The 96,639-nt window shown below is 73.2% G+C and carries 95 protein-coding genes and 1 pseudogene; 49 read left to right on the top strand and 47 right to left on the bottom strand.

Going from position 1 to position 96,639, the window contains the following annotated elements; genetic code table 11:
* Positions 1–101: 101 nt before the first annotated feature.
* Both AB0C73_RS31100 and AB0C73_RS31095 read right to left on the bottom strand, forming a co-directional pair.
* Complete coding sequence (locus AB0C73_RS31100; RefSeq protein ID WP_362536659.1) at positions 102–1,310, bottom strand: acyl-CoA dehydrogenase family protein; 1,209 nt, start codon at positions 1,308–1,310, stop codon at positions 102–104.
* Entirely contained in the window at positions 1,307–2,446 is a 1,140-nt protein-coding gene (locus AB0C73_RS31095; RefSeq protein ID WP_362536657.1) for a CaiB/BaiF CoA-transferase family protein, read from the bottom strand. The genes AB0C73_RS31100 and AB0C73_RS31095 overlap by 4 nt, the downstream gene beginning before the upstream one ends.
* Positions 2,447–2,680: 234 nt before the next feature.
* Between AB0C73_RS31095 and AB0C73_RS31090 the strand changes: the two genes are divergently transcribed.
* Both AB0C73_RS31090 and AB0C73_RS31085 read left to right on the top strand, forming a co-directional pair.
* Complete coding sequence (locus AB0C73_RS31090) at positions 2,681–4,372, top strand: AMP-binding protein (RefSeq protein WP_362536655.1); 1,692 nt, start codon at positions 2,681–2,683, stop codon at positions 4,370–4,372.
* A gap of 93 nt (positions 4,373–4,465) precedes the next feature.
* The gene (locus AB0C73_RS31085) at positions 4,466–5,509 is read left to right on the top strand and encodes an LLM class F420-dependent oxidoreductase (RefSeq protein WP_362536653.1); all 1,044 of its coding nucleotides are present in this window, start codon (positions 4,466–4,468) and stop codon (positions 5,507–5,509) included.
* Positions 5,510–5,561: 52 nt separating this feature from the next.
* Here the strand turns inward: AB0C73_RS31085 and AB0C73_RS31080 are convergent, their stop codons facing one another.
* Together AB0C73_RS31080 and AB0C73_RS31075 are read right to left on the bottom strand one after the other, a co-directional pair.
* Positions 5,562–6,215, bottom strand: a complete 654-nt coding sequence (locus AB0C73_RS31080; protein WP_362536669.1) for a response regulator transcription factor — start codon at positions 6,213–6,215, stop codon at positions 5,562–5,564.
* Positions 6,216–6,217: 2 nt separating this feature from the next.
* Positions 6,218–7,435 (bottom strand): histidine kinase, encoded by a 1,218-nt coding sequence (locus AB0C73_RS31075; protein ID WP_362536651.1) that lies wholly within the window; start codon positions 7,433–7,435, stop codon positions 6,218–6,220.
* A 91-nt stretch (positions 7,436–7,526) separates the two neighbouring features.
* On the opposite strand from AB0C73_RS31075, the gene AB0C73_RS31070 reads away from it, so the two are divergent.
* A complete protein-coding gene (locus AB0C73_RS31070) occupies positions 7,527–8,492 on the top strand; it encodes an ATP-binding cassette domain-containing protein (protein WP_362536650.1) in 966 nt (321 codons plus the stop codon).
* Positions 8,493–8,494: 2 nt separating this feature from the next.
* Positions 8,495–9,244 carry an ABC transporter permease gene (locus tag AB0C73_RS31065; protein WP_362536648.1) on the top strand — a complete coding sequence of 250 codons (750 nt, stop codon included), beginning with the start codon at positions 8,495–8,497 and terminating at the stop codon, positions 9,242–9,244.
* Between the two features lie 162 nt (positions 9,245–9,406).
* On the opposite strand, the gene AB0C73_RS31060 is transcribed toward AB0C73_RS31065, so the two are convergent.
* The 4 genes from AB0C73_RS31060 to AB0C73_RS31045 all read right to left on the bottom strand — a co-directional run bounded on the left by AB0C73_RS31060 (position 9,407) and on the right by AB0C73_RS31045 (position 15,097).
* Positions 9,407–10,471 (bottom strand): BTAD domain-containing putative transcriptional regulator, encoded by a 1,065-nt coding sequence (locus AB0C73_RS31060; RefSeq protein ID WP_362536646.1) that lies wholly within the window; start codon positions 10,469–10,471, stop codon positions 9,407–9,409.
* Between the two features lie 74 nt (positions 10,472–10,545).
* Positions 10,546–10,749, bottom strand: coding sequence for a hypothetical protein (locus AB0C73_RS31055; RefSeq protein WP_362536644.1), 204 nt, complete (start codon positions 10,747–10,749; stop codon positions 10,546–10,548).
* Positions 10,750–10,865: 116 nt separating this feature from the next.
* Positions 10,866–13,994 (bottom strand): BTAD domain-containing putative transcriptional regulator, encoded by a 3,129-nt coding sequence (locus tag AB0C73_RS31050; protein ID WP_362536643.1) that lies wholly within the window; start codon positions 13,992–13,994, stop codon positions 10,866–10,868.
* Positions 13,995–14,095: 101 nt separating this feature from the next.
* Positions 14,096–15,097, bottom strand: a complete 1,002-nt coding sequence (locus AB0C73_RS31045; RefSeq protein WP_362536641.1) for a hypothetical protein — start codon at positions 15,095–15,097, stop codon at positions 14,096–14,098.
* Positions 15,098–15,359: 262 nt separating this feature from the next.
* On the opposite strand from AB0C73_RS31045, the gene AB0C73_RS31040 reads away from it, so the two are divergent.
* Positions 15,360–15,791, top strand: a complete 432-nt coding sequence (locus AB0C73_RS31040; RefSeq protein WP_362536639.1) for a VOC family protein — start codon at positions 15,360–15,362, stop codon at positions 15,789–15,791.
* On the opposite strand, the gene AB0C73_RS31035 is transcribed toward AB0C73_RS31040, so the two are convergent.
* Entirely contained in the window at positions 15,770–16,510 is a 741-nt protein-coding gene (locus AB0C73_RS31035; protein WP_362536637.1) for an AraC family transcriptional regulator, read from the bottom strand. The genes AB0C73_RS31040 and AB0C73_RS31035 overlap by 22 nt on opposite strands.
* Positions 16,511–16,598: 88 nt before the next feature.
* Positions 16,599–17,669: a YihY/virulence factor BrkB family protein gene (locus tag AB0C73_RS31030; RefSeq protein WP_362536668.1), complete on the bottom strand. Its 1,071-nt coding sequence runs from the start codon at positions 17,667–17,669 to the stop codon at positions 16,599–16,601.
* Between the two features lie 200 nt (positions 17,670–17,869).
* Between AB0C73_RS31030 and AB0C73_RS31025 the strand changes: the two genes are divergently transcribed.
* The 14 genes from AB0C73_RS31025 (at position 17,870) to AB0C73_RS30960 (ending at position 31,652) form a co-directional block, all read left to right on the top strand.
* Positions 17,870–19,507, top strand: coding sequence for an acyl-CoA dehydrogenase family protein (locus tag AB0C73_RS31025; RefSeq protein ID WP_362536636.1), 1,638 nt, complete (start codon positions 17,870–17,872; stop codon positions 19,505–19,507).
* Positions 19,508–19,866: 359 nt separating this feature from the next.
* A complete protein-coding gene (locus tag AB0C73_RS31020; protein ID WP_362536634.1) occupies positions 19,867–21,168 on the top strand; it encodes a GAF domain-containing protein in 1,302 nt (433 codons plus the stop codon).
* 192 nt (positions 21,169–21,360) lie between these two features.
* On the top strand, positions 21,361–21,942 hold the full coding sequence (locus AB0C73_RS31015; protein WP_362536632.1) for a GNAT family N-acetyltransferase: 582 nt from the start codon (positions 21,361–21,363) through the stop codon (positions 21,940–21,942).
* Between the two features lie 170 nt (positions 21,943–22,112).
* Positions 22,113–22,196 (top strand): putative leader peptide, encoded by an 84-nt coding sequence (locus AB0C73_RS31010; RefSeq protein WP_356067285.1) that lies wholly within the window; start codon positions 22,113–22,115, stop codon positions 22,194–22,196.
* Positions 22,197–22,332: 136 nt separating this feature from the next.
* The gene (locus AB0C73_RS31005; RefSeq protein WP_362536630.1) at positions 22,333–24,030 is read left to right on the top strand and encodes a nitrite/sulfite reductase; all 1,698 of its coding nucleotides are present in this window, start codon (positions 22,333–22,335) and stop codon (positions 24,028–24,030) included.
* The gene (locus AB0C73_RS31000) at positions 24,027–24,206 is read left to right on the top strand and encodes a hypothetical protein (protein WP_362536628.1); all 180 of its coding nucleotides are present in this window, start codon (positions 24,027–24,029) and stop codon (positions 24,204–24,206) included. Before AB0C73_RS31005 ends, AB0C73_RS31000 begins: the two co-directional genes overlap by 4 nt.
* The gene (locus AB0C73_RS30995) at positions 24,203–24,919 is read left to right on the top strand and encodes a phosphoadenylyl-sulfate reductase (RefSeq protein ID WP_362536626.1); all 717 of its coding nucleotides are present in this window, start codon (positions 24,203–24,205) and stop codon (positions 24,917–24,919) included. The genes AB0C73_RS31000 and AB0C73_RS30995 overlap by 4 nt, the downstream gene beginning before the upstream one ends.
* Positions 24,901–25,482 (top strand): adenylyl-sulfate kinase, encoded by a 582-nt coding sequence (cysC, locus tag AB0C73_RS30990; protein ID WP_362536624.1) that lies wholly within the window; start codon positions 24,901–24,903, stop codon positions 25,480–25,482. The genes AB0C73_RS30995 and cysC overlap by 19 nt, the downstream gene beginning before the upstream one ends.
* The gene (cysD, locus tag AB0C73_RS30985) at positions 25,479–26,414 is read left to right on the top strand and encodes a sulfate adenylyltransferase subunit CysD (protein WP_362536622.1); all 936 of its coding nucleotides are present in this window, start codon (positions 25,479–25,481) and stop codon (positions 26,412–26,414) included. The genes cysC and cysD overlap by 4 nt, the downstream gene beginning before the upstream one ends.
* A gap of 2 nt (positions 26,415–26,416) precedes the next feature.
* Positions 26,417–27,772, top strand: a complete 1,356-nt coding sequence (locus AB0C73_RS30980) for a GTP-binding protein (protein ID WP_362536620.1) — start codon at positions 26,417–26,419, stop codon at positions 27,770–27,772.
* A gap of 220 nt (positions 27,773–27,992) precedes the next feature.
* Positions 27,993–29,102 (top strand): aliphatic sulfonate ABC transporter substrate-binding protein, encoded by a 1,110-nt coding sequence (locus AB0C73_RS30975; protein WP_362536618.1) that lies wholly within the window; start codon positions 27,993–27,995, stop codon positions 29,100–29,102.
* Positions 29,103–29,126: 24 nt separating this feature from the next.
* Positions 29,127–29,924 carry an ABC transporter ATP-binding protein gene (locus tag AB0C73_RS30970; protein ID WP_362536616.1) on the top strand — a complete coding sequence of 266 codons (798 nt, stop codon included), beginning with the start codon at positions 29,127–29,129 and terminating at the stop codon, positions 29,922–29,924.
* Positions 29,911–30,819, top strand: coding sequence for an ABC transporter permease subunit (locus tag AB0C73_RS30965; protein ID WP_362536614.1), 909 nt, complete (start codon positions 29,911–29,913; stop codon positions 30,817–30,819). The genes AB0C73_RS30970 and AB0C73_RS30965 overlap by 14 nt, the downstream gene beginning before the upstream one ends.
* Before the next feature lie 5 nt (positions 30,820–30,824).
* Positions 30,825–31,652 carry a sirohydrochlorin chelatase gene (locus AB0C73_RS30960; RefSeq protein ID WP_362536612.1) on the top strand — a complete coding sequence of 276 codons (828 nt, stop codon included), beginning with the start codon at positions 30,825–30,827 and terminating at the stop codon, positions 31,650–31,652.
* Here AB0C73_RS30960 and AB0C73_RS30955 read toward each other — a convergent pair.
* From AB0C73_RS30955 to AB0C73_RS30940, 4 genes are all read right to left on the bottom strand, one after another.
* On the bottom strand, positions 31,544–32,110 hold the full coding sequence (locus AB0C73_RS30955; protein ID WP_362536610.1) for a TIGR03086 family metal-binding protein: 567 nt from the start codon (positions 32,108–32,110) through the stop codon (positions 31,544–31,546). The genes AB0C73_RS30960 and AB0C73_RS30955 overlap by 109 nt on opposite strands.
* Positions 32,111–32,178: 68 nt before the next feature.
* The gene (locus AB0C73_RS30950; RefSeq protein ID WP_362536608.1) at positions 32,179–32,793 is read right to left on the bottom strand and encodes a DsbA family protein; all 615 of its coding nucleotides are present in this window, start codon (positions 32,791–32,793) and stop codon (positions 32,179–32,181) included.
* A 67-nt stretch (positions 32,794–32,860) separates the two neighbouring features.
* Positions 32,861–33,433 carry a DUF1697 domain-containing protein gene (locus AB0C73_RS30945; RefSeq protein ID WP_362536607.1) on the bottom strand — a complete coding sequence of 191 codons (573 nt, stop codon included), beginning with the start codon at positions 33,431–33,433 and terminating at the stop codon, positions 32,861–32,863.
* A gap of 81 nt (positions 33,434–33,514) precedes the next feature.
* The gene (locus AB0C73_RS30940) at positions 33,515–34,726 is read right to left on the bottom strand and encodes a S8 family peptidase (RefSeq protein ID WP_362536605.1); all 1,212 of its coding nucleotides are present in this window, start codon (positions 34,724–34,726) and stop codon (positions 33,515–33,517) included.
* A 312-nt stretch (positions 34,727–35,038) separates the two neighbouring features.
* On the opposite strand from AB0C73_RS30940, the gene AB0C73_RS30935 reads away from it, so the two are divergent.
* The gene (locus AB0C73_RS30935) at positions 35,039–35,896 is read left to right on the top strand and encodes an aminoglycoside phosphotransferase family protein (protein WP_362536604.1); all 858 of its coding nucleotides are present in this window, start codon (positions 35,039–35,041) and stop codon (positions 35,894–35,896) included.
* Positions 35,897–35,957: 61 nt separating this feature from the next.
* Positions 35,958–36,785, top strand: coding sequence for an alpha/beta fold hydrolase (locus tag AB0C73_RS30930; RefSeq protein WP_362536602.1), 828 nt, complete (start codon positions 35,958–35,960; stop codon positions 36,783–36,785).
* Between the two features lie 9 nt (positions 36,786–36,794).
* Here the strand turns inward: AB0C73_RS30930 and AB0C73_RS30925 are convergent, their stop codons facing one another.
* The 4 genes from AB0C73_RS30925 to AB0C73_RS30910 form a co-directional block, all read right to left on the bottom strand.
* Positions 36,795–37,517 (bottom strand): 3'-5' exonuclease, encoded by a 723-nt coding sequence (locus tag AB0C73_RS30925; RefSeq protein ID WP_362536600.1) that lies wholly within the window; start codon positions 37,515–37,517, stop codon positions 36,795–36,797.
* Between the two features lie 87 nt (positions 37,518–37,604).
* Positions 37,605–38,858 (bottom strand): SAV2148 family HEPN domain-containing protein, encoded by a 1,254-nt coding sequence (locus AB0C73_RS30920; RefSeq protein WP_362536598.1) that lies wholly within the window; start codon positions 38,856–38,858, stop codon positions 37,605–37,607.
* Between the two features lie 88 nt (positions 38,859–38,946).
* The gene (locus tag AB0C73_RS30915; protein ID WP_362536596.1) at positions 38,947–40,281 is read right to left on the bottom strand and encodes a copper amine oxidase; all 1,335 of its coding nucleotides are present in this window, start codon (positions 40,279–40,281) and stop codon (positions 38,947–38,949) included.
* A 51-nt stretch (positions 40,282–40,332) separates the two neighbouring features.
* Positions 40,333–41,139 carry a Tat pathway signal sequence domain protein gene (locus tag AB0C73_RS30910; protein WP_362536595.1) on the bottom strand — a complete coding sequence of 269 codons (807 nt, stop codon included), beginning with the start codon at positions 41,137–41,139 and terminating at the stop codon, positions 40,333–40,335.
* A gap of 158 nt (positions 41,140–41,297) precedes the next feature.
* Between AB0C73_RS30910 and glgX the strand changes: the two genes are divergently transcribed.
* Both glgX and treY read left to right on the top strand, forming a co-directional pair.
* Positions 41,298–43,418, top strand: coding sequence for a glycogen debranching protein GlgX (glgX, locus tag AB0C73_RS30905; protein WP_362536593.1), 2,121 nt, complete (start codon positions 41,298–41,300; stop codon positions 43,416–43,418).
* A gap of 75 nt (positions 43,419–43,493) precedes the next feature.
* Entirely contained in the window at positions 43,494–45,842 is a 2,349-nt protein-coding gene (treY, locus tag AB0C73_RS30900; protein ID WP_362536591.1) for a malto-oligosyltrehalose synthase, read from the top strand.
* Between the two features lie 111 nt (positions 45,843–45,953).
* Here treY and AB0C73_RS30895 read toward each other — a convergent pair whose 3' ends face one another.
* The 4 genes from AB0C73_RS30895 to AB0C73_RS30880 all read right to left on the bottom strand — a co-directional run bounded on the left by AB0C73_RS30895 (position 45,954) and on the right by AB0C73_RS30880 (position 50,346).
* Positions 45,954–48,233, bottom strand: a complete 2,280-nt coding sequence (locus AB0C73_RS30895) for a hypothetical protein (protein ID WP_362536590.1) — start codon at positions 48,231–48,233, stop codon at positions 45,954–45,956.
* Between the two features lie 43 nt (positions 48,234–48,276).
* Positions 48,277–48,582 (bottom strand): antibiotic biosynthesis monooxygenase, encoded by a 306-nt coding sequence (locus tag AB0C73_RS30890; RefSeq protein ID WP_362536588.1) that lies wholly within the window; start codon positions 48,580–48,582, stop codon positions 48,277–48,279.
* 75 nt (positions 48,583–48,657) lie between these two features.
* Positions 48,658–49,665 (bottom strand): cytochrome P450, encoded by a 1,008-nt coding sequence (locus AB0C73_RS30885; RefSeq protein WP_362536586.1) that lies wholly within the window; start codon positions 49,663–49,665, stop codon positions 48,658–48,660.
* 123 nt (positions 49,666–49,788) lie between these two features.
* Entirely contained in the window at positions 49,789–50,346 is a 558-nt protein-coding gene (locus AB0C73_RS30880) for a DUF1707 and FHA domain-containing protein (RefSeq protein ID WP_362536584.1), read from the bottom strand.
* A gap of 180 nt (positions 50,347–50,526) precedes the next feature.
* Between AB0C73_RS30880 and AB0C73_RS30875 the strand changes: the two genes are divergently transcribed.
* Positions 50,527–51,504 carry a GNAT family N-acetyltransferase gene (locus tag AB0C73_RS30875; protein WP_362536583.1) on the top strand — a complete coding sequence of 326 codons (978 nt, stop codon included), beginning with the start codon at positions 50,527–50,529 and terminating at the stop codon, positions 51,502–51,504.
* A gap of 94 nt (positions 51,505–51,598) precedes the next feature.
* Positions 51,599–53,350, top strand: a complete 1,752-nt coding sequence (treZ, locus tag AB0C73_RS30870) for a malto-oligosyltrehalose trehalohydrolase (protein WP_362536581.1) — start codon at positions 51,599–51,601, stop codon at positions 53,348–53,350.
* Between the two features lie 23 nt (positions 53,351–53,373).
* Here the strand turns inward: treZ and AB0C73_RS30865 are convergent, their stop codons facing one another.
* The 4 genes from AB0C73_RS30865 to AB0C73_RS30850 form a co-directional block, all read right to left on the bottom strand.
* Positions 53,374–54,510, bottom strand: coding sequence for an aminopeptidase P family protein (locus tag AB0C73_RS30865; protein ID WP_362536579.1), 1,137 nt, complete (start codon positions 54,508–54,510; stop codon positions 53,374–53,376).
* Between the two features lie 52 nt (positions 54,511–54,562).
* Positions 54,563–55,516 (bottom strand): hypothetical protein, encoded by a 954-nt coding sequence (locus AB0C73_RS30860; protein WP_362536577.1) that lies wholly within the window; start codon positions 55,514–55,516, stop codon positions 54,563–54,565.
* Between the two features lie 44 nt (positions 55,517–55,560).
* Positions 55,561–56,454, bottom strand: a complete 894-nt coding sequence (locus AB0C73_RS30855) for a LysR family transcriptional regulator (RefSeq protein ID WP_362536575.1) — start codon at positions 56,452–56,454, stop codon at positions 55,561–55,563.
* A gap of 147 nt (positions 56,455–56,601) precedes the next feature.
* Complete coding sequence (locus AB0C73_RS30850) at positions 56,602–57,132, bottom strand: tetratricopeptide repeat protein (protein WP_362536573.1); 531 nt, start codon at positions 57,130–57,132, stop codon at positions 56,602–56,604.
* A 184-nt stretch (positions 57,133–57,316) separates the two neighbouring features.
* Between AB0C73_RS30850 and AB0C73_RS30845 the strand changes: the two genes are divergently transcribed.
* On the top strand, positions 57,317–58,060 hold the full coding sequence (locus AB0C73_RS30845; protein ID WP_362536666.1) for a hypothetical protein: 744 nt from the start codon (positions 57,317–57,319) through the stop codon (positions 58,058–58,060).
* Positions 58,061–58,075: 15 nt separating this feature from the next.
* Here AB0C73_RS30845 and AB0C73_RS30840 read toward each other — a convergent pair whose 3' ends face one another.
* Positions 58,076–58,708, bottom strand: a complete 633-nt coding sequence (locus AB0C73_RS30840; RefSeq protein ID WP_362536572.1) for a nucleoside/nucleotide kinase family protein — start codon at positions 58,706–58,708, stop codon at positions 58,076–58,078.
* 106 nt (positions 58,709–58,814) lie between these two features.
* Between AB0C73_RS30840 and AB0C73_RS30835 the strand changes: the two genes are divergently transcribed.
* The gene (locus tag AB0C73_RS30835) at positions 58,815–59,216 is read left to right on the top strand and encodes a VOC family protein (protein ID WP_362536664.1); all 402 of its coding nucleotides are present in this window, start codon (positions 58,815–58,817) and stop codon (positions 59,214–59,216) included.
* Positions 59,217–59,378: 162 nt separating this feature from the next.
* Here AB0C73_RS30835 and AB0C73_RS30830 read toward each other — a convergent pair whose 3' ends face one another.
* From AB0C73_RS30830 to AB0C73_RS30820, 3 genes are all read right to left on the bottom strand, one after another.
* Positions 59,379–60,140 carry an NAD(P)H-binding protein gene (locus AB0C73_RS30830; RefSeq protein WP_362536571.1) on the bottom strand — a complete coding sequence of 254 codons (762 nt, stop codon included), beginning with the start codon at positions 60,138–60,140 and terminating at the stop codon, positions 59,379–59,381.
* A 109-nt stretch (positions 60,141–60,249) separates the two neighbouring features.
* Positions 60,250–60,558: a YrdB family protein gene (locus tag AB0C73_RS30825; RefSeq protein ID WP_362536569.1), complete on the bottom strand. Its 309-nt coding sequence runs from the start codon at positions 60,556–60,558 to the stop codon at positions 60,250–60,252.
* Between the two features lie 5 nt (positions 60,559–60,563).
* Positions 60,564–60,917: a hypothetical protein gene (locus AB0C73_RS30820; RefSeq protein ID WP_362536567.1), complete on the bottom strand. Its 354-nt coding sequence runs from the start codon at positions 60,915–60,917 to the stop codon at positions 60,564–60,566.
* A 59-nt stretch (positions 60,918–60,976) separates the two neighbouring features.
* On the opposite strand from AB0C73_RS30820, the gene AB0C73_RS30815 reads away from it, so the two are divergent.
* Together AB0C73_RS30815 and AB0C73_RS30810 are read left to right on the top strand one after the other, a co-directional pair.
* Entirely contained in the window at positions 60,977–61,423 is a 447-nt protein-coding gene (locus AB0C73_RS30815) for a MarR family transcriptional regulator (RefSeq protein ID WP_362536565.1), read from the top strand.
* A 35-nt stretch (positions 61,424–61,458) separates the two neighbouring features.
* On the top strand, positions 61,459–62,076 hold the full coding sequence (locus tag AB0C73_RS30810) for a hypothetical protein (RefSeq protein WP_362536563.1): 618 nt from the start codon (positions 61,459–61,461) through the stop codon (positions 62,074–62,076).
* Between the two features lie 76 nt (positions 62,077–62,152).
* On the opposite strand, the gene AB0C73_RS30805 is transcribed toward AB0C73_RS30810, so the two are convergent.
* Complete coding sequence (locus tag AB0C73_RS30805) at positions 62,153–63,196, bottom strand: hypothetical protein (RefSeq protein WP_362536561.1); 1,044 nt, start codon at positions 63,194–63,196, stop codon at positions 62,153–62,155.
* A 77-nt stretch (positions 63,197–63,273) separates the two neighbouring features.
* On the opposite strand from AB0C73_RS30805, the gene AB0C73_RS30800 reads away from it, so the two are divergent.
* Complete coding sequence (locus AB0C73_RS30800) at positions 63,274–63,660, top strand: VOC family protein (protein WP_362536559.1); 387 nt, start codon at positions 63,274–63,276, stop codon at positions 63,658–63,660.
* On the opposite strand, the gene AB0C73_RS30795 is transcribed toward AB0C73_RS30800, so the two are convergent.
* The gene (locus tag AB0C73_RS30795) at positions 63,655–64,086 is read right to left on the bottom strand and encodes an ATP-binding protein (protein ID WP_362536557.1); all 432 of its coding nucleotides are present in this window, start codon (positions 64,084–64,086) and stop codon (positions 63,655–63,657) included. The genes AB0C73_RS30800 and AB0C73_RS30795 overlap by 6 nt on opposite strands.
* Before the next feature lie 137 nt (positions 64,087–64,223).
* On the opposite strand from AB0C73_RS30795, the gene AB0C73_RS30790 reads away from it, so the two are divergent.
* The 3 genes from AB0C73_RS30790 to AB0C73_RS30780 are packed head-to-tail and all read left to right on the top strand — an operon-like array spanning position 64,224 to position 66,060.
* Positions 64,224–65,045 (top strand): helix-turn-helix transcriptional regulator, encoded by an 822-nt coding sequence (locus tag AB0C73_RS30790; RefSeq protein ID WP_362536555.1) that lies wholly within the window; start codon positions 64,224–64,226, stop codon positions 65,043–65,045.
* Entirely contained in the window at positions 65,042–65,287 is a 246-nt protein-coding gene (locus tag AB0C73_RS30785; RefSeq protein WP_362536554.1) for a DUF397 domain-containing protein, read from the top strand. Before AB0C73_RS30790 ends, AB0C73_RS30785 begins: the two co-directional genes overlap by 4 nt.
* Entirely contained in the window at positions 65,287–66,060 is a 774-nt protein-coding gene (locus tag AB0C73_RS30780) for an SDR family oxidoreductase (RefSeq protein ID WP_362536552.1), read from the top strand. The genes AB0C73_RS30785 and AB0C73_RS30780 overlap by 1 nt, the downstream gene beginning before the upstream one ends.
* Positions 66,061–66,093: 33 nt before the next feature.
* On the opposite strand, the gene AB0C73_RS30775 is transcribed toward AB0C73_RS30780, so the two are convergent.
* From AB0C73_RS30775 to katG, 3 genes are all read right to left on the bottom strand, one after another.
* Positions 66,094–66,369: a hypothetical protein gene (locus AB0C73_RS30775; protein ID WP_362536550.1), complete on the bottom strand. Its 276-nt coding sequence runs from the start codon at positions 66,367–66,369 to the stop codon at positions 66,094–66,096.
* Between the two features lie 24 nt (positions 66,370–66,393).
* The gene (locus AB0C73_RS30770; RefSeq protein ID WP_362536548.1) at positions 66,394–67,152 is read right to left on the bottom strand and encodes a hyaluronoglucosaminidase; all 759 of its coding nucleotides are present in this window, start codon (positions 67,150–67,152) and stop codon (positions 66,394–66,396) included.
* Positions 67,153–67,291: 139 nt separating this feature from the next.
* Complete coding sequence (gene katG / locus AB0C73_RS30765) at positions 67,292–69,484, bottom strand: catalase/peroxidase HPI (RefSeq protein WP_362536546.1); 2,193 nt, start codon at positions 69,482–69,484, stop codon at positions 67,292–67,294.
* A 148-nt stretch (positions 69,485–69,632) separates the two neighbouring features.
* On the opposite strand from katG, the gene AB0C73_RS30760 reads away from it, so the two are divergent.
* Positions 69,633–70,079, top strand: a complete 447-nt coding sequence (locus AB0C73_RS30760) for a Fur family transcriptional regulator (RefSeq protein WP_362536545.1) — start codon at positions 69,633–69,635, stop codon at positions 70,077–70,079.
* A gap of 70 nt (positions 70,080–70,149) precedes the next feature.
* Here the strand turns inward: AB0C73_RS30760 and msrB are convergent, their stop codons facing one another.
* From msrB to AB0C73_RS30740, 4 genes are all read right to left on the bottom strand, one after another.
* Positions 70,150–70,563: a peptide-methionine (R)-S-oxide reductase MsrB gene (gene msrB / locus AB0C73_RS30755; protein ID WP_362536543.1), complete on the bottom strand. Its 414-nt coding sequence runs from the start codon at positions 70,561–70,563 to the stop codon at positions 70,150–70,152.
* Positions 70,564–70,574: 11 nt separating this feature from the next.
* Entirely contained in the window at positions 70,575–71,966 is a 1,392-nt protein-coding gene (gene murC, locus AB0C73_RS30750; protein WP_362536541.1) for a UDP-N-acetylmuramate--L-alanine ligase, read from the bottom strand.
* Between the two features lie 142 nt (positions 71,967–72,108).
* A complete protein-coding gene (locus AB0C73_RS30745; RefSeq protein WP_362536539.1) occupies positions 72,109–72,579 on the bottom strand; it encodes an indole-3-glycerol phosphate synthase in 471 nt (156 codons plus the stop codon).
* Positions 72,580–72,685: 106 nt separating this feature from the next.
* Positions 72,686–73,471: a pyrimidine reductase family protein gene (locus tag AB0C73_RS30740; protein ID WP_362536537.1), complete on the bottom strand. Its 786-nt coding sequence runs from the start codon at positions 73,469–73,471 to the stop codon at positions 72,686–72,688.
* Between the two features lie 159 nt (positions 73,472–73,630).
* On the opposite strand from AB0C73_RS30740, the gene zapE reads away from it, so the two are divergent.
* The gene (gene zapE / locus AB0C73_RS30735) at positions 73,631–74,692 is read left to right on the top strand and encodes a cell division protein ZapE (RefSeq protein ID WP_362536662.1); all 1,062 of its coding nucleotides are present in this window, start codon (positions 73,631–73,633) and stop codon (positions 74,690–74,692) included.
* Between the two features lie 32 nt (positions 74,693–74,724).
* Complete coding sequence (locus AB0C73_RS30730) at positions 74,725–75,150, top strand: OsmC family protein (RefSeq protein ID WP_362536535.1); 426 nt, start codon at positions 74,725–74,727, stop codon at positions 75,148–75,150.
* Positions 75,151–75,235: 85 nt separating this feature from the next.
* Here the strand turns inward: AB0C73_RS30730 and AB0C73_RS30725 are convergent, their stop codons facing one another.
* Positions 75,236–76,174, bottom strand: coding sequence for an oxidoreductase (locus AB0C73_RS30725; RefSeq protein WP_362536533.1), 939 nt, complete (start codon positions 76,172–76,174; stop codon positions 75,236–75,238).
* Between the two features lie 75 nt (positions 76,175–76,249).
* Here AB0C73_RS30725 and AB0C73_RS30720 point away from each other — a divergent pair, with 75 nt between their 5' ends.
* Genes AB0C73_RS30720 through AB0C73_RS30710 form a run of 3 tightly spaced genes read left to right on the top strand, consistent with a single transcriptional unit; the run spans position 76,250 to position 78,717 of the window.
* Complete coding sequence (locus tag AB0C73_RS30720; protein ID WP_362536532.1) at positions 76,250–76,876, top strand: TetR family transcriptional regulator; 627 nt, start codon at positions 76,250–76,252, stop codon at positions 76,874–76,876.
* Between the two features lie 54 nt (positions 76,877–76,930).
* A complete protein-coding gene (locus AB0C73_RS30715; protein WP_362536530.1) occupies positions 76,931–77,797 on the top strand; it encodes a PPK2 family polyphosphate kinase in 867 nt (288 codons plus the stop codon).
* Positions 77,798–77,814: 17 nt separating this feature from the next.
* Positions 77,815–78,717 (top strand): polysaccharide deacetylase family protein, encoded by a 903-nt coding sequence (locus AB0C73_RS30710; protein WP_362536528.1) that lies wholly within the window; start codon positions 77,815–77,817, stop codon positions 78,715–78,717.
* A 46-nt stretch (positions 78,718–78,763) separates the two neighbouring features.
* Here the strand turns inward: AB0C73_RS30710 and AB0C73_RS30705 are convergent, their stop codons facing one another.
* From AB0C73_RS30705 to AB0C73_RS30695, 3 genes are read right to left on the bottom strand one after another with little or no spacing between them, the layout of a single operon-like run.
* The gene (locus tag AB0C73_RS30705; RefSeq protein WP_362536526.1) at positions 78,764–79,414 is read right to left on the bottom strand and encodes an ABC transporter; all 651 of its coding nucleotides are present in this window, start codon (positions 79,412–79,414) and stop codon (positions 78,764–78,766) included.
* Complete coding sequence (locus tag AB0C73_RS30700) at positions 79,411–80,253, bottom strand: ATP-binding cassette domain-containing protein (protein WP_362536660.1); 843 nt, start codon at positions 80,251–80,253, stop codon at positions 79,411–79,413. The genes AB0C73_RS30705 and AB0C73_RS30700 overlap by 4 nt, the downstream gene beginning before the upstream one ends.
* Positions 80,254–80,269: 16 nt before the next feature.
* Positions 80,270–80,944 (bottom strand): AIM24 family protein, encoded by a 675-nt coding sequence (locus AB0C73_RS30695; protein WP_362536524.1) that lies wholly within the window; start codon positions 80,942–80,944, stop codon positions 80,270–80,272.
* 71 nt (positions 80,945–81,015) lie between these two features.
* On the opposite strand from AB0C73_RS30695, the gene AB0C73_RS30690 reads away from it, so the two are divergent.
* From AB0C73_RS30690 to AB0C73_RS30670, 5 genes are all read left to right on the top strand, one after another.
* Complete coding sequence (locus AB0C73_RS30690; RefSeq protein WP_362536522.1) at positions 81,016–81,747, top strand: peptidyl-tRNA hydrolase; 732 nt, start codon at positions 81,016–81,018, stop codon at positions 81,745–81,747.
* A gap of 165 nt (positions 81,748–81,912) precedes the next feature.
* Positions 81,913–83,403, top strand: coding sequence for a DUF692 domain-containing protein (locus AB0C73_RS30685; RefSeq protein ID WP_362536520.1), 1,491 nt, complete (start codon positions 81,913–81,915; stop codon positions 83,401–83,403).
* Complete coding sequence (locus AB0C73_RS30680) at positions 83,400–84,461, top strand: TIGR04222 domain-containing membrane protein (protein ID WP_362536518.1); 1,062 nt, start codon at positions 83,400–83,402, stop codon at positions 84,459–84,461. Before AB0C73_RS30685 ends, AB0C73_RS30680 begins: the two co-directional genes overlap by 4 nt.
* 64 nt (positions 84,462–84,525) lie before the next feature.
* Positions 84,526–85,272, top strand: a complete 747-nt coding sequence (locus AB0C73_RS30675; RefSeq protein ID WP_362536517.1) for a TIGR04222 domain-containing membrane protein — start codon at positions 84,526–84,528, stop codon at positions 85,270–85,272.
* 39 nt (positions 85,273–85,311) lie between these two features.
* Positions 85,312–87,030 carry an alpha/beta hydrolase gene (locus tag AB0C73_RS30670; RefSeq protein WP_362536515.1) on the top strand — a complete coding sequence of 573 codons (1,719 nt, stop codon included), beginning with the start codon at positions 85,312–85,314 and terminating at the stop codon, positions 87,028–87,030.
* Positions 87,031–87,054: 24 nt separating this feature from the next.
* On the opposite strand, the gene hemQ is transcribed toward AB0C73_RS30670, so the two are convergent.
* Together hemQ and hemG are read right to left on the bottom strand one after the other, a co-directional pair.
* Positions 87,055–87,768: a hydrogen peroxide-dependent heme synthase gene (gene hemQ, locus AB0C73_RS30665; protein ID WP_362536513.1), complete on the bottom strand. Its 714-nt coding sequence runs from the start codon at positions 87,766–87,768 to the stop codon at positions 87,055–87,057.
* Between the two features lie 17 nt (positions 87,769–87,785).
* Positions 87,786–89,306: a protoporphyrinogen oxidase gene (gene hemG, locus AB0C73_RS30660; RefSeq protein ID WP_362536511.1), complete on the bottom strand. Its 1,521-nt coding sequence runs from the start codon at positions 89,304–89,306 to the stop codon at positions 87,786–87,788.
* A 135-nt stretch (positions 89,307–89,441) separates the two neighbouring features.
* Here hemG and AB0C73_RS30655 point away from each other — a divergent pair, with 135 nt between their 5' ends.
* Positions 89,442–90,815, top strand: a complete 1,374-nt coding sequence (locus AB0C73_RS30655) for an FAD-dependent oxidoreductase (RefSeq protein WP_362536510.1) — start codon at positions 89,442–89,444, stop codon at positions 90,813–90,815.
* 250 nt (positions 90,816–91,065) lie between these two features.
* On the opposite strand, the gene hemE is transcribed toward AB0C73_RS30655, so the two are convergent.
* Positions 91,066–92,142, bottom strand: a complete 1,077-nt coding sequence (gene hemE / locus AB0C73_RS30650) for a uroporphyrinogen decarboxylase (RefSeq protein WP_362536508.1) — start codon at positions 92,140–92,142, stop codon at positions 91,066–91,068.
* A gap of 91 nt (positions 92,143–92,233) precedes the next feature.
* Between hemE and AB0C73_RS30645 the strand changes: the two genes are divergently transcribed.
* The 4 genes from AB0C73_RS30645 to AB0C73_RS30630 all read left to right on the top strand — a co-directional run bounded on the left by AB0C73_RS30645 (position 92,234) and on the right by AB0C73_RS30630 (position 96,387).
* Positions 92,234–93,028 (top strand): DUF3000 domain-containing protein, encoded by a 795-nt coding sequence (locus tag AB0C73_RS30645; RefSeq protein WP_362536506.1) that lies wholly within the window; start codon positions 92,234–92,236, stop codon positions 93,026–93,028.
* Between the two features lie 412 nt (positions 93,029–93,440).
* Positions 93,441–94,106, top strand: coding sequence for a response regulator transcription factor (locus tag AB0C73_RS30640; RefSeq protein WP_015037008.1), 666 nt, complete (start codon positions 93,441–93,443; stop codon positions 94,104–94,106).
* Between the two features lie 110 nt (positions 94,107–94,216).
* Positions 94,217–95,500: a ribonuclease D gene (locus tag AB0C73_RS30635; RefSeq protein ID WP_362536505.1), complete on the top strand. Its 1,284-nt coding sequence runs from the start codon at positions 94,217–94,219 to the stop codon at positions 95,498–95,500.
* Positions 95,501–95,649: 149 nt separating this feature from the next.
* The gene (locus AB0C73_RS30630; RefSeq protein WP_362536503.1) at positions 95,650–96,387 is read left to right on the top strand and encodes a ferritin-like domain-containing protein; all 738 of its coding nucleotides are present in this window, start codon (positions 95,650–95,652) and stop codon (positions 96,385–96,387) included.
* A gap of 158 nt (positions 96,388–96,545) precedes the next feature.
* Here the strand turns inward: AB0C73_RS30630 and AB0C73_RS30625 are convergent.
* A pseudogene (locus AB0C73_RS30625) lies at positions 96,546–96,639 on the bottom strand (ectoine synthase); the annotation flags it as partial.

Genomic DNA, 96,639 nt, shown 5'->3' with positions numbered 1-96,639 from the left:
TGAAACCCTTCGACCCCAGCGCCCCCGACGACACCCCCGACCGGCTCGCCGACATCCCCGAGATCGAGCCGACGCATGCCGGGGGGGCAACACCCGTGGACTCAGTAGGACTTCGGCAGTCCCAGCGTGTGGTGCGACACGAAGTTGAGGATCATCTCCCGGCTGACCGGGGCGATCCGGGCCACTCGGGAGAGGCCGAGCAGCGAGGCGAGGCCGTACTCGGCGGTGAGCCCGTTGCCGCCGAGGGTGTGGATGGCCTGGTCGACGGCCCGGGCACCGGCCTCCGCCGCGGCGTACTTCGCCATGTTCGCGGCCTCCCCCGCGGCCATGTCGGCGCCGGCGTCGTACAGTTCGGCGGCCTTGCGGGTCATCAGACGCGCCAGCTCCAGCTCGATGTGGACCTGGGCGAGCGGATGCGCGACCGCCTGGTGGGCACCGATCGGCGCCGACCACACCTGGCGGGTCCGGGCGTAGTCGACCGCCTTGGCCAGGGCGTACCGCCCCATGCCCACCGCGAACGCGGCCATCATGATCCGCTCCGGGTTCAGACCGGCGAACAATTGCTGGAGGCCGGCGTCCTCGTGCCCGACCAGCGCGTCGGCCGGCAGCCGTACGTCGTCCAGGAACAGCTCGAACTGGCGCTCCGGCGCGGTGAGTTCCATCGCGATCTCACGGAACTCGAAGCCGGGGGCGTCACGCGGGACGACGAACAGACAGGGCTTCAGGCGGCCGGTGCGCTCGTCCTCCGTACGCCCCACGACCAGCGTCGCGTCGGCCTCGTCCACCCCGGAGACGAACACCTTGCGCCCGCTCAGCAGCCAGTCCGCGCCGTCGCGGCGCGCCGTGGTGGTCAGCCGGTGGGAGTTGGACCCCGCGTCCGGCTCCGTGATGCCGAAGGCCATCCGGGACGTGCCGGCGGCGAGCCCCGGCAGCAGCCGCCGCTTCTGCTCCGGGGTGCCGAAGCGGCTGATCACCGTGCCGCAGATCGCGGGCGACACCACGAGCATGAGCAGGGGGCTGCCGGCCGCGCCCAGCTCCTCCATGACGAGGGACAGCTCGGTGATGCCGCGGCCCCCGCCGCCGTACTCCTCGGGCAGGTTGACCCCCAGGTAGCCCAGCTCGCCGGCCTCGGTCCAGAGCTCCTCCGGGGACCACGGGCGGCCGGATCCGCCGTTCCGGCCCGCGCCCCGCCCCCGCGCGAAGGCGGCGACGGCCTCGCGCAGGGCACGGTGCTCCGGGCTCTCGACGAAACCGCCCGCGCGCCCGACGTCCACGCGCCCGCCGTCCGCGCGCCCGCCGTCCGCGCTCATCGGTCCAGCTCCGCGAGGATCTCCGCGGTGTGCTCCCCGTGGGCCGGAGCGGCACCGCGCAGCGAGTCGAGGCCGGCGCCGAAGCGGACCGGGAAGCGCACCTGCCGGCGGGGTTCCGAGGTCGGCGAGCCCGGCAGCACCCCCACCAGTTCGCGGGCCGCGACATGCTCGTCGGCGAGGAACTCGCCGGCCGTCTCGTACACCGGGGCCCAGGGCAGGTCGAGGCCGGAGAGCCGGGCGGACCACCACTCCAGGTCGCGGCGGGCGAACACGTCCGTGAGGAGCGCCCGGATCTCCGTGCGGGCCCGGGTGCGGTCGGCCCTGCGGTCGTAACGGGCGTCGTCGAACTCGGGGAACTCCGCGGCGAAGGCCGTGCGGAACACCAGCCAGAACTTGTCCTCGAAGCTCGCGAAGGCGATCCGCCGCCCGTCGGCCACGGTGAACACGTCGTTGTCGCCGGTGACGAGGGGGCTCTCGGCGGGGTCGGCCAGGCCGAGCAGGGGCAGGGCGAGCGGTCCGGCCCAGCCGGCCGCCGCCTCGTGCAGCGACACGTCCAGGTGCTGGCCCTCGCCGGACTCCCGGGCCGCGCCGACCGCCACGACCAGGGACAGCGCCGCGTACATCGCGCCCGCGAGGTCGGCCACCCGCACCCCGACCCGGTCCACGGTCTCCCCGGGCCGGTGGGGGACGGCGAAGAAGCCCGACAGGGCCAGGAAGTTCAGGTCGTGGCCGGGCCTGGCCGCGTACGGACCGGTCTGGCCGAAGCCGGTGACCGAGCAGAGCACCACCCGCGGGTTCGCCTCGCGCAGGCGCTCGTACCCGAGCCCCATGCCCGCCAGGACCCCGGGCCGGTGGCTCTCCACGACCGCGTCGCAGCGCTCCACGAGCCGCAGCAGCGTCTCGCGCCCCGCCGGGTCGCGCAGATCGAGGACGACCGAGCGCTTGTTGCGGTTCAGGGACGCGAAGGTCTCGGGGTCCACCAGCCGTCCGTAGTCGCCCCCTTCGGGGCTCTCCACCTTGATCACATCGGCGCCGAGGTCGGCGAGCAGCACCGTGGCGAAGCCGCCCGGCAGCAGCCGCGACAGATCGATGATCCGCATCCCGGCCGGTCCCGGCCGGCCCGCCGTCGCATCCACCCGCATCTCACTCCCTCTCCGGCGCGCCCTCCGAGCGGGCACAGGCGGGCGCACGTTACCGGCGCCCCGGCCGCGCGGCCTCGACGAAAGCTGTACGGAACCTGCCTCCCCCGGCACGTTCCCCCGCGAGAGGGAGCCGCATCCAGTCGCCGGCGGGATCCGGTAACGAGGCGCCCCGGCTTGGCTGGAAGCACCGCAGAACGCCGCCCCAGCACACCGCCGAGGAGCCTCACCATGCGCACCCTGACCGCACCGTCCGCCGCGGACACCGCGACCGGCACCGCGACCGACACCGCGCTCACCGAGTCGGTCCGGCTCGCCGACACCACCCTCCCGCTCTCCCCGCACACCGTCGGCTCCCTGCTGCGGGAGGTCGCCGCCGAGCGCCCCGGCACCGTCGCCCTGGAGTCGGTCCCGGACGACGGCTCGGCCCCCCGCAGCTGGACGTACGCCCAGCTGCTCGCCGAGGCCGAGGGCATCGCCGGCGGACTGCGGGAGCGCGTCGGCCTCGGCGCCCGGATCGCCCTGTGGGCACCGAACGTGCCGGAGTGGCCGATGATCGAGTACGCGGCGGCGCTGGCCGGGGTGACCCTGGTGACCCTCAACCCGGCGCTGCGCGCCGAGGAGCTGGCCCACGCCCTGCGCACCTCCGAGGCGGAGCTGCTCATCCACGCGGACCGCAGCCGCGCCTACGACATGGCCTCCGTGGCCCGCGCCGTCGCCGCGGAGCTGCCCGGGCTGCGGCACGTGCTGTCGCTGGGCGACCCGGAGGCGCTGCGCGGCTGCGCGCCGCTGCCCTCCCACGAGGAGATCGTCGCGGCCGACGTACCGGCCCAGATCCAGTTCACCTCGGGCACCACCGGCGCCCCCAAGGCCGTCCTGCTGTCCCACCGGTCCGTCGTCAACGTCGCCCGGCTGACCTTCGAGGGCCTCGGCGTCCAGGACGGCGCGACCGTGGTGTCGCCGCTGCCGATGTTCCACACCGCCGGCGCGGTCATCTCCTGCCTGGGCCCGCTGTGGAGCGGGGGCACCTTCACCCTGCTCGAACGCTTCGATCCCCAGGTCCTCTTCGAGGTGCTGCGCCGCTCCCCCGGCGCGGTGCTGACCAGCGTGCCGACCGTGCTGGCCGCGCTCAACGACGTCGCCCGGAACCGCGCCGGCGCGACGGCCCGGCTGTCCGCGGTCCTCACCGGCGCCGCCCCGGTCCGCGCCCAGCTCATCACGGAGACCGAGGAGCTCTTCTCGACCACGGTCTTCAACCTCTACGGGCAGACCGAACTGGCCTCCGTGGTCACCCTCACCCGGCCCGACGACAGCGCCGAGGACAAGACCAGCACCGTCGGACGGCCGCTGCCGCACGTCGCCTGCAAGATCGTCGACCCGGACACCGGCCGCGTGCAGCCGCTGGGCGTCCCCGGCGAGATCTGCGCCCGCGGCTACCAGCAGCTCCTCTCCTACTACGGCGACCCCGCGGCGACCGCGGCCAAGGTGGACGCGGCCGGCTGGGTCCGCACCGGCGACCTCGGGTCGATGGACGCCACCGGTGCCGTGCGCATCGAGGGCCGGCTGAGCGACCTGGTCATCCGGGGTGGGGAGAACATCGCCCCCGGTCCGATCGAGACCTTCCTCAGCACGCTGCCCGGTGTCCGCGACGCCGTCGTGGTGGGCGTTCCGGACGAGCACTGGGGCGAGATCGTCGCCGCCGTGCTGCTGCCCTCCGCCGAGCACCCGGCGGGTCCGGACCCGGATCTCCTCATCGAGCGCTGCCGCGAGCGGCTCTCGCCCCACACCATCCCCACCCGGTGGTTCACCGCCGACGCGCTGCCCCTGACCGCCTCCGGGAAGATCCAGAAGTTCCGGGTGCGCGAACTCGTCGCCGAGGGCGCCCTCACCCGCCTCGACACCCCGGCCCGCGCGCATCGCTGACGCCTCGTCACCACTTCCTCGCCGCCGCCGCACCCTCGCCGCCCGCTCACCAGCCCCGCCCTCGCCGCCCTCGCCGGAACGGATTCCACCCTCATGAAGATCTCCATGCAGCTCAGGTACGACCAGGACATCGTCGGAGCGGCCGCGCAGGTCGCCGAGCTCGAACGGGCGGGCCTCGACCTCATCTGGGTCCCCGAGGCGTACGGGTACGACGCCCCCAGCTTCATGGGCTTCCTCGCCGCCCGTACCGAGCGGATCGAGATCGGCTCCGGCATCCTGTCGGTCTACAGCCGCACCCCCGCCCTCCTCGCCATGACCGCCGCCGGCGTCGACGCGCTCTCGGGCGGCCGCTGCCACCTGGGCCTCGGCTCCTCCGGCCCGCAGGTCGTCGAGGGCCTCCACGGGGTGCCGTTCACCGCCCCGGTCACCCGCACCCGCGAGACGATCGAGGTCATGCGCGCCTTCTGGCAGCACGACAAGCCCGTGAGCTACCACGGCCGTTCGGTCCAGCTGCCGCTGCCCGAGGGAAGCGGCAGCGGCCTGGGCGTGCCGATGAAGCTGCTCACCCCGCCGGTCCGTCCCTCGGTCCCGGTGTGGGTCGCCGCGCTGGGCCCCAAGAACGTCCGGATGGTGGCCGAGACCGCCGACGGCTGGCTGCCGATGTTCTTCGTCCCCGAGTGGTGCGACCGCGTCTGGGGACCGGCGCTGCGCGCCGGCGCCGCCGCCCGCGACCCGCGGCTCGGCCCCCTGCAGATCTCGGCCGGCGGTCTCCTCGCCATCGGCCCGGACGCCGCCCGCGCCCGGGAGCTGGCCCGGGGGCAGCTCGCCCTGTTCATCGGCGGCATGGGCGCACCCGGCCACAACTACTACTACGACCTGGTCAGCCGGTACGGCTACGCCGAGGAGGCCGCCACGATCCAGCGCCTGTTCCTGGCCGGCGACAAGGCCGGAGCCGCCGCGGCCGTGCCGGCCGCGCTCCTGGAGGCCACCACGCTGTGCGGCCCGGAGAGCTATGTGAAGGACCGCCTGGCCGCCTACCGCGAGGCCGGGGTGACCCACCTCCAGGTCGTCCCCGTGCCGCAGGACGGCGAGAGCGAGGCGACGGTCGTCGCGCGCCTGAAGGACCTCGTCGGCTGACGCACGTCGCACGTCGCAGGCCGACGGGCCACGCCCGCGGCTCACGCCGGCCTCAGCGGACCTCGATGAACCCCGACTCGTACGCGATCACCACCGCCTGGGTACGGTCCCGCGCCCCCACCTTGGCCAGGGTGCTGCTCACATGGGTCTTGACGGTCTGCACGCCCAGGAACAGCTCCTCCGCGATCTCCGCGTTGGACATCCCCTGCGCCATCAGGCGCAGCACCTCCGCCTCCCGCTCGGTGAGCTGGGCCCGGGACAGCGCGCCGCGGGAGTCCCGCCGGGGGCGGCCCGCCACCAGGGTGCGCAGGGCGGCGGGGAAGAGCACCGAGTCCCCGGTGGCCACGGTGCGCACGGCCCGGACGATCTCGGCCGGCCGGGAGCGCTTCAGCAGGAAGCCCGACGCCCCCTCCTTCAGGGCCTCGTAGACGTAGTCGTCGTGCTCGAACGTGGTGATCACCAGGACCCGGGGCGGTTCCGGTACGGCGGCCAGCAGCTCGCGGGTGGCGGTGATGCCGTCGACCCGGGGCATCCGGACGTCCATGACCACGACGTCCGGGCGCAGTCGCCGCACCAGCGGAACGACCTCGCAGCCGTCGGACGCCTCGCCGACCACGGTGATGTCGGGGCTGTTGCCGAGGATGGCGGACATGCCGGCCCGGACGAGTTCCTCGTCGTCGACGAGCAGGACGGAGATGGTGGTCATGGTCAAGATCCCAACCGTAGGGGTAGCTGCGCGCTGACGATCCAGCGCCCGGACTCGGACCCGGCGGTGGCCCGGCCGCCCAGGAGAGCGACCCGCTCGCGCAGGCTCCGGACGCCCTTGCCCGTGCCGCGGGCCCGTGGGGCGCCCTCCACGAGCGCGTTGGCCACCGAGAGTTCCACGTACTCGTCCGTGAGGTCGAGGGCGACGGCCACGGGTGAACCGGGCGCGTGTTTCATCGCGTTGGTGAGCGCCTCCTGGAGGATCCGGTACGCCTCGCGGGAGACCACCCCCGGGACGGCGGTGAAGTCCTCGGCCGTACGGAGCGTCACGGTGCCCCCGGCCGCCCGGCTGGTTTCGAGAAGCTGCCCGATGTCCGCGAGGGTGGGCCGGGCCTTGCGGGCCGCCGGCTGTTCCACCTCCTTGAGGTAACCCAGCGTGCGCTCCAGGTCGTCCATGGCGCGCCGGCCGGTCTCCTCGATCGAGGCCAGGGCGCGTACCGCGAAGTCCCGGTCGACGTCGATCAGTTCGCGGGCCGCGCCGGCCTGCAGGACGGTCGCGGTGAGGGCGTGCCCGATGGAGTCGTGCAGCTCCCCGGCGAGCCGGTTGCGCGCGAGGAGTTCGTCGGCCCGGCGCTCGGCGTCGGCGAGCCGCTCGGCCGTGGACGGCCCGAGCAGCCGCTTCGCGACGGCGAGCTGCACGTTTCCGGCACCGATGACGACCCCCGCGACGAGCAGCAGCAGCGGCGGTACGAACGCCAGGATCCAGATCTTCTCGTGTCCGCCCTGGATCTCGAAGCCCAGCACCTCGTTGGCGCGTTCGACGGCGGGCACGGTCGCCAGCGTCCCGGTGACGGAGAGCAGTTGGGCGACGGTGGTCGCGACGAGCAGTCCCCACCACACCCGTACGACGAGCCAGAGGCTGGTGCGCCAGCGCGACGACAGGCTCTTCGACGGCGCGAGGCCGATCTCCGCCTCGTCCGCCGGGACGAGCAGCAGCCGGGCCTGCACGCCCTCCGCGTACCGCATCGCCGGAACCATCCCGAGGAGCAGCAGCAGCGGCACCGGCACCAGGGCCGACGCGGCCAGCGTCCGGGGCAGCGACTCCGAGAAGCCCGGATAGACGAGGACGCACACCGGTCCCACCGCCGCGCCGGTCAGCACATGCAGACCGCGCGAGTACGTGGCGCCCCTCGTCAGGGCCGCGAAGAACCTCACCCGCATGGGGCCATCCTTCCTCTCTCCCTCCCAGGGGGGATCACATTCCCGCCGCGGGGGGATCCGCCGCGAGCAGCGGAACGCTTGACTCGAGGGCATGAACAGCGACAGGAAAACCGCGAACGGTACGGGGGACGCACCCGCGATCGACGTCCAGGGCCTCGTCAAGACCTACGGCGACAAGACCGTGGTGAACGGCCTCACCTTCCAGGTGCGGGCCGGTGTGGTGACCGGCTTCCTCGGCCCGAACGGTGCCGGCAAGTCGACCACCATGCGGATGATCCTCGGCCTCGACCGTCCGACGGAGGGCCGGGTGCGCATCTTCGGGCGGGCCTACGCCGAGCTCGGCGAACCGCTGCGGCACGTCGGCGCCCTCCTGGACGCCGGCGCGGCGCACCCCGGACGCACCGCCCGGGACCACCTGTTGTGCATCGCCCGCGCCAACCGTGTCGCCGACGCGCGTGCCGACGAGGTGCTTGAGCAGGTCGGCCTGGCCTCCGCCGCCAAGCGGCGGATCGGCGGGTTCTCGCTCGGCATGCGCCAGCGCCTGGGCATCGCCGCGGCCCTCCTCGGCGACCCCCGGGTGCTGATCCTCGACGAGCCGGTCAACGGTCTGGACCCCGAGGGCATCCGGTGGCTGCGGCACTTCCTGAAGGACCTCGCCGCCCAGGGCCGGGCCGTGCTGATCTCCAGCCATCTGATGACGGAGATGGCGCTGCTCGCCGACCGGCTGGTCGTCATCGGCCGGGGCAGCCTGCTCGCCGACGTGTCGATGGCCGAGTTCGCCGAGGAGCACGGCCGCAGCCGGGTCCGCGTCCGGTCCGACGAACCGGAACGGCTCCGCGCGGCGATCGGTCACAAGGGTCTGCGGGTGGAGGCCGGCCCCGACGGGCGCCTGGAGGTGTACGGGACCGTCGCCGAGGAGATCGGCCGGCTCGCGGCTCACGAGGGCACCCCCGTCCTGGAACTGACCCAGGTCGAGGACTCGCTGGAGGACGCTTTCATGCGCATGACCGCCGACACGGTGGAGTACGTGGCACGACCCCTGGGAGAGGTGGCCTGAACATGTCCGTCAACGCGGTTCTCCACTCGGAGTGGACGAAGATCCGGTCCGTCCGCTCGGTCCTCTGGGCGCTGCCGCTGGCCGCTGTGCTGCTCATCGGCATCGGTGCCGGCGTGTCCGGCTCGGTCGGCCCCGGCGAGGCCGACGCCGAGAGCTTCGACCCGGTCCAGCTCGGCTACTACGGGGTGTTCTTCGCCCATGTCGTCGTGATCGCCTTCGCGGTCCTGGTCGTCGGGAACGAGTACAGCAACGGCTCGATCCACACCTCTCTGGCCACCGTGCCGCGGCGTGGACTCTTCTACGGCGCCAAACTGGCCACCGGAGCGCTCCTGTCCCTGCTCGCGGGTGTCGTGGCCTCCGCCGGCACCTTCTTCGCCTCGCAGACGCTGCTGGCCGAGCACGGTGCGGCGTTCGGTGACGAGGGCACGGTGCGGGCGGTCGTGGCGGGCGCGCTGTACTTCCCGCTCCTGGCCGTCATGTGCATGGGCATCACCACGATGCTGCGCAGCCTGATGCTGTCGATGGGCGTCCTGGTCCCGTTCCTCTTCCTCGTGTCCCCGGTCCTGGCCGAGGTGCCGGGACTGCGCGACCTGGCCTGGTTCCTCCCGGACCGCGCGGGGCAGTACGCGCTGAGGCTCCACCTCGACCCGGCGGCCCCGTACGGCCCCGTGACCGGACTGCTCGTCATGGCGGTGTGGGCGGCCGTGGCCGCGGCCGGCGGATGGATCGTCCTGCGCAACCGCGACGCGTGAGCACGGACGCGTGAGCGCGGACGCACACCGGAGCGGTACGCGGAGGGCGCCGTCCGAGCGGCGTGAGGGGACACCGGGAACACCGGCCGTCCCCTCACGCCGCTCGGCGCGTCGCCCGCGCGAAGGCCCGGAGCCGGTCCGGCCCGGGGGCGACGGCCACGGTCAGGCGGCCGAACGGACCGGTGCCGCGTCGGCGGCCACGTCCTCGCGCAGTACGGCCATCTGCGCGCTGCGCAGTTCGCCGCCCGGACCGATCCCGCTCTGCTCGCGCAGCCGCCGGTCGACGGAGACGAACAGGTCCAACGCCTCCGCCCGGCGGCCCGAGCCGGCGAGTGCGGTCACCAGACGGGCGTGCAGCCCTTCGTGCAGCGGTTCGTGGCGGGCGATCGGCGTCAGCCGGCGCAGCACGTCCTCGTACCGGCCCCGGGTGAGCGCGAGATCGGCGATCCGCAGCACCGACCCGATACAGCGCCGCGACCGCTCCACGGCGACCGGGTGCCGCCGGAGCGCCGGTGGCATGCCTTCGAGCAGCGGCCCCCGCCACAGCCGGAGCGAGGCGTCGAGGAGGTCCTGTTCGGCCGCGAGGTCGCCGTCGGCGCGGGCGCGCTCGGCGGCGCTCGTCAGCCGGTCGGACTCCAGGAGGTCGAGACGGCTGCTGTCCTCGATGTGGAGTTCGTATCCGCCGCCGCGCCGTACGACCGTCATGCGGCCGGTGCCCGGGACGTGGTGCGCCTCCAGCATCAGCCGGATGCGCGAGACATAGGTGTGGATCAACTGCCCGAAGGAGTCCGGGAGCTGGTCGCCCCACAGGACGTCGATGATCTCGTCGCGCTCGACCACCCGGTTGGGCTGGAGCGCCATCAGGCCGAGCAGGCACTGCTGCATCGGGGTTCCGGTGGCGAGTTCGGCCGCACCGCGGGAGGCGGTGAGCCGGCCCAGGATCCCCAGGACCAGCGGCTCTCCCTCGTAGGAGGGGGCCGACTCGTCGTCCTGCGTCACTCCCGCCCGCGCGAGCAGCTCCGGCTCCTCCAGGGCCCTCGCGAGTCTGCGCAGCGATCCGGACCGCGGCCCCTGGACCCGCCCGCGCTCGATCTCTCGGAGGGTGCGCAGGCCGATCCCGGATCTCTCCGCGAGATCCCTCTGGCTCACCCCGCGTCGCATCCGCGCGGCGCGCACGATGTCGGCCACCGCCGGCCGCTCCAACGTCGTGGAACTACTGCCCTTCATGTGCTCCCCCGTCATGCCCGTTCCTGTCGTACCGGGCCATCAGAAACCTCCTCTGACGATCCGTACCGGGAGTGTCAGCCCTTGCTGTTCCACTCTTCGTTGATGGTGGTGGAGGGCTCGCCGGGGACGGTGCCGTCGGCCAGCACGCGCACGGAGGAGCTCTGCTCCGGCGTGGCCTGTCCGGCCACGGACGCGGCCCCGAGGAGCAGGGACACCGCCATCGCGGCGCCGGCGGCGAGGGGGAGGGTGCGCGTGGCGAAGAAGGTGATGGATCGCATCGTCAGGTCCGCTTTCACTCGGCGTTCTTGCTGTCGAGTACGACTCTGCCAAGCGTCGATCTACGGGGGATAGACGTCGGATATAGCCGCGGATCTGCGGGAACGGACGGCGGTGATCAGCCGGGGCGGCCGTGCTCCATGGCGTCCAGGCACTCGATCAGGTCCGCGGCGCGGTCGGCGTCGGGCAGGCCGAGCCGGTTGAGCACGGAGTGCGCCTGCCGGGCCCGGAGCGCCGCCTCCTCCCGGTCGCCGAGATCGGCCAGCGTGCACCCGAGGACGAGCAGGGCGAGCCCCCGGTCGCGGTCGGTCCCCCGCTGTTCGCACAGCGTCACGGCCCGCCCGGCCTCCCACAGCGCCTCGTCGCCGCGGCCCATGACCCGCAGGGTCTCGGCCAGCCGGAAGCGGGCCTGCGACTCCTGGCCGCGGATCTGCCAGGTCTCGCAGATGTCCAGGCACGTGGTGTGGCTCGCGACGGCGTCGGCGTAGCGCCCCAGCTCATGCAGGGCCATCCCGCGGACGTACAGCGCGTAGGCGATGCCGTGCCGGTCCTCGACCTCGCGCAGCGCGGCCAGCGCCTCGTCACAGGCCCGCAGCGCCTCCGCGGCCCGGCCGTTGCGCAGCGCGGCCTGCGCGGCGTTGAGCCTGGTCACGAGTTCGCCGGAGCGGTGGCCCAGTTCGCGGGCCAGGTCGATCGCCTGTACGTAGCAGCGCTCCGCCTCCTCGAAGCGGTGCTGGAACTGCGCGATGAGACCACGGTCGTTGAGCGTCTGGCGGAGGATGACCAGGTCGCCGGTCCGCTCGCAGGACTCGGCGGCCAGACGGGTCATCAGTTCCGCCTGTTCCAGGCGCGCGTTCTGCAGCGCGGCGTTGCCGCAGACGAACCGGGCGCGGCCGGCGGCGTGTTCGTCACCACGCCGGGCCGCGGTGTCGGCCAGGCACCGGGCGGCCAGGGCGAGTTCGTCGTACGGGATGTCCTTGCCGTACGGACTGAGGGCGACCAGCAGGTCCGCGGCCACGCGCAGGATCCGGTCCCCGGCCTCGGCCGGGCTCTGGGCGGCCAGCGTCACCGCGTTGGCCAGGCACTCGAACTCGGTGGTCACCCAGGCCTGCGCCTCGGCCATGCCGGCGAAGGCGGGAGCCTGTTCGGACGTGCCCGCTCCGGACGTGCCCGGTCCCGGCTCGTCCGCTTCGGACGTGATCGTGAGGAAGACGTCGGCGGGATCGCCCGGGACCATGCACTGGAAGGCCGAACACGCCCGGGCGAGCAGGTGCTCCAGGAGCGGGGCCAGGACGGAGGTTCCCGACTCGGCGATCCCGTCGGCCGGGGAGGGTTCGAGCTGGAGCGCGTAGGCCCGCACGAGATCGTGGTAGCGGTAACGGCCGGGCTGCGGTGCCTCCAGCATGGCGGCGTCCACCAGCGCCTCCAGCACCTCCTCGGCGTCGTACTCGTCGAGTCCGAGCGCCGCGGCGGCCGCCTCGAGTCCGATGCTCGCGCGGGCCACCGGGGCGAGCAGCCGGAACGCGCAGGCCTGTTCCCGCGGCAGCTGGCGGTAGCCGAGTTCGAAGACCGCGGCCACGGCGAGGTCCCCGGCGCGCAACTCGCCGATACGGCGCTGCTCGTTGGCCAGCCGGCGGGTCATGGTGGCCAGCTCCCAGCGCGGCCGGGCGGCGAGCCGGGCGGCGACGATGCGCACCGCGAGCGGCAGGTGTCCGCAGGCCGTCACCAGCTCGGCGGCGGCCTCCGGCTCGGCGGCGACGCGGTCGGCCCCCACGATCGCGGCGAGCAGGCCGACGGCCTCGTCGGTGTCGAAGACGTCCAGGGCCACGGAGGCGACGCTGGGGATGCCGACGATCCGGGTACGACTGGTGATGATCACGCCGCAGTCGGCGGAGCCGGGCAGCAGCGGCACGACCTGCGCGGCGTCGCGGGCGTTGTCGAGCAGGAGCAGGACACGCCGGCCGTCGAGCAGGGTGCGGAAGAGCCGTGCGCGGTCCTCCGGCATGGCGGGCAGGGCATGGCCGGGGACGCCCAGCGCGCCGAGCAGGCCACCGAGGACGGCTCCCGGATGGGCCGGTTCGAGGCCGCTTCCGCCCAGCTCCGCGTAGAGCTGCCCGTCGGGGAAGTCCTGCTTCACCTGGTGGGCGACCCGCAGGGCCAGCGTGGTCTTGCCGAGTCCGCCCATGCCGCTGATCAGGGCGACCGCGAGCGAGGGCCGGCCGGGACCGGTGAGCACCCGGCACAGGTCCTCGACCTGCCCGGACCGGCCGGTGAAGTCGGACGCGTCCGCGGGAAGCTGGGCGGGACGCGCGGGCACTCGGGCGGGCGCGCCCGCCGGAACCGCGGCATCCGCCGGAACCGAGGCGTCCACCGGGGCGGCGGCATCCGCGGGAGCGGGGGCGTCCACTGGGGTGGCGGACGGCTTCTCCCGCGGTGCGGGCTCGGCCGGGACCACCCGGACGGCCTCGGGTTCCGTCGCCACGGTGCGCAGCAGGGGATCACCCCGCAGTACCTGCTCGTGCAGCGCCGCGAGTTCGGGGCCGGGGTCGACACCCAGCTCCTCGGCCAGGACGTGTCGTGCCCGGGCGTACACGGCGAGCGCGTCGGCCTGGCGTCCGGTGGCGTACAGCGCCCGCATCAGGAAGCCGTACGGCCGCTCCCGCAGCGGGTGTTCCTGGGTGAAGGACGTCAGGTCCGGGATGAGCCGGGCGTGCCCGCCCGCGCGCAGGGTGCACTCGAAGCGCTCCTCCACCAGCCCCAGGAGCAGCTCGGTCAGCCGTGCCCGCTGCTGCTCGGCGAACATCCCGGGCACACCGGTCAGGGGGACGCCCTGCCACAGGTCCAGGGCCCTGGTGAGCAGCCGGCCACAGGCCTCGTCGTCTCCCCCGGCACGCACCCGGGCCGCCTCCGCGGCCAGTTGTTCCACCCGGCCGACATCGACCGAGAGGGGCGGCACCACCAGGCGGTAGCCGTCGTGCTGCGAGACGAGGAGCCGGGGCGAGGACGCGTCCTCCTCCAGCGCCTGCCTGAGCCGCCAGGCATAGGTCCGCAGACTCGCGAGCGCCGAACCCGGAGGGTTGTCCCCCCAGATGGAGTCGATGAGTTCGCGTGAGGAGATCACTCTGCCGGGTCTCAGCAGCAGGGCCACCAGCAGTGCCCGCTGCTGTGGTGATCCGATGGCCAGTGTGTTCCCGTCACGGTGCACGCGCACCGTTCCGAGCACGCTGAAGTCGATGGTTCCCCCCACGAACCCAGCCTTCCCCTGCTCCCGGACACGCCCGCAACGCACCGCCTGCCGGACGTTGTTCGCCTGTCCGACGTACAGAATTGCGAAGATGCCATGAGTGTCTACGCCAGATTACACGGATCCCGGGCTTCCACCATGATCACCTGAACGAGGTACGGAAGGACGCCCACGGCCTGTGGATCGTGATCGAGCAGCACCGCCACGGGCGTTCTCCCCTGGGCGTACAGCGCCTCGGCGAACCGCACCCGCCCCGGCGAGGGACCCGGGAAGAAGGGTGCGGGGCGCTCCTGTCGCGCGGTGATCGCCGGCACGGTCCGGGTGGGTGACCAGGGCGCGAGCAGGGCACGTTCGGCCCCGGACCGCACGGCCTCGGCACGGGTGGCGCCGACCGCGAGGACCGTCCGGGAGCCGAGCCGGATCGCGCAGGCCGGCACGGACAGCAGCCCGGAGAGGTCGTGAGCGACCGGCTCGCCCAACGCGCGCAGCACGTACAGCGGTTCGGCGGCGCCGGGGGCCCCGTCCGCCGGAAGGTGGGTCCGGGGCACGCGGATACCAGGATCGGCGAGCCGTCGCACCAGCAACTCCTCGCAGTGCTGGGCGAGCCCGGCCTCCACGGCGTGCGCCCATGTGAGCCCGGCGGCGGCCCCGACCGGAGGCCGGTACGGCGCACCGCGGTCGGGGCCGGGGTGGGCCTCCCGGGCGGGAATCCGGCGCAGCGCGCCCGTCACCAGATCGAGGCCCCAGACGTCGGAGACGCCGGGGATGCCGGCACACGCGCGGGCGGCGAGGCTTCCGCGACACGCGAGTGCGGCGAGCAGGGCCGCCAGGCGCGCCGCGTCGTGATCGCCCCCGTGCCCCGTCACCACGACACCGGGCGTTCCGGCGGGCGGCGCGCCGAACCGGTCGGCCACGGTGGTCCGGCACTCCCACCGGGTGAGCGGCCCCACGTCGAACGTCCGCTCCCGCATCACTCCCAGGAACCCCGTGCGCGGGTCCGTCACCGCGGCGGCACGCTCGAACAGCGTGTCGGCGTCGACGGCCGCCCCGTTCAGCCTCCCCAGGAACGCCGCCCTGGCCCGGGCCTCAGTGACCTGCGGAATCATTGTCCACCCACGGATGCACGTACCAGCTCCCGTCCTCTGCGCACGCGAGCCGGAGGTGCGGCGCACCTCGTGCATCCATGTAACAAGGAGCCGATAGGCATCCGATCAATACCGGATATGGCGATCGCTCTACTACGGGCAAGATGCGCGGTGGGACCCCGAAGGTTCCCGCCACCGCCACGCATATGACGGGCAGGAGCAGGATGGCGCCGTGTCCGATCCGTACAAGACACCACTCCCCCGGCCTTCCTAGCCTGCACCCATGAACACGAACCGAACCAGCGGCTCCTCCTCCCCCGCGCCCCGCCTCGACGTCATCGGCCTGGTCACCGCCGACATGGCGGCCTCGCTCGCCTTCTACCGCCTCCTCGGCCTGGACGTCCCGGCCGGCGCCGAGAGCGCGCCGCACGTGGAGGTCGCGCTGCCCGGCGGCGTACGGCTGCTGTGGGACACCGAGGACGTCGTACGGTCCTTCGACCCGGCGTGGACGCGGCCTGCGGGCGGCGGCGAGCGGGTGGCGCTCGCGTTCCGGTGCGCGGATCCGGCGCAGGTCGACGCGGTGTACGAGACGCTGACGGCGGCCGGGCACCGTGGGCACCTCAAGCCGTGGGACGCGGTCTGGGGGCAGCGGTACGCGGTGGTGCTCGACCCGGACGGGACGGGGGTCTCGCTCTACGCGGACGCGTCCCGTTGACGTGCCGGCGCCGAGGCCGGCAGCCCCGCCACGTAACGGCCGATCGTCAGGCCCGTGAGCGCCCGCATCTCCCGCGCCAGGTGCGCCTGGTCGACGCAGCCCGTGCGGTACGCGGCCTCCGCCGCCGGGACGCCCGCCGTGACGAGCGCGAGGGCGCGCTGGAGGCGCAGGATCCGGGCGAGGGTCTTCGGGCCGTAGCCGAACGCGGCGAGCGAGCGGCGGTGCAACTGCCGCACGCCGAGCCCGACCTCGTCGGCCGCCGCCCCCACCGGCAGTCCGGCCCTCAGACGCGAGACGACCGCGCGGAGGAGCGGATCGGGCGCGGGCGCCGCGGCCGCCCGCCGCAGCACCAGGTCCTCCAGGGCCGCGGCCCGGTCGGCCGCCCCGGTCACCTCGTCGGCGAGCCGCCGCGCGGCCCGCGCGCCCCACAGCTCGCCGAGACCGACCCGCTCGTCCCGCAGCACGCTCGCCTCGACCCCGAGCACCCCGGGCGCCTCGCCCGGCGCGAACCGCACCCCCGCGTAGTGCGCGGCGGGGCTCTCGGGCACGTACGCCATGGTGTCGGGTCCCGCGACGAGCAGCCGGCCGTCCGCCCAGATCAGGTCCATGCATCCGTCCGGCAGCACCGGCCGGGTCCCCGGGTCCCCCGGATCGGCCGTCCCCGTGCGGCGGGTCCAGACGACCGCTCCGGGCAGCCGCGCGGGGCGTTCCTCATACACCCCACCAGGGTAGGCCGATGCCCTGACACCGGCGCGGCGGCGGCCGGAATGGTGCCCCAGGGCCCGGCCCTGATCCGCCGGACAGGCCTCAGTCCTTCTCCCGCCCCGCGTGCAGCCGCGACTTCACGTCGTCCGGGGGCAGGAACCTCGACCAGCGTTCCGGGAACTCCGACGGCATGTCCGGGTCGTCCTCGTCCACGTCGTCCTCCTCCGCGCGCAGGCGGGCGACCAGGTCGGCGGCCTGGGCGGCGCGGGCGCGGTCGGTGGCCTCGCGGGCGGCGGCGGTGGCGACCGAGGGCCAGACGCGGTCGATCGCGGCGTTGACGGCCGCGCCGACGAGGACCGCGAAGGCGGAGATGCCGATCCAGAGGAGGACGGCGATGGGGGCGGCGAGGGAGCCGTAGATGGTGGGGCCCTCGACCTGGCTGGTGAGGTAGATGCGCAGCAGGAAGCTGCCGAGCACCCACATCCCGAGGGCGACGAGCGCGCCGGGGATGTCCTCGATCCACGGGGAGCGGACCGGGACGGACACGTGGTACAGGGTCGTCAGGAACGCGATGGAGAGCAGGATGACCGTCGGCCAGTAGAGGACGGAGACGACCTCCGTGCCCCAGGGGACCAGTTCGACGAGGCGGTCGGGACCGACGACCGCGAGCGGCAGCACGACGGCTCCGATGAGCAGCGCGACGATGTAGAGGAGCAGCGCGAGGAGCCGGGTCTTGACGATGCCCCGGTGCCCGTCGAGTCCGTACATGACGGTGATGGTGTCGATGAAGACGTTCACCGCGCGCGAGCCGGACCAGAGGGCGATGGCGAAGCCGAGGGAGATCAGTTCGGGGCGTTTGGCCCGGGTGACGTCCTCGACGAGAGGGCGGGCGATCTCGTTGACGCCGCGGTCGGAGAGGACGGTGCGGGCGGCGTGGAGGATGTTCTCCTCGATGCTGGCGACCGTGTTGGCGTTGGTCCATTCGTCGGCGTAGCCGAGGACGGCGATCAGGCCGAGCAGCAGGGGTGGCAGCGACAGCAGGGTGAAGAAGGCGGCCTCGGCGGCGAGGCCGAGGATGCGGTACTCGATGCACGAGTTGACCGTGTCCTTGAGGAGCAGCCAGGCCAGCTTGCGCTTGGAGACGTTGCGGTAGAGGACGCGGGCCCGGTGCAGCTTGCTCCAGCCGCGCCGGCCGGCCCGCTCACCGTGCTCACCGGACTCGTCGCGCTCACCGTGCTCGTCGTGGGCGCCTCGGCCGCCGTGCTCCGGGTGTTCTCCCGGGCCGCCGGTGCCATCGGGGCGCCCCGGCCGGTCGGGCCGGCCGCGCCGGTCGGGTGTTTCGTTTGCTGCCTGCACCTCCTTACCGTATCGGCATGGCAGCCGGCACCCACACCGTGACCAACCAGGCCCCGCCCCTGGTGGGATACGACATGTTCGCGACCGACCAGGCCCTGGCGGAGGCCGTGGCGCGGCACCTGCCGCCCGAGGAGGCCGAGGAGGCGCGCGCGGAGCTGTCCGCGTTCGGCGTCGCGGCGGGCTCGGCGCAGGTGCAGGAGTGGGGGCGGCTCGCCAACGAGCATCCACCGCGGCTGCGCACCCACGACCGCTACGGGCACCGGATCGACGAGGTCGAGTTCCATCCGGCGTGGCACCGGCTGCTCGGCCGGGCGGTGGGCGCGGGGCTCACCGGCGCCTGGGGGCGGCCGGGCGGTCATGTGCGCCGGGCGGCGGGGTTCCTGCTCGCCTCGCAGGTGGAGGCGGGGCACGGCTGCCCGCTGTCGATGACGCACGCGGCGGTGCCGGCACTGCGCGCCGAGCCGGAGCTCGCGGCGGCGTGGGAGCCGCTGATCGCCTCGCGGGTGTACGAGCGGGAGCTGCGGCCGCCGCTGGAGAAGACCGGTGTGCTGCTCGGGATGGGCATGACGGAGAAGCAGGGCGGCAGCGACGTCCGCGCGAACACGACCCGGGCGGAGCCCCTGGCGGCCGCCGGGGAGTACGTCCTGACGGGGCACAAGTGGTTCTGTTCGGCGCCGATGTCGGACGCCTTCCTGGTGCTCGCGCAGGCCCCCGGCGGTCTGTCGTGTCTGCTCGTGCCGCGGGTGCTGCCGGACGGGACGCGCAACGCGTTCGCGCTCCAGCGGCTCAAGGACAAGCTGGGCAACCGGTCGAACGCCTCCGCCGAGGTGGAGTTCGACGGGTCGACGTGGGCGCGGCTCGTGGGCGAGGAGGGGCGCGGGGTACGGACGATCATCGGGATGGTGGCGGCGACCCGGCTCGACTGTGTGCTGGGGTCGGCGGCGCTGATGCGGCAGGCGGTGGCGCAGGCCGTGCACCACGCCTCGTACCGCAGCGCGTTCGGCGGTCCGCTCGTCGACAAGCCGCTGATGCGGAACGTGCTCGCCGATCTGGCCCTGGAGTCGGAGGCGGCGACGGTGCTCGGGATGCGGCTCGCGGCGGCGTACGACTCCGACACGGAGGAGGAGCGGGCGCTGCTGCGGATCGCGGTGCCGGTGGCGAAGTACTGGGTGACGAAGCGGTGCACGCCGGTGGTGGCCGAGGCCCTGGAGTGCCTGGGCGGGAACGGGTACGTGGAGGAGTCGGGGCTGCCGCGGCTGCTGCGCGAGTCGCCGCTGAACTCGCTGTGGGAGGGCGCCGGGAACGTGCAGGCGCTGGATGTCCTGCGGGCCCTGCGAAGGGAACCGGCGGCGCTGAACGCGTTCCTGACGGAGGTCGGGCGGGCGCGGGGCGCGGATCACCGGCTCGACCGGGCGATCCGGGACATGCTGGCCGAACTGGCCGATCTGGAGGGCATCGAGGCCCGGGCGCGGCGGCTCGCGGAGCGGATGGCGCGGGTGTTGCAGGGTGCGCTGCTCGTGCGGTGGGCGCCGCCGGAGGTGGCGGACGCGTTCTGCGCCTCGCGTCTCGGCGGGGACTGGGGGGCGGCGTTCGGGACGCTGCCGCACACGCTGGATCTGGCGTCGGTGGTGGCGCGGGCCCGGCCGGAGGCGTGAGGCCCGTACGGCAGGAACGTCCGTACGACAGGAACGCCTGTGCGGCGGGTCGCCTGCGCGGGTGAGTGGAGCTTGTGCCGCGCGTACCAGGGGTGGACCGGTGAGGGGGTCGGCACGCGCGGAAAAGCCGAGGGTGGTGCTGCGCCGACACGGCACCACCCTCCGCTTCGGTCCCACCCTCGTGCACGGGGGGCGGGGGTTGCCAGAGTTGCAAGGGGTTGCAGGATTACGGGAAGCAGTGCGCGCGTGACACTGCGGAGCGGCACGATGGGCGCCGGGACGCACGCGGACGAACGGGCCGCACCCGGCGCAGAACCGATACAGCAGCCGTGCGTGGCAGGCGTGACAGGGAGGGACCGATGAACAAGGCGCAGGTCGACCTGAACCGGCTGGCCGTGATGGACGCGGCCAAGGCGACCCGGCTGCTGCACCAGGTCCGCGAGGAGACCCTGGCCGGCCGGACCCCGCCGGTCGCCCCCCGCGCGGTGATCGACGCCTCCTGGCGGCGCATGTTCCGGCTCGGGCTCAGCCCGGACCGGAGCACGAGCAGTGTGCTCCTTGAACGCGACGAGCTGGAGGAGCGGCGTCGCGCCACGGTGCTCGGCGAGGTCATGCGGACGCTCAGCGCCGGTCTCGCCGGGATCGCCGACGCCTCCATGCAGATCATGGTGGTGACGGACGAGCAGGGCCGGGTGCTGTGGCGCGAGGGCAATCTGGCGGTGCTGCGGCAGGCCAACGGGATCTGCCTGGAGGAGGGGGCGGCCTGGAGCGAGCACACCACCGGGACGAACGCGGTGGGCACGGCGCTCGCCATGGGCAAGGCCGTGCAGGTGCACTCCGCCGAGCACTATGTGCACTCCCTGCACAACTGGACCTGCGCCGCCGCGCCCGTCCACGACCCGCGCGACCACCGGCTGCTCGGCATCGTGGACGTGAGCGGCCCGGCGTCCAGCTTCCATCCGGCCACGCTGGCGCTCGTCGGTTCGGTGGCGCAGCTCGCGGAGGCGGAGATGCGTGACCGGCACCACCGGTCGATCGAGCGGCTGCGCTCGGTGGCCGCGCCGATCCTGTGCCGGGTGGGCGGGCGGGCGATCGCCGTGGACGGGCACGGCTGGACGGCGGCGGTGACCGGGATGGCGCCGGTGGACCGGCTCACGCTGCCCAAGTCGTTCCGGGCCGGGCGGGTGTGGCTTCCGTCGCTCGGGATGTGCGCGGTGGAGCCGCTGCCGGGCGGCTGGCTGCTGCGGGTCGAGGAGGGCGCGCGGCCGGACGGCGCGGCGGCGGGCGCGGCGAGCCGGGTGGTGCTCGACCTGAGCCGGCCGCGCCGCTGGACGGTGTCCGTGACGGGCGCGGCCGGCAGCTGGTCCCAGGAGCTGAGCCCGCGCCACGCGGAGCTGCTCTATCTGCTCGCCCTGCACCCCGAGGGGCGGACGGCGGCGGAGCTGGCGCAGGACGTGTTCGGCGACCGGACGCGGACGGTGACGGTACGGGCGGAGCTGTCGCGGGTCCGGCGCAACCTGGCCGGCGTCCTGGCGCACCGCCCGTACCGCTTCGGCGAGGAGGTCGAGGTCGAGCTCCGCCACCCCGCCCACCCCGCGGACCTGCTCCCGCACTCCACGGCCCCGGCGGTGGTGGCGGCACGCAGCGCGACGCGCGTGTGAGGGATACGAGGGGAGGGGCCGCGGGGAGGGCCGCGCATCACCGGGACGAGCCCGGGGTACGTCCACGGAGCGGTCACCTGTCCATATTCCGGACAGGCCGGGGTCCGGGCCCCGGCGGGCCGGGGCGCGGGTCGGACCGGGGGATTCCGGCCCGCTCTGGGAATCCGCGGCTCCGCATGATGCGATAAGCCCATGAGCACGCCCACGAGCATCACTCTCACCACCTGGTCCCTGGAACAGACCTCGCCCTCCGACCTCCGGCCCGTGCCCGCCCCCGAGGGGCGCGGCCTGAGGATCGTGCGGGCCGGGGTGCCCTCGGCCGAGTTCAGCCGCTTCCTCTATACAGCGGTCGGCGGAGACATCCGCTGGACCGACCGGCTGTCGCTGACGTACCCGCAGTGGCAGGCGATCACGGAGAAGCCGGGCGCCGAGATCTGGGTGGCGTACGAGGAGGGCACACCGGCGGGCTACGTGGAGCTGGACCCGCAGGACGACGGCGCGGTGGAGATCGTCTACTTCGGGCTGATCCCCGCGTTCCGGGGCCGCGGGATCGGCGGGCACCTCCTGTCGTACGGGGTGGAGCGCGCCTGGGACCTCGCCGAGCGCTGGCCCGACCGTGCGCCGACCAAGCGGGTGTGGCTGCACACCTGCTCGCTGGACGGCGAGCACGCGATGGCGAACTACGAGCGGCGCGGCTTCCGGCTCTTCGACACCAAGGTCGAGCAGATCGAGGAGCCGGCCAACCCGGGCCCCTGGCCGGGCGCCCACGCCTGAGCCGTACGGCACCCCACACCCCCGCACCGCCCGCACCACCTCGCCAAAGGGGCCCTGAACTGGGCCCCTTTCGCGTGACCCATGCCACACCGTCCCACCCAGCGAGACACTCGCGTCCATATTCTGGACGAAGCTGGACTGGGTCCAAAGTCCCGTGACACGCTTCCGTCATGCCTGGAACTGGAATTGCCTTGGTGAGTCGGCGGCACGTCGACCTCGGCCGCATGTCCAGCGCCATCTGTTCGGCGCGCTGATCGAACCAGCACCGCCGCGCATTCTCTCCGTTCCCCCTGCACGTCCTGTCTCTGCGCACTGCCGCGCCACCCTCCTATCCGAGCGCGAGTGTGCAGGTCAGAGCCGCCCTCTCGCAGTCCCGAAGGACACATCGCCATGGCCGCCACCCCGGAAAACCCCACACCCGCCGCCACCCGCCGCAAGGCCGGGCGTCACCGTGGCGAGGGTCAGTGGGCCGCGGGGCACTTCACCCCGCTGAACGGCAATGAGCAGTTCAAGAAGGATGACGACGGTCTCAATGTGCGGACACGTATTGAGACGATCTACTCCAAGCGGGGATTCGACTCCATCGACCCCAATGACCTGCGCGGACGTATGCGCTGGTGGGGCCTCTACACCCAGCGCGCCGAGGGTCTGGACGGCACCAAGACCGGTGTCCTGGAGCCGGAGGAGCTGGACGCCGAGTACTTCATGCTGCGGGTCCGTATCGACGGCGGCCGGCTGACCACCGAGCAGCTGCGGGTGATCGGCGAGATCTCGCAGGAGTTCGCGCGCGGCACGGCCGACCTCACCGACCGGCAGAACGTGCAGTTCCACTGGATCCGCATCGAGGACGTGCCGGAGATCTGGAACCGCCTGGAGGCGGTCGGCCTGTCCACCACCGAGGCCTGCGGCGACACCCCGCGCGTCATCCTCGGCTCGCCGGTGGCCGGCATCGCCGAGGACGAGATCATCGACGGCACTCCGGCCATCGAGGAGATCTACCGCCGGATCGTCGGCAACAAGGACTTCTCCAACCTGCCCCGCAAGTTCAAGTCCGCGATCTCCGGCTCGCCGCTGCTCGACGTGGCGCACGAGATCAACGACATCGCCTTCGTCGGCGTGAACCACCCCGAGCACGGTCCCGGCTTCGACGTCTGGGTCGGCGGCGGTCTGTCCACCAACCCCAAGCTCGGCGTCCGGCTCGGTACCTGGGTCTCGCTCGACGAGGTGCCGGACGTCTACGAGGGCGTCATCTCGATCTTCCGCGACTACGGCTACCGCCGGCTGCGCAACCGCGCGCGTCTGAAGTTCCTCGTCGCCGACTGGGGCGCGGAGAAGTTCCGCCAGGTCCTGGAGGACGAGTACCTCAAGCGCAAGCTGACCGACGGGCCCGCCCCGGAGCAGCCGATCGGCCAGTGGCGCGACCACGTGGGCGTCCACAAGCAGCGGGACGGGCGCTTCTACGTGGGCTTCGCGCCGCGCGTCGGCCGGGTCGACGGCGCCACGCTCACCAAGATCGCCGGGATCGCGGAGGCGCACGGCTCCGGCCGGGTCCGCACCACCGCCGAGCAGAAGATGCTGGTCCTGGACGTCGAGGAGGCGCAGGTCGAGTCGATCGTCGCCGCCCTGGAGGCGCTCGACCTGCGGGTCACCCCGTCGCCGTTCCGGCGCGGCACGATGGCCTGCACCGGCATCGAGTTCTGCAAGCTGGCGATCGTCGAGACCAAGGGCCGCGGTGCCTCGCTCATCGACGAGCTGGAGCGCCGTCTCCCGGAGTTCGACGAGCCGCTCACCATCAACATCAACGGCTGCCCGAACGCCTGCGCCCGTATCCAGGTCGCGGACATCGGTCTCAAGGGCCAGCTGGTCCTGGACTCCGACGGCAACCGGGTCGAGGGCTACCAGGTGCACCTGGGCGGCGCGCTCGGCCTGGAGGCCGGCTTCGGCCGCAAGCTCCGCGGTCACAAGGTGACGTCGGCTGAGCTCCCCGACTACGTCGAGCGGATCCTCAAGCGCTTCCAGGCGGAGCGTACGGACGGCGAGCGCTTCGCCACCTGGGCGGCCAGGGCTTCCGAGGAGGCCCTGTCGTGAGCGAGCGGGCCGCCCCCTTCTACTGCCCCTACTGCGGGGACGAGGACCTGCGTCCGAACGAGCAGGGCCATGGCGCCTGGGAATGCGCCGCGTGCAGCCGAGCCTTCCAGCTGAAGTTCCTGGGGCTGCTCGCCCCCGGACTTCCGGCCAACCACTCTGGGAGGAACGAGACATGACGATTGATCAGCCCGCCGAGGCGCTGACCGCGGCCGACCTGAAGGCACTCGCCGAGCAGGCCGGCCGCGAGCTGGAGGACGCCTCCGCGCTGGAGATCCTCCAGTGGGCGGCCACCACCTTCGGCAAGCGCTTCTGCGTCACCTCCTCCATGGAGGACGCGGTCGTCGCGCACCTCGCCTCGCGCGCCATGCCGGGCGTGGACGTCGTCTTCCTCGATACGGGCTACCACTTCCCCGAGACCATCGGCACCCGGGACGCCGTCGACGCCGTCATGGACGTCAACGTCATCACGATCACGCCGCGCCAGACGGTCGAGGAGCAGGACGCCGAGTACGGGCCGAGGCTGCACGACCGCGACCCCGACCTGTGCTGCGCGCTGCGCAAGGTCAAGCCGCTGGAGGAGGGCCTGACCTCGTACGCCGCGTGGGCCACCGGACTGCGCCGCGACGAGTCCCCGACCCGGGCGAACACCCCGGTCGTCGGCTGGGACGAGAAGCGGCAGAAGGTGAAGATCTCCCCCATCGCCCGCTGGACGCAGGACGACGTCGACGCGTACGTCACGGAGCACGGCGTCCTCACCAACCCGCTCCTGATGGACGGTTACGCCTCCGTCGGCTGCGCCCCCTGCACCCGCCGGGTCGCGGAGGGCGAGGACGCGCGGGCCGGCCGCTGGGCCGGACGCGCCAAGACCGAATGCGGACTGCACGGATGACGGACACTCAGGAAGTTCAGGAGAAGCACGTGACGGGTGCCACCATCTGGCTCACCGGCCTGCCCAGCGCCGGCAAGACCACCATCGCGTACGAGCTGGCCGGCCGGCTCCGCGAGGAGGGCCGCCGGGTCGAGGTCCTCGACGGCGACGAGATCCGCGAGTTCCTGTCCGCGGGCCTCGGCTTCAGCCGCGAGGACCGGCACACCAACGTCCAGCGGATCGGTTTCGTGGCCGAGCTGCTCGCCTCGCAGGGCGTGCAGGTGCTCGTGCCCGTCATCGCCCCGTACGCCGACAGCCGCGAGGCGGTCCGCAAGCGCCACGCCGCCGAGGGCACCCCGTACGTCGAGGTGCACGTGGCCACGCCGCTCGACGTGTGCTCGGTCCGGGACGTGAAGGGCCTGTACGCCAAGCAGGCGGCGGGCGAGATCAGCGGACTGACCGGCGTCGACGACCCGTACGAGGCCCCCGAGACGCCCGATCTGCGGATCGAGTCCCAGAACCAGACCGTGCAGGAGTCGGCGGCGGCCGTCCACGCGCTGCTCATCGAGAGGGGTCTGCTGTGACCACCGTTGCCCACGCCCACGAGGCGACCGACAGCCCGTTCGCGCTGTCGCACCTCGACTCGCTGGAGTCCGAGGCCGTCCACATCTTCCGCGAGGTGGCGGGCGAGTTCGAGCGGCCGGTGATCCTCTTCTCCGGCGGCAAGGACTCCATCGTCATGCTGCACCTGGCGCTGAAGGCCTTCGCCCCCGCGCCGGTCCCCTTCACGCTCCTCCACGTCGACACCGGGCACAACTTCCCCGAGGTCATCGAGTACCGCGACCGCGTGGTCGCCGAGCACGGGCTGCGGCTGCACGTCGCCTCCGTGCAGGAGTACATCGACGCCGGCAAGCTGCGCGAGCGCCCCGACGGCACCCGCAACCCGCTGCAGACCGTGCCGCTGACCGAGGCCATCCAGCAGCACCGCTTCGACGCCGTGTTCGGCGGCGGGCGGCGCGACGAGGAGAAGGCCCGCGCCAAGGAGCGGGTGTTCTCCCTGCGCGACGAGTTCTCGCAGTGGGACCCGCGCCGCCAGCGGCCCGAGCTGTGGCAGCTGTACAACGGCCGGCACGCCCCCGGCGAGCACGTCCGGGTCTTCCCGCTGTCCAACTGGACCGAGCTGGACGTCTGGCAGTACATCCAGCGCGAGAAGATCGAGCTGCCGGAGATCTACTTCGCGCACGAGCGCGAGGTGTTCGCCCGCAACGGCATGTGGCTGACGGCCGGCGAGTGGGGCGGCCCGAAGGACACCGAGACCGTCGAGACGCGGCTGATCCGCTACCGCACGGTCGGCGACATGTCCTGCACCGGCGCGGTGGACTCCGACGCCACCACGCTGGAAGCCGTGATCAACGAGATCGCCGCGTCCCGGCTCACCGAGCGGGGCGCCACCCGGGCGGACGACAAGCTGTCCGAGGCCGCGATGGAAGACCGCAAGCGCGAAGGGTACTTCTAGCCATGACGACGTCCACCGACCAGCCCACCTCCGGGCACGCGGAGCTCGCGGCCACCACCCTGCTGCGCTTCGCCACCGCCGGATCCGTCGACGACGGCAAGTCCACCCTGGTGGGCCGGCTGCTGCACGACTCCAAGTCGGTCCTCGCCGACCAGCTGGAGGCCGTCGAGCACGCCTCCCGGTCCCGCGGCCAGGAGGCCCCGGACCTGGCGCTGCTCACCGACGGTCTGCGGGCCGAGCGCGAGCAGGGCATCACCATCGACGTGGCGTACCGCTACTTCGCGACCCCGCGCCGCCGGTTCATCCTGGCCGACACCCCCGGGCATGTGCAGTACACCCGGAACATGGTCACCGGCGCCTCCACCGCCGAGCTGGCCGTGGTCCTGGTCGACGCCCGCAACGGGGTCGTCGAGCAGACCCGCCGGCACGCCGCCGTCGCCGCGCTGCTCCGCGTGCCGCACGTGGTCCTCGCCGTGAACAAGATGGACCTGGTCGACTACCAGGAGTCCGTCTTCGCCGCGATCGCCGAGGAGTTCACCACGTACGCCTCCGAGCTGGGCGTCCCGGAGATCACCGCGATCCCGATCTCGGCGCTGGCCGGTGACAACGTCGTGGAGCCGTCCGCGAACATGGACTGGTACGGCGGCCCGACGGTCCTGGAGCACCTGGAGACCGTGCCGGTCAGCCACGACCTGACGGCCTGCCACGCCCGCTTCCCGGTGCAGTACGTGATCCGTCCGCAGACCGCCGAGCACCCCGACTACCGGGGTTATGCCGGTCAGATCGCGGCCGGCGCGTTCCGGGTCGGCGAGCAGATCACCGTACTGCCGTCCGGGAAGACGTCGACGATCACCGCGATCGACGCGCTGGGCGAGTCCGTGGACATCGCCTGGGCGCCGCAGTCGGTCACCGTCCGGCTCGCCGACGACATCGACATCTCCCGCGGCGACCTGCTCGCGCCCTCCGGCGACGCCCCGGCCACCAGCCAGGACGTCGAGGCGACCGTCTGCCATGTCGCGGACCAGCCGCTCACGGTGGGCCAGCGGGTGCTGCTCAAGCACACCACCCGCACGGTCAAGGCGATCGTCAAGGAGATCCCGTCCCGGCTCACCCTGGACGACCTCTCCCAGCACCCGAACCCGGGGCAGCTGGTCGCCAACGACATCGGCCGGGTCAAGGTCCGCACCGCCGAGCCGCTCGCGCTCGACGCGTACGCCGACTCCCGCCGTACCGGCTCCTTCCTGCTCATCGACCCGGCCGACGGCACCACCCTCGCCGCCGGCATGGCGGGCGAGTCCTTCGCCTCCGCCAAGGCCGTCCCCGCCGCCGCGGAGGACGAGGAGGGGTGGGACTTCTGATGGATCAGGGCTTCTACGGGACCTTCGCGAAGGAGGGCGGCCGGGTGGGCTCCGGGGCCCTCGGCGCGGGCCGGGGAGGTGTCGCGCGATGTGCGTGCTGACCTCCGGGCGCCGCTGTTGCGGCGCGACCGCGCTCCATCCGCACCACTCGCCGCTCGGACCCGGACGGCGACATAGACGCAGACCTCGCAGAAGCTGACACCCGAGGGGAACCACTCCCGTGCCTGCCACCACCCGTACCACCCTGCGCCGCGGCCTCGCGGCGGCCGCAGCACTGCCGCTCCTCGTCGGGGCGCTCGCCTCCTGCGGTTACGGCTCCCAGGCCAAGAACGACGAGAAGAAGGTGGCCGCGGAGGGCAGGAAGCTCTCCGCCGACACCGTACGGCTCGGGTACTTCCCCAATCTGACGCACGCCACCGCCCTGGTCGGCGACCAGGAGGGCCTGTTCCAGAAGGAACTGGGCGGCACGGTCCTGCAGACCTCCACCTTCAACGCGGGCCCGTCCGAGATCGAGGCGCTGAACGCCGGCTCGATCGACATCGGCTTCATCGGCCCCTCCCCCGCCATCAACGGCTACACCAAGTCCAAGGGCAGCAACCTGCGCATCGTCGGCGGCTCGGCCTCCGGCGGTGTGAAGCTCGTGGTCAACCCGGAGAAGATCAAGGCGCTGGACGACGTCAGGGGCAAGCGGATCGCGACCCCGCAGCTCGGCAACACCCAGGACGTGGCCTTCCTCAACTGGGTCGCGGAGAAGGGCTGGAAGGTCGACTCGCAGAGCGGCAAGGGCGACGTCTCGGTGCTCCGCACCGACAACAAGATCACCCCGGACGCCTACAAGTCCGGCTCCATCGACGGCGCCTGGGTGCCGGAGCCGACCGCGTCCAAGCTGGTCAGCGAGGGCGCGAAGGTCCTGCTCGACGAGTCCGACCTGTGGCCGGACAAGAAGTTCGTCATCACCAACGTCATCGTGTCGCAGACCTTCCTCAAGGAGCACCCCGACGTGGTGGAGGCGGTGCTGCGCGGCGCGGTGAAGACCAACAAGTGGATCAAGGCCAACCCGGACGAGGCCAAGGCCTCCGCCAACGCCAGGCTGAAGAAGCTCACCGGCAAGCCGCTCGGCGCGCAGGTGATCGACGCGGCCTGGCCGTCCCTGACGTTCACCGACGACCCGCTGGCGGCCACCCTCCAGGCGCAGGCCGACCACGCGGTGAAGGCCGGTCTTCTCAAGCAGCCCGACCTGAACGGCATCTACGACCTGAAGCCGCTCAACAAGGTCCTGAAGGCCGCGGGCGAGCCCGAGGTCTCCGACGCCGGTCTCGGCGTGAAGTAACAGAACCCCCAGGAGGTGACGACCATGGCCACGACCACGACGCTCGCCAAGGCCGAGGACCGCGTCGGCGCGGTCGGCCACGCCGCGCGCATCACGCACGTCTCGAAGTCCTTCGGCGGTCCCGCCGGCGGTCAGCTCGTCCTCGACGACATCTCGCTCGATGTCGCGCCCGGCGAGTTCGTCACCCTCCTGGGGGCCTCGGGCTGCGGCAAGTCCACCCTGCTCAACCTGGTCGCAGGGCTCGACCGGCCGTCCGCAGGGTCCATCGACACCCCGGGCGGCCGGCCCGCCCTGATGTTCCAGGAGCACGCACTCTTCCCCTGGCTCACCGCGGGCAAGAACATCGAGCTCGCGCTCAAGCTGCGCGGGGTGCCGAAGGCCGAGCGCCGCCCGGAGGCCGAGCGCCTGCTCGAACTCGTCCGGCTCGGCGGCTCGTACGGCAAGCGGGTGCACGAACTGTCCGGCGGCATGCGCCAGCGCGTCGCCCTGGCCCGGGCCCTGGCACAGGCCAGCGATCTGCTGCTGATGGACGAGCCGTTCGCCGCGCTCGACGCCATCACCCGGGACGTGCTGCACGACGAACTGACCCGGATCTGGCGCGAGACCCGGCTCTCCGTCCTCTTCGTCACCCACAACGTGCGCGAGGCGGTACGGCTCGCCGAGCGCGTCGTCCTGCTGTCCTCCCGGCCCGGGCGGATCGCCCGCGAGTGGACCATCGACATCCCACAGCCGCGCCGCATCGAGGACGCCGACGTGGCGGAGCTTTCCGTCGAGATCACCGAACAACTGCGTGGGGAGATCCGCCGCCATGGCCAGCATTGACACGACCGCGCCCTCCGAAGTCGCGCACACCGCCAAGGGCGACGACCTCGCGGGTCTGGAGGCCGGACTCGACGCCCTGGACAGCGTGCAGGTCCGCCGCGCCCCGGTGCGCGAGGTCCTCCTGAAGAAGGTCCTGCCGCCCGTCCTCGCCATCGTGCTCGTCGTGGTGGTGTGGCAGCTGCTCGTGTCGGCGCACGTCACCGACGAGGGCAAGCTGCCGTCGCCGGGTGCCGTGTGGGACAGCCTGCGGACGATGTGGCTCGAAGGCACGCTGCTCGGCATCCTGTGGACGAGCGTCTCCCGGGCCCTGCTCGGCTTCCTGCTCGCCCTCGCCATCGGCACGCCGCTCGGCCTGCTCGTCGCCCGGGTGGGCGTGGTGCGCACCGCAATCGGACCGATCCTGTCCGGACTGCAGTCGCTGCCCTCGGTCGCCTGGGTCGCCCCGGCCGTGCTCTGGCTCGGCCTCAACGACTCCATGATGTTCGCGGTGATCCTGCTCGGCGCGGTCCCCTCCATCGCCAACGGCCTGGTGGCCGGCGTCGACCAGGTACCGCCGCTCTTCCTTCGGGCCGGCCGCACCCTCGGCGCGACCGGCCTCAAGGGCGCCTGGCACATCGTCATGCCGGCCGCATTGCCCGGCTACCTCGCGGGCCTGAAGCAGGGCTGGGCGTTCTCCTGGCGCTCGCTGATGGCGGCCGAGATCATCGCCTCCTCCCCCGACCTCGGCCTCGGCCTCGGCCAGCTCCTGGAGAACGGGCGCAACAACTTCGACATGCCCGGCATCTTCCTGGCGATCATCCTGATCCTGCTCGTCGGTGTCGCCATCGACCTGCTGATCTTCAGCCCGCTGGAGCGCGCGGTGCTGCGCCGCCGCGGCCTCCTGGTGAAGGGCTGACCCGCATGACCACCGGCGCCCCCGTCCTCCTCGTCATCGCGCACGGCAGCCGTGACCCGCGGCACGCGGCGACCGTCCAGGCCCTGGTGGCCCGGGCCGCCGCGCTGCGGCCGGGGCTGCGGGTGGAGACGGCGTTCCTGGACTTCAACCTGCCGTCCGTGACGGGGGTGCTCGAACGGCTCGCCGCCGAAGGGGTACGGGATGTGGTGGCGCTGCCGCTGCTGCTCACCCGCGCCTTTCACGCGAAGGCCGACATCCCCGCCGTACTCCGCCAGGCCCCGGCCTCGCTGCGGATCCGGCAGGCGGAGGTCCTCGGCCCGTCGCCGCTGCTCCTCGCGGCCGTCGAGCGGCGCCTGTACGAGGCGGGCCTGACGCCCGCCGACAAGAGCACGACCGGGGTCGTCCTGGCCTCGGCGGGCTCCACCGACCCGGAGGCGATCGCGGTGATCGCACACACGGCGCGGGAGCTGCGGAACACCGGTTGGTGCTCCGTGCGGCCTGCGTTCGCCTCCGCATCCCTTCCCCGTACGGCCGACGCGGTACGGGCGCTGCGCGCCGAACCGGGCGTCCGGCGGGTGGCCGTGGCCCCGTACGTGATCGCCCCGGGCCGCCTCCCCGACCGCATCGCGGCGGGCGCGGCCGAGGCCGAGGCCGTCCTCGCGAACGTCCTCGGCCCCTCCCCCGAACTGGCCCGCCTCCTCGTGGAACGCCACGAACAGGCGGCTCAGGCCTTCCGGCCGCTGAGTGCGAGGGCCCTGGTGAAGGCCGGGGCGTCGTCGGCGGCTTCGGCCGCCGCGTCGAACCCCTCGTACTCCCGGTACATCTCCGCGTAGCGCCCGACGACCTCCAGGACGAACGCCCCGGTCTCCTCGGGCACCGCGTACTCCTGCCCCGTGCTGCGGGCCAGGTCCCAGCCGTGCAGGGCGAGTTCCAGCACGAGCATCGCGGCGACCTCGGCGGCCGGCATGCCACTGCCGCCGAAGTCGATCTCCCCCTCCCAGGCCTCCGGCTTCTCCCACGCGGCCAGCGCCCGGTCGAGCTGCACCGCGTACCGCTCCGCCCAGTCGGCGTCGGCGGTGAAGTCCCGCTGCACCGTCTCCTCGGGAAGCTCGGTGCGCAGCGCCCGGTGCTCCAGGCCGTGGGCACCGTAGAGGACGAGATGGTTGGCGAGCTCACGGACGGTCCAGTCGGTGCAGCGGGAGGGTCCGGTGAGCTGTTCGGTGGTGACGCCGCGGGTGACGCGGACGGACTCGGTGGCGCAGGCGGTCAGGTGTCGATGCATCGCGTTCATGATCTCCACGCTACGCACCGGCGCACGCCGGGTCTTGAAGAATCGCGACACACGCGTCCGGAGGTCCGTCAGCTGAAGTCGAGGCCGCCGGTGCGGGTGCGCTTCAGTTCGAAGAGGTCGGGGTGGGCGGCGAGGACCCGGAAGCCGTCGAAGAGTTCGGCGGCCTTCTCGCCGCGCGGGACGGCGCGCAGCACGGGGCCGAACCAGGCGGTGCCGTCGACGTGGATCGTCGGGGTGCCGACGTAGGCGTCGGCCTCCGGGTCCTTGCCGGCGTCGTGGCTGCGGCGGACGGCCGCGTCGTACGACGCGTCGTGGGCCGCGGCGGCGAGCTCGGCGGGCAGGCCCAGCTCGGCGAGGGACTCGGCGATCACGGCGTCGAAGTCCTTGTTCTTCTTCTCGTGGATGCGGGTGCCGTACGCGGTGTAGAGCGGGCGCAGGATGTCGTCGCCGTGCTGCTCGGCGGCCGCGGCGGCGACCCGGACGGGGCCGATGGAGGCGTCGACGAGGGTGCGGTACCAGTCGGGCAGTTCGTTGCCCTCGTTGTGGAAGTACAGGCTCATGACGTGGAAGCGCACGTCGATGTCGCGGTGTGCCTCGACCTCGAGCATCCAGCGGGAGGTGATCCAGGCGAAGGGGCAGGCGGGGTCGAAGTAGAAGTCGACAGTGGTCTTGGACGTCGTCATGGGAACCACCCTAGGCCCGGGATGGCCCGTCCGGGCGGGCCATTCACCGTCAATCGGCCTGGGCCACTTAGCCCTCGGTCCGGGTCATCTCGACCAGCTTGCGGGCCGTGTTCCAGTTCCGCGCGGTGGCGGTGACGCCCTTGAGGAGGGAGGGCCGGGCCAGGACGGGGGCGAGCTTGGAGGTGCCGAGCCCGGTGGGGGCGTGCAGATAGAGGACGCGGTCGCCGAGGGCGAAGCTCTCGGGCAGATAGGCGTCCCGGTCGAGGGCGGCGAAGCGTTCCTCGTCGACCGTCTCGGAGAGGTAGAAGGCGTGGAGCTCCTTGGCCTGGAGCTCCTCGGCGGGGTAGGGGCAGTCGTCCACGACGGCGGCGAGGTAGGCGTGGTCGCGGACGAGGCAGTCGACGGTGAAGCCGAAGTGCTTCTCGATCGCGGCCTCGATGGCCTGCCGGAGCGTCTCGTCGGTGGTGTCGGGCGCGTCGGTGTCGGCGTCGGTGGTGAAGACGGCGTTCCCGCTCTGCAGATACGTCCTCACGTCCCGGTGCCCGAGGCCTTCGAGGACCGAACGGAGCTCCGCCATGGGGACCTTGCGGCGTCCGCCGACGTTGATGCCGCGGAGCAGCAGGGCGTAGGTCGTCGTCATGCGCCCCACGATAGGACGACCGCCGTGCCCCGTGGGGGAGGGCACGGCGGTCGCCGGTGGTGCGAGAAGGCGCGGCGAGGGTTACTCGACGATCTTCAGGAGCTTGTTGGCGGTGCCGGGAGAGGCGTTGCCGATCTCGTCCGGGGTGGCTCCGCCGACCAGGGCCTGGGCGACCTGGTCCGGGGTGGCGTCGGGGTGGCCGGCCAGATAGACGGCGGCGGCGCCGACCACGTGCGGGGTGGCCATCGACGTACCGGAGATGGTCTTCGTCCCGGTGTCGCTGTCGTTCCAGGCGGAGGTGATGTCCGAGCCCGGGGCGTAGAGGTCCACGACGGAGCCGTAGTTGGAGAAGCTGGACTGCTCGTCGTCCTTGGTGGAGGAGGCGACGGTGATCGCTTCCCGCACGCGGGACGGGGAGCCCTCGCCGGCGTCGGAGGACTCGTTGCCGGCGGCGACGCCGAAGGTCACGCCGGAGGCGATGGCCTTCTTGACCGCGTCGTCGAGGGCCGGGTCGGCCCCGCCGCCGAGGCTCATGTTGGCGACGGACGGGCCCTGGTGGTTCTTGGTGACCCAGTCGATGCCGGCGACGACCTGCTCGGTGGTGCCGGAGCCGTTGTCGTCGAGGACGCGGACGGCGACGATCTTCGCCTTCTTGGCGATGCCGTGGGAGGTGCCGGCGATGGTGCCCGCGACATGGGTGCCGTGGCCGTTGCCGTCCTGGGCGGTGTCGTCGTTCTCCACGGCGTCGAAGCCGTAGGAGGCCCGGCCGCCGAAGTCCTCGTGCGTGACGCGGACTCCGGTGTCGATGACGTACGCCGTGACGCCCTCGCCCGCGGTGTCGGGGTACGTGTACTTCGAGTCGCCCGCGGTGTCGGCCTGGTCGACCCGGTCGAGGCCCCACGACGGCGGGTTCTCCTGGGTCTCCCTGATGCTGAACGTGCGGTTCTGCACCACCTTGGCGACCGACGGGTCGGCCGCGAGGCGCTTGGCCTCGGTCTCCGTGAGTCCGTTCACGGAGAAGCCGTTGACCGCGGAGTCGTAGCTGCGGCGCATCGTGCCGCCGTACTCCTTCGCGAGGTCCTTCTTGCCGCCCTGGTCGGTCTTCTCGTCGAGCAGGACGACATAGCTGCCGGCGACGGCACCTTCGACGCCGAGTCCGTAGACCGTTCCCTCGGCGGGCGCGGGGGCCGCACCGGCGAACGGTCCGTAGAGGACGGTGACTCCGGCCGCGGCCGCGATAGCGGTCGTGACGGCGATGTAACGGGTCCGGCGGACACGCTTGTGTATGGCCATGAAGAGGGGTCTCCTCGTCAGGATTTGTGGGGGGTTGGGCCGCCGGACGCACATGCTCCGGCGGCTCGCTCGAAACCCTGTCCCATTGACGAGTGCAAATCAAGACCTTCAGAAACCTGTGACCCACCCCACAGACTTTCTCGATGAGAAGGGTGCGAGCCTCCTCAACTCCCCCTTGGACTCTGCACACTTGGCGAGCAACCTCCGGCCGGGAATCCCCCTCGGCACGGTCACCCGCACGGATGCGAGACTTGGGCGAAATCGCACCAGTAACGCGCATCAGTGACGCGCATCCGCTGTGGGGAGAGAACGATGGACGAGGCGCGGGCCCGGGAGATCCTGGCCGCGGCGGGACTGCGGGCCGACGACGCGAGGCTGCTCGCGCTCGGTGAGAACGCGGTCTTCGCGCTCGGTGACGTGGTGGTCAAGGTCGGCCGGGACGCCGAGCTGCTGCCGCGCGCCGAGCGCGAGCTGGCCCTGGCCGGCTGGCTGGAATCGGCCGGCATTCCCGCCGTACGGGCGGCGGAGGCCAAGCCGCTGCTGGCCGAGGGCCACCCGGTGACCGTCTGGCACCGGCTCCCGGAGGCCGTACGGCCCGCCGAGCCGCGCGATCTGGCGCCGCTGCTGCGCGCGGTGCACGCGCTGCCCGAGCCGGCCGGGTTCGCGCTGCCCCGGCGTGAGCTGCTCGGCGGGGTGGAGCGCTGGCTGCGGCTCGCGGGCGACGCGATCGACCCGGCCGACGCCGCCTATCTGCGCGAGCGCCGCGACTCCTTCGCCCCCACCGCCGCCGCGCTCGTCCCGCACCTGACGCCCGGTCCGATCCACGGCGACGCGCTCCCCCGCAATGTGCACATCGGCCCGGACGGGCCGGTCCTGGTGGACCTGGAGACCTTCTCCTCCGACCTGCGCGAGCACGACCTGGTCGTCCTCGCCCTCTCCCGGGACCGCTACGGCCTGGACCCGGCCGCCTACGACGCCTTCACCGCGGCCTACGGCTGGGACGTGCGCGAGTGGGAGGGCTGCGCGGTGCTGCGCGGGGCGCGGGAGACCGCGAGCTGTGCCTGGGTGGCCCAGCACGCGCCGTCGAACCCGAAGGCGCTCGCCGAGTTCCAGCGGCGGGTGGCCTCGCTGCGGGACGGCGACCCCGAGGTGCGCTGGTACCCCTTCTGACGTCGCCCCTTCTGACATCATGGGCCCCGTCGAACCGGCCGGTAACGAACGGGGTGTTGGGATGCGGATGGAACTGTCGGACGTCACGCTGGACGTCGAGGTGAGCGGTGAGGGCCCGGTCGTGCTGCTCCTGCACGGCTTCCCGGACTCGCACCACCTCTGGCGCCACCAGATCCCCGCCCTGAACGCGGCGGACTTCCGGACGATCGCGCCGACCCTGCGCGGCTTCGGCGGCTCGGACCGGCCCGAGGGCGGCCCGGCGGCGTACCACCCGGCGAAGCATGTCGGCGACATGCTGGAGCTGCTCGCCCGGCTCGGCGTCGACCGCTTCCACCTGGTCGGCCACGACTGGGGCTCGGGCATCGCCCAGGCCCTGGCCCAGGCCGTGCCGGACCGGGTGGCGAGCCTGTCCATCCTGTCCGTCGGCCACATCGCGGCGATCCGGGCGGCCGGCTGGGAGCAGAAGCAGCTCTCCTGGTACATGCTGCTCTTCCAGCTGGCGGAGGTCGCCGAGACCTGGCTGGCCCATGACGACCACGCGAACCTGCGCGAGATGCTCGCCGAGCACCCCGACCAGGAGGCGGTCCTGAAGCCGCTGAAGGAGCCGGGCGGTCTGACGGCCGCGCTGAACATCTACCGCTCGGGCCTGCCGGCCGAAGTGCAGTTCGCCCCGGAGCTCCCGCTGCCGCCGCTCCCGGAGCAGGTCCCCGTCATGGGCGTCTGGTCGACCGGTGACCGCTTCCTCACCGAGCGGTCGATGGCGGACACCGGCGAGCACGTCGCCGGCTCCTGGCGCTACGAGCGGATCGAGGACGCGGGCCACTGGCTCCAGCTCGACCAGCCGGAGAAGGTCAACGAGCTGCTGCTCTCCTTCCTCAAGGAGACCTGAGGAGAACGGCTAACCAGCCACCCTGGTCGGCTCCCGCAGCGGCCACACCGGGTCCACCACCGCCTCCGCGTCGCCCTTCCTCCGCAGGAAGGACTGGAAGTCCTCGGCCCACGCCCGGTACCAGCCGATCTGGCGTTCGTGGAGCACGGCCGGGTCGAGGGCGGCGACCGAGGGGTGCCGCTCGGCTATCGCGATCGCGACCCGGACCGCGGCGAGCGCGTCGGCGGCCGCCTGGTGGGCGGCGGTGAGCTCCACCCCGTACTCGCCGCAGACCGCTTCCAGGGTCCGCTTGCCGCGCCGGTAGCGGTCGACGGCCCGGTCGATGGTGTACGGGTCGATGACCGGGCCTATGCCGGTGCCGCCCAGGCGCTCCTCCAGCGAGGGCAGTCCGTGCCGCCGCAGCTCGGCGGCGAGCAGGGTCAGGTCGAAGGACGCGTTGTAGGCGACGACCGGGACGCCGCGGCGCCAGCAGCCGGTCAGGGTGTCGGCGATCTCGTCGGCCACCTCGCGCACCGGGCGCCCCTCCGCCGCCGCGCGCTCGTTGCTGATGCCGTGGATCGCGGACGCCTGCGCCGGGATGCGGATGCCGGGGTCGGCGAGCCAGTCCCGCTGGCGCACCACCTCGCCGCCGTGGACGCCGACGATCGAGGCCGTGACGATGCGGGCCTCCAGCGGGTCCGTACCGGTCGTCTCCAGGTCGAAGCCGGCCAGCTCTTCCCCGTACCAAGCCATCGGGTCCTCCTTACGTGATCTCCCCCGTGGTGCTGAAAACCTTCGCACGCGCCACTGACAACGCGGCCGGGAGGTGCGGTCCGGGCGTCAGGAGACCGGTCGGGAGTCGAGCCACACCGACTCGAATTCCTCCCGGTATGTCGAGAAAAGTCCGTGTTCGGCGCCGGTGTCGGGGCCCTGCCCGGCCCGGACCACGTTCCGCCCGCCGCCCCGCAGCACGAGCACCGGGGCCTCCATGCCGCGCGCCTTGCGCAGATACGACTGGACCACCGCGACCCCGTCGGGGCCGTCCCCGTCGACCAGGTAGGCGGTGAAGCGCGGGGTCTCGTCGAAGACGTGGATCTGGAAGGCGCCGGGGTCGCGCAGCCTGGAGCGCACCCGGCGCATGTGCAGGATGTTCATCTCGACCGAGCGGCTCAGCTCGCCCTTCTTCAGGCCGAGCTCGCGCTCGCGCCGCTTGACGGCGCTGCTCGCCGGGTTGAGGAAGAGCAGGCGTATGCGGCAGCCGGACTCGGCGAGGTGGACCATCCGCCGCCCGGAGAAGTTCTGCACGAGCAGGTTCAGGCCTATGCCAGTGGCGTCGAGCCGGCGGGCCCCGCCGAACAGGTCCTCGGCGGGCAGCTGCCGCTGCAGCCGCACCCGGTCGGGGTGCACGGACACCACGTCGGCGTAGCGGTCCCCGACCAGGTCCTCGACCGCGTCGACCGGCAGCCGGTCGGCCGAGGGCACCCCCGCCCCGCTCCCGAGGATCTCCAGGAGCCGGGCGGAGGCCCGTTCGGACTGGGCGAGCACGGTCAGCGACAGGGCCCGGTTGCGGGAGACGACATTGCGCGTCACCTCCAGCTCGTCGAGGACGAGTTCGACCTCGCGCCGGTCGTCGAAGTACGGCTCGAAGCAGGGCCAGTGCTGCACCATCAGCTCGCGCAGCTGCGGGAGGGTGAGGAAGCTGAGCACGTTGTCGTCGGCCGGATCGAGCAGATAGCCCTTGCGGCGGGACACCTCGCGGACGGCGACCGCCCGCTGGACCCATTCCTGGCCGGCCGGCCCGGCCGCGGCCACCACCCACTCCTCGCCGTGCACCGGCTCGTACACCGGCCGCAGGACCGCCGCAACGACGGCCCGCAGCCGCTGTTCGACCAGATTCAGCCAGATGTAGGCGCGGCCGGCCCGCTGGGCCCGGGTGCGCACCTCGCTCCACGCCTCCGGGCCCCATTCGAGCTCGGCGCCGATCTCCACCGGCCGGGCGACGGAGACCGCACCGGGCGGCACCTCGCCGGGTTCGGCCGGTCCCCCGTCGTGACCCGCCTCGCCTGGGGGCAGCTCCAGACCTCCCGAGCTCACCCGCGCACCGCCTTCTGCTCCCGACAACGATCAAGGAAGGGTACTCCGGAAGCGGAAGGCGGTGCAGCAGGATCGCCGGGCCGGTTGCTCAACTGCCCGGAATCGGGGCCCCGTTCCGCCCGGCGAGATCGGCCGGAGTGAGCGGATTCATAGCGGTTACGTCCCTGGGCGCGAGCTGGAATCCCTGCCAGTGGACCGGCATCGGCTGCTGGTCCTCGTCCCGGGCGATGTGATGGAACCCGATGTTGACCCAGACCGCCGGGTTGGTCAGAGTCTCCCCATTGACCCATTTGTCCACACTGGTGGGCGCGTTCCGGCCACAGTTCAGGATGTTGTTGCTGGCGAACTGTTCGCAGGCGCGGGCCTGGGTGAAGTAGACGTCGTGCTTGGTGAAGGGGCGCCCGGCGTAGGTGTTGGTGTGGCCGGGCACGATCTCGTACGAGCGGGCGTGGCCGTCCTTGTTCTTGCCGCTCTGGCTCACCACCCGCCACCAGCGCATGTTCCTCGCGTCGCCGGCGAGTTCTTTGGTGACGACCGTGCGGGTGGTCTTCACGGTCGGACTGCCGTCGCGGGCGGGCGGGGTGACCTGGGAGTCGAACTGCTCGACGCGGCCCTTGGAGCTGCCGTCGAGGCCGAAGTCGAGCTTCCAGAAGACGTTGTGGGCGTGGCTGGTGGCGTAGTCGCGGGCGCCCTTGCCGATCGGCCAGCCGCGTCCGTCGGTGGCGTTGTAGTCGACCGGCGAGAGGCTGCCGGTGGCGCCGACGTTGGCGGAGATCATGCCGTCGGAGGCGAACCGCCACTCGCTGATGTACTCGTACCAGCCGACCTTGTTGACGGTGTAGACGAGCAGGTCCTTGCCCTGCGCCTGCCAGACCCCGCCGCCGCTGTCGGCGGCCATCCGGTAGGCGTGGCCGCGGGTGCGGGTGGTGGTGCACAGGCCGTCGACCTTGCCGACGTCGGGCACCTTGACCGAGGTGATGGTGCCGCCGGGGCACTCGCCGGGCTTGAGGCCCTGCAGGCCCCAGCCGAAGCCGGCGCCGGTGAGGTCGTCGTACTCGGCGTTCCCGTCGTCGTACGGGACATGGATCTGGGCCAGCTTGGCGCTGTTCAGCACCCGGATCGGGGCGCGTTCGCCGGGCGGCTGGTAGGTGACCTTGTCCAGGATCAGGCCGGAGTCGGTCGAATAGCGCCAGCACATGCGCCAGACGGTGCCGCCGTCGAGCTTCTGCTCGATGCGGTACGCGGCGGAGCAGTCGGCCGGCGGCGGTGCGGGTACGGCGGGGGCGGGGGCGGCCGGGGCCGCGCTCGCGGGGGCCGCGGTGGCGGCGCCGAGCAGGGCGGCGGCGGCGAGGACGGCACCCGCGGTGCGGGCCGTGCGGGCTGCGCGGCCTGTGCGGGCGTGCCGGAGTCGCGAAGAGGACATGCGGACGTACTCCCTCGGTACGGGCGTGCGGGGTGTGGGCCCGGGCGGTGGTCAGCCGACGCGGGTGACGGTGCGGGCGCTGAGGTCGACGACCAGGCCGCGGGTGTCGATCCAGGCGCCGTTGAGCACCTTGGTGACGAGCCGGAGACAGCGGTGCTCGCCGCACTTGGCGAGCGGCTCGGGCACGTTCTTCTCGCGGTAGGTGCGGTAGACGTCGCCGTTGAACCAGAGCTGGTCCGGCGTGGTGAGCTCCTTGCCGGTGGCGTCCTGGTAGTCCTCCTTGACGCCCTTGCCGAGCGGGCTGTCGAGGATGAGCCGCAGCGCGGCCCGCAGTTCCTCGGGGTGGGCGGAGGGCTGTACGCCGCGCTGGGCGCCGGAGGCCTCCACCTTCCCGGTGTCGAGGTCGACCGTCCGGGTGATGAGCTCGTCACGGCCGTAGTCGTAGAAACGGACCCGGGCGCGGCGCGGGCCGCCGGCGCTCTCGCCGGGCTCGGGGTCGGCGAGCTCGGTGCCGAGGCGCTGCGGGCCTCGCCCGCCCTCGGCGTTCCTCTGGGCGGAGGCGGTCGGCGGGGTCAGCGCCAGGGCCTCGGCCCGCTTCAGCTCGTCGTCGGTGAGCGGGTCGGTGCCCACCCCCTTGGCCCCCTCGGGCGGTGCCGCGGCGAGGGCGGCGGGCCCGGGCGCCGGGCCGTCGGTCCCCGCCTTCCCCGGTGTGCCGGTGGCGGCGGCCGTGCCGCGTGGACCTTCGTCCGCCCCGGCGCTGCCCGGCAGGGTGACGGCGACGGCGACCGCGGTGCCGGTCACGGCCATGGCGGCGCCGGCCACCACCTTCCCCAGGTGGCGGCGCACTATTTCGTACACACTTCCCCCACACATACAAGTCTTTCCGCATATCCCCCGATTCGCGGCATGGTCACCCGTTAGGACGAGCCGAAGTCCTAGGAGGTTGCCCCTCTTTCGGGCAGGATCTGGCCGAGTTGGACCCCCTTGCCCCTGGACAGAAGTGGAAGAGTTCGTCTATGCAGGTCTGGCCGGGACAGGCGTATCCCCTGGGCGCCACCTACGACGGCGCCGGCACCAATTTCGCGGTCTTCTCGGAGGCCGCGCACCGCATCGAGCTGTGTCTGCTCCACGACGACGGCAGCGAGACGTCCGTGGAGCTGCGCGAGACCGACGCCTTCGTGCGGCACGCCTATCTGCCCGGCGTGATGCCCGGGCAGCGGTACGGCTTCCGGGTGCACGGGCCGTACGCGCCGGAGCGCGGGCTGCGCTGCAATCCCGCGAAACTGCTGCTCGACCCGTACGCGCGGGCGCTCGCGGGCGCGGTGGAGTGGCACGAGGCGGTGTACGGGTACCCCTTCGGGCGCCCGGACGCGCGCAACGACCTGGACTCCGCCCCGCACACGATGACCTCCGTCGTGGTCAACCCGTACTTCGACTGGGGCGACGACCGGCGTCCGCGCACCGAGTACCACCACACGGTGATCTACGAGGCCCATGTGAAGGGCCTGACCATGCGTCACCCGGACCTGCCGGAGGAGCTGCGCGGCAGGTACGCGGGGCTCGCGCACCCGGCGGTGATCAACCACCTCAAGGAACTGGGCGTCACGGCCCTTGAGTTGATGCCGGTGCATCAGTTCGTGAACGACCACCGGCTTGAGGACGCGGGGCTCTCGAACTATTGGGGCTACAACACCATCGGCTTCTTCGCCCCGCACAACGCCTATGCCTCGTGGGGCGACCGGGGCCAGCAGGTCCTGGAGTTCAAGTCGGCGGTGCGGGCGCTGCACCAGGCGGGCATCGAGGTGATCCTCGACGTGGTCTACAACCACACCGCCGAGGGCAACCATCTGGGCCCGACGCTGTCGTTCCGGGGCCTGGACAACCCCTCGTACTACCGGATCGGCAACGACCCCCGGTACTACACGGACACCACCGGCACCGGGAACTCGCTGCTCATGCGGTCCCCGCACGTGCTGCAGCTGATCATGGACAGTCTGCGGTACTGGGTGACCGAGATGCATGTGGACGGCTTCCGCTTCGACCTGGCGGCGACCCTGGCCCGCCAGTTCCACGAGGTGGACCGGCTGTCCTCGTTCTTCGACCTGGTGCAGCAGGACCCGGTGGTCAGCCAGGTGAAGCTGATCGCCGAGCCGTGGGACCTGGGCGAGGGCGGCTACCAGGTGGGCAACTTCCCGCCGCAGTGGGCGGAGTGGAACGGCAAGTACCGGGACTGCGTGCGCGATCTGTGGCGCGGCGAGCCGCGCACGCTCGCCGAGTTCGCCTCGCGGCTCACCGGCTCCTCGGACCTGTACCAGGACGACGGGCGGCGTCCGCTCGCCTCGGTCAACTTCGTGACGTGCCACGACGGTTTCACGCTGCGCGACCTGGTCTCGTACAACGAGAAGCACAACGAGGCCAACGGGGAGGGCAATCGGGACGGCGAGAGCTACAACCGGTCGTGGAACTGCGGCGCGGAGGGCGACACCGACGACATCGGGATCCGTGAGCTGCGGCAGCGCCAGATGCGCAACTTCCTCGCCACGCTGATGCTTTCGCAGGGCGTGCCGATGCTCAGCCACGGCGACGAGTTCGGGCGCACCCAGGGCGGCAACAACAACGCGTACTGCCAGGACAGCGAGATCTCCTGGGTGCGCTGGCCCAAGCCGGGCGCCGAACCGGAGGCCACGCTCCTGGAGTTCACCCGCGCGATGGTCCGGCTCCGCCGCGAGCACCCGGTGTTCCGCCGCCGCCGCTTCTTCCACGGACGCCCGGTGGAGGGCACCCACGACGAGCTCACCGACATCGCCTGGTTCACCCCGGAGGGCGAGGAGATGACCGCCCGCGACTGGCAGGCCGCCCACGCGCAGGCCCTCACGGTCTTCCTCAACGGCAACGCGATCTCCGAACCGGGCGCCCAGGGCGAGCCGATCTCCGACGACTCCTTCCTGCTGATGTTCAACGCCTCCGCCCAGGAGCTGGAGTTCGAGGTCCCGGACAGCCACGGCGAGAACTGGAAGATCGTCGTCGACACCTCCCACCCGGAGGGCATCCCTCCACAGGAGGGCCCCCGGGTGGCGGCGGGCGAACGGGTGACACTGGCACCCCTGACCCTGACGGTGCTGAGGCGCCCGGCGTGAGGGCGGGCCCGTTCGGCGGCACCCGGACGGGCGTACGGGGCGATGGTGCGGCTCCGGGCGGGTACGTACGTTCGTATGACGTTCTCCTCGTCCTCGGCCGCGGGGCCCGCGCTGCCCACCGCGACCTACCGGATCCAGCTCCAGCCGTCGTTCCCGTTCGCCGCCGCCGAGCGGGCCGTGCCACGGCTCGCCGCGCTCGGGGTGTCGCATCTGCATCTGTCGCCGGTGCTCGAAGCGGTGCCCGGGTCCACGCACGGGTACGACGTGACCGACCCGGGGCGGGTGCGCGGCGAGCTGGGTGGTGAGGAGGGGCTGCGGGCGCTCGCCGCGACGGCGCGGGGGCACGGGCTGGGACTCGTCCTCGATCTGGTGCCGAACCATATGGCGGCCTCGCCCCGGCACAATCGCGCGCTGCGGGAGGTGCTGCGGGACGGGCCGGAGTCGCCGTACGCGCGCTGGTTCGACATCGACTGGGCGGCGGGCGAGGGGCGGATGCTGCTTCCGGTCCTGCCGGGGCGGCTCTCCGAGGTGCGCGACCGGCTGCGGGTCGCGGACGGGGTCCTCGTCCTCGACGGGCAGGAGTTCCCACTGCGGGCGGGCACGGAGGAGCTGCCGCTCGACGAGCTCCTCGACGCCCAGTGGTACCGGCTCGCGTGGTGGCGCCTCGCCCGCACCGAGCTCAACTACCGCCGGTTCTTCACCATCTCGGATCTGATCGGGGTACGGGGCGAGGACCCGGAGGTGTTCGCCGCGACCCACGCCAAGGTCCTGGAGCTGGTCGCGGACGGCGTCGTCGACGGGCTGCGGATCGACCACCCGGACGGGCTCGCCGACCCGGAGGGCTATCTGGAGCGGCTCGCGGAGGCGACCGGCGGGCGCTGCTGGACGGTGGTGGAGAAGATCCTCACCGGCACCGAGCCGCTGCCCGCGTCCTGGCCGGTGGCCGGCACCACCGGCTACGACGCCCTGCACTACGTGGACGGACTTTTCACCGACCCGGTGGGGGCCGACGAACTCGCCGACGTCTACCGGGAGTTCGCCGGACGGTCCGGGGACCGGGGCGGCTACTGGGCGGCGACCGCCCGCCGCGCCGCGTACAAGGTGGTCACCCACGAACTGGCCGCCGAGACCGCCGCCCTCACCCGCCTCGCCGGCCGCATCTGCGCCGCCGACCCCGCCCTGCGCGACCACGCCCCCTGGGCGCTGCACACCGCGATCCGCGAACTCCTCGTCCGCGTCCCCGTCTACCGCCCGTACCGCACGGGCGGCGAGCACGTCCTCACCCCGGAGGCGGCGCGCGGCGCCAAGGCGGCGTTCGCGGTGCCGGAGGAGGCGACGGCCGTGGACGTGGTCCGCGACCTGGCGCTCGGCAAGCACGGCGACGGTCCCGAACACCGCGCGTTCCGGGCCCGGTTCGCCCAGACCTCGTCCGCGCTGCGCGCCAAGTCCGTGGAGGACACCGCCTTCTACCGCTACACCCCGCTCCTCTCGGCGAACGAGGTGGGCGGCGACCCGGGCCGCCCGGCGGTCACCCCCGACGAGTTCCACGCCTTCTGCACCCGCCTCGCCCGGGACTGGCCGGCCACCGGCACGGTGCTCACCACCCACGACACCAAGCGCAGCGCGGACGTACGGGCCGGGATCGCGGTCCTGTCGCAGTGTCCGCAGCGCTGGGCGGAGCTGCTGGAGGAGGTCGCCGGGGTGCCGGCGCCCGATCCGCATCTGGCGTGGACGGCCTGGCAGACCGCCTTCGGCTTCGGCGCCCCCGACCCCGCGCGGCTCGGGCCCGCCGTCCTCAAGTCGGTGCGCGAGGCGGGCCTGCACACCAGCTGGACCGAGCCGGACGCGGCGTACGAGCGTGCGGTGAGCGAGTTCGTCGCGGCGGGCCCGGGCCGCATCCCGCTCCGTACCGCCTCCGAGGCGGCCTTCGCGCTCGAACCCCACATCCGCGCCCATGTCCTGGGCGCCACGCTCGTCCAGCTGACCATGCCGGGCGTGCCCGAGCTGTACCAGAACACCGAGCGCGAGTACCGGGCCCTGGTCGACCCGGACAACCGGGCCCCGTACGCACCGGGCCCGGACGACGACAAGACGGCCCTGGTGCGGGCCGCCCTCGGCCTGCGCCGCGCGCACCCGGAGTACTTCGGCCCGACGGGCCACTACACGGCGCTCCCGGCGAACGGTCCGACGGCCCCGCACTGTCTCGCCTTCAGCCGTGCGGACCGGGTCCTCACGGCGGTGACCAGGCTGCCGCTGCGACTCGCGGAGGCGGGCGGCTGGCAGGACACGGCGCTGGCGCTGCCGGAGGGCAGGTGGCTCGATGTCCTGGACGGCGTACGGGAGTTCAGCGGCGGCCCGCAGACCCCGGTGAAGCTGGCGGAGCTGTTCGAGGCGCGCCCGGTGGCGCTACTGGTACGAACCTGACTCCACGGGAGGGAAGTTGAGGGGCGAGGAAAGCGAAGGGACTACTGCTCGATGTGGTTTCGGGTGAGAAGGAAGCCCCTTCATGGCCTCGCCTTGGGAAGAACCTAGCACTCAGGCGGGAATCAGGTCGCGCAGATTTTCCGGCGTGATCACCCGCGAGCCCGGGGCGAGCCCCTCGGGGCGCTCCAGACCGATGTAGGTGACCGGCTCCTCGGGCGCCGGGGTCCGGCCGTCCCACAGCTCGGTCCGGGCGCCCGCCTCGGTCATCAGGTCGGTGAGGTGCCGGACGGTGAGCGGGGTCCGCTCGACCAGGCCGCGCAGCAGCACCGCGAAGGTCACCTTGTTCTCCTCGACCCGGTTCCCGGCCGGCTCGCCCCTGAGGTAGAGGTGCAGCCAGCGGGCGTGCCAGCCGCCCTCGGCATCGCGCTGGAAGGCCAGCGGCAGGGCGATCCGGCCGGGGCCGCGCAGGTCCGACTTCATGCGTACGGTGCGCGGTTCGAAGGGCCGGCCGGCCTGGTCGGCCTCGCGCAGCATGAAGCCGAAGAAGGACTCCTCGACGCGGTCGAAGCCCTCGCCGTCGTAGACGTGCACCTGCGGGATGACGAAGTCGCCGCGCACCGCGCCGAGCCGCAGGTCGATGAACTCCGAGGCGCCGTGCGGCGCCGCGATGATGTCGCCGGAGTGGCTGCCCTCGACGGTGCCGAGCTCCGTGTACGAGAGCCAGGTGACGGCGTCGTAGTCGGCGTCCAGGACCAGCGCGGACAGGTCGTGGTCGGTGGTGGTGCTGCGCTCCTTCCAGTAGGTGAAGAAGCGCAGCAGCTCGCCCTCGACCCGCGACACGGAGCCCCGCGGCAGCGTGCCGAGGCCGACCGCGGCGGCCCGGCCGCTCAGCGGCAGCGCCACGGCCAGGGCGTCGGGGTCGATCAGGAGGCGGTCCGGGACCGTGAGCCGGCGCCGGGTCTCGGCGTCGAGCAGCGCGGTCAGCCGGTCGCGTACGGGTGCGGGCAGCGGCCCGCGGGTGTCCTCGGTGACCCAGGCGGCGCCACGGCGGTTCACGAAGACCCGGCGCGGCTCGCCCTCTCCCGTACGGCCCGTCCCCGTACGTCCCTCTCCCGTACGGCCCGTCCCCGCACGGCCGGTCCCCGTACGCCCCGTCCCCGTGCGGTTCTGCACGTGCTCGCGCAGGGACAGCACGACGCGGCCGGAGACCCGGGGCGCGGCCCGCTCGGCCGCGGCGAGGACGGCGTCGAGCTCCGCGCCTTCCCGCGCGGTGCGGACGAGCCGGTCGAGGGACCGGAACAGCATGCCGGGCGCGGCGGTCGCGAGCAGCTCGGCGGTGCCGCCGACGTCCCCGGCGGCGAGCAGCTCCTCCACGCGGCGGGCGATCGAGGGCGCCTTGCGCTCGCCGCGCGCGACGGCGAACACCTCGGCCGCGTGCGGCCACTGCGGGTACTCGTGCGGGTGCAGCCGCTCCCCCAGGCGCTTCCAGGCCTCGCGGTGCCGCGCTACGTCGGCCAGCTTGGCCGGGTCGGCGGCGACGACCGCGTCGAGCGTGGCGAGCAGGGCGCGCCGGGACGCCCGGGACGGCGCCCGGAACCGGGTGGGCTCGCGCAGGCCGACGTCCCCGTCCGACAGCGCGCACGCGAGCCGCAGCACATCGGTGACGGTGTCCACGAGCAACGGCGCCCCGGCCTTCAGGCGCGCCCGGTTGATCACGGCCCGGATCTCCCGGACGGGGATCTTCTCGGGCTGCGGCTCGTCCGCCTGGCGCTCGGCGAGCACCGCCAGGTCCTCCAGATGCTCCGCGCCGAGCGGGACACGGCTGCCCGCGAGGGCGAGGTAGAGCGCACTCACCTCGTCGGTGAGCGCGCCGCCGAGGTGCAGGAGGGTGACCCGGTCGCCGGCCGAGGCCACCAGCTCGTCGTGCGCGGCGAGCAGCTCCTCGTACGCGTGCTGGTACCGGCCGTACGTCGGCAGGGTGAGGAGGTCGAGGACGCCGTCGCCGAGCCGCGCGAGCACGGCGGGCCGCGCCGCCTCGTCGGCGAACGCCTCGGCCAGGCACCCGGCCCAGAACGCGACGGTGTCGGGCACACCCTTCGGGAAGTCCACGAAGTAGGTGTTGTGCCGCACATGGTCCCCGACGAGCTCGCGGACCGTGTCCAGGGTGCGGGCGGCGAGGACGGTGACCGTCTTCTCCTCGCACGCGGACAGCGCGCCGAACAGCTCCGCCGACAGCTTGAACCCGACGGACATCAGGGCGACGTCGAACCGCCTCGCGGCGGCAGCCCCGTGACCACCGGAACCGGCGGGACCGGCGGGACCGGTGGGCCCGTGGGGCGCGGGGACGCGGAGGGTGTGCCGTACGACCAGACGTTCGAGGGTGTGGACCATGGGCGCATGCTTCCAGGGCCGACCGGCTGGGCGCACACGGATTTCACCCTGGCTGGCTCAGGGGTGCCGACGTGAAGTGCCGTACCCGAAGGGGTTCGACGAGGTACTCGTCCTCGCCCGGCAGCACCACGGGCTGGTCGCGCCAGTGCTCGCCGGCGTAGCCGACCAGATCCTGCTCGCTGCGCCAGTGGCTGACGTACAGCAGCGCGTCCGGCGGCGCGAGCAGGACCTCGTGGTGCACAAGCCCCGGGTACCGGCCGGGAAACTCGCGGACCGCGGAGACGATCATGTCGCGGAACGCCTCGAAGCGTCCCGGTCGTACGCGTGCCTCACTCACCCTGATGATCACGGCCGTCAGGGTGTCACGCGGGCCGCTGCGGCACCACCCCCCGCCTCTCCTGCTCCTCCCGCCCTTGGTGACGCGCTATCCCCCGGGGCGGACGATCAGGGTGCGCGGGGCCCGGGTGATGACGCCGGTGCGCCGGGGGTGGAAGCCGTCGGCGAGGCGGAGGCGGGGCATGGCCCGGAAGAGGGCGCGCAGGGCGTACTCGGCTTCCAGGGCGGCGAGGGTGACGGCGGGGCAGGGACCGGGGCCGTAGGTGAGCTGGCCGGGGTCGGGGCGCAGGAGGTCGAAGCGGTCGGGGTCGCGGAAGCGGTCCGGGTCGCGGCCGGCGGCGCCGAGGAGCAGGGCGACCGGGGCGCCGGACGGGAGGGTGCCGCCGCTGACGGTGATCTCGCCGCGGGTGCGGCGCATCATGATCTGGACCGGGGGTTCGCGGCGCAGCGACTCCGTCCAGGCGCGGGCGACGAGCCCGGCGGGCGCGTCGCGCAGGGCCTCGACGCGGTCGGGATCGGTGAGCACGTCCGCGAGGAAGCCGGCCAGGGCCTTCTCCCGTACGCCTATCTGCCCGGTGCACTGCCCGGCGAGCGCGGACGCGGCCCGGCCGCGCACCAGGCGCATCATGTCCCGGTACGGCACCCCGACGGCCGCGGCCACCGTCCCGGCGGGCAGCCAGTGGCAGAAGTCCGCGACCAGGTCGGCGCGCGGCCGGTCCGCGATCCGCCGCGCGAGCACGAACGCGGTGCGTTCGGCCACCGCCTGCAGCTCGGCCTCGTCCACGTCCGTGTGCGTCTCGGCGCACGGCGGGTCCCCGGGCCGGTGCCCGTGCGTGAACCGCGGGTCGGCGAGCGCGCCGGCCACATCCGCGTACCGGCTGAGCACCCAGGCCCGCAGGAGCGGGTCGTACGTGAGCGGGAACTCCTCCCGCAGCACGCGGTAGGTCCGGTACGGATCCTGCCCGCCGCCCGGCTCCAGCGGGCTCGGCGCGACCCGCCGCGGCACCTGGTCCGCCGCGGCGGCCGCGGCCGCAGACCCGGCGGTCGTCATCGCGGGCAGGACGGCCCAGTGGTCCCGGTACGCCTCGTCGCTCATCTGGCCCCCTCGTCGGTCGGCATCTCGGGCCCTCTCAGCCCACCACCGATCGGGTGACCCCGCAGCGCGTACACCGCCGTACGGGTGAATTCCGGGCGCGAACCCGACCCCGGGCTGCCCGCCTCAGTTCAGCGACAGCCTGAACGACATCGAGCCGAACCCCACCGCGTCCCCCGCCCGCACCACCACCGCACCGGTGACCCGGCGCCCGTTCACCGTCGTGCCGTTCGTCGAGCCCAGGTCACGCAGCACCCACGTACCCGCCTGCGAGGAGAGTTCCGCGTGCAGCCGGGAGACCGTCTCGTGGCTGAGGCGCAGGCCGTTCACCGGGTCGCGGCCGATGCGGAGGGGGTACGGGCCGGGCTGCGGAAGGAGCAGCTTCGGGAGCCGCTCGGTCTGCCAGGCGCGGCCGAGGCGGGCCGTGAAGGCGGACATCTTGCCGACCGCGCCCACCACGCGCCGGGTCCAGGTCGACTCGGTCGCCAGGTCGGCGGTGAGCAGGGCGAGTTCGTCGGAGCGGCGGGCGACGAGCGCCCGCTCCATCCGGAAGAGGAACGTGTCGTGCGACAGACGTCCCTGCGCCGCGCCCTCGCGGAGCACCGCGAGCGCGCGCTCCCGCTCGGCTTCGGTCAGCCGAGGGGCGCCCGGCGGTCCGGCCGGCAGCTCGTAAGGGGTCGTCACATCCGTGATTGTCCGCCGGGAGGCACCGGGGTGTCCAGAAGGGCCGTCGCAGGCCGGCGGGCAGGGCGACAACTCACGTGCCAGGCCGCCCGATCGTTGCTACGGTCGGCCGCCGATCACACCGATCGCACACCGGTCGCACACCGGCCGGATCACCGAACCACCGGGGGAACCCACTCCATGACTTCTGCCCCTGCGCTCGTCGTCCGGCCGCTCTCCGGACCGCAGGAACTCGACCTCTTCGACCGGCTCGACTACGTCCTCGACCACGAACTCCCCGACGACCTCGCCTCCGGCCGCCGCCTCCCCGAGTGGATGTGGGTGGCCCTGCGCGGCGACCGGCTCGTCGGCCGGATCAGCTGGTGGACCGGGCGGCCCGGCACCGCCCCGCAGGCGCTCGACTTCTTCGACCTGGACCCGGAGCTGTCCGCCGAGGACGCCGCGGAGATCGGCCTCCGCCTCCTGGAGACGGCGACCGCCACCGTCGTCCCGGCCGGCGCGCCCCGCCCCGAGTACGGCCGGTTCATGCCGGCGGACTGGCGCGAGGCCGCCGGGACCCGTACGCAGCTGGAACGTCTCTTCGGGGTCCTGGAGGCCTCGGGCGCCCGCCCGCTCGTGGAGCGGCTGCGCCTGGAGTGGCGGGCGGGCACGCCCGTGCCCGAGCCGGCCGGGCGGCTCGCCTTCCGCCCGGTCCGGGACCGCGAGGACCTGCTCGCGCTGATGACCCCGGTCATGGAGGGCACCCTGGACGCCCACGGCCAGGCGGACCTCGCCTCCGGGCTCTCCCTGCGCGAGGCCGCCGAGCTGCACTACGACGAGGAGCTCGCGCACTACACCACGCCCCGCGACTGGTGGCGGATCGCCGAGCTGCCGGAGACCGGCGAGCCGGTCGGCTTCGTCGTGCCCGCGCGCAACAGCTACCACCCGATCATCGCGTACATCGGCGTCCTGCCCGCCCACCGCGGCCGCGGCCACATCGACGAGATCCTCGCCGAGGGCACCCGGGTGCTCTCCGCCCAGGACGACGTGGCGCGCATCCGGGCGGCGACCGACCTGGGGAACGTGCCGATGGCACGGTCCTTCGCGCGGGCCGGTTACGTGAACTTCGAGCGCTCGGTCAACTTCGTGTGGGACGCGCCGGGCACGGAGGGCGCCTGACTGCCAGGATGGTCCCGTGACCGTTGATCGACAGCAGTGCATCGGCAGCGGTTCACGGCCGGCAGTCTGATCAGTCGACGAGGGGAACCGTCGCGTGCTGTTCGAGGTGTGGGCGCCCCGCGCCCGTGACCGGGTGACGCTGGAGCTGAACGGCGTCGTCCATCCGCTGGAGCGGGACGCCGAGCGGGCCGGCTGGTGGACCGCGGTCGTCCCGGCCGCCGACGGCGACCGCTACGGCTTCGCCCTCGACGACGGGCCCCATCTCCCCGACCCGCGCGCCCGCCGCCTCCCCGACGGCCCTGACGGCCTCGCGGCGGTCGTCGACCACGACACCTACACCTGGCGGTCCGAGACCCCGCGGCTGCGCCTGCGCAGCGGCATCGTGTACGAGCTGCACATCGGCACGTACACCCCCGAGGGCACCCTCGACGCGGCGGCCGAGCGGCTCGGGGAGCTCGCGGGCCTCGGCATCACCCATGTGGAGCTGATGCCGCTGTGCCCGTTCCCGGGGGTGCGCGGCTGGGGGTACGACGGGGTGGCGCCGTGGGCGGTGCACGAGCCGTACGGCGGGCCGGCGGCGCTCAAGCGGTTCGTGGACGCGGCGCACGGCCTCGGGCTCGGCGTGATCCTGGACGTGGTGCACAACCACCTGGGCCCGGACGGCAACCATCTGCCGTCCTTCGGGCCGTACTTCACCGACACCCACCACACGCCCTGGGGCGCGGCGGTGAACCTGGACGCGCCCGGCTCGGACGAGGTCCGGGCGTACTTCCTGGGCAGCGCGCTCGCCTGGCTGCGGGACTACCGGATCGACGGGCTCCGCCTCGACGCGGTGCACGCGCTCACCGACACCCGGGCGCTGACGTTCCTGGAGGAGTTGTCGGCGGCCGTCGACGAGCTGGCCAGGGAGCAGGGCCGGCAGCACTTCCTGATCGCCGAGTCCGACCTCGCCGACCCGCGCACCACCACCCCGCGCACGGTCGGCGGGCTCGGTGTCCACGCGCAGTGGAACGACGACTTCCACCACGCCCTGCACACCGCCCTCACCGGCGAGGACCAGGGCTACTACGCGGACTTCGCGCGCGCTCCGATGGCCGCGCTCGCCAAGACCCTCACCCGGGTCTTCTTCCACGACGGCACCTACTCCAGCTTCCGCGGCCGGCGCCACGGGCGCCCGGTCGACCGCGAGCGCACCCCCGCGCACCGCTTCCTCGGCTACGCCCAGACCCACGACCAGATCGGCAACCGGGCCACCGGCGACCGGCTTTCGGCCTCCTGCTCCCCCGGGCTGCTCGCCTGCGCGGCGGCGCTCGTGCTCACCGGACCGTCGGTGCCGATGCTGTTCATGGGCGAGGAGTGGGGGGCGACGACGCCCTGGATGTACTTCACCGACCACACCGACCCGGAGCTCGCGGAGGCGGTACGGCGCGGCCGGCGGCGGGAGTTCGCGGCACACGGCTGGGCCGAGGAGGACATCCCGGACCCGCAGGAGGCGGCCACCCGCGACCGCTCGGTCCTCGACCGTACGGAGCGCGAGCGCGAGCCGCACAGGCGGCTGCTCGCCTGGCACCGCGAGCTGATCGCGCTGCGCCGCACGCTGCCCGACCTCACGGACCCGGATCTGGCCGGGGTGCGGGTGGCGTACGACGAGGAGGCGCGCTGGCTGGTGTTCCGGCGCGGGGACGTCCGGGTGGCGGTGAACCTGGGCAAGGAACCGGCGTCGATCGCGCTCGGCTCGAACGGCCGCGACCGGGTGCTCGCCGCGTGGGAGCGGACGGAGGCACCCGGCCGGGACGGCCTGCTGACGCTGCCGGCGGAGTCGGCGGTGGTCCTGACGGACGGCTGAGCCCCGCTCTCCTAAGGCGGAGGTCACTCCACGATCGCCATCTCGTGCGGGGTGTTGTTGAAGCGGCGCCCCGTGCCGTCCTCGGTGAGGGTGACGATGTCCTCGATGCGGACGCCGAAGCGGCCGGGGAGATACACGCCGGGCTCGATGGAGAAGCACATGCCGGGGACGATCGGGCGTTCCTCGCCCTCGATCATGTACGGCGGTTCGTGCGTGGTGACGCCGATGCCGTGGCCGGTGCGGTGGATGAAGTACTCGCCGTAGCCGGCGTCCGTGATGACCTTGCGCGCCGCGCGGTCCACGTCCTGGCACGCCGCCCCGTCCCGTACCGCTTCGAATCCGGCCTGCTGGGCCGCGCGGACGAGGTCGTGGACGCTCCGCTCCTCGTCGGTGGGCTCGCCGACGTGGACGGTACGGGTGGTGTCGGAGCCGTAACCGTGCTTGAGGCCGCCGAAGTCGAGGACGACCATGTCGCCGCGCTCGATCGTCCGGTCACCGGCCTCGTGGTGCGGGTTGGCGCCGTTGGGGCCCGAGCCGACGACGGTGAAGTCGACCTGGGAGTGCCCGAAGCGCAGGAGCAGCGCGGCGAGGTCGGCGGCGACCTCGGTCTCCTTGCGGCCCGCGAAGCGCACCTTGAGGATCTCGCCGTACGCCTGGTCGGCGGCGGCCCCGGCGGCCGCGACCCGGGCCAGCTCGTGGGCGTCCTTGACGGCACGGAGCATCGGCAGCGCCTCGGTGAGGGAGACGTACGAGGTGCCGGGCAGGGCCTGCTGGAGGCCGAGCAGATGCATGGCCCAGGCGTTGTCGCTGACGCCGAAACGGCCGCTCGCGTCGAGCAGCGGCGCGGTGACGGCGTACGGGTCCTTGCCGTCGGTCCAGTCGCGCAGGCTCAGCGCCGCCGCGCCCGCGGCCTTCTCGGCGTCGGGCGCCTCCAGGGTGGGCACGACGAGCACCGGGTCCTTGCCGGGGGCGATCACGAGCACGGTGAGCCGCTCGGTGATCGCGGTCGGCTGGTACCCGGTCAGATAGACCAGATCGGGCCCGGGCGCGACCAGCACCCCGGCGAGCCCCGCCGCCCCGGCGGACTCGGCGGCCCGGGCCATCCGGGCCCGGTAGTCGTCGGCGGTGAAGGGCGCGGGTGCGGCACTGCTGTGGGGCATGGGTGATCTCCTCCTCGACGTACAGCATCCTGCCGGGAGCCGCCGGGTCCGGCTACTCCGGCTCGCGGACGATGAGGCGTTCGAGCAGGGCCTGGAAGTCGTCGCCCACCACGATGCGGAGCCGGCCGTCCTCCTCCGCGTGTTCGCTGAGCTGGGTGAGGGTGCCGGCGCGCCACCAGAAGACGTACGGGCTGATGGCGCCGGGGGTGTCCTCGTAGCCGGAGGCGGCGAAGGAGGCCATCGCGCCGAGGGCGGGGACGATGGTGGTGTCGCGGATCGGGTGGAAGGCCAGCTGGTGGCGGAACGGCATGGCGACAAGGGCCCCGTCCTCCGTCAGCGGCCGCCCGGTGACCCGGCGGACCACCGCGTCGAGGTCGAGGACCCGGCTCGCCGTGTAGAAGGAGTCGCCGAGGATGACCTCGAAGCGCATGCCGTCCGCGTCCTTGACGGTCTCGTGCCCCTCGACCGGGAGCCCGCGCAGGTTGTCGATGGCCCGCTCCCGCAGCCGTACGGGATCGCCGAGGCGTTCCAGGGCCTCGTCGGTGAGGGTCATGACGCTCTCCGGCAGGTCGAGCGCGAGCACCTCGTAGAGCCCGGGGGCGACCGTACGCGCGTAGCCGAAGGCGCCCGGGTCGATGCCGTCGCCGCTGACGACCCGCGGGTAGAGCTGGGCGCGGATCTGTTCGGGCGGCAGGGTGTCGAGCGCGGAGGGGCCTTCGAGGGCGCGGACCACGAGCCGTACGTGCCGCTCGATGAGCCGCGGCCAGATGCGGGTGCCGCGCGGGTCCTGGTGGCAGACGGCGGCGAGGTTGCCGAGGCCGAAGCGACGGCCGGAGTCGTCGGTGACGGAGTCGGCGTAGACGGTCACTTCGAGGCCGAGTTCGGCGAAGACCGCGCGGACCTCCCTGCGGAAGAGCGCGGCCTCGCGCTCGGAGAAGTACGTGAACTCCGGGTCCCGCGGCGCGTCGTCGCCGTCGCGCCTGGGCCCTCGCCGGAACCACCCCACGTCGTCCCCGCCTTTCGTCGCCTGTTCCCGCCGTACGGGCCAGATTAGCGAGCGGCCGTCTCCCGGTGGCCGAGACGGCCGACCAACTCCGCCGCCGGACCGTCCGGTTCGCCGCCGTGCAGCAGTTCGGTGCGGTGTACGAGGCGGGGCGCAGCGAGCGGTACGAGCGCCGCGCCGGCCGCGGAGGCGTCACCGGCCGCGGACCGGGGCAGCAGCGCCAGGCCGTGCCCGGCGGCGGCGAGGGCGGCGACCGTACGCGCGTCGGCGCCCTCGTACCGCAGCGACGGGCGGAAGCCGTGGCCGCCGGGTGCGCCGTGCGCGGCGCGCAGCCGGTCGAGCGGGAGCCCCGCGCCGGGGGCGTCGAGCCAGCGCGCGTCGACGAGGTCGGCGAGGTCGAGCCCGGTGCGCCGGGCCAGCGGGTGGCCCGCGGGCAGGACGACGACGAGGGGTTCCTCGGCGACCGGACGGGCGGTCAGCGGGGCGATGTCGGGGAGCCGCAACGGGTCGCTGGGCGCGGTGACCCCGTCGACGAGCCCGAGGTCGGCGCCGCCGGTGGCCACGGCGGCGGGCACCTCGTCGCGCGGCAGGGTGCGCAGGGTGACACCGGTGGCGGGCAGCGCGTCGAGCACCCGAGGGTGGAGGGCGAGCGGCGCGGCGGCGAGGGTGAGCGTACGGCGCGGCGGCGCCGCGTACCGGGCGAGGTCGGCGCGCGCGGCGTCGAGCCGGAGCAGCAGCGAACCGGCGTGTTCGAGCAGCCGCGCACCGGCCGGCGTGGGCGCGACGGGCCGCCGCGCGAGCAGCGGCAGCCCGAGGTCGGCCTCCAGGGCGGCGATGTGCTGGGAGACGGCGGACTGGGTGTAGCCGAGCTCCCGGGCGGCGGCCGAGAAGGAACCGAGCCGGGCGACGGCGACGTAGGTGCGGAGGAGGTGCGGGTCCATCGGCTGGGCCGTGTCTTTCGGATCGTCTTTCGGATCGTCTTTCGGATCAGGGCCGTGGGGTCTGATGCGAGGGGCTCCCCCGGCCTGCGGAGCCGGGCGGCGCGGGCCCGGGCCGCGATCCGCCGGACAGGCTGCCCCAGGACTGTCCTAGGAAGGCCCGGCGGTCTTGAGCAGATCACCGGCGTAGTACGCGAGGGAACGGTTGTAGCGCGGCAGCAGCGGGGCCAGCGCGCCGAGCGCGAGAGAAGCCGCTTCGCGCTCGCGGCCGGTGTCGGCGAGTGCGAGGGCGAGGAAGGCGTCGACGGCGGCGCCCAGCCCGGTCTCGTCGGCGTCGAGCCGCTCGGCGGGGATCGCCCGCTCCTCGGTGAGGAGTTCGACGCTGACGTCGGGGCGGCCGAGGTTGCGCAGGCTGCTGGCGAGCTGGATGACGGCACGGCGGCGGCGCAGTCCGGTGAGCCCGCCGTCGAGGGCCCGCCGGTAGAGGCGGACGGCCTGCTCGGGCTCGCCGGTGGAGTCGTGGGCGGCGCCCAGTTCGAAGAGGGCGACCGGGTCGTCCTCGGGGCGCTCGGCGGCGAGTTCGGCGATCCGGGCGCGGAACCCGGCCGGGTCGTGGTCCTGCTCGTACGCGCCGAGCTCGGCCCAGACGTCGGCGAGGCGCTGCTCCCAGTCGTTGCTCATGGCGGCACCCTATCCGGCGGGCCCGCCGGGGCACCCATAAGCATCCGTGATGGAGGGTGCAGGAATCATCGTTGGACGTGAACGAGCGGGCGCGGCCAGCATGAACGGCATGAGCGACACGAACACGAACACGAACCGCACGCCCGCCGCGAACCACACGCCCGCGACGAACGGCACCGACGCCATGCCCGGCGCCCACCTGCCCGCCCGCGTTCCCCGCATCGCCCTCGTCGGCGACCGCTCCCCGCACGTCAAGTCCCACGTCCGCATCCCGCTCCTGCTCGACGCGCTCGCCGAGCAGGACGGCCTCGTCCTCGACGCGTACTGGATCCGCAGCGAGGACGCGGCCGAACCGGGCGCCGTACAGGGCTTCGACGCGGTGTGGCTGCTGCCGGGCAGCCCGTACGCGAGCGAGGCGGGCGCGCTGGCCGCGATCCGCACGGCGCGCGAGGACGGGATCCCGTTCCTCGGGACCTGCGCCGGTTTCCAGCACGCGCTGATCGAGTACGCGCGGGACGTCTGCGGCCTGGCGCGCGCCGCGCACGCCGAGAACGACCCGGCCGCCGACACCGGCGACCTGCTGATCGCGCCCCTCGCCTGCTCGCTCGTCGGCCACGAGGGCGCGGTGCGGGTGGCACCGGGCTCGCTCGCGGAGTCGGTGCTCGGCGCCGAGCTGACGACCGAGCGCTACCACTGCAACTACGGTCCCGACAGCCGCCATCTGGACACCCTGGAGGCCCACGGTATGCGCTTCACCGGCGTGGACACGGACGGCCAGGTGCGGATCGCGGAACTCCCCGGTCACCCCTTCTTCCTGGCCACCCTCTTCCAGCCGGAACTGGCGGGCGACGGGTCCCGCCCGCACCCGATCGTGCGGGCCCTCGCGCGGGCCGCCGTCATGCGGGCGGCGGTCCCCGCCCGCGAGTAGCCCACGGGTGGGGGCTCAGTCCATCCGTACGACGAGATGGGCGCGGCTCCGGCCGCGTGCGACGAGCCGGGCGTTGGCCTCGTCGGACTCGGCGACCCAGCGTTCGGCGTGGTCCGGCTCCTTGCCGAAGCGGACGTGCCGGGCGACCAGGCGCGGCACCCGGCGCCGGTCGTCCAGGTCGAGGTACCAGGCCTCGTCGAGCAGCGGCCGGACGGCCGCCCAGGGGCCCTCGTCGTGCAGCAGATAGTTGCCCTCGGTGATGACGAGAGGGACCTCGGGCGGTACGGGTATCGCGCCCGCGACCGGTTCCTCCAGGCCCCGGTCGAAGGCGGGGGCGTAGACGGTGACACCGGGTTCGGCGGCCCGGATCCGGGCGAGCAGGGCGGTGTATCCGGCGGCGTCGAAGGTGTCGGGCGCGCCCTTCCGCGCGGCGCGGCCGAGCCGTATCAGCTCGGCCTGCGCCAGGTGGAAACCGTCCATGGGCACGAGCACGGCAAGCCCGTCGAGCCGGGCGACGAGGCGTCCGGCGAGCGTCGACTTCCCGGCCCCGGGCGGCCCGGCGATCCCGAGCACCCGCCTCCGCCCGCCCCTGTCCTGGGTGAGCCGCCGGGCCCGCCCGGCCAGCCGATCGAGTTCCCGCGCGTCCATGCGGGGCATTGTCGCACCGGTGAAGGTCACGGCGAAGGTCACGGCGGGCGCGCCCGTTGGCGGGCCTGGGGTCATACGTATTACGTTCACCTTCATGGACACCAACCTGCCCGCCCTCGCCCTCGTCACGCTCGTCGTCCGCGACTACGACGAGGCCGCCGACTTCTACACCCGCGCCCTCGGCTTCGAACTGGTCGAGGACACCGACCGCGGCGACGGCACCCGCTGGGTCGTCGTACGGCCCCGGGGCACGCACGGCACCGGGCTGCTGCTCGCACGCGCCAAGGACGAGACGCAGGCGGCGGCCGTCGGGGCGCAGACCGGGGGCCGGGTCGGGTTCTTCCTGCACACGGACGACTTCGCCCGCGACCACGCCCGGATGACGGCCGCCGGGGTGCGCTTCCTGGAGGAGCCGCGCCACGAGCCGTACGGCTCGGTCGCCGTCTTCGAGGACCTGTACGGCAACCGCTGGGACCTCCTCCAACCGACGCCGCCCACGACGGCCTGAGCCCGGGCGCGGGGCCCCGAAACCCGGTGGCCCGGGCCGGCCGGCGGGCGCACCATTCTGGAGCTGTGGGTGCCGGCGGAGGAGCTGGACGAGTTCAACGCGCACATCGTCGGCACGATCGACGTCGTCCACGAGTTCCGCTGACGGCCACCGGGAAGGGGGCTACGCCCCCTTTCCCGTCCCCGCCAGGAACTCCGCGAAGGTGCGCTTCCCCACCGCCCTCTCGGGCGTCAGATGGCCGCCCGCGACGAAGGCGCGGTACGTCTTCCCCGGGAGGCGTACCGGCAGCAGCGGGCGGCGCCGGCCGCTCGCGGCCAGGTAGGCGCGGGCCAGGTGGGTGAAGGTGTGCACCTCGGGGCCGCCCATGTCGGGCACGCGCCCCGCGGGCTCCCCTGCGGCCAGCTCGCACAGCCGGTCGGCGACCTCGGCCACCTCGATCGGCTGGTCGGAGACCCCGCCGAGGACGAGCATGACCGGCGCCTTCGCGAAGAGGGCGAGGAACCGGTGGACGAGATCGTGGAACTGGGTGGTGCGCAGAATCGTCCAGCCGAGTCCGGACCCCTCGACGATCTTCTCGCACGCGAGCTTGGTCCGGTAGTACGGGAACGGCACGCGGTCGACGCCGACGATCGAGATGTAGACCAGATGGCGCACCCCGGCCCGCCCGGCCGCCGCCACCAGATTCCGGGTCGAGTCATCGTCGCCGCGCGGGGTGGTGGCGCAGTGCACGACGGTGTCGACGCCGTCCAGCGCCGCGTCCAGAGCGGGCCCGCCCTCGCGCAGGTCGACGGCGTACGGCTGGGAGTGCCGGCTCAGCACCCGCACCTCGTACCCGGCCAGCCGCAACCGCTCGGTCACAAGCCGCCCGAGGGTCCCGGTCCCGCCGGTGACCAGGATGGTCTTCGTCGTGTGCTCCGTGCTCATCGCGATGTCCTCGCTTTCGCTTTCGCTCTCTTCGCATCGTCTGACGCGAAGAGGACTGATCGCGACCGCGGAAATGTGACATCGGGCGTTGAGCGGCTCGTACGAGGGCTCACTGAGCCGTGCGGCGCGGCCTCGCCACGTACGCGCGGAACGCGGCCAGCGCGCCCGCGCCGAACCAGCAGATCTCGAACGCGGCCCGGGCCGCCCCGTGCAGCGGGTGGCCGGCCGCCGGGGCCGCGAACCGCCCCCACAGGAGGGCGAGCCCTGCCACCGCCACCACCGCGCCGCCGAGGCGCACCGCGCGCCGGGCCGGACGGGTCCACGCCCACCAGCCGGCCGCCGCGTACACCGCCAGCTCCGCCCCGAACGCCAGCACATCGAGCGCACCGACCGCGTGGAGCGCGTCGACCGCTGCCACGCCGCTCACCGGGCGACGACCCACCACGCGGAGACCAGGTGCAGGACCGCGAGCGCGCCGGCGCCGAACGCCATGCCGAGGTTGCGCTGCCGGAAGCCGATCGCCGAGTCGCCCACCTGGGCGACGCCCGACACCAGGAGCATCGGCCAGGCCACCGCCGCGTCGTCCGCCCACATCGCCGCGGCGGTGGCCAGCCCCAGCGGAACCGCCCGGGCCGCGTAGGCGCGGGCGTACACATGGGTGCCGAAGGTGACCGCCTCTCCCTCGGGCAGGCCAAGGCCGGGCCTGAACACCCCCACCACACTCGATCCGGCACTGACCAGTGCGCCCAGCGCGTTGGCCGCCAGCAGACCGTTCATTCCATCTCCCCCTGAATCATTCGAGCTGTGAATGATTTAAAGAGAGTACCGTTCTCGTCATGAGTGATGTCAAGGGAGCGGCCGCGCTGCGCGCCACACTGGTCTTCAACCTGGGCACCCTCGGCGCCCTGGCCTCCGACCGCTTCGCCGCCCGGGTCGAGGCGATCGGGCTCAAGCCGAAGCACGCCGGGCTGCTCGCCGCCCTCGACGCCGGATCCGCCGCCTCCCAGCAGGAGTTGGCCACCCGCCTGGGCGTCGCCCCCAGCCTGGTCGTGGCCCTCGCCGACCAGCTCCAGGAGCTCGGCGCGGTCGACCGTGTCCGCGACCCCGAGGACCGCCGCCGCCAGGTCCTCACCCTCACCCCCGAGGGCCGCCGTCTCCTCGCCCGCTGCGCGGAGGCCGCCGAGGCGGCGGACGCCGACCTGACCGCCGGCCTCACCGCCGCCCAGCGCACCACCCTGACCCGCACCCTCCGCACCCTCGGCGAACAACAGGTCCCGCACTAGCCCCGGCCTCTGCCTCGCCTTCCCCCTTAGGCTGCGTGATCCACATCGTTCGGGGGATCATGAACTTCACGCGATATCGCAGACCGTCAGCCTTCCTGCTGCTGGCGATGGCAGTCGTCCTCGGCGCTGCGGCTGTAGCCGGACTCGAGTCGGGCGGCGAGGGCGCGCTGGTCCTGCTGCTCGATCTCCACGAGTACGTCCTGTTGCTGGGGTGGCTCGCCCTGGCCGCGCTGACCGGGGCCGTCCTTTCGGGGTTCGCGAAGTCCTCGCTGCGCGTGTCACTCGTCACCGGGCTGCTCGTCATCGGCGCATCGACGTTGCTCATCGGTGGATTCGTCTCGGCGATGTCCGGCGGCTCGGACGAGGAAGAGAAAACCGAGTCGGCTCCCGGCCGCAGTGACCGTCGGCTGGTCGTGGTGCGGCGGAGCGGCTTTCTTGACCCTGTTTGGTGCGTTTACGTCTACCAGGGGAACCCGCCGCTGGAACGCCGCTGGAGTGTCGGCTGTTTCGACGGCGACTCCGAAGACAATGCACTCACCGAGACCGTGTGGACGGCTCCCGACCGGATTCGCATGACCACCGAGGGAGGCGCGATCCACGAAGTGAGCATCACCCCGGGTGGTCGGCCCGACCGGGTTGTCACCGTCGGCTAGTGACCTGAAGCCGGATTGGTCTCCACCCCGATCGATCGGCGGTTGGGGCCGCGTCGAGCCTCTGCCCGTCCCGGCTTCAGTAGATCCCGGCCTGCCTGTGGCGCGTGGGGTCGTCGAGGATCGCGCGGAGCCATGGGGTGCGGACGGCGGGCAGGCGGACGAGGGTGGCCCGGAAGGTTCCCGGGTCGACGCGGAACGGGAACCGGTAGCGCGGCGGGGCAGGCGGGTAGTCGTCGCGGAGGACGCCGGCGGGCATCCGGCCCGAGGTCGGGACGGGCAGGTACGGCTCGGGGAAGGTCATCGACTTCCACACCCCGAACGGCAGCGGGACCCGGTACGCGGACACGGAGGCGGCCGGGCCGACGGGGGTCCAGGTCCGTCCGGTCTGCGGATGGGTGGGGACGAGAAGGATGCCGGCGTCCGTGTCGGGGGCCGGCAGGCCGGGTCCGGCGAGGACGGCGCGCCGGGCCGGGGGGCCCGCGGGCAGCAGGGTGTCGAGGGCGCGTCGGAACACCTCGGCGGGCAGTCCGTCCGGGACGGTCACCGCCCGCCCGTCCGAAGCCACGAGGAAGTGGGCGAGGGCCCGGCCCGCCGCGGCTTCCCACTGGGGGCTCCACGTCGCCCACCACTGCTCCTCTCCCGGCCGAAACCCCCAACGGGTGATCAACTCGAAGGGGGCCGTGCCCTCCCCCGCCATCAGCTCCTCCCAGGAGAGCGGTGCCGGTTCCGCGCCGTCGACCGGGAGGCGGCGTACGGCGGTCGGGTCGAGCCACACGGCCTGCCAGAGCGAGCAGTCGTCGATCCGCGTCGCGACGAGTCGGCCGCAGGCCGCACACCCCATGTTCGGACCGCCCGCCCCGTCGAGACCGCAGCAGTAGCCACTGCCGCGGTTCTCCGGGACCAGGACCGTGCCGTGGGCCTCGCCCGGCGCGATGACGACCTCACCGGGCGGGTTGTCCAGCCCCCAGGGCTCCGGATCCACGGCGAACGTGCCGGGTTCCATGAGTACGGGGAGCTGGAGCCCGTTGCCAAAGCTCTGGCGAGCGTGGACCGGCAGATCGACCTGGGACAACGGGGCGGTCAGGGCGGCACCGCACCCCGCGCACACGAAAACGAACAAACGTCCTCCGTCGGGGAAACGGAGGCATCGTCGCATGCCGGCGCACGGCCGGCAGCCCATTAACTACGATGCAGAACATGGCCTGCCGCATCAGTGAGTTGATCCTCGACTGCGCCGACCCCGAGCGGCTCGCCGCGTTCTGGAGCGAGGTGCTCGGGTACGTGGAGATCGAGCGGGAGGAGGACGGCAGCATCGCCATCGGGCCGCCCGACGCCGGGTTCGGCGGCCCGCAGCCGACGCTGATTCTCAGCCCCAGCGACACCCCGAAGGCGGGGAAGCTGCCGCTGCACCTCGACGTGAACCCCACCGACCGCGACCAGGACGCCGAGTTGGAGCGTCTGCTGGCGCTCGGCGCGAAGCCCGCCGACGTCGGTCAGACGGGCGAGGAGAGCTGGCACGTGCTCGCGGACCCGGAGGGCAATGAGTTCTGCCTGCTACGGACCAGGCTCAAGCCGGTGTCATAGGTCGAGCTCGGCGCGGACCGTCTTGCCGACCGGCAGGCGGTCCAGGACGTCCCAGCGGGTCGCGAGCGCGTCGACGAGGAGCAGGCCGCGGCCCGTGTCGGAGAGCGGCAGCGGGGAGACGGGGCCGGGACGGCGTTCGGTGCGGGTGTCGGAGATGTCGACGACCAGGAGCACGTCCGGGGTGTACGAGAGCGAGAGCTCGAAGTCCCGGCCGGGGACGCGGCCATGGGTGACGGCGTTCGCGGCGAGTTCGGCGACGATCTGCGCGGCGGTGTCGGAGAGTGGCGTTCCGTACGCGTGCCCCCAGCGGTCGAGCTGGTGGACGGCGAGCCGGCGGGCGAGGCGGGCGCCGCGTGGGGTCGAGCTGAAGCGCTGGGTGAACACACGTACGGTGACCGGCACTTGGTGGGTCTGGTGGGGGGTCATGGGGCCAATGTGACGGCTCCGGGGGCGGGTTCCCAGGTCAGAAACTCGTACGCTCCGCAAGCGTACGACCTCGGAGGGTGGACAGTACTCATCACGGCCCGTGACGATAGGCGCACGAAGCACGAGGGAGGTGCGTGATGACAGACGGCGACACGGAACCGGAGACCTCGGACAGCCTGAAGGCGTTCGGAGAGGTGGTCAAGGCATTCCGCAAGCGGGCGGGGCTGACGCAGGAACAGTTCGCCCCGCAGGTGGGGTATTCCGTGGAGACGGTCTCGTCCGTCGAACAAGGACGGCGGTTCCCGTCCCCGAAGTTCGTGGACCGGTCGGAGGAGTTCTTCGACGCTTTCGGGGCGATCAAGGGTCCGGCGAAGCACCTGTCCCGGGAGCCCGTGGCCAACTGGTTCCGCCGTTGGGCGGCGCTGGAGGCGAAGGCGCTGTGCCTCTACACGTACGAGAGCAGGCTCGTGCCCGGTCTGCTCCAGATCGAGCCGTACCAACGCCTCCTCTTCGAGGAGCAGTTGCCGCCGTTGGGCGACGCGGAGATCGAGGAGAACATTCTCTTTCGCATGAAGCGGCAGAAGTTGCTCACCGAGCGGGTCAACACCTCGTACAGCTTCATCATCGAGGAGCACGTACTACGGAGGGAGACGGGCGGCCCGGAGGTCCACCGGGCGCAGATCGAGCACATCCTGCGCATGTCGGAGCGGCGCAACATCGAGATCCAGGTGATGGAGCAGAGGAGGGGACACCACGCGGGGCTCGCCGGCTCCATGCAGGTACTGGAGAGCCCCGACAATCGCTGGTACGGGTACGTCGAGGGGCAGGAGAGCGGGGTGCTCATCTCCGATGCCAAAGTCGTCGGCATCCTCCAGATGCGGTATGCCAGGATGCGGTCACAGGCTCTTACCCTGGAAGACTCCCAGAGCCTGTTGCGGCAGATGCGAGGAGCGACATGAGCACCACTGACCTGGCCTGGTTCAAGAGCAGCTACAGCAGCAGCGGCAGCGGCGACTGCGTCGAAGTGGCGCTCTCCTGGCACAAGTCCAGCTACAGCAGCGGATCCGGTGACGACTGCGTCGAGGTCGCCTCCTGCCCCACCACCGTCCACGTCCGCGACTCCAAGCGGCCCGAGGACGCCCAGCTCGCCCTCGCACCCAGCGCCTGGAGCGCGTTCGTCGGCGGCTGCGAGCAGCTCTAGTGGCCTACCTGGACGACCTGTTCTCCCTCTCCGGGCGCACCGCCCTTGTCACCGGCGGCAGTTCCGGCATCGGCAAGGGCATCGCGCGGGCCCTTGCCCGGGCCGGGGCGTCCGTCGTCATCGTCGCCCGGCGCGAGGCCGAACTGAAGGCGGCCGTCGACGAGATCACCGCACTCGGCGGCACCGCCGCCTGGGTGAGCGGGGACCTCGGGAGCCGTGACGGCGTACGGGCGGCGGCCGAGGCCGCCGTGGAGGCGCTCGGCGGCGAGCCCGACATCCTCGTCAACTCGGCCGGGATCAACCTGCGGCCACCGCTGTCCGACCTCACCGACGAGGTGTGGGACCGGACGATGGCGGTGAACCTGGAGGCGCCGTTCCTGCTCGGGCAGCGTTTCGGACCCGGGATGGCCGAGCGGGGCTTCGGGCGGATCATCCATGTGACGTCCCAGCAGGCGCACCGCGCGTTCGTCCAGTCCGGGGCGTACGGGGTGTCGAAGGGGGCCCTGGAGTCCCTGGCGCGTTCGCAGGCCGAGGCCTGGTCGCCGTACGGCGTCACCGTCAACACCCTCGTGCCCGGGTTCGTGATGACCCCGCTGAACGAGCGCCTGTCCTCCGACCCGGCCCGGGTCGCCGGTCTCGCGGCCCGCACCCTCGTCGGGCGCAACGGCCTCGCCGAGGACTTCGAGGGCGCCGCCGTCTTCCTCGCGAGCCGCGCTTCCGCGTACGTCACGGGGCAGGCGATCTTCGTGGACGGCGGGTTCTCCGTCCACTGAGTCCGCCGACGGGCGCCCCGGGGGCCGGTGGCGCTACTGCGCCGGCCCCTGCTCCCCCGGCCCCGCGCCACCCGAGAACCACTGCTCGCCGCCGTCGTTCTCGGGCGCGGCCTCGACCGGCATCTCCTGGGCCTGGGCCTGGGGCTGGGGCTGGGCCTGGGCGGGGATCTCCTGCGCCGGGACGGTGAGACGCGCCTTGAGGGCCGCGTTCTCGGCCTCCAGGTTCGCTATGCGCTTGCGCGCGAAGTAGAGCTCGACGACCGCGTCCTGGAACTCGGCGACCAGCTGGTCCGGGGTGAGCTGCACCATCGGTGGGGTTTCCTCTCCTGCGTTCTATGCGGGGGCGATACGGGTGGGGGATCCGCCGGAGCTGCGCCACCACAGTTCGCCGTTCTGGGCGTAGAGGGTGCCGCCGCCGTGGGCGGAGACGGTGCCGGTGGGCGGGGTCGTGGTGTTGCCGATCTCGACCGTGCCGTCGACGAGCAGGCCGGGCTTCACGGTCCGCTGGACGATGTGGACCTGCGCGCGCGGGGTGGCGCCGCGGTCGATGCCGATGCCGATCAGTCCGGTGCCCTCGACCGTGAGGTCTTCGAGGCCCTCGTTGTTGCGCAGGACGAGCAGAGCGCCCGTCGTGGGGCCGTGGGTCGCGGTGACGTAGATGCCCTGGGCGGCGGTGCCGGGCTTCGTGGGGTCGGTCGCGCCGGGGGTCTGGAGGTCGATGGAGAGCGCGGCGGCGTTGGCGTCGGAGGCGTCGGTGTAGCCGCGGTGCGCGATCTTCAGGGTGCCGCGGCCCGTCTCCGTACCGGACAGGTACATCGCCGACGTGCCGGGGTTGTCGGAGACGACGTTGAGCGCGACGCCGGTGCCGCTGGTGGCGGCCTGGTAGAGGGTCGCGGTGTGTTCGCTGGTGGAGGTCGTCTTGAGGAAGGCCGAGTTGATGCCGCTGTCGGTCGTGAAGCGGTCCGCGTGCACCTCGCCCGCGAACGTCTGCACCGGACCGGCCGCCTCGGCCTCCCCCGCCGTCGCTCCGACGGCCACGGTCACGGCTCCCGCCGTGAATCCGCCCATGAACAGTCTGCGTGTGACGGTCATGCGTTCTCCCCCTCGATGGCCTTGATCAGTCGATGCCTGCGCCATTCTGGCAGGGCCGTCGACGCGGGGGCGAAACGCCCGGGCCCCGGGCGGAGGAACCGCCCGGGGCCCGGTCGACCATCGAGAGTCGATCAGAAGATCAGCGCAGGTCGAACCGGTCCAGGTCCATGACCTTCGCCCAGGCCGCGACGAAGTCCGTCACGAACTTCCCCTTGGCGTCGTCCGAGGCGTACACCTCGGCGACGGCGCGGAGTTCGGCGTTGGCGCCGAAGACCAGGTCGGCGCGGGTGCCGGTCCACTTGACCTCGCCGGAGGCGTCGCGGGCCTCGAAGGTGGTCTGGTCGTCGCTGGTGGACTTCCACTCGGTGTCCAGGTCGAGCAGGTTGACGAAGAAGTCGTTCGTCAGCTTGCCGGGGGTCTCGGTGAGGACACCGAGGGAGGTCTGCGGCTGGGTGACACCCAGGACGCGCAGGCCGCCGACCAGGACGGTCATCTCCGGGGCGGAGAGGGTGAGCAGGTTCGCCTTGTCGACGAGCAGGTACTCGGCGGGGAGGCGCTGGCCCTTGCCCTGGTAGTTGCGGAAGCCGTCCGCGGAGGGCTCCAGGTTGGCCATGGAGTGGATGTCCGTCTGCTCCTGCGAGGCGTCGACGCGGCCCGGGGAGAACGGCACCTCCACCGTGACGCCGGCGTCCTTGGCGGCCTTCTCGACGCCCGCGGTGCCCGCGAGGACGATGAGGTCGGCGAGCGAGACCTGCGTGGCTCCCTTGGCGTTGAAGGACTCCTGGATGCCCTCCAGAACCCGCAGGACCTGGGAGAGCTCGTCCGGGTTGTTGACCTCCCACTGGTTCTGCGGCTCCAGACGGATACGGCCACCGTTGGCGCCGCCGCGCTTGTCGCTGCCACGGAAGGAGGAGGCGGAGGCCCAGGCGGCGGAGACCAGCTGGGTCACGGTGAGGTCAGAGCCGAGGATCTGCTCCTTGAGCGCGGCGATGTCCGCGGCGCCGACGGTCTCACCGGTGGCCTGCGGCAGCGGGTCCTGCCACAGCAGTTCCTCGGCCGGGACCTCCGGGCCGAGGTAGCGGACGACCGGGCCCATGTCGCGGTGCGTGAGCTTGTACCAGGCGCGGGCGAAGGCGTCCGCGAACTGGTCGGGGTGCTCGTAGAAGCGGCGCGAGATCGGCTCGTAGATCGGGTCGAGCTTCAGCGAGAGGTCGGTGGTGAGCATCGTCGGGCGGTGCTTCTTCGACGGGTCGAAGGCGTCCGGGATGGTCTCCGGGGCGTTCTTGGCCACCCACTGCTTGGCGCCGGCCGGGCTCTCGGTGAGCTCGTACTCGTAACCGAACAGGTTCCAGAAGAAGTTGTTCGACCACCGGGTCGGCGTGCTGGTCCAGGTGACCTCAAGGCCCGAGGTGATCGCGTCCTTGCCGACGCCCGTGCCGTACGTGCTCTTCCAGCCGAGGCCCATCTGCTCCATCGGCGCGGCCTCGGGGTCGGCGCCGACGTGGTCCGCCGGGCCGGCGCCGTGGGTCTTGCCGAAGGTGTGGCCACCGGCGATGAGGGCGACGGTCTCCTCGTCGTTCATCGCCATGCGGGCGAAGGTCTCGCGGATGTCGCGGGCCGCGGCGATCGGGTCCGGGTTGCCGTTGGGGCCCTCGGGGTTGACGTAGATGAGGCCCATCTGGACGGCGGCGAGCGGGTTCTCCAGGTCGCGGTCGCCGGTGTAGCGGGCGTCGCCCAGCCACTCGGTCTCGGGGCCCCAGTAGACGTCCTCGTCCGGCTCCCAGGCGTCGACGCGGCCGCCGCCGAAGCCGAAGGTCTCGAAGCCCATGGTCTCCAGGGCCACGTTTCCGGTGAGGACCATCAGGTCGGCCCAGGAGATCGATTTGCCGTACTTCTTCTTCACCGGCCACAGCAGACGGCGGGCCTTGTCCAGGCTCGCGTTGTCCGGCCAGCTGCTCAGCGGCGCGAAGCGCTGCTGACCGCTCCCGGCGCCGCCGCGGCCGTCGCTGACGCGGTACGTGCCGGCGGCGTGCCAGGCCATACGGATCATCAGCGGGCCGTAGTTGCCGAAGTCGGCCGGCCACCAGTCCTGCGAGGTGGTGAGCACCTCGGCGATGTCCCGCTTCACGGCGGGGAGGTCGAGGGCCTCGAAGGCCGCCTTGTAGTCGAAGTCCTCGCCGAGCGGGTTCGCCACGGCCGGGTTCTTCGCCAGGATCTTCAGGTTCAGCCGGTCCGGCCACCACTGCCGGTTGCCGCCGCCCTGCGTCGGGTGCGGGGCACGGCCGTGCGCGACCGGGCAGCCGCCCGTACCTTCGTGCTTCTGCTCAGACATCGGTCTTTCCTTCCGAACCATTCCGGCGTACACCCTCTTGGCTACTACTGGAGTCGATCCTATGCTGGACGCAGTCCAAGTCAATACGGCAACCGGACTCATACGGATTTACTCGCGCCGCACCACTCACACAGCAAGGCTGGTGACCATGAGCAACCTGCTGGAACGGCTTCGCCGACGCGGCTGGCGGATGACCGCCCAGCGGCGCGTGGTCGCCGAGGTCCTGGACGGCGAGCACATCCACCTCACCGCGGACGAGGTGCTCGCCCGCGCCACCGCGAGACTGCCCGAGATCTCCCGCGCGACGGTGTACAACACGCTGGGCGAGCTCGTCTCGCTCGGCGAAGTGGTCGAGGTGTCCGGCGTCGGCCGCGCCAAGCGTTACGACCCGAACGCGCACCGCGAGCACCAGCACCTGGTCTGCGCGGGCTGCGGCACGGTGCGCGACGTGCGCCCGGTCGGCGACCCGCTGGACGGCCTCCCGGAGGCGGAACGGTTCGGCTTCACGGTGACGGCGGTGGAGGTCACGTACCGGGGGCTGTGCCCGGTGTGCGGGGCGGCGGGGTCCGTGGATTCGGTGGCCGAAAACAGCTGAGCCGACCGGCGCGGGTCGCGCCGATCGGCTCAGGTGGTGGTGGAGCATCTCGCTCAGCTCTCGCTCAGCCTCAGCTCTCGCTCTCCTCCGGCTCCAGCCGGAGCGAGATCGAGTTGATGCAGTACCGCTGGTCGGTCGGGGTGGGATACCCCTCGCCCTCGAAGACATGTCCGAGGTGGGAACCGCAGCGTGCGCAGCGGACCTCGGTGCGGATCATGCCGTGCGAGGTGTCGGCGACCAGCTCGACGGCCTCGCTGTCCTTCGGGTCGTAGAAGGACGGCCAGCCGCAGTGCGACTCGAACTTCTCGGTGGACGTGAAGAGCTCGGCGCCGCACGCCCGGCAGGAGTAGACGCCCTTGGTCTTGGTGTCCGTGTACTCACCGCGGAAGGCCGGCTCGGTGCCGGCGAGCCGCAGCACCTGGTACTCGGACGGCGTCAGCTCGGCCTGCCATTCCTCGTCGGTCTTCTCGACCTCGTACGCCATGGGTTCGCTCCCTACTGCGAAAGCCGGTCCAGGATCTTCGGGCCCAGGTCGGTGACATCCCCCGCGCCCATGGTCAGAACCAGGTCACCCGGCTTCGCCATTCCCGCGACGACGTCCGCGACGGCGTCCTTCTCGTGCACCGGCGTGACGTCGGCACCGGCCGCACGGGCCGCGGCGACGATCAGCTCGCTGGTGATGCCCGGGATCGGGTCCTCGCGGGCCGGGTAGATGTCGAGGACGACCGAGGCGTCCGCGAGGGCGAGGGCGTCGCCCATCTCCTTGCCCAGCTCCTGGGTGCGGGAGAACAGGTGCGGCTGGAAGACGACGAGCAGCCGGGAGGCTCCGGCCGCGCCGCGCATGGCCTCCAGGTCGGCGGTCATCTCGGTGGGGTGGTGCGCGTACGAGTCGATGACCTGCACGCCCGCGGCCTCGCCCTTGAGCTGGAGGCGGCGGCCGACGCCGGTGTAGGCGGTGAGGGCCTGGGCGAGCGCGGCCGGGTCGATGCCGGCGCGGGAGCCGGCGGCGAGCGCGGCGGCGGCGTTGTGGGCGTAGTGGCGGCCGGGTACGGACACCGTGAAGGTGTGCTCGGCGCCGTCGAGGGCGACCGTGACCTCGCTCTTCATCCCGTTCGGGACGATCTTCAGGATGCGGGCGTCGGCGCCCTCGTCCTCGCCGACGGTGAGGGCGGTCAGGCCCTCGCGTCCGGCGACCCGGCGGGCCAGCTCGCGGGCGCCCGCGTGCTCGCCGACGACCAGGGTGCCGCCGGGGCGGATCTTGGCGGCGAAGGCCTCGAAGGACTCGTAGATCTCGTCCATGGAGGCGTAGTTGGCGTGGTGGTCCAGCTCCACGTTGAGCACGATCGCCACGCTCGGGTCGTACTTCTGGAAGCTGCGGTCGCTTTCGTCGGCCTCGGCGACGAAGACCTCGCCCTCGCCGTGCCGGGCGTTGGTGCCGGGGCCCGCGAGGTCGCCGCCGATGGCGTACGACGGGTCGAGCCCGAGCTCGGTGAGCGCGACGGCCAGCATCGAGGTGGTCGTCGTCTTGCCGTGCGTACCGGCGACGGCGATCGCGCGCAGGCCGTCCATGAGGGAGGCGAGCGCGTCGGAGCGGTGCACGACGGGGATGCCGAGCTCGGCGGCGCGGGCCAGCTCGGGGTTGTCGGCGCGGATGGCGCTGGAGACGACGACGGCGGAGGCGTCGTCGGCCAGGTGCTCGGCGGCGTGGCCGATGTGCACGGTGACGCCCAGGGCGCGCAGCGCCTCGGCGGTCGCGGACTCCTTGGCGTCGCTGCCCGCGACCTTGGCGCCGCGCTGGGCGAGGATCTTCGCGATGCCCGACATGCCGGCACCGCCGATGCCGATGAAGTGCGGCCGTTCCATGGCGGCAGGGATGGCGGGTGCCATGCGGTTCTCTCCCCGAGTGCGTCTTGTCGTCGTGCGTGTCGTTGCTTGAGAGGCCAAGCCTAGTGGTTCGGGGTGGGAGGGCCGGGCTCCGAGCCAGGCCCTCCCGATCCCAGGACCGTCGGTCCCTGTGCCGGTCGCCGCGTCAGTCGCTGTGTGCGAACAGCTTCAGGACCGGCACGCCCACCTTGTGGCGGGCCCGCGACGCCCAGTCGCGGTGGAAGAACTCCTCCACGTAGTGCGGAGCGGTCAGCACGATCACCTCGTCGGCGTTCGTCTCGTCGACCACCGTCTTCATCTTGTTCAGAGGGTGGTCCTCGACCACCTCTCCGACCGCCTCGCACCCGGCCGCTCTCAGCGCCTTCAGCGAGACCTCCAGGGCCTGCTCGGCGAGCGGCCGGGCCTCCTTGCCCTCGGGCTCGTCGCCCTCGCGGGTCGCTTCCTTCAGTTCGCCCATCGCGACGTCGTCGATGGCGCGCAGCAGTACATCGGCCTGGTCACCACGCGGCTGCATCAGAACGACGAACGAGACGCGCTCGTCACCGTGGAGCGTGGTGACGAAGTCCACGTCCGTCGACGTGAGCGGCTTCTCGATCATCAGAACGCTTGTGAACACCTCTGGAGCCCTTCTGCGGAAACCATCCTTCCCCGTGGCCACACGGGGATTGCGAGAGTGATTCTGCCCAGTCGACGCTAAGCGGAACGGCAAATTCCGCCCATTGTCAGATCCGACGGTAGCGGGTGAAGAGGAAGCCGTCCTGCTCCAGCACCGACGCCACGGCGAAGCGTTTCGGAACGGCGACGGAGGGACCCCCGGCGATCCGCTGCGCACCGCCCGCCGTCATGGTCGGGGAGAGCGTCAGACACAGCTCGTCGAGCACCCCCGCGGCCACGAACTGCCCGAGCAGACGCGGCCCGCCCTCGGTCAGCTGGCGCCGCAGCCCGCGCTCCGCGAGCGCCGCCACCGCGCGCTCCGGATCGATGCCCGCGCCCTCTCCGGCGATCACCACCTCCGCACCCGCGCGCTCGGCCTCGGCGCGGCGCTCCGGGGAGGACCCGGCGCCGGTGAGGACGAGGGTGGGGACGAGCGGCTCGGTGAAAAGCGGAAGCGAGAAATCCAGGTCGAGCGAGGCGGTCACCACCGCGATCACCGGGGCCGGGCCCTGGCCCGCCGCCGCCCTGCGGGCCGCGAAGGCGTCCCGCGCCCGGGCCGGGCGGTAGCCCTCGCTCCGTACCGTCTCGGCACCGGCGATCACCACGTCCGCCAGACCGCGCAGGGTGCCGAAGATCCGCATGTCGGCCTCGGAGGACAGCGGCTGCGAGCGGCCCTCGTGCTGGCCCGCGCCGTCGAGCGAGGAGACCATGTTGGCGCGCAGCCAGCGCCCGGAGGCGGCCTCCGGCGGGTACGCGTAGGCGTCGGCGAGCTCGTCGAGGGACCAGTCGTGGTCCGACCCGGCCTCCGTCGCGCTCGTGGCTGTCATGTCCGTCACAGGGAGCAGGCGTCGCATCCCGGCAGTCTGACACGGCGCTTACAGTGGACAACTGTGTCGACCCGTGCCCTGAGTGCCCTGTCAGAAGCCGATTCCGGCGGTTCCGGCGAATCCACCGGAACCGGTGGTACCGCCGGCTCCACCGGTACCACCGGTGCCACCGCTTCCCCCGATTTCATCGGAACGGCCCCGCTCTCGCTCTGTTCCCGAGAGCCCCGCGTCCCCGCCGACCGTCTGGTGGCGGAGATGGTGCCGCCGCCGCGGTTCGACTCGGTGCGCTTCGACACGTACATCCCGGACCCGAACCAGGCCAGCCAGATCGTGGCGGTCCGGGTCCTCGGCGACTTCGCCGAGGGGCTCGGCGGCGCCCACGCCACCGGCGCGGGCAAGCGCCGCTGGTTCTCGCGGGCCCCGAAGAAGCCCGCGGTGCCGGCCGGCCCGCGCGGGGTCTACCTCGACGGCGGCTACGGCGTCGGCAAGACCCACCTGCTCGCCTCCCTCTGGCACGCGACCCCGGCGGAGCCCTCGCTCAAGGCCTTCGGCACCTTCGTGGAGCTCACGAATCTGGTGGGAGCGCTGGGCTTCCAGCAGACCGTGCAGACGCTGAGCGGGCACCGGCTGCTGTGCATCGACGAGTTCGAACTGGACGACCCGGGCGACACCGTCCTGGTCTCCTCGCTGCTCAGCCGGCTCGTGGAGAACGGCGTGGCGCTCGCCGCGACCTCCAACACCCTGCCCGGCAAGCTCGGCGAGGGCCGGTTCGCCGCCGCCGACTTCCTGCGCGAGATCCAGGGCCTGTCGGCGCACTTCCGCCCGCTGCGGATCGACGGCGAGGACTACCGCCACCGCGGCCTGCCGGAGGCCCCCGCGCCGTACAGCGACGAGATCGTCACCAAGGCCGCGTACGCCACGCCCGGCGCCTCGCTCGACGACTTCCCGCATCTGCTCGACCACCTGGCCAGGGTGCACCCGAGCCGGTACGGGGCCCTGACGGACGAACTGACCGCGGTCTGCCTCACCGACGTGACGGCGGTCCCGGACCAGTCGACCGCGCTGCGGCTCGTGGTCCTCGCCGACCGGCTGTACGACCGCGAGATACCCGTACTCGCCTCCGGACTGCCCTTCGACAAGCTGTTCAGCGACGAGATGCTGAACGGCGGGTACAAGAAGAAGTACTTCCGGGCGATCTCCCGGCTCACCGCCCTCGCGCGGGACGCGAAGGGGCTGGTCTCGCAGTAGCTTGGGGCCATACCCCAGCGAAAGGGATACACATGGCCACCGTGCGTCACGCCCACACCGTCTGGCAGGGCGACCTCCTCAAGGGTTCCGGTGTCGTCACCCTCGACTCCTCGAACCTCGGCTCGTACGACGTCACCTGGGCGTCCCGCGCCGAGCAGCCGGAGGGCCGGACCAGCCCGGAGGAGCTGATCGCCGCCGCGCACTCGTCCTGCTTCTCGATGGCCTTCTCCAACGGCCTGGCCAAGGCCGGCAACCCGCCGACCCGTCTGGAGACGAAGGCGGACGTCACCTTCCAGCCGGGCGAGGGCATCACGGGCATCCACCTCACCGTGCGCGGCGAGGTGCCGGGCCTGGACGCGGACAAGTTCCAGGCGCTGGCGGAGGACGCGAAGAAGAACTGCCCGGTGAGCCAGGCGCTGACGGGCACGACGATCACGCTGACGGCGGAGCTGGCGTAGGCGGTACGGCGACGCTCACGCCGGGCGGCGCGAGGGGCGGGCGGCGTGCCGGGCGGCGTGCCGGGCGGTGTGACGGGCGGGCGGGTCAGCCCAGCCCGTAGCGCACCTCGGTGAGGCGCTCGGACAGCTCCCACAGGCGGCGGCCGGTCTCCGGATCGGTCGCCGCCTTCGCGTACGCGACCTGCTGGGGCGCGCCGCGCAGCTCGCCGGGCCCGTCCGGCCCGTAGAGGGCCCCGGCCTCGGCCTCCGGCGCGGTCGCCGCGTACAGCTGCGGCAGCGCGCCGCGCTCGGGGGCCTGGGCGAGCAGCGGGCCGAGGACCCGGCCGTACAGCCAGCGGACGAGGGCGACGGGGGTGTCGTTCTGGAGGTTGGTGGCGGTGTAGCCGGGGTGGGCGAGGACGCTGCGGACGGGGCTGCCGGCGGCGGTGAGGCGCCGGTGGAGCTCGTACCCGAAGACGGTGTTGGCGAGCTTGGCCTGGTTGTAGTGCCCCATGGGCGAGTAGCGCCGCTCGCCGTCGATGTCGTCGAAGCGGATCGTGCCCTTGCGGTGCTGGAGGCTGCTGACGGTGACGACGCGGGGGTCGCGGCCGGTGGCGGCGAGGCGGTCGAGCAGCAGTCCGGTGAGGGCGAAGTGGCCGAGGTGGTGGGCGGCGAACTGGAGTTCGTGGCCCTGGGCGCTGAGGGTGCGGGGCGGGGCCATGACGCCGGCGTTGTTGACGAGGACGTCGAGGCGGGGCCGTTCGGCGTGCAGCTTGGCGGCGAACTCGCGTACGGAGTCGAGGTCGGCGAGGTCGATCCGCCGGACGTCGAGCCGGGCGCCGGGCACCTCGCGGGTGATCGCGTCGGCGGCGGCGCAGCCCTTCGCCTCGTCGCGGACGGCGAGGACGACGTCGGCGCCGTGGCGGGCGAGCGCACGGGTGGTGGCGAGACCGAGGCCGCTGTTGGCCCCGGTGACGACGTAGGTCCGCCCGGTGAGGTCGGGGATGCGGGCGGCGGTCCACTTCGACTGCTCGGTCTCGGTCATGCGGCACACGCTGCCGCTCGTGTCACTTGGTGTCAAGTTCTTCGCCGAGTGACACAAGGGCGCTACGATCGGCACATGACGACCCCCGACGCCCCCGTCAGCCTGGCCGAGCGCAAGCGACAGCTCGTCGCGACCGAGCTGTCCGAGGCGGCGCTGCAGCTCCTCGCCCTGCGCGGCTTCGACGCGGTCACCGTGGACGAGATCGCGGCCGAGGCGGGGGTGTCGAAGCGGACCTTCTTCCGCTACTTCGCGTCCAAGGAGGACGTGGTCGTGCGGTTCCTGTCCGGGATGGGCGCCGACATCCACGCGGCGCTCGCCGCCCGGCCGGCCGGCGAGCCCGTGTCGGCGTCGCTGCGCCACGCCCTCGCCGTACCCCTGCTCGCCTGCACCGAGCAGCACCCCGACCACGCGGCCCGCGCACTGCGGGTGGTCCAGCTGATCCTGCGCACGCCGGCGCTGCTCGCCCGCTTCCTGGAGCGGCAGGCGGAGTGGCGCGAGGCGCTGGCGGGCGAGCTGGCCCGGCAGCGGGGCCTCGACCCGGCGGCCGACCTGTATCCGCGGCTCGCGGCGGGGACGGCACTCGTCGCCTTCCACACGGCGCTGCAGCGCTGGGGCGAGAGCGACGCGGCGGAGGATCCGCTGGAGCTGCTCGACAGGGCGTTCGCGGTGGTGCGACCGGCCCTTGACGCGCAAGATCAGTAACACGACACGGACGCACGAACGAACGGACGAACGGAAGGAAGGGCGGGCGCGCGGATGGCGAAGAAGAAGGACGGCCGGGAGAAGCAGCCCCTGCGGGAGCTGCTCAGGCTCCCGGTCGGGGAGCGCATCGATCTCGCCTCGTACGACGCGGGCGCGACCCCGCTCGGCCCGGACGGCAAGCAGGCCGGTCTCGCGGCCACCGCCGACCTGGGCCCGCGCCTGGCCGGCCTGCAGGAACGCCTGTACGCGGCGAGCACGGCGGGCGACCGGCGCCGGCTGCTGCTGATCCTCCAGGGCATGGACACCAGCGGCAAGGGCGGCACGGTCAAGCACGTCATCGGCAACTTCAACCCCTCGGGCTGCCGTATCCACGCCTTCAAGGCCCCGACGGAGGAGGAGCGCGGGCACCCCTTCCTCTGGCGGGTCACGAAGGCGCTCCCCCCGGTCGGCCAGGTCGGCATCTTCGACCGCTCCCATTACGAGGACGTCCTCATCGCCCGGGTCCGCGAACTGGCCCCGGCGGCCGAGATCGAGGACCGGTACGGCGCGATCGCCGGTTTCGAGAAGTCGCTCGCCGACGACGGCGTCACCCTCGTCAAGGTCTTCCTGCACATCTCGTACGAGGAGCAGCGCGCCCGGCTCCTGGAGCGCCTGGACAACCCCGAGAAGTACTGGAAGTTCAACCCGGGCGACATCGCGGAGCGGGCGCTGTGGCCGGCGTACCAGGAGGCGTACGAGATCGCCCTGGAGCGCTGCGCGACCGACCGGACCCCGTGGTACCTGGTCCCCGCCGACCACAAGTGGTACCGGAACTGGGCGATCAGCCGACTGCTCCTGGAGCACCTGGAGGAGTTGGATCCGCAGTATCCGGAGGCCGGCTTCGACGTGGCGGAGTGCCGGAAGCGCTTGCTCGCCCAATGATCGGATAATTTCCGTGGATGACCACTTCTGCACGAAGACTGTCGACACTTGCCCTGTTGGGTGTCGTACTCGTCGGCTGTAGCGGGGGCACGGCCGACACCCCGGCGCCCGCGAAACCCTCCGCACCGGCGAAGCCCGCCACGCCGGCCGGGTCTGCCGGGTCGGCCGATCCGGCCGCCGCGCCCGCCCCGCCCGCCCGCAAGGCACCCGTCCGCAAGGCCCCGCCGACGCTCGCGCCGGCGGCCGGCGGGCTCACCGCCGTCTACACGCACCGCGCGAAGAGCGCCGAGAAGGTCGTCGCGCTCACCTTCGACGCCGACATGACGGCCGATCAGGGCCCGCGCGCGGCACGCGGGGAGCACTTCGACAACCCGCAGCTCATCGCCACGCTCCGCCGCCTGAAGGTGGACGCGACCGTCTTCATGACGGGCCGCTGGGCCGAGGAGTACCCGGAGCAGGCGAAGTCCATCGGCAACGACGCCCGCTTCGAGATCGCCAACCACTCGTACAGCCACTACGCCTTCGCGGAGCCCTGCTACGGCCTGCCGACCGTCGCCCGCCCCGACATGGCCGCCGACGTCCAGCGCGCCTTCGACGCCTTCCGTGACGCCGGCGCCACCAACGTCGTCCCCTACTTCCGCTTCCCCGGCGGCTGCTACGACGACACCGCCCGCCGCGCCCTCGCCCCGGCCGGCGTCACCGCCATCCAGTGGGACGTGGTCAGCGGCGACGCCTTCGCCAAGGACGCGGACGCGGTCGCCGACCAGGTCCTCGACGGCGTGAAGCCCGGCTCCCTGGTCGTCATGCACTGCACCCGCAGCGCCGCCCCGGTGACGGAACAGGCGATCCGCCGCATCGTCCCGGAACTGCGCGCCAAGGGCTACCGCTTCGTGAAGGTCTCGGAACTGATGAGCCGGTAGGTCCAGGACGATTGCCCGGCGGGTCGGGCAGGAATGCCCCGCGCCCTCACTCGCGCCAGGCCGTGGCCCGGCATGCCAGGGCGACGGCCGCCGCCGTGAGGAGCAGGGCGGTCGTCGCGGCGAGCCAGGAGAGGGGGGCGGTGGTGGTACGGGCGGCGGTGACCAGGGCGGAGACCGCGGCGGCCGCCGGGGAGCCTGGGGTCACCAGGGCGAGCAGGGAGCCGAGGAGCAGGGTTGTGAGCGACCAGCCGCGGGCCGGGATCAGGGGGCGGGTGGTGAGGGTGCCGACGGCCGCGCCCGTCAGGACGCAGGCCGCCGTCGCGAGCAGGCCCGAGGCGACGGCGGTCGCCGGGTGCACGCCCCGAGGGTCGGTGAGCGCCGTGAGGGCGAGGACGGTGACGGCGCCGACGAGGAGGACCGCAATGGTCGCGGTGAGGACCGCCGCGACATGGGCGCGGTACCGGCCGGACGCCGCCGCGATCACCGTACGGGCGGCGGGCGGCTCCTGGTCGAGGCAGATCCGGACCGCCCAGGCCGCGACCGGGACCAGGCCGGCCGCCGCGTAGCCCAGGGCCCCGAGCACCGGTTCGCCCGCCTGGACGCCGACGCCCACGAAGGCCGCGTACAGGAGGAAGGGGGCCAGCCAGCGCTGGGAGCGCAGGAGCAGGGCGGCCTGGTAGCGGAGCAGCGCGCTCATTCCCGTACGCCTTCCATCGCTTCCTCGACGACACCCTCGATGTGCCAGCCGGCGTCAAGGAGCGACCGCAGCATCCCGTCCGAGCGGTCGGCGTCCGCCGTGACCCTCAGTCTGCCGTCGTCCTCCGGGCGCCGCTCCTCCAGCCGCGCACCGGCCGGGAGTTCCGTGCCTCCGGAAGCCGTGATGCGGATACGCGGAGCCCGCGCCGGCACCGGCACCGGCGCGGGCTCCGCGCGCGACACCCGGCCCGCCGCCACCTCGTACACCGCGTCCGCCTCGCCCGCGAGCCGCCGCGGGTCGTGGTCCACGAAGACGACCCGGCCGCCCGCCGCGACCCGTTCGCGCACCGCGCGGTCGAGTTCGGCGCGGGCGGCGGTGTCGAGGCCGGTCCAGGCCTCGTCGAGGACGAGGAGGCCCGGCTCGGCGAGCAGTGCCTGGGCGACGGCCACCTTCTGGCTGGTGCCCTTGGACAGCGCGGCGAGCGGGGTGTCCTCGTACCCGGCGGCGCCGAAGCGGGTCAGCCAATCCCCCGCCCGCGCCCGTGCCGTACGCCCGTCCAGGCCCTGGATGCGGCCGAGGTGGACGAGATAGCCGGCCGCGGTGAGCGGGAGGGCGGCGGGGAAGCGTTCGGGGACGTACGCGGTACGGGCCGGGCGGCCGGTGATCCGGCCCTCGCCGGGCGCGTCGATGCCCGCGACGAGCCGCAACAGGGTCGACTTGCCGCTGCCGTTGGCGCCCGCGCACCGCACCAGGGACGCGGCGGGCAGCGCGAGGTCCACCCCGCGCAGCACCCAGGGGCCGCGCGGGCCGTACCGCCGCCCGACGCCTTCGAACCTCAGTGGGACGCCTTCCTCATCAGTTGGAGACCTTCTGCGGGACCGCCTCGCTCGGGCGCACGATGACGAAGCCCTGGCCGTCCAGCCGCAGCTGGACCGCCTCGCCCGAACCGCCGCGGATCATCGAGCCGAAGGACTGCGAGCGGTGCAGCGAGGTCTGCAGCGCGGCGCTCCAGCCGACGACGGCGTCGGTGTCGACGAAGACCGGGGCCTGCGGGGTGACCGGGATGACGATGGGGTTGCCCTCGCACATCAGGGCCAGCTTGCCGTACCCGGTGAAGACGCTGTTGAACAGGCCGCCGCCGGTCATTCCGGCGCCCTTCACGGTCTTGATCTCGTAGTGCAGCGTGGCGTCGAAGCACAGCACGTTGCGGCCGTTGACGGTGAGCGCGTCGCCCTGCTCGACCTCGACGATGAAGCAGTTCTGCGCCTCGTGCGCGAACCAGGCCTCGCCCTGGCCGCGTACGGCCATCAGCGCCAGGCCCTCGCCCGTCACGGCGCGCTTGAGCAGCCCGCCGAGGCCCTGGCTCTTGTGCTCGAACTGCAGGTTCCCCCGGAAGGCGACCATGGAGCCCTGCCGGGCGTGCATCTCCCCGTTCACGGTGTACTTGACCGACTTGGCGTTCTGGAGGGTCATCCCCGGTATCGGCGCCGCCTCGGCGAGGAATTCCTTGTTGAAAAGATCGCTCTTCATGGCGGCATCCTGTCCCGGAACGTCCCGTTCCCACAAGGAAGGTGTTCATGGGGCGGTGGCAGACTTGCCGGGTGAGCAGCAACGACCCCCGCGACCGGACCGACGACGACCCCCGCGACGAGAAGCCGCAGTTCGTCCTCCCGCTCGTGGTCCGCATCGAGCGCGACGCGCCCCCGGCCCGTACCGACGCCCTGGAGACCTCGGCCCGCGCGGTCCTGGCGATCCTGTCCGACGAGCGCTCGGTGGGCGACGGCGAGTGGGCGCGGGCCATCGAGGACTGGCAGGACGCCCGCATCCGCAAGGTGGTCCGCCGGGCGCGCGGCGCGGAGTGGCGGCGTGCGGAGGCGCTTCCGGGCCTCACGGTGACGAGTGCTCAGGGCACGGAGGTACGGGTCTTCCCGCCGGTCCCGCTGGACGGCTGGCCCAAGGACCTGGCCCGCCTCCAGGTCTCCGGCACCGACCTGGAGGACCCGGCCGAACCCGGCCCGGTCCCGGCGGACGCGGCCGTCCTGTGGCTCAACCCGGAACTCGGCATGTCGGCCGGCAAGACGATGGCGCAGACCGGCCACGGGGCCCAACTGCTGTGGTGGCGCCTCTCCGACGCCGACCGCGAGACCTGGCGCGCCGCCGGCTTCCCCCTCGTGGTCCGCACCGCCGACCCGGCCCACTGGCGACTCCTCACCTCGGCCCCGGCCGGCCTGCCGGTGGTCCGGGACGCGGGCTTCACGGAGATCGCGCCGGGTTCGTACACGGTCGCCTCGGAGTACCCGGCCCTCGGGATCCGGGCAGCCGGCGGCGCCTGACGGGGCGGGCGAGGAACGCCCAGCGGCCGGAGGACGGTGTCGTCGTTCCTGGACTGCTCCCCTGGCGAGAACCTCAAATCAAGCTCTGAACGTCTCCTCCTCCGGATTCGGACCCGCGTTTCCGGGCCATCACGTCTGGGACCGAGTGACCGATCGAGGGGGAACATGATGGAAGGCACGGGGGACGGCACCCGGCTCGGGGTCGGGATCGGGTGGCGGCCGGAGATCGCGGACGCGGTCGAGGCGCTGCCCGGGGTCGACTGGGTCGAGGTCGTGGCCGAGAACATCTGCGCCGAGCACCTGCCCGACTCCCTGGTACGGCTGAAGGCGCGCGGGGTCACCGTCGTGCCGCACGGGGTGTCGCTGGGGCTCGGCGGGGCGGACCGGCCCGACGCCGGGCGGCTCGACGCGCTCGCGCGGAAGGCGGAGGCGCTGGGGGCGCCGCTGGTGACGGAGCACATCGCGTTCGTACGGGCCGGGGGCCCGGTGACCGCGACACCGCTCCTGGAGGCCGGGCATCTGCTGCCCGTACCGCGCACCTGGGAGGCGCTCGACGTGCTCTGCGAGAACGTGCGGATCGCGCAGGACGCGCTGCCCGTGCCGCTCGCCCTGGAGAACATCGCCGCCCTGGTCGCCTGGCCGGGCGAGGAGCTGACGGAGGGGCAGTTCCTGGCGGAGCTGGTGGAGCGCACGGGGGTGCGGCTCCTGATCGACGTGGCCAATCTGCACACCAACCGGGTCAACCGGGGCGAGGACCCGGCCGAGGCGCTCGCCGCGCTGCCGGTCGAGGCCCTCGCGTACGTGCACGTGGCGGGCGGCCTGGAACGCGACGGGGTCTGGCACGACACCCACGCCCACCCGGTGCCGCCCGCGGTCCTCGACGTACTCGCGGACCTGGCCGCCCGGGTCGCGCCGCCGGGCGTGCTGCTTGAGCGGGACGACCGGTTCCCGGCGCCGGAAGTGCTGGCCGCCGAGCTGGCGGCGATCCGTACGACGGTGGAGACCGCCCGGCCGCGCCCGCTGCTGATCGGCGCGGGGGCGAGGGTGTCGGGCGGCCCGATGCCCGTACGGCCCAGGGCCTCGGCTTCGGAGACGGAGACGGAGACGGAGACGGCGACCAATACGGTCCCGGCCCCGGCCACCCGTGTTCCGGCCCCCCGCGCCTCCCGCGCCGCCCGCGCCCCGCGCGCCGCCCGCCCCGCCGTCCCCGACGAGGTGGCCCGGCAGCGGGTCGGCCTCGCCGAGGCGGCGCTGCTGTCCGCGCTCGTCGCCGGAACGCCCGCTCCGGAGGGCTTCGACGTCAAGCGGCTCGGCGTGCAGAGCCGGGCGCTCGCGGCCAAGCGGGCGGACGTGGTCGCGAAGGTGGCGCCCGAGCTGCCGGAGATCCTCGGCGACGGGTACCGGCCGGCCTTCCTCGCGTACGCCCGCAAGCGCCCCATGGCGGACGGCTACCGGCACGACGCCCTCGACTTCGTCGAGGAGCTGCTCATCTCCGGCCGCCCCGAGGACCCGGCCGCGCGCACACGTCTGACCGCCTGGTGGCGGGAACGGGCGGGCATCCGGCCGCCCGGCCCCGCGGCCCGGCTCGGGCACCGGATCCGTACCGCCCTGGGGCGAGGCCCTCGGGCAGCAGCAGCTGAGGTGAGCAGCCGATGAACGCACTGGCCTTGGTCTACTACCTGGTCTTCGGACCGCTCGCCGCCGTCCTCCTGGTCAAGCTGACCCGGCTCCGGCGCACCCCGCCCGGCGGGGCGGTCCACGACCGCTACGAGGTGGCGTTCCTCAACGGCGGCCCGGCGAGGGTCGCCGACACCGCGATCACCGCCCTGCACGCGGACGGGCGGATCACGGTCGGCGGCCCCGGGATCGTGCAGGTGCTGCGGCCGACGGCGTACGACCCGGTCGAACGGGCCGTGCTCCAGGAGCTGTCGGCCGCCCCGACCGGGGCGCTCGGGCCGCTGCGGTTCGCCGTGATGCGGCACCCGGCGGTGCAGGAGACCGGCGACGCGCTCGCCGCGCGCGGGCTGATCATGGAGCCGAGGGAGCGCCGCTCGGCGGCGGCGTGGGGCGGCGTCCTCATGCTGCTCGGCTTCATGGCGACGGCCTTCGCCCTGATGTTCACGCTGGTCGGACTCATCGGCTCGGGGAGCCACGTGCCCTTCGTCCTGAAGGTCCTTCCGGTGCTCGCGGTCACGCTGACCGCGGCCGTGATGTGCGGGGTCGCGGCGCGGCGGCGGGTCACCCCGGCCGGACGGGCGGCGGTCGACGCGTTCGCCCGGGCGCAGGCCGTCGTGGACCCGGCCCTGCTCGTGGCCCTGCGGGGTCTTCCCGGGCTGCCCGACCCCCTGCTGCGCGAGCAGCTGGCGACGACGGCCCGCACCTACCGCCCGGCGAGCCCGCCCCGCCGCTCCTCCTCGCGCCACACCTCCGCGCGCCATGCCTCCGCGCACTCCTCCCACTCGTCCTCGTCCGACGCCGCCCTGATTCCCGTGATGTGGTGCGCGGCGGCGGCCGGCGGCGAGGGTGGCGGCTGCGGGGGCGGCGGGAGTTCGTGCTCCGGCGGCAGCTCCTGCTCCGGGGGCGGGGGCGTCAGCGGCTGCTCCTCGTCCAGTGGCAGCTCGTGCTCGTCCTCGTCCTCGTGCTCGTCCTCGTCAAGCAGTTCCTGCTCCTCCTCCAGCAGCTGTTCGTCCAGCAGCTGCGGCTCCAGCTCCTGACCGCGGACGGCCACCGGAGCGGATTCCGGTGGCGGGCCCGGCCCCGCTCCCGTACAAAAGGATCATGGTCTGGGTCCCGCTGTTCCTCGTCGCCCTCGTGGTCACCGGCATCGCCTGTGCGCGGGCCTGCCGGGACGCCGTCACGGCCGACCTCCTCGGGCAGCGGGCGACGCCGGACCTGACGGTCCTGGAGGCCGCGTACCTCGCGGGCGGGCCGCTGCGGGTCGCCGACCTGACCCTGGTGAGCCTGCACCGGGCACGCCTCGTGCTGCTCGCGCACACGGGGTGGGCGACGGTCGTGGACGCGGGCGGCGGGCGCGACGACCTCGAACGGGCGGTACTCGGCGCGATCGGACCGGACGGGCAGTCGCCGATCCCGGTCGTACGGCCGCTGGTCGCCGACGCGGCGGTCGTACGGGCGCTCGCGGACGGCCTGGTCGCACGCGGGCTCGCGCTCCCGGAGCCCGCGCGGCGCACGTCGGCGGCGGGCGCCCGGGGGCTGCGGGACGCGTTCCTGCTGACCCTGGGGCTCGGCACGGCGGCCGCGCTCCTCGTACCGGCGGGTGAACGGGTGCCGGTCCTCGCCTGGTTCGCGCTGCCGCTGGTAGCCGCCGGACTGTGCCTGCTCGTCGCGCGGGCCGACGCGCCCGGCTGCTGGGCCTCCCCCGCCGGGCGCCGGCTGCTCGCGGAGCTCTCGCCGCGCGACCCGATGACGGCGCTCGCCCGGCGGGGCACGGCGGTGCTCGAACCCGAGCTGCGTGCGGCCTTTCGGACACCCTTTCGGGTAGAGGACACCCGACACCTGCCGTAGATCCTTTACCCGGGCGGCGCCTCGCGCCGAACATGGCGCATGAAGTCCGCCGCGCTCGTGCTGTCCGCCCTCCTCACCACGCCGGCCGCGCTCACCACGCCGGCCGCGCTCTCCGCCCCGGCCGCCCTCGCCGCCGCGCCGCCCCGCGCCGACGCCCCGCCCGCCGAGAGCCGCGGCGTCGCCGTCGCCGCCCGCGCCGCGGCCGCCGAGGGGATCGTCTTCGGGCCGTGCCCGGCGGCGGAGAAGCTGCCGGAGCCGGTGGAGTGCGGCACCGTGCGCGTACCCCTGGACTACGCCCGCCCCGACGGCACCCGCATCCCGCTCACCGTGAGCCGGGTCAAGGCCTCCGGCCCGGCGGCCGGCCGGCAGGGCGCGCTCGTCTACAACCCGGGCGGGCCGGGCGCCTCCTCGACGTACTTCCCGCTGGCCGCCGGGCTCCCGGCCTGGCAGCGGATCTCCGCCGCGTACGACCTGGTCGGCTACGCCCCGCGCGGGGTGGGCCGGTCGGCGCCGGTGTCCTGCCAGGACCCGGCCGACCGTACGAAGGGCCCGACGCTCGCGCCGACGCTGCCGTCCGAGGTGTTCAAGCAGGAGCGGATCGCGCGCGCCAAGACGTACGCGCAGGGCTGCGCGCGCCGCACCGGCGCGGCCCTGCGCCACTACCACTCGCTGAACAACGCCCGTGACCTGGAGGTGCTGCGGGCGGCGCTCGGCGAGCGGCGGCTCACGTTCATGGGCGCGTCCTACGGCACGTACTTCGGGGCGCTCTACGCGACGCTGTTCCCGCACCGGGTGCGCCGGATGGTCTTCGACGCTCCGGTGAACCCGGCGCCGCAGCAGATCTGGTACGTGAACAACCTCGACCAGTCGCTCGCCTTCGAGCGGCGCTGGACGGACTTCCGCACCTGGGCGGCCCGGCACGACAAGGTCTACGGACTGGGCACGACGTCCGCCGAGGTGGCCCGGAGCTACGAGAAGGTACGGGCCGAGCTGGCCGCCGCGCCGGCGGGCGGGAAGGTCGGTCCCGGGCAGCTGCACTCGGCGATGCTGCAGGCGCTGTACGACGACCGGTTCTGGTCCGCGCGGGCGGGCGCCCTCGGCGCGTATCTGAAGGGCGATCCGAAGCCGCTGGTCGCCCAGGCGGGCCCGGCCGATCCGCCGCCCGGTCGTGCGGAGGGTGCCGAGGTCGCGGATCCGGGGAACGCGGGGGCCGTCTACACGGCGGTGGAGTGCAACGACGCGCCGTGGCCGGAGGACTTCGCGCTCTGGGACCGGGACAACACCCGGCTCGCGCGGCAGGCCCCGTTCGAGACCTGGGACAACGTGTGGGCGAACCTGCCCTGCGCGTACTGGAAGGGGCCGCGGCAGAAGCCGCTCGACGTACGGACCGGGGCGGGCGTGCTGCCGCCGGTGCTGATCCTGGCGGCCGAGCGGGACGCGGCGGCGCCGTACGAGGGGGCCCTGGAGCTGCAGCGCAGGCTGGGCGGTGCGGCGCTCGTGACCGAGCGGAACGCCGGGTCGCACGGCATCGGGGGCGGCCCGAACGCCTGCGTGAACGGCTACCTGGAGCGCTATCTGCTCGACGGGGCCGTACCGGACGCGGAAACGGTCCCTGCGGAAGGGACGCCGGTGCGGCGCGCGTCATGCGCGCCGCACCCGGAGCCGGACCCGGTGTCGCTGGAGCGGCAGGCGAGGCTTCGCCCGCCGTCTGATCTTCCGGGTCAAGGGGTCACCGCCCGGCTGGGCGCCGGGCGGTGACCGGGTCAACGGTGACGGGGGCCGTCAGGCCAGGCTCGCCACCAGGTCGGCGACGCTCTTGCGGCGGCCGGTGTAGAACGGGATCTCCTCGCGGACGTGCAGCCGCGCCTCGGAGCCCCGCAGGTGACGCATGAGGTCGACGATGCGGTGCAGCTCGTCGGCCTCGAAGGCGAGGATCCACTCGTAGTCGCCGAGCGCGAACGAGGCGACCGTGTTGGCGCGCACGTCCGGGAAGCCACGGGCCATCTTGCCGTGGTCGGCGAGCATCCGGCGGCGGTCCTCGTCCGGCAGCACGTACCAGTCGTAGGAGCGCACGAACGGGTAGACCGAGACGTAGTCGCGCGGGGTCTCGTCGGCCAGGAAGGCCGGGATGTGCGACTTGTTGAACTCGGCGGGGCGGTGCAGCGCCATGTTCGACCAGACCGGCTCCAGGGCGCGGCCCAGCTTCGTACGGCGGAAGAGGCTGTACGCCTCCTGGAGCTCGTCGCTCGTCTCGGCGTGCCACCAGATCATCACGTCGGCGTCGGCGCGCAGACCGGACAGGTCGTACGTGCCGCGGATCGTGATGTCCTTGGCGGCGAGCTGGTCGAACAGCTCCTGGACCTCGTCGGCGTAGCCGCTCCGGTCCTCGGGCAGAACGTCGCGCAGCTTGAACACAGACCACAGGGTGTAGCGGATGACCTCGTTGAGGTCCTTCGCCTTCTTACCGGCGTTCGGGATCTTTTCGGGCGCACTCATACGCCTATTCTCGCCCTTCACGATGCGTGCCCTGCACCAGGGTGGGTGGTTTTCGACGTGGCGATGATCTCGTCCGCCGCGCGCTCGGCCGAGGCGACGCAGGCGGGGATGCCGACGCCCTCGTAGACGGCGCCGGCGAGGGCCAGGCCGGGCAGGCCGGCGACGGCGGCGCGGATCCGCTCGACGCGGGCGAGGTGGCCGACCGGGTACTGCGGCAGGCCGCCGATCCAGCGGGTCACGGTGGAGGCGACCGGCCGGGCGGCGAGCCCGGTGGCGGCGGCCAGGTCCTTGAGGGAGACGTCGACCAGGTCGGCGTCCTCGCGGTGCGCCTGCTCCTCCTCGCCGTACCGGCCGACGGAGGTGCGAAGCACGAAGAGGTCGGGGGCGCCCTCGCTCACCCAGCGCCACTTCTGGCTGGCGAAGGTGGAGGCCTTGATGGTGTGGCCGTCGACGGGCGGTACCAGGAAGCCGGATCCGGGGAGCGCGGATCCGGGGAGCGCGGGGAGGTCGGCACGCCGGAAGGCGAGGGTGACCAGGGCCATCGAGGCGTACTCGACGGCGCCGAGCTCGGCGGCCGCGGCGGGGGCGTGGGCGCCGAGCAGCGCGGCGGTGGGCCCGGCGGGGGTGGCGAGGACGACGGCGTCGGCGGTGTACGTGCGCTCCGGGGTCACGACCTGCCAGCCGCCGGTCTCGCCGGTGCGGTGGAGCGCGGTCACGGGGGTGCCGGTCAGGATCTCGCCGCCGGCGGCGCGGATCGCGTCGGCGACGGCGAGCGGCAGGGTGCCGACGCCGCCTTCGAGGCCGGCGAAGGGGGCACCGCCGAGGCCGGACCCGCCGATCCCGGTACCGGCGCCGGCCGCGTCGGTCGGGGTGGCGGCGCCGGCCCGCTGCACGGCGCGGACGGCCTCGCCGAGGGTGGCGTGGGTGCGCGCGGCCTCGAAGAGCGCGGGGACGGCGGCCTTCATGGAGATGCGGTACGCGTCGCCCGCGTACACCCCGCCGAGCAGGGGTTCGACGAGCCGGTCCACGACCTCGTGGCCCATGCGCTCGGCGACGTACGCGCCGATGGCGATGTCGTCGCCGATCTCGGTCGGCGGGAGCTCGGCGTCGCGGCCGATCCGCTCGATCCCTTCGGCGGAGAGCAGCCCCTCGACGGCGCCGCCGTCGGCGGGGACGCCCATGACATGGCCCTTGGGCATGGGGATGAGCTCACCGCGGGACCAGACGGAGGCCGTGGTGGTGGCGGGGGCCTGGATCCGGTCGGCGAGGCCGACCCGCCGGGCGAGCGCGACGGCCTCGGGGCGGCGGGCGAGCAGCGACTCGGCGCCGAGGTCGACCGCGGCGCCGGCGATCTCCCCGGCGCGCAGCTTCCCGCCGAGCCGGTCGCCGCCCTCCAGGAGGGTCACCCGGGCGCCGGCGGTGACGAGGCGGTGCGCGGCGGCGAGACCAGAGATGCCACCGCCCACGACGACGACCACGGGACCGGCCGAGAGACCGCCCGCGGGGCCGGCCGCAGCCTGCTGTGCGTTCGCGTTCATGGGGCTCATGCTCATGGGACCACTCTCTCAAATCGCCCGGGTCGGCCCGGTCCGAGCCCTGGCCGAAGGGCCCGGGCCGAACGGCCCCTACCGGACAGGCTCTGCCGAACGGGCCCTGCGTCGTAGCGTGTTCGTATGAGCGAACGACTGGTGGTCATCGGGGGCGACGCGGCGGGGATGTCGGCCGCCTCGCAGGCACGCAGGCTCAAGGGGCCGGAGGAGCTGGAGATCGTCGCGTTCGAGCGCGGGCACTTCAGCTCGTACTCGGCCTGCGGCATCCCGTACTGGGTCGGCGGCGACGTACCCGTACGGGACAAGCTGATCGCCCGCAGCCCCGAGGAGCACCGGGCGCGGGACATCGATCTGCGCACCCGGACGGAGGTCGTCGAGATCGATGTCGCAGGACAGCGGGTGCGCGCCCGGGACCTGGAGTCGGGCACGGAGACCTGGACCGGCTTCGACAAGCTGGTGATCGCGACCGGCGCGCGGCCGCTGCGCCCGCCGCTGCCGGGCATCGACGCGCCCGGCGTGCACGGCGTGCAGACCCTGGACGACGGGCAGGCCCTTCTCGAGTCGCTGGCCCGGGCCAGGGGGCGGAGGGCGGTCGTGGTCGGCGCCGGTTACATCGGCGTGGAGATGGCGGAGGCGCTGCTCGGCCACGGCTTCGAGGTGACGGTCCTGAACCGGGGCGAGCAGCCGATGGCGACGCTCGACCCGGACATGGGGCGGCTGGTGCACGAGGCGATGGACGGCCTCGGCATCACCACCGTCGGTTCGTCGCCGGTGACGAAGGTCCTCACCGGTGCGGACGGGCGGGTCCGGGCGGTGGCGACGGACGCGGGCGAGTACCCGGCGGACGTGGTCGTGCTCGGTACGGGCGTGGTGCCGGAGACGGCGCTCGCGCGGGCGGCGGGGCTGCCGCTCGGCGCGTACGGCGGGCTGCTCACCGATCTGTCGATGCGGGTGCGCGGGCACGAGAACGTGTGGGCGGGCGGCGACTGCGTGGAGGTCCTCGACCTGGTGTCGGGCCGCGAGCGGCACGTCCCGCTCGGCACGCACGCGAACAAGCACGGCCAGGTCATCGGCTCGAACGTGGGCGGCGGGTACGCGACCTTCCCGGGCGTGGTCGGCACGGCGGTCTCGAAGGTGTGCGACCTGGAGATCGCCCGCACCGGGCTGCGGGAGAAGGACGCCCGCGAGGTCGGGCTGCGGTACGTGACGGTCACCGTGGAGTCGACGAGCCGCGCGGGCTACTACCCGGGCGCGGCCCTGATGACGGTGAAGATGCTCGCGGAGCGGCGCACCGGCCGGCTGCTCGGGGTGCAGATCGTGGGCCGCGAGGGCGCGGCGAAGCGGGTGGACATCGCGGCGGTGGCACTGACGGCCGGGATGACGGTCGAGCAGATGACCGCCCTGGACCTCGGCTACGCGCCCCCGTTCTCCCCGGTGTGGGACCCGGTCCTGGTGGCGGCCCGCAAGGCGGTGACGGCGGTCCGGGCGGCGGGGTGACAGCCGTCGGCGTCAGGGCGGCCTGGAGGTGATGGCGCCGGGCCGGGTGTGAGCACCGGGCTTGCCCGGGCGGGCGCCGGGCCCCGGGGCGGGGTGCCAGGAGCCGGGGCTGGGCCCGGGCTGCCTGTCAGCTCCGGGCTGCCCAGGCGGGTGCCAGGCGCTGGGGTGGCCGCCGGACGGCGGGTCCGGGCCGGACGTCAGGCGCCGGGCGCCGGATGGCCGGCGCCCGTGCCGGGGCGGGCTCTGCGGCTCAGCGGGCCGTGCGGGTGTGCACGTAGTCGACGAGCCGGGTCAGGGCCTCCGGGTCGGTGGTCGGCAGGACGCCGTGGCCGAGGTTGAAGACATGGCCCTCCAGGCCCTTCGCGGCGGCCAGGACCTCGTCCGTCTTGGCCTCTACGGCCTCCCGGGTCGAGAACAGCACGGCCGGGTCGAGGTTGCCCTGGAGCGCCTTGCCGGGGCCGACGCGGCGGGCGGCCTCGACGAGCGGGACGCGCCAGTCGACGCCCACGACGTCGGCGCCCGCCTCGCCCATGAGGCCGAGCAGCTCGCCCGTACCGACACCGAAGTGGATGCGCGGGACGCCGTACGAGGCGACCGCGTCGAAGACCTTCGCCGAGGCCGGCATGACCGAGCGGCGGTAGTCGGCCGGGGCGAGGGCGCCGACCCAGGAGTCGAAGAGCTGGACGGCGGAGGCGCCGGCCTCGATCTGCACCTTGAGGAAGGCCGAGGTGATCTCGGCGAGGCGGTCGAGCAGGTCGGCCCACAGCTGCGGGTCGCCGTACATCAGCGCCTTGGTGTGCTCGTGGTTGCGCGACGGGCCGCCCTCGACGAGGTAGCTCGCGAGGGTGAACGGGGCGCCCGCGAAGCCGATCAGCGGGGTGGAGCCGAGCTCGGCGGTGAGCATGCCGATGGCCTCGGTGACGTAGTGCACGTCCTCCGGCGTGAGGTCGCGCAGCCGGGCCAGGTCGGCGCGGGTGCGGATCGGCTCGGCGACGACCGGGCCGACGCCGGGCTTGATGTCGAGGTCGACGCCGATGGCCTTGAGGGGGACGACGATGTCGCTGAAGTAGATCGCCGCGTCGACCTTGTGCCGGCGGACCGGCTGCAGCGTGATCTCGGTGACCAGCTCGGGCCGCATGCACGACTCGAGCATGGGGATGCCCTCACGGACCTTGAGGTACTCGGGCAGGGACCGGCCCGCCTGCCGCATGAACCAGACCGGCGTGTGCGGCACGGCCTCCCGCCGGCACGCCTTGAGGAAGGCGGAGTCGTACGTCTGCGGCTGGTGCTTCGGCTGCTGCCCCTCGGGGCCGTGGTTGGCGCTCACGCCCAGAATCTTCGCATGTGGCGAGAAGCCGCTCGCCCGGCCCGGGTGTCCCTCCCCGCACGCGGGCCCGGTTCCGCCTACTCTTCCCCGCATGGCTGCGGCTCAGGGACATTTTTCCGATCATTCCGACGGCATTCGAGGGACGAGGCAGACGGCGGGCGACAGGGTGAATCCCGGGATGAATCCCACGGATCCGAAGGGGCGGGAAGGGCGGGATGGGCGGGAGGCTCGGGAGGGACGGGCGGAGCCGGACCCGGTGCCGCCCGCGTTCCGGCGCGCGGTCGAGGGGCTGCGCGCGGCCCGGCTGCGACCGGAGATCGAGGCCGACCCGACCCGGCCTCCGCAGCGGCTCGCCCCGCACGCGTACGCCCTGGAGGCGGCAGTGGTGGCGGACGGGGAGGACCTGGCGGACGGGCGGCTCGTGCTGCTGCACGACCCGGCCGGGCACGAGGCGTGGAAGGGCACCTTCCGGCTGGTGACGCTGGTACGGGCGGAGCTGGAGCCGGAGATGGCGGCCGACCCGCTGTTTCCCGAGGTGTGCTGGTCCTGGCTGACGGGCGCGCTCAAGGCGCGGGGCCTCGCGTACGGGGAGGCGAGCGGCACCGTCACCATGGCGGGCTCCCACTATTTCGGGGGACTCGCGGACCGCCGCCCGGCGACCCAGATCGAGATCCGGGCCTCGTGGACGCCGCAGGAGGGCCCGGGCGGGGCGCCGGACACCGGGACGCATCTGGCGGCCTGGTGCGACCTGCTGTGCCAGGTCGCGGGCCTGCCGCCGGCACCGGCCGACCTGGGTACGGGCCCGGGCACGGGACCGGGGGCGGGGACGACCTCGGGCGCGGGTGTGGTGTCGCTGCCGCAGCGACGGGGGCCGCAGCAGGCGTAGGACGCGCGCCGGGACGGGGCCTCGGGGGTGGCGCACGACGGCGGCGGGTTTCGAGCGAGGGCGGGTTTCGAGGCGCGGTTCGAGGCGGGTTCCGCCGAGAGCGAGGGGCGCTTTTCGGACAGATTCGGTCGCGTCGGGGGCGGGGCCGGAGCCCGTTCGGACCCGAAGGGGTGTCGTACGGGCGTCGAACGCCCCGCGCGCGTTCCCTCGAAAGGATCGTGGGTGCGTGAGGCTCGTACGATGATCGATCATGCGTCCGAATTGCCCCAATTGTTACTCACCAAATCGTGATCTTTCTCTAAAGGCGGGCGGTCCAGCTGCCGAAGGAGTCAGTGACCCCTTCACTGCACGGGTTCGCCCCCCGGCTTCTTCCCCGAGCCGGCTCCGTCCCGCACCTTCCCCAGGAGGCCTGGTGTCCGTTCTCCTCGAGCAGCCCGCAAGCCTGGTCGCCTACCGCCCGAACAAGCCGACGGCCATGGTCGTCGTGGCCGACCCGCGCGTCCGCTCCACCGTCACCCGCCACCTGTGGGCGCTCGGGGTGCGTGATGTCATCGAGGCGTCGTCCATCGCGGAGGCCCGTCCCCGCGTCGGCAATCCGCGCGACATCTGCGTGGCCGACGTCCACCTGCCCGACGGCAGCGGTCTGACCCTGCTGTCCGAGACCCGCGCGGCGGGCTGGCCCAACGGCCTCGCCCTCTCCGCCGCCGACGACATCGGCGCCGTGCGCAACGCCCTCGCCGGCGGCGTCAAGGGTTACGTCGTCACCGGCACCCGCACCAACATCGGGCACCCCACCCGCCCCGGCGCGGCCCCCATCGGCGCCGCGGCCGCCCGCCTCGGCCACCGCCGCCCCCCGGGTGCCCCGAGCCACCCGGGCGGCTACCGCGAGCTCTCCGGCCGCGAGGTCGAGGTCCTGCGCCTCGTCGCCGAGGGTCAGTCGAACAAGGCGATCGGCGTCTCCATGGGCCTGTCGGCCCTCACCGTGAAGAGCCACCTGGCCCGCATCGCCCGCAAGCTGGGCACCGGCGACCGCGCGGGCATGGTGGCGGTGGCCCTGCGCACGGGGATCATCCACTGAGTCGCAGGACCCGCTCCCCGGCAGGTCCGAACGGCGGATGCCCGGCGACGGAACGTTCCCTCTGAATGTTCCGTCGCCGGGCGCTTGCCATCGACGGATACCCTTGACAGGTGACCGACGCCCAAGACACCGCGAGTGACACCGCACTGCGAACCACCGGGGGCGCCCCCTCGGACGAGAACGTCCCTCCGCGTGGGCTGCCGATCCCACTGCTCGAACCCCGGGAGGGGATTCCGCCCGTCGTGGCGACCGACGAGGCCCTGGCCCAGGTGGTCGCGGCGTTCGCGACCGGACGCGGGCCCGTCGCCGTCGACGCCGAGCGGGCGTCCGGCTATCGCTACGGGCAGCGCGCCTATCTCGTACAGATCCGCCGCGAGGGCGCGGGCACGGCCCTGATCGATCCGGTGGGGTGCCCCGATCTGTCCGGTCTCGGCGAGGCGCTCGACGGCACCGAGTGGATCCTGCACGCCGCGACGCAGGACCTGCCGTGTCTGCGGGACATAGGCATGCTGCCGACGCGGCTCTTCGACACCGAGCTGGCCGGGCGGCTCGCGGGCTTCCCGCGGGTCGGCCTCGGGGCGATGGTCGAGTCGGTCCTCGGTTACGCCCTGGAGAAGGGTCACTCCGCCGTCGACTGGTCCACCCGGCCGCTGCCCGACCCGTGGCTGCGGTACGCGGCGCTCGACGTGGAGCTCCTGGTCGACCTGCGCGACGAGCTGGAGAAGGAGCTCGACCGGCAGGGCAAGCTGGAGTGGGCCCTTGAGGAGTTCGACTCGATCGCCTCGGCCCCGCCCGCGCCGCCGCGCAAGGACCCCTGGCGCCGTACGTCGGGCATGCACAAGGTGCGCCGGCGCCGTCAGATGGCGGTGGTACGGGAGCTGTGGACGACCCGTGACCGGATCGCCCAGCGGCGCGACGTCTCCCCCGGCAAGGTGCTGAGCGACGCGGCGATCGTCGAGGCCGCGCTCGCGCTGCCGCCGAACGCGACCGCGCTGTCCGCGCTGCCCGGCTTCGGGCAGCGGATGAGCCGGCGGCAGCTGGAGCAGTGGCAGGCGGCCGTGGACCGGGCGAAGGCGCTGCCGGACGCGGAGCTGCCGCAGCCGGGGCAGCAGCCGGCGGGCCCGCCGCCGCCGCGCGCCTGGGCGGACAAGGACCCGGCGGCCGCCGCGCGCCTCTCCGCGGCCCGCGCCGCGGTCTCGGCGCTCGCGGAGCAGCTGCACCTCCCGCAGGAGAACCTGATCACCCCGGACACGGTCCGCCGGGTCTGCTGGGAGCCGCCGTCGCAGGCGACGCCGGACGCGGTCGAGGCGGCCCTCACCGGCTATGGCGCCCGTTCCTGGCAGGTCCGCCTGGTGGCGCCGCTGCTGGTGCAGGCGCTGCGGTCGAACGCGTAACGCGACAGGAAGAGCCCCCGGCGCCTCTGGTGAGGCGCCGGGGGCTTCGTCGCATGTCCCGGCTCCGTGTTCCGGCTCCGTGTCCCGGTTCTGTCACCACTTGGTCCACGCCGTTTTGAACACGCTCAATCGCCGCTAGCGTCCTGAACATGATCAAAAACAAGCGCACGACGAACGGGTACGAGGACTGGGTCGACGCCTTCACCACCGAGCGCGCCCGCCGCGAGGCCCTGGGCGACCCCGACTGGGCACGCGGCGCCCGGCTCCCGGCCGCGGTGATCCGCAGCGTGCAGCGTTTCCAGGTGGGCGAGGACGGCGACGGCGCCCAGCTCAGGGCGAAGGCCCGCCGGGCGGGCGACCCGGTCTACACCGAGGCGGTCGCCCTGTTCGTCGCCGAGGAGCAGAACCACGCCCGTCTTCTGGCCCGTCTGCTCGCGGCGGCCGGCGCCCCGACCCTCGCCGGCCACTGGACGGACACCGCCTTCGTACGCCTCCGCCGCCTGCTCGGGCTGCGCATGGAGCTGCTCGTCCTGATGGTCGCCGAGGCGGTCGCGCTCCCCTACTACCGCGCCCTGCGCGACGGCTCCCCGGACCCGCTGACCGCCGAGGTCGCCGCCCGCGTCCTCGCCGACGAACAGCGTCACGTCCCCTTCCACTGCCGCCGCCTGCGCGAGTCCCTGGCCCCCTTCCCGGCCCTCGCCCGCCGCGCCGCCACCCTCGCCTGGCAGGCCCTCCTCACCGGCGCCGCCCTCGTCGTCGCCCACGACCACGGCCCGGCCCTCCGCACCCTCGGTCTGCGCCGTACGGCCTTCGTCCGGGCCGTCCTGCGGGACTCGCGGGCGATGGCGGCGGCGATGGACGGGCGGGCGCCTCTGCCGGATCACTGACCCGACCGGCCCCCAGCAACTGCGCGAGCACGCCCGCGGCAGCCCGACGGCGGGCCGGGCGCGCGGACCAGACACCCGGCAGCGCGACGGCCGCCAGGAGGAGTGCGGGCCAGAGCCCGATCAGGCTCAGCGCCAGCACCATCGGCCAGGACGACATGGCAGCGGAAGTCCCGCTTGACCCTGAGGGTGTGCCGCTCGTGCCCGTCGAGCAGGTACATCGTTCCGGGCACGATGGTGTAGGTCCGGCCGGTC

Origin of the sequence: Streptomyces sp. NPDC048623, assembly GCF_040650755.1 — a bacterium.
Taxonomy (GTDB): Bacteria; Actinomycetota; Actinomycetes; order Streptomycetales; family Streptomycetaceae; genus Streptomyces.
The sequence above is the reverse complement of the archived record's forward strand: the minus strand, read 5'-3'. Positions and strand labels throughout refer to the sequence as shown.

What these genes read in the sequence shown, in the direction of transcription:
- AB0C73_RS31100 (WP_362536659.1), bottom strand. Translation starts at nt 1,310, where the DNA reads ATGAGCGCGGACGGCGGGCGCGCGGACGGCGGGCGCGTGGACGTCGGG.
- AB0C73_RS31090 (WP_362536655.1), top strand. Translation starts at nt 2,681, where the DNA reads ATGCGCACCCTGACCGCACCGTCCGCCGCGGACACCGCGACCGGCACC.
- AB0C73_RS31085 (WP_362536653.1), top strand. Translation starts at nt 4,466, where the DNA reads ATGAAGATCTCCATGCAGCTCAGGTACGACCAGGACATCGTCGGAGCG.
- AB0C73_RS31080 (WP_362536669.1), bottom strand. Translation starts at nt 6,215, where the DNA reads ATGACCACCATCTCCGTCCTGCTCGTCGACGACGAGGAACTCGTCCGG.
- AB0C73_RS31075 (WP_362536651.1), bottom strand. Translation starts at nt 7,435, where the DNA reads ATGCGGGTGAGGTTCTTCGCGGCCCTGACGAGGGGCGCCACGTACTCG.
- AB0C73_RS31070 (WP_362536650.1), top strand. Translation starts at nt 7,527, where the DNA reads ATGAACAGCGACAGGAAAACCGCGAACGGTACGGGGGACGCACCCGCG.
- AB0C73_RS31065 (WP_362536648.1), top strand. Translation starts at nt 8,495, where the DNA reads ATGTCCGTCAACGCGGTTCTCCACTCGGAGTGGACGAAGATCCGGTCC.
- AB0C73_RS31060 (WP_362536646.1), bottom strand. Translation starts at nt 10,471, where the DNA reads ATGAAGGGCAGTAGTTCCACGACGTTGGAGCGGCCGGCGGTGGCCGAC.
- AB0C73_RS31055 (WP_362536644.1), bottom strand. Translation starts at nt 10,749, where the DNA reads ATGCGATCCATCACCTTCTTCGCCACGCGCACCCTCCCCCTCGCCGCC.
- AB0C73_RS31045 (WP_362536641.1), bottom strand. Translation starts at nt 15,097, where the DNA reads ATGATTCCGCAGGTCACTGAGGCCCGGGCCAGGGCGGCGTTCCTGGGG.
- AB0C73_RS31040 (WP_362536639.1), top strand. Translation starts at nt 15,360, where the DNA reads ATGAACACGAACCGAACCAGCGGCTCCTCCTCCCCCGCGCCCCGCCTC.
- AB0C73_RS31025 (WP_362536636.1), top strand. Translation starts at nt 17,870, where the DNA reads ATGGCAGCCGGCACCCACACCGTGACCAACCAGGCCCCGCCCCTGGTG.
- AB0C73_RS31020 (WP_362536634.1), top strand. Translation starts at nt 19,867, where the DNA reads ATGAACAAGGCGCAGGTCGACCTGAACCGGCTGGCCGTGATGGACGCG.
- AB0C73_RS31015 (WP_362536632.1), top strand. Translation starts at nt 21,361, where the DNA reads ATGAGCACGCCCACGAGCATCACTCTCACCACCTGGTCCCTGGAACAG.
- AB0C73_RS31010 (WP_356067285.1), top strand. Translation starts at nt 22,113, where the DNA reads ATGCCTGGAACTGGAATTGCCTTGGTGAGTCGGCGGCACGTCGACCTC.
- AB0C73_RS31005 (WP_362536630.1), top strand. Translation starts at nt 22,333, where the DNA reads ATGGCCGCCACCCCGGAAAACCCCACACCCGCCGCCACCCGCCGCAAG.
- AB0C73_RS30995 (WP_362536626.1), top strand. Translation starts at nt 24,203, where the DNA reads ATGACGATTGATCAGCCCGCCGAGGCGCTGACCGCGGCCGACCTGAAG.
- cysC (WP_362536624.1), top strand. Translation starts at nt 24,901, where the DNA reads ATGCGGACTGCACGGATGACGGACACTCAGGAAGTTCAGGAGAAGCAC.
- AB0C73_RS30980 (WP_362536620.1), top strand. Translation starts at nt 26,417, where the DNA reads ATGACGACGTCCACCGACCAGCCCACCTCCGGGCACGCGGAGCTCGCG.
- AB0C73_RS30970 (WP_362536616.1), top strand. Translation starts at nt 29,127, where the DNA reads ATGGCCACGACCACGACGCTCGCCAAGGCCGAGGACCGCGTCGGCGCG.
- AB0C73_RS30965 (WP_362536614.1), top strand. Translation starts at nt 29,911, where the DNA reads ATGGCCAGCATTGACACGACCGCGCCCTCCGAAGTCGCGCACACCGCC.
- AB0C73_RS30960 (WP_362536612.1), top strand. Translation starts at nt 30,825, where the DNA reads ATGACCACCGGCGCCCCCGTCCTCCTCGTCATCGCGCACGGCAGCCGT.
- AB0C73_RS30955 (WP_362536610.1), bottom strand. Translation starts at nt 32,110, where the DNA reads ATGAACGCGATGCATCGACACCTGACCGCCTGCGCCACCGAGTCCGTC.
- AB0C73_RS30950 (WP_362536608.1), bottom strand. Translation starts at nt 32,793, where the DNA reads ATGACGACGTCCAAGACCACTGTCGACTTCTACTTCGACCCCGCCTGC.
- AB0C73_RS30945 (WP_362536607.1), bottom strand. Translation starts at nt 33,433, where the DNA reads ATGACGACGACCTACGCCCTGCTGCTCCGCGGCATCAACGTCGGCGGA.
- AB0C73_RS30940 (WP_362536605.1), bottom strand. Translation starts at nt 34,726, where the DNA reads ATGGCCATACACAAGCGTGTCCGCCGGACCCGTTACATCGCCGTCACG.
- AB0C73_RS30935 (WP_362536604.1), top strand. Translation starts at nt 35,039, where the DNA reads ATGGACGAGGCGCGGGCCCGGGAGATCCTGGCCGCGGCGGGACTGCGG.
- AB0C73_RS30930 (WP_362536602.1), top strand. Translation starts at nt 35,958, where the DNA reads ATGCGGATGGAACTGTCGGACGTCACGCTGGACGTCGAGGTGAGCGGT.
- AB0C73_RS30925 (WP_362536600.1), bottom strand. Translation starts at nt 37,517, where the DNA reads ATGGCTTGGTACGGGGAAGAGCTGGCCGGCTTCGACCTGGAGACGACC.
- AB0C73_RS30915 (WP_362536596.1), bottom strand. Translation starts at nt 40,281, where the DNA reads ATGTCCTCTTCGCGACTCCGGCACGCCCGCACAGGCCGCGCAGCCCGC.
- glgX (WP_362536593.1), top strand. Translation starts at nt 41,298, where the DNA reads ATGCAGGTCTGGCCGGGACAGGCGTATCCCCTGGGCGCCACCTACGAC.
- treY (WP_362536591.1), top strand. Translation starts at nt 43,494, where the DNA reads ATGACGTTCTCCTCGTCCTCGGCCGCGGGGCCCGCGCTGCCCACCGCG.
- AB0C73_RS30895 (WP_362536590.1), bottom strand. Translation starts at nt 48,233, where the DNA reads ATGGTCCACACCCTCGAACGTCTGGTCGTACGGCACACCCTCCGCGTC.
- AB0C73_RS30885 (WP_362536586.1), bottom strand. Translation starts at nt 49,665, where the DNA reads ATGAGCGACGAGGCGTACCGGGACCACTGGGCCGTCCTGCCCGCGATG.
- AB0C73_RS30875 (WP_362536583.1), top strand. Translation starts at nt 50,527, where the DNA reads ATGACTTCTGCCCCTGCGCTCGTCGTCCGGCCGCTCTCCGGACCGCAG.
- AB0C73_RS30865 (WP_362536579.1), bottom strand. Translation starts at nt 54,510, where the DNA reads ATGCCCCACAGCAGTGCCGCACCCGCGCCCTTCACCGCCGACGACTAC.
- AB0C73_RS30855 (WP_362536575.1), bottom strand. Translation starts at nt 56,454, where the DNA reads ATGGACCCGCACCTCCTCCGCACCTACGTCGCCGTCGCCCGGCTCGGT.
- AB0C73_RS30850 (WP_362536573.1), bottom strand. Translation starts at nt 57,132, where the DNA reads ATGAGCAACGACTGGGAGCAGCGCCTCGCCGACGTCTGGGCCGAGCTC.
- AB0C73_RS30845 (WP_362536666.1), top strand. Translation starts at nt 57,317, where the DNA reads ATGCCCGGCGCCCACCTGCCCGCCCGCGTTCCCCGCATCGCCCTCGTC.
- AB0C73_RS30840 (WP_362536572.1), bottom strand. Translation starts at nt 58,708, where the DNA reads ATGGACGCGCGGGAACTCGATCGGCTGGCCGGGCGGGCCCGGCGGCTC.
- AB0C73_RS30830 (WP_362536571.1), bottom strand. Translation starts at nt 60,140, where the DNA reads ATGAGCACGGAGCACACGACGAAGACCATCCTGGTCACCGGCGGGACC.
- AB0C73_RS30820 (WP_362536567.1), bottom strand. Translation starts at nt 60,917, where the DNA reads ATGAACGGTCTGCTGGCGGCCAACGCGCTGGGCGCACTGGTCAGTGCC.
- AB0C73_RS30815 (WP_362536565.1), top strand. Translation starts at nt 60,977, where the DNA reads ATGAGTGATGTCAAGGGAGCGGCCGCGCTGCGCGCCACACTGGTCTTC.
- AB0C73_RS30800 (WP_362536559.1), top strand. Translation starts at nt 63,274, where the DNA reads ATGGCCTGCCGCATCAGTGAGTTGATCCTCGACTGCGCCGACCCCGAG.
- AB0C73_RS30795 (WP_362536557.1), bottom strand. Translation starts at nt 64,086, where the DNA reads ATGACCCCCCACCAGACCCACCAAGTGCCGGTCACCGTACGTGTGTTC.
- AB0C73_RS30790 (WP_362536555.1), top strand. Translation starts at nt 64,224, where the DNA reads ATGACAGACGGCGACACGGAACCGGAGACCTCGGACAGCCTGAAGGCG.
- AB0C73_RS30785 (WP_362536554.1), top strand. Translation starts at nt 65,042, where the DNA reads ATGAGCACCACTGACCTGGCCTGGTTCAAGAGCAGCTACAGCAGCAGC.
- AB0C73_RS30775 (WP_362536550.1), bottom strand. Translation starts at nt 66,369, where the DNA reads ATGGTGCAGCTCACCCCGGACCAGCTGGTCGCCGAGTTCCAGGACGCG.
- AB0C73_RS30770 (WP_362536548.1), bottom strand. Translation starts at nt 67,152, where the DNA reads ATGACCGTCACACGCAGACTGTTCATGGGCGGATTCACGGCGGGAGCC.
- katG (WP_362536546.1), bottom strand. Translation starts at nt 69,484, where the DNA reads ATGTCTGAGCAGAAGCACGAAGGTACGGGCGGCTGCCCGGTCGCGCAC.
- AB0C73_RS30760 (WP_362536545.1), top strand. Translation starts at nt 69,633, where the DNA reads ATGAGCAACCTGCTGGAACGGCTTCGCCGACGCGGCTGGCGGATGACC.
- msrB (WP_362536543.1), bottom strand. Translation starts at nt 70,563, where the DNA reads ATGGCGTACGAGGTCGAGAAGACCGACGAGGAATGGCAGGCCGAGCTG.
- murC (WP_362536541.1), bottom strand. Translation starts at nt 71,966, where the DNA reads ATGGCACCCGCCATCCCTGCCGCCATGGAACGGCCGCACTTCATCGGC.
- AB0C73_RS30740 (WP_362536537.1), bottom strand. Translation starts at nt 73,471, where the DNA reads ATGCGACGCCTGCTCCCTGTGACGGACATGACAGCCACGAGCGCGACG.
- AB0C73_RS30730 (WP_362536535.1), top strand. Translation starts at nt 74,725, where the DNA reads ATGGCCACCGTGCGTCACGCCCACACCGTCTGGCAGGGCGACCTCCTC.
- AB0C73_RS30725 (WP_362536533.1), bottom strand. Translation starts at nt 76,174, where the DNA reads ATGACCGAGACCGAGCAGTCGAAGTGGACCGCCGCCCGCATCCCCGAC.
- AB0C73_RS30720 (WP_362536532.1), top strand. Translation starts at nt 76,250, where the DNA reads ATGACGACCCCCGACGCCCCCGTCAGCCTGGCCGAGCGCAAGCGACAG.
- AB0C73_RS30715 (WP_362536530.1), top strand. Translation starts at nt 76,931, where the DNA reads ATGGCGAAGAAGAAGGACGGCCGGGAGAAGCAGCCCCTGCGGGAGCTG.
- AB0C73_RS30710 (WP_362536528.1), top strand. Translation starts at nt 77,815, where the DNA reads ATGACCACTTCTGCACGAAGACTGTCGACACTTGCCCTGTTGGGTGTC.
- AB0C73_RS30705 (WP_362536526.1), bottom strand. Translation starts at nt 79,414, where the DNA reads ATGAGCGCGCTGCTCCGCTACCAGGCCGCCCTGCTCCTGCGCTCCCAG.
- AB0C73_RS30695 (WP_362536524.1), bottom strand. Translation starts at nt 80,944, where the DNA reads ATGAAGAGCGATCTTTTCAACAAGGAATTCCTCGCCGAGGCGGCGCCG.
- AB0C73_RS30685 (WP_362536520.1), top strand. Translation starts at nt 81,913, where the DNA reads ATGATGGAAGGCACGGGGGACGGCACCCGGCTCGGGGTCGGGATCGGG.
- AB0C73_RS30680 (WP_362536518.1), top strand. Translation starts at nt 83,400, where the DNA reads ATGAACGCACTGGCCTTGGTCTACTACCTGGTCTTCGGACCGCTCGCC.
- AB0C73_RS30675 (WP_362536517.1), top strand. Translation starts at nt 84,526, where the DNA reads ATGGTCTGGGTCCCGCTGTTCCTCGTCGCCCTCGTGGTCACCGGCATC.
- AB0C73_RS30670 (WP_362536515.1), top strand. Translation starts at nt 85,312, where the DNA reads ATGAAGTCCGCCGCGCTCGTGCTGTCCGCCCTCCTCACCACGCCGGCC.
- hemQ (WP_362536513.1), bottom strand. Translation starts at nt 87,768, where the DNA reads ATGAGTGCGCCCGAAAAGATCCCGAACGCCGGTAAGAAGGCGAAGGAC.
- hemG (WP_362536511.1), bottom strand. Translation starts at nt 89,306, where the DNA reads ATGAACGCGAACGCACAGCAGGCTGCGGCCGGCCCCGCGGGCGGTCTC.
- AB0C73_RS30655 (WP_362536510.1), top strand. Translation starts at nt 89,442, where the DNA reads ATGAGCGAACGACTGGTGGTCATCGGGGGCGACGCGGCGGGGATGTCG.
- AB0C73_RS30645 (WP_362536506.1), top strand. Translation starts at nt 92,234, where the DNA reads ATGGCTGCGGCTCAGGGACATTTTTCCGATCATTCCGACGGCATTCGA.
- AB0C73_RS30630 (WP_362536503.1), top strand. Translation starts at nt 95,650, where the DNA reads ATGATCAAAAACAAGCGCACGACGAACGGGTACGAGGACTGGGTCGAC.